Below are 113,479 nucleotides of genomic sequence, written 5' to 3' on the forward strand. Positions count from 1 at the left end.
TCGTCGTCTGGTGGCTGGCCTTGCTGCTGGCGGGTGCCGCCAGCTCGGCCGCCAGTCTCTGGGGCAACAGCTGGTGGCGCCGCCTGCTGATTGCCGCGGGCTTTCCGCTGTCGTTTCTGGTGCTCAGCGCCAGCCAGCTGCCCGCATGGGGATGGTTGCTGCCGCTGGCCTTGCTGTTGCTGATCTACCCGCTCAATGCCTGGCGCGATGCTCCCGTCTTTCCGACGCCATTGCATGCGCTCAAAGGATTGGCAGAGATCGTGAAGCTGCCCGACCAGGCACCGGTGCTGGATGCCGGCTGCGGCATGGGCGACGGCCTGCGCGCGCTGCGCAGCGAGCTGCCGCAGGCCCGTCTCCAGGGCCTGGAGTGGAGCTGGCCGCTGGTGATTGCCAGTACCCTGCGCTGCCCCTGGGCACGCGTGCGGCGTGGCGATATCTGGCTGGCCGACTGGAGCGGCTATCAGCTGGTCTATCTGTTCCAGCGGCCCGAGAGCATGGGCCGCGCCGCCGTCAAGGCCGCCACCGAGATGCAGCCCGGCAGCTGGCTGGTCAGCCTGGACTTCCAGCTGCCCGGCGTGGAAGCGACGGCCTGCCTGCAAGGCAATAGCCGCCACAAGGTCTGGATTTACGCCATGCCTCTGGATGACGCAGAACGCGGCTGAGTCGCTTTATTTGGCTGCGCCGCTGGCCTTGCTCACATAGAGAGCAACAGCAGCGATGTCGGCTTCGCTCATCGTGGCCTTGAAGGAGGGCATGGCACCGATGCCATCCTTCAGGGCACGTGCCACACGGGCCGCATCGGGCTGCAGCTCGTCCAGCACGGGGCCGATGGCACCTTCGGCTCCGGCATCCTTGAGGGTATGACACACCGCGCAGGCAGGAACGGCAGCCGTGGTGAACAGCTCTTTGCCGCGCGCCATCTGGGCGGCCTGATCGGCATGGGCAGCAGTGCCTGCCAGGATGGTCAGCAAGAGGGCAGCGAGGGTGGGTTTTGTCTTCATCATTGTTCTTGGGGAAATGCGATGCATCGTGGTTTGGATAGCCATGGCCGGGCCCCCTTCTTTGGCGCCCGGCATGGGCAGCGAGTGCGGCGCTCAGGCCACGGTGACGGTGACCGCGTGGTCGGCCCAACTGGTGTTGTTGTAGCCGCTCTGGTTTTCACCGCGCGTCTCGGGCTGCACATTGCCCCTGACGTCGGTTGCGCGACTGGCCAGCTGGTAGGTGCCCTTGGGCAGCTGGGCAGGTAGCACGAACTGACGCCAGGCATAGCGGCCCATATCGGGGCCCACCAGACGGGCCTGCTTCCAGCTCTTGCCGCCGTCGATGGAGACCTCCACCCCCTTGATGGCATGCATTCCGCCAAAGGCCACTCCCTGAATCTGTACCAGGCCGGCGGCCCGGTTTCCGTCTTCGGGAATGGGGCTGTTGATCCAGGACTTGACGCTCATCTCCTGCACCGACGGCTGGCTGGGATCGCCCTTGCTGCCCGGAGGCGAGATGCGGTAGCCGTGCGACATGATGTGCGCTTCGCTTTCCTTGGCGGTAAAAGCAAGCTGCTTGATGTACTTGATGTTGTTCACGCCGGTGTAGCCCGGCACGATCAGGCGCAGCGGTCCGCCGTGGGCCAGGGGCACGGGCTCACCGTTCATCTCCCAGGCCAGCAGCGCGTCTTCCATGGCCGACAGGGGCACGGAGCGCTCCACCAGCACGCTCTTGGGGTCCAGGCCTGCAGGCAGTACCTCGCCGCCCGTCCCCGTCATGTAGAGCATGCCGCCGGCCATGCCACCCAGGGCCTTGACCACATCGCGCACGGGCACACCGCTCCAGACCACACAGCCTGCAGCGCCCACGGTCCATTGCGTGCCGCTGGGCTTGGAGGGGAAGAAGCCACGGCCGTTGCCCGAGCATTGCAGCACCATGGTCACGGTCTCCAGTCCCATGGTCTTGAGTTCACGCAGGCTCAGTTGACGAGGCCGGTTCACGCCATCGATCTGCACCGCCCATGCATCGCGGTCGGCCACGATGCTCTCGGGCGGCGTCGGCAGGTTGTTGCGCACATAGAGCTGGCTGGTGGGAGTGACCACGCTGGAGCCAAACGCGCTGCGCCGGGTCTCGATGGTGGTGGAGCTGTGCACGATCACGGCATCGGCATTCTTGAAGCCGGCATAACCGGGCAGAGGCCTGGCGGCAGGCGCAGCTGCCTGTGCCATGGCCTGGCCCTGGAAGCTGGCCAGACCGGCCGCAGCCAGTGCACTGGCGCTACCCGCGAGCAGGCGACGACGCGGCAGGGATGTGGGTTGGTGCATGATGTCTCCTCGTTGTTTGTGGTGAATGAGCAGGGCCAGAGATCCGGTTCAGCCATCGACTTTCTCGGGGGCTCCCAGGGCGCGTGATGCCACGGCCAGAGCCTGTTTCTTCTGCGCAATCAGCACCAGCGGGCGGCCTTCGCGCGAGCGCACCACCTGCCAGTAGCTGTTGGCCCACCAGCCCTGTCCGTCGGCAATCCGCTGGGGCTGCTCGAAGGCCAGCACGGTGACGATGCCGCCTTTCTCGAAAAAGGTGGTCAGGTGATAGGCGCGGCTGCCGTCGATGTCGCAGGGCCGCATGAGCTGGGTGTAGCCGGGCAGCTTGCGGTCGGCGGGCCAGTCCATGTGCCGGGCCATCTCGGCTTCGGCAATGAACTGGCCGCGCAGCGTGCGCTCGTAGTACTCATGCTCGATGGCCGAGCGCACCATCTGCGGCGGACGCAGGCCGAGCACGCTGCCCCATGCGGCGCTGCCGAGGATCGCTGCCGCACACAACGCCTGCAGCCCACGGCGGGCATGCCAGGGCGTGTGGCGCAGCAAATGGGCCGGAGGCTCGCCAGGCTCGAAGGCCAGCGCCAGCTCGGCACGGGCGCGCAGGTCGAAATCGGTGTCTTCGGGGCGGTCTTGGTGTTTCATGGTGCGCGCTTTCTCAGCGGTATCACGCTGGCAGCAGCGCAAGATTCGATGGCGGCCCCGGCGGGATGGCGCGCCGGCTCCTGCAGCACCGTCTTGAGCGCTTCACGGGCCCGCGCCAGGCGCGAGAGCACGGTGCCCGGTGCAATATCCAGCGCCTCGGCCATCTGGGCCGTGGGCATGTCGTCAAAGTAGTACAGCACCAGCACTTCGCGATGGATGGGGGCGATGCGGCTCAGCGCCTTGACCACGTCCAGTTGCGCATCGAGTGCCTCATGGTGATTCACGCCCTGCTCGCAGGACTCGTCCAGCGGCTGAGCCTGCAGCTGCCCGGGATCGAAATGCCTGAAGGCATGGCGGCGCATGATCTGGAACAGCCATGCCCGGGCCATGCTCTGGTCGCGCAATTGGTGGCGAAAACGCCAGGCGCTGGTGAAGCAGTCCTGCACCACATCCTCGGCCGTGGCGCGCGAGCCCGTCAGTGCCCAGGCACTGCGCAGCAAGAAGCGGTAATGCTCGCGCACCCACTGGTTGTAGCGCGACTCGGCAGAGAAGATCATGGTGATAGAGAGCGCTGGCCTGCTGCTTTCATTCCATGCCGCCGCAAATATTTTTCGCAGGCCCCCGGAGACGGGAAGAGAAGACCCGCAGCGCTGTCAAATCAATCGCTGGCAGCCGTAACCTTGGTGTGCATGCCGAAGAACTGCGCCGGCGGCATGCCCACGGTGCGACGCACCATCGCGCTGAAGGCGCTGGGGCTGTAGTCCAGCTCGGCCGCAATGCGCTGAATCGGCCAGTTGCGCGCCGCCAGACTGACGGCATGGGCCAGCACTACCTGCTGACGCCACTGGGTAAAACTGCATTCGAGCTGCTGGCGAAACAGCCGCGCCACGGTGCGCGGGCTGGCCCCGGTATCGCGCGCCCAGTCCTCCAGCGTCTCATTGCGCGTCGGGTCGGCCAGCACGGCCTCGCACAGCAGGCGCAGGCGCTTGTCCTGGGGCAGGTTCACACCAAGCTGCACAGCGCTGGCGCGGCGCAGCTCTTCAAGCAGCAGCTCGCTCAGATGGTGCTCGCGCGCCCTGTCCTGCTCGGACAGCTGCAGGCTGTCATCGGGCAGGGTGGGCAGCTCTCGCACCACGGCACGCAGCAGGTCCGAAGCATTGAGCACCCGACATTGACGCCAGACCGCCTCCTGCCCGGGCCCGACATCGGGGCCGCAATGCCCATGGGACTGGAAGAAGTAAAGCGTGCGCAGATCGGCGCTTTCCACCATGGTCACCGTATGCTCCATGCCGGGCGGCACCCACAGCGCACGCGACGGCGGCACGATATAGGTGCCCTGCGCCACCGTCAGGCGGATGGTGCCCGTGGTGGAGATCGCCAGCTGCCCCCAGGGATGACTGTGGGGCCTGACCTGAGTGTCTGCCTCCAGCCAGCGGCATTTGGCGCGTACCGGGCGCTGTGCCGTGGGTATGTAGAGATGGGGCGTCAGCGTCTCCACATAGGCGGAGGCCTTGCCTGCACGCAAGGGGCCGGAGTCTTGGAGGCTGGGCATATGGATTGGCTGGTTTGCGATAGCAATTGGCAGACTATCGCATACAAGACGAGACCGCTCTGCCTAAGATGCGATATATGAACCGCCCTGCCTCCACAACATCCCAAAACCAGGCGCCAGAGACACTGCGCAGTGATGCGCGCACCATCGGCCTCATCGGCCTGGCCCATGGCTCGTCGCACTTCTTCCACCTGCTGCTGCCGCCGCTGTTCCCCTGGCTGATCCAGGAATTCGGCTACAGCTATGCCGAGCTCAGCGTCATGGTCTCGCTGTTCTTCATCGTCTCCGGCACCGGCCAGGCGCTGGCCGGCTTTGCGGTGGACCGCTTTGGCGCCCGTCCCATCCTGTTTGCCGCCCTCGGCAGCTTTGTCGTGGCCGGCCTGATTGCGAGCACGGCACAGGGCTACAGCATGCTGCTGGCCGCAGCCTTTTTTGCGGGCCTGGGCAATGCGCCTTTCCACCCCGTGGACTTCACCATCCTCAACAAGCGCGTGTCGCAGCAGCGCATAGGCCATGCCTTCTCGGTGCACGGCCTGTCGGGCAATATCGGCTGGGCGCTGGCGCCGCTGTTCATGGCCGGCATCACCACGGCCACTGGCTCCTGGCGTCTGGCCTGCCTGTGCGGCGCCATCTGTGCCGCCGTGGTGCTGGCCATCATGGTCTTCAACCGCGACGCGCTCGACGACCGTACCGAAGCCGCCGGCGCGGCCGCCAAGCCCGCCGCCGGTACCGTTGCCACGCCCCAGGAACACCCCATGGCCTTCATGAAGCTGCCATCGGTGTGGCTGTGCTTTTCCTTCTTCTTCTGGAGCACCTGCGCGCTCAGCGCCATCCAGAGCTTTGCTAGCCCGGCCCTGCAATCCATGTACGGCCTGCCGCTGTCCGTGACGGCGCTGATCGTCACCGGCTATATGCTGTGCGGCGCTGCGGGCATGGTGGTGGGCGGCTTTCTGGTCGGCCGCGTGCAGCGGCTGGAGAAGGTGATCTCCATCTGCATGCTGGGCTCGGGCCTGCTGCTGTTTGTTGTCGGCACGGGCTGGCTGCCCGGCATGGCGGCCGTGATCGTGGCTTCCATCGCCGGTCTGGGCACGGGCCTGGCCGGCCCCTCGCGCGACATGCTGATCAAGCGCGCAGCGCCCCCCGGCGCCACGGGCCGCGTCTACGGCACGGTGTATTCCGGCCTGGATCTGGGCTTTTGCCTAGCCGCGCCGATCTTTGGCTACATGCTGGACCACCAGATGACGAACGCCGTGTTCTACGGCTCGGCGATTGCGCTGGTGCTGTCCGTGGTCTCGGCCGTCATCGTCGGCGACGGCGTGAGCAAGAAGACCAAGGCCCATCTGGCCGCGGCCTGAGCAGCAGGCGCAACCCACCAAGCCCTGCCTGCGCAAGCTGCAGGGCTCTTTTTGTTGCCGCGAGAAATCAAGTTACCCTGGTATTTATCCCTAGTCCCTCAGCGCTGAGGCCGCAAACACGGCTGCTAAGCTGAATTCCCTGAGCGGTGCATCACGCCGCCTTTCCTGCCGTGGCCCTATCCGGGAGCGGCCCGCCCCCCTCAAGGAGAATTTCTATGCGTTGGAACACGCCCTCTGCCCCTTTGCTGCGCGCCCTGCCCCTGGCCCTGGTGCTGGCCTTCGGCTCTGCCCAGGCTGCCCCTCAGGCCGAATGGCTGGAGCATGCGAAAAAGGAGCAGCAGCCCTACCTGGATACGCTGCGCGATCTGGTGCATATCGAGTCCGGCAGCAAGGATGTGGCGGGCGTAAAGAAGATTGCCGAGTACATTGCCGGCAAGCTGCGCGCCCAGGGCGGCAAGGTCGAGATCATCGAGCCCAGCGACATCTACCGCCTCGATGACACGCCCGAGAAGGTCGGCCCCATGGTGCATGCCGAATTCAAGGGCAAGGGCAGCAGCCGCATCATGCTGATCGCGCATATGGACACCGTCTATCTGCCCGGCATGCTCAAGGACCAGCCCTTCCGCGTCGACGGCGACAAGGCCTATGGCCTGGGCATTGCCGACGACAAGCAGGGCGTGGCCCTGATCATGCATATCGTGCCCCTGCTCAAGAAACTGGGCATCGAGGACTACGGCACACTGACCGTGCTGATCAACGGCGACGAGGAAATCAGCTCGCCCGGCGCACGCAGCACCATCACCCGCCTGGGGGCCGAGCAAGACGCTGTGTTCAGCTTTGAAGGCGGCGGCACCGACGGCAGCCTGCGCTTGGCCACCAGCGGCATCGGCGCGGCCTACCTCAAGGTCACGGGCAAGGCATCGCATGCGGGCGCCAAGCCCGAGGACGGCGTGAATGCGCTGTACGAGCTGTCGCACCAGCTGCTGCAGATGAAGGATCTGTCCCAGCCCCAGGACGGCCTCAAGCTCAACTGGACCGTGTCCAAGGCCGGCACCAACCGCAATGTGGTTCCCGCCGAAGCCACGGCCCAGGCCGATGCCCGCGCGCTGCGCGTGGCCGACTTCACGGCGCTGGAAAAAGCCATGCAGGACAAGATCGGCAACAAGCTGCTCCCCGCCAGCAAGGTGGAGCTGAAGTTCGAGGTGCGCCGCCCGCCACTGGAAGCCAATGCCACGGCGCGCAAGCTGGCCGCCCACGCCCAGGGCATTTATGAGCAGGAGCTGAAGCTGCCCATGAAGGTCATGGACAAGGCCACGGGCGGCGGCACGGATGCGGCTTTTGCGGCTCTCAAGGCCAAGGGCGGCGTGATCGAGGGCTTCGGCCTGTCGGGCTATGGCGCGCATTCCAACGATGCCGAATACGTGCAGATCAACACCATCGTACCGCGCCTGTATCTGGCCGCCCGCATGATCCAGGACCTGTCGCGTGGCCAGATCAAGTAAGCGCTTTTGATAGCTGCTTTCGCATGATCTGCTTCGGTTTACGTACAGAAGCGATCTGAAAATCAACAGGAGCTTGCGCTGCAAGCTCCTGTTTTTCTATTCTCAGACTCGGGCCAACACCTGCCACGGGCATCGCCACCGCGCCTGATCCGAACCCGCCTCGCCCGAGTTTCCAGGGTTCTGTCGCCTAGCCAACAGACTGCCGGCACACGAGTGTCTACATTCATCGGATCAACGATGAAGGAGAGTCGCCCGTGAGCCAAGAGCCCTTGAACATCCCCAGCGTCCAGCATCTGGTCAGCCCCGAGGAATGGCAGTTGCGCGTGGACCTGGCCGCCTGCTACCGGCTGGTGGCGCTGTACGGCTGGAGCGATCTGGTCTTCACCCACATCAGCGCGCGGCTGCCGGGCCCCGGGCATCACTTCCTCATCAACCCCTACGGGCTGATGTTTGACGAGATCACGGCCTCTTCGCTGATCAAGGTGGACCTGGGCTGCAACAAGCTCATGGACTCGCCCTTCCCCGTGAACCCGGCCGGCTTCGTCATTCACAGCGCCGTGCACGAGGCCCGCGCCGATGCGCAATGCGTGATCCATACCCACACACGTGCCGGCGTGGCCGTGGCGGCCCAGAAGAACGGCCTGCTGCCCATCAGCCAGCAAAGCACCTTTGTCCTGGGGTCCCTGGCCTATCACGTCTACGAGGGCGTGGCCTTTCGCGAGGACGAGAAGCCGCGTCTGCTCGCCGACATGGGCGAGGCCAACTTCCTCATGCTGCGCAACCACGGTCTGCTGACCTGCGGCCCCACGATTGCCGATGCCTTTCTGTCCATGTACGTCTTCGAGTCCGCCTGCCAGATCCAGATCGCGGCCCAGTCCGGCGGCACCGAACTCACCGAGGTCGACCCGCAGATTCTGCAGGGCATCGCCCATGCCATGAAGGTGCAGACCGGCGGAATGGGCGGCCAGTTTGCCTGGCCAGCCCTGCTGCGCAAGCTCGAACGAATCGACCCCGGCTACCGCAGCTGAACGCTGCGCGCGCACAAAAAAAGAGCATCCGTGGATGCTCTTTTCGCTTGCTTGGGCGCAAGAATCAGACTTCGCCGCGCAGCTTTTCGATGAGACCGTTGAGCTCCTCCAGCGAGCCGAACTGGATGGCGATCTCGCCCATTTCCTGCTGCTTGCCGTGGCGGCGCACGGTCTTCTTGATGCGCACCTCGACATCGGCCGTGAGCAGGTCGGACAGCTCTTCCTCGATGCGTTTCACGTCGCGCGACTTGACATCTTTCTTGGCCTTCTGGCGCGTCAGATTGAACTCGGCACCGATCTTCTTGACCAGCGACTCGGCCTCGCGCACCGACATCTTCTTGGCCGCGATCTGGTTGCCTGCCGTGATCTGGGTGGCGCGGTCCAGCGTCAGCAGTGCCCGCGCATGGCCCATGTCGATATCGCCGGCCATCAGCATGGTCTGCACGGGCTCGGCCAGATTCAGCAGGCGCAGCAGATTGGTGGCAGCACTGCGCGAGCGGCCCACGGCCTGCGCGGTCTGCTCGTGGGTCAGGCCGAACTCCTTGACCAGACGGGCCAGACCCTGCGCCTCTTCCAGCGGATTCAGGTCTTCGCGCTGAATGTTCTCGATCAGTGCCATGGCCGCTGCCGCCTCGTCGGGTACCTCGCGCACCAGCACCGGCACCTCGGACAGACCCGCGATATGCGCGGCTCGGAAGCGCCGTTCGCCGGCAATGATTTCGTACTTGCCGGCGTTGTCGCCCCGGGAGAGCTGGCGCACCAGGATCGGCTGCATGATGCCCTGGGCCTTGATGCTCTCGGCCAGCTCGTACAAGGCGCCTTCGTCCATGCGGGTGCGCGGCTGGTACTGGCCGGCCACCATCACATTGAGTGCCAGGGAGCTCGGCAGATTGGCCTGAGACCCGCTCGCGGCGACCTGCTCTGCTTCGCTGACCTTGGGGCCCAGCAGGGCTTCCAGACCACGTCCCAGGCCCTTGGGTTTCTTAGTCACCATTGCTGAATTCTTTCTTTAAAGGGAGAGCAGCAGCTCATGCCCGGCTTCCCACAGTCCCAGTCCGCTGGCCGTGTTGATATGGCCTGCGGCACCCGCATTCACAAAACGGCTGCCCCAGCCCTGTGCCATGGTCTGTGCGCGTGCTACAGAGCAGTTGGGGTCGTTCTCGCTGCCCACCAGTATCGACGGGAAGGGCAGCTTTTGCAGCAGCACAGGCGACCAGCCGGGCAAAGCGCCGCGCAGGCTTTCCTGCTCCGTATCGCCAGGGGCAACCAGCAGAGCGCCGCGCACCTTGGTTTTCGCAACCTGAGAATGCGCCGCCCACCATGCCACCAGAATACAGCCCAGGCTGTGCGCCACCAGCGTGACGGGGGCAGGAGCGTCGAGCACGGTTTCCTGCAGGCGAATGCTCCAGTCCCCACGCAGCGGATGCTGCCAGTTGTGCTGCTCCAGCCGTTGGTAGCCGAACCGGTCCTGCCACAGACTCTGCCAGTGGCCGGGGTCGGAGTTCTGCCAGCCGGGAAGCAGCCAGACATGCTGAGGGTTCAGTGCTTCAGAGGTCATGGTCGTTGGCGATGGCTGGATGGGGAACGGGGAGCTGTTTCACGTGAAACACTCACATTTTCTTGATGCGGCGCACCATCTCTTCGGCGAACTCGACAAAGGCCTTGCTGCCCTTGGCGGAGGCATCGAACACCACGCCGGGCAGGCCGTAGCTTGGGGCTTCGGCCAGACGCACATTGCGCGGGATCACGGTATCGAACACCTTGTCGCCGAAATGCTCCTTGAGCTGGTCGCTGACCTGCTGCTGCAGCGTGGTGCGCGGATCGAACATCACGCGCAGCAGACCGATGATCTGCAGGTCGGGGTTCATATTGGCATGCACCTGCTTGATGGTGTTGACCAGATCGGTCAGGCCTTCCAGCGCAAAGTACTCGCACTGCATGGGCACGATCACGCCGTGCGCCGAGCACAGACCGTTCAGGGTCAGCATGGACAGCGAAGGCGGGCAGTCGATCAGCACGAAGTCGTAGTCGGCAGCCACGGCCTGCAGAGCGGTCTTGAGACGCTCGTTACGACGCTCCAGCGAGACCAGCTCGATCTCGGCACCCGACAGCTCGCGGTTGGCGCCCAGCACGTCATAGCCGACCTGCTCGGACTTCTGGGCTACTTCCTTGACGCTGGCGTTTTCCAGCAGCACGTCGTAGACCGTCAACTCCAGCGCGCGCTTGTCCACGCCGGAGCCCATGGTGGCATTGCCCTGCGGGTCCAGGTCGATCAGCAGCACGCGCTGGCCGACCTTGGCCAGACCGGCAGCTAGATTGACCGTGGTCGTGGTCTTGCCCACTCCACCCTTTTGATTGGCAACGCAGAAAATTTTGGCCATTGAACTTCTCTTTTAGTTGGCGGCCAGCTTGAGGCCAAAACCGATCAGAAACACACCGGCTGTTTTTTCCAGCCACTTCACCACGGCCGGATTGGCACGCAGACGCTCTGCCAGCAACGTGGTCAGCGTCACCACGATGACGCTGTAGATAAAGGTAATTGCCGCCACCGTGGCAGCCATCACGCCAAAGGTGATGGCGCCCTGATGCCGGGCCGGGTCCACGAACATGGGGAAGAATGCCATGTAGAACACGATGGCCTTGGGGTTCATCAGAGTGATCAGAGCACCCTGGCGGAAATACTGGCGCGGCTGGATTTCAATGGCCGGCGCATCGCCAGGCTTGGCCGTGAGCAGCTTGTAGCCCAGCCAGGCCAGATAGGCCGCACCCACCCACTGCACGGCGTGAAAGGCCGCCGGATAGGCAGCCAGCACCGCTGCCACACCGGCCACAGCCAGCCACATCAGCACCTGGTCGGCAGCCATCACACCCAGGCAGCATGCAAGGCCCGCTCTCCATCCGCCCTTGCCCGTAGAGGTAATCAAGGCCAGATTGCCTGGTCCAGGGATCAGCAAGAAAACGGTAACGGCGGCAGCAAAAGCGCCGTAATCAGAGATGCCAAACATTCAAACCCTGCGCGATGGAAAACAGCAAGTTTATGCGAGGGCCATGACCGGCGCATCTGCATTGCGCAGATGTTGCCTGACACAGTATGTAAAAAGGCACTTTGCTTCCCTTGGAAACAAAGTGCCTCGGCCGAGCTTTACCGCTCAAGAAGCCAGCTTCAACCAGATGACGCAGCGCTCGGCGTCCAGGCCGGGCACGGCCAAAGGTTCCACGTGAAACACCTGCACATCGGCGGGCAAGGCGGCAATCTCGTCGTCGGGGTGCTTGCCCTTCATGGCAAACCAGATACCGTCCTCGGCCAGAGCCTTGCGCGACCAGGTAGTGAAATCCACCAGGGACGCAAAGGCGCGGCAGCTGATGACCGGATAGCGGGTCTTGAGGTTTTCCACCCGATCATGAATGCCGCGCAGATTGGGCAGGCGCAAGGCTGCCGCCACCTGCTGGATGAATGCGGCCTTCTTGCCCACGGTATCCACGCAGTTGACATCGATCTGCGGGCAGCAGATGGCAAACACCACGCCGGGCAGACCTCCGCCCGAGCCCACGTCCAGCAGCGGCAGGCGCTTGCCCTCTTCCACCGGCTGGCGGTTCACATGCCGAAGCAAGGCGGGCACGGCAGCCAGGCTGTCGAGCAGATGATGTGTCAGCATCTCCTGGGGATCACGCACCGACGTGAGGTTGTAGACCTTGTTCCACTTCTGCAGCAGATCCATGAAGGACATCAGCAGATCGATCTGGGCCGGGGCCAGTTCCAGCTGCAATGCCTGGACGCCCTGCTCCAGCTGGTTACGCAAAACCTGGCTCATGCGGAAGCCTCTTCGTTCTGAGTGACAAAGCCCTTGAAGCCGCCTTTTTTCAGATGCACCATGAGCAGCGAGATGGCAGCAGGCGTCACTCCCGAAATACGCGAAGCCTGACCCAGGGTTTCGGGCCTGTGCTTTTGCAGCTTCTGGCGCACCTCGAAGGACATCGCTGCCACCTGCATATAGTCGAAGTCCAGCGGCAGACGCAGACGCTCGAAATGGGCAGCGCGTTCGACTTCATCCTTCTGGCGGTCGATATAGCCAGAATACTTGGCGGCGATCTCCACCTGCTCGATCACCGGGGCACTAAGCTCACCCAGAGCCTCGGGCTGCACATCGGCACTGGCGTACTTGCCCTGGTTCATGCCCATGAGCTTGTCGTAATCGACTCCGGGGCGACGCAGCAGGTCGAACAGGTTGTATTCGCGCTCCATGGCCTTGCCCAGCACGCGCTCGGACTCTTCTGCAGCAACGACACGCGGATTCACCCAGGTGGACTTGAGGCGCTCTGTTTCACGTGAAACAGCGTCGCGCTTGCGGCTGAAGGAATCCCAGCGCACATCGTCGACCAGGCCCATCTGACGACCCGCTTCGGTCAGGCGCATGTCGGCATTGTCTTCACGCAGCTGCAGGCGGAACTCGGCGCGGCTGGTGAACATGCGGTAAGGCTCGGTCACGCCCTTGGTGATCAGATCGTCGACCAGCACGCCCAGATAGGCCTCGTCACGGCGCGGCATCCAGGGGCTTTCGCCACGACACTGCAGTGCTGCATTCAGGCCAGCGAACAGGCCCTGGGCTGCAGCCTCTTCGTAGCCGGTCGTGCCATTGATCTGGCCCGCAAAGAACAGACCCTGGATCTGCTTGGTCTCGAAGCTGCTCTTGAGCGAGCGCGGATCGAAGTAGTCGTACTCGATGGCATAGCCGGGGCGCAGGATATGGGCGTTCTCCAGCCCCTTCATGCTGCGCACCAGTTCGTACTGAATGTCGAACGGCAGGCTGGTGGAGATCCCGTTGGGGTAGAACTCGTGCGTGGTCAGGCCTTCGGGCTCAAGGAAGATCTGGTGGCTTTCCTTGTCCGCGAAGCGGTTGATCTTGTCTTCCACGCTGGGGCAGTAACGCGGACCCACACCCTCGATCTTGCCGGTGAACATGGGGCTGCGATCAAAGCCGCTACGGATGATCTCGTGCGTGCGCGCATTGGTGTGCGTGATCCAGCAAGGCATTTGCCGGGGGTGCATGGCACGGTTGCCCATGAAGCTGAACACGGGCACTTCACCCTCGTTCACGCCGCCAGGCATGCCGTCGCCAGGTTGCTCCTCGCACTGGCTGAAGTCGATGCTGCGGCCGTCGATGCGCGGCGGCGTGCCGGTCTTCAGACGGCCCTGCGGCAGCTGGAGTTCCTTCAGGCGTGCCGACAGGCTCACGGCCGGTGGATCGCCCGCACGGCCAGCTGCATAGTTGTTCAGGCCCACGTGGATCTTGCCGTCAAGGAAGGTGCCCGCAGTCAGCACCACGGTGCGGCTGCGGAACTTGAGGCCCACCTGGGTGACGGCACCGACCACGCGGTCGCCCTCCACCATCAGATCATCCACGGCCTGCTGGAAGAGCCAGAGATTGGGCTGGTTTTCCAGCATCTCGCGAATCGCGGCCTTGTACAGAATGCGGTCGGCCTGGGCACGCGTGGCACGCACGGCCGGGCCCTTGGAGCTGTTCAGGATACGGAACTGGATGCCGCCCTTGTCGGTTGCCAGGGCCATGGCACCGCCCAATGCATCGACCTCCTTGACCAGATGGCCCTTGCCGATGCCGCCGATGCTGGGGTTGCAGCTCATCTGCCCCAGGGTTTCGATATTGTGGGTCAGCAGCAATGTCTTGCTGCCCATGCGTGCAGCGGCCAATGCGGCCTCGGTGCCGGCGTGGCCGCCACCGACCACGATCACGTCAAATTCCTGTGGGTACAACATATTTCTGCTCCGGGCCAAGCCCGGCCCTTGCCCCTGCACGAGGCAACCATGCCTCGGCTCTCATGGCAGGCGGACATGTTTTCGCGCCATGTCCAGCCCTGCGGGGAACCGGCAATTTTCCCACCATTGGCGCAACAATGCCTTGGCAGGGGGGTTTCACGTGAAACATGGCAGCCAGAGCCACGGCCTAGATGTTTGCCCTGATGGACCTGCCTACGCATGAAAAATGCAATCGCTCTGTGCTGCAATGACTGCATGCAAATCCTCATTTTTGCGGGCAGTACCCGCCAAGACTCGTACAACCGCAAGCTGGCCAAGGTGGTTGCCTCCATCGCCCGGCAGCAAGGTGCAGAGCCCAGCCTGCTGGAGTTGTCGGACTTCGATATACCGCTCTACAACGCCGACCTCGAAGCGCAGGGCACGCCTGCCGATGTCATTCGCCTCAAGCAGGCCATGCACAGCCATGCGGCCTGGATTGTCTGCTGCCCCGAGTACAACGGCAGCTACCCTGCCCTGCTCAAGAACGCGATCGACTGGGCCTCCAGCCCGGTCAAGGGCGACGCACAGTGGTCCGATGGCGTTCTGCCCTTTCGCAACAAGGTCGTCGGCATGGCCAGTGCCTCGCCCGGAGGTCTTGGTGGCCTGAGAGCACAGTCACATCTCGCTGCACTGCTATTGAATCTGGAATGCTGGGTCGCGCCGCGCAGCCATGCCGTGAGCCAGGCGGGCGAGGCATTCGATGCCCAGGGTCATCTGGTGCGCGCACAGAATCAGCAAGGCATGGAGGCACTGGTGCAGCAGGTGCTGTGGGCCGCAACACGCCTGGGCTGAGCAATCCCCCACGGATACGGACTACTTGCTGTCGGCGGCGTATGCATATGACATGCAACCGGTTTAGCATGGGCGCTTGTCTTTTCATTGCATAGAGAGCCACTCACCATGAAGCTTTACTACAGCCCCGGCGCCTGCTCCCTGTCTCCGCACATCGTGCTGCACGAAGCAGAGCTGCAGCATGAAACCGTGATGGTCAGCACCAAGAGCCACAAGCTCCAGGATGGAACCGATTACTACGGCATCAATCCGCTGGGCTATGTGCCCTTTCTGGTGCTGGACAACGGCGACACCCTGCACGAAGGTCCGGCCATTGTTCAGTACCTGGCCGACCTGGCTCCCGAGAAAAACCTGGCGCCCGCCAACGGCACCGTGGCCCGCTACCACCTGCAGGAATGGCTGAACTTCATCGGCACCGAGGTGCACAAGGGCTTCGGCCCCTTGTTCAACCCGGCAACGCCTGAAGACTACAAGCCCTTGGCGCGCGCCAATCTGCTCAAGCGTCTGAGCTGGGTCAACGAACAGCTCGCCAACAAGACCTATCTGATGGGCGATCAGTTCACCGTGGCCGATGCCTACTTTTTCACGGTCACCGGATGGGCCCAGTTTGTGGGCCTGGACATCTCCGAACTCCAGCATATTCAGGCCTACCGCGAGCGCATTCTGGCGCGTCCCGCCGTGCAGGCCGCCATGAAGGCAGAAGGCTTGCTGAAGTAAGTTTTTTTGACACCCATGCACACTGAGAACGTGTTTACGATCTCTACGCAGCCGCGTTGGAGCGCAATCGGAATGAGTTCGAAGCGATGGCTTGCGGCTTGCACCGGGGTGCAAGCAAGAGTCAGCGCACAGAAATCGCCCGATTTCGCTCCAACCCTTCGGGACAGTGTCTTTGCGGACGCCCGGTCAGGGGCGGTCTGCGGCGTTGCCTCGCCGGCCGCGCGAATCCTCGCAATAGCACGGCTATTGCTGCGGTATCGCGCCTGGCATCCCATCCCGCAAAGCCTCTGTCGCGGCTCGAGGAGATCGTAAGCACGTTCTAAGGGCTCGGTACCCACCGAGCTTTTTTTCATCTGGAGTTCTGCATGACCTCATTGTTCGACCCGATTGAAGCGGGCAGTCTGCACCTGCCCAACCGCATTGCCATGGCCCCGCTGACGCGCAACCGTGCCCCCGACGCAGTCCCCACGCCGCTGATGCAGACCTACTACGTCCAGCGCGCCTCTGCCGGGCTGCTGATCAGCGAAGGCACGGCCATCAGCCACCAGGGACAGGGCTATGCCGATGTACCCGGTCTCTATGGTCAGGAGCAGCTGCAGGCCTGGAAGAAAGTCACCGATGCCGTGCATGCCAAGGGCGGGCGCATCGTCACCCAACTCTGGCATGTGGGCCGCATCTCCCATACCGTGCTGCAGCCCGACCTGCAGGCGCCGGTCGCGCCCTCTGCGCTGACGGCACGCTCCAAGACCTTTGTGATCGACCGCGAGACGGGACAAGGCCAGTTTGTCGCCACCTCGGCGCCGCGTGCGCTCGAGCAGCAGGAGCTGCCGGACATCGTGCGCAGCTTCGCCACCGCCGCGCGCGAGGCCGTGCAGTCGGCTGGCTTCGATGGCGTGGAACTGCATGCAGCCAACGGCTATCTGCTCGACCAGTTCCTCAAGACCGGCACCAACCAGCGCAGCGACGACTACGGCGGCAGCATCGAAAACCGGGCCCGCCTGGTGCTGGAATGCGTGCGCTCCGTGGCCGATGCCATCGGTGCCGGCAAGGTCGGCATCCGCATCTCTCCGGTCACGCCGGCCAACGACATCGTGGACGCAGACCCGCAGGCGCTGTTCGAGTATCTGGTGCGCCAGCTCGCGCCGCTGGGCCTGTCCTATATCCACGTGATCGAAGGTGCAACAGGCGGTCCGCGCGAGCTCGCAGATCGCCCCTTCGACTATCAGGCACTCAAGCAGGCCTATCGCTCTGCGGGCGGCAAGGGCGCCTGGATGGTCAACAACGGCTATGACCGCGAGCTGGCCATGCGCGCCGTGGAGAGCGGCTATGCCGATGTCGTGGCCTTCGGCAAGGCCTATATCTCCAACCCCGACCTGGTGCGCCGCCTGCACGACGACCTGCCGCTCAATGCCTGGAACAGCGCACGCTTCTACGGGGGCGGCGCCGACGGCTATACCGACTACCCTGCACTCGCCAGCCAGTAAGCGCCATCCATCCGGCTGCAGCCTTCTTCGATCGCGCCGGCAGCCATTGCGTGAAAAACAAAAAGCCCGGTGCATCGCTGCAACCGGGCTTTTTTGACGGCGCAAGCCGCTTAAAACGCGCTTACGTTCTAAAGGCTCAGGCCTGTTCGAGCAACTGCTGCTTCTGGCCGGGCAAGGCCGCCTGGGCGGAAGCCAATGCCGCCGGCGCCATGCCGGGATGAGCCGCAGCTCTGGGGCTGCGCTGGGCGGCATGCATCGCGCCGCCGGCCAGCTTGAACTGGCTGACCAGCTGGGCCAGTCGCGCCGCCTGCTCGCGCAGCGACTCTGCGGCGGCAGCCGACTCCTCCACCAGGGCCGCGTTCTGCTGGGTCATGCGGTCAATGTCGCCCACCGCCTGGTTGACCTGGCTGATGCCCAGCGACTGCTCGCTGGATGCCGCCGTGATCTCGCCGATGATGTCGCCCACACGCTGTGCGCTGTCCACGGTCTCCTGCATGGCCTTGCCGGCGCTTTCCACCTGACGCGCGCCCACATCCACGGTCTGCACGCTGGTGTTGATCAGCGACTTGATCTCGTTGGCGGCCTGGGCCGAACGCTGGGCCAGGCTGCGCACTTCGGCCGCCACCACGGCGAAGCCGCGTCCCTGCTCGCCCGCACGGGCTGCTTCCACGGCTGCATTCAGCGCCAGGATATTCGTCTGGAAGGCGATGGAATCGATCAGGCCGATGATGTCGCCGATCTTGCGGCTGGAGGCCGAGATCTCCTGCATGCTGTTGACGGCCTGGCCGACGATCTCTCCGCCCTGCACGGCCGTCGAAGAGGCCGAGGCCGCCAGCTGGTTGGCCAGCTGCGACGACGATGCGGTCTGCTGCACCGTGGCCGTCAGCTGGGCCAGCGAGGCGACGGTTTCCTGCAGATTGCTGGCCGTCTGTTCGGTACGCGCCGAAAGGTCCTGGTTGCCCGTGGCAATTTCCTGGCTGGCCGTTGCGATGTTGCCGCTGGCATCGCGCACCTGGGCCACCGTGGTGCCCAGCGACTGCTGCATCTGATCCAGCGCGCGCTGCAGATCCGTCAGCTCGTCCTTGCCGCTGACCTCGGCCTTGAGCGACAGATCGCCGCCGGCAATCGTCAGCGCCATCTGGCGGGCCACTTCAAGCGGACGGCAGATGGACAGCATATTGAGCAAGGTCAGCGGAATCACCACCACCAGTGCCAGGATCACGGCCACCACAAACATCCAGCGTGTCTGGTCGGCCACGTCGCGCTCGGCTGCAGCCAGTGCGTCGGCCTGCTCGCGCAGCAGCTTGTCCAGTTGCGCCAGCAGCTTGTCGGCCTCCATGACTTCGGCCAGGGCCTTGCCACTCATGCGGTTGGCCGTGGTCGCCGAGTCATAGCCGCCGGCTTCCAGCTGACGCGCAATGGGCTCGAACAGCTTGCGATAGCTGTCGAGGTGGCCAATGATGCTCTTGGTCAGCTGCGCATCCTGCGCGTTCTGGTCGGTCACGAACTTGCCCAGCGTCGCCTTGGACTTGTCGATGTTCATGACCCATTGCTGATAGGCCTTGCGCACCTCTTCAGGCTTTTCGTACTGGATGACCATGTCCTTCTCGCTGGAGCGGATGCCGCCCAGCTCGGTGCGCAGCTGCGCCATATGGCCCGATTTGACAAAGGCGTTGCTCAGAAACTCCTGGCTCATGTCCTGGATGCGGAACATGCCCAGCATCCCGGCGCCCCCCAGCAAGCCCAGCAACACCATCACCACACCAATGGCGCCCATCATGCGCGTGCGGATGGTGAAGCCCCGCATCATTTCCAACAGACTCATGAATCTCTCTCCACTTTGAACGACTGGCATTGTCGGGCCAGAACTTGCAAATTGTTTCAGATTGTCACCGACACCGAGAAAAACCCGTGACTGCGATGCCCAAGCCATGGCGATCTGCAAGATGACAACGTCTTATCGGCAGACTTTGCGGCTTATCAACCCTGCCCGGACCGAAGTCTTGTCAAAGGCTTGACCTTGTCATGATGTTAGGGTTGACCATTCAAGGCATCGAGTCCGCCAGCCCGGTCGACTCACTTTCTGAAGGAGCCATCCATGCAACAAGTTTTTGAAGTTCAAGGCATGACCTGCGGCCACTGCGAGCGTGCCGTCAGCAACGCCATCCAGGGCGTCGATGCCCAGGCACAGATCAAGATCGACCGCGCCGCCAACCGCGTGGAAGTCGAAACCGGCGCCAGCCGCGAAGCCGTGGCAGCGGCCATTGCCGAAGAAGGCTACAAGGTCGCCTGAACGCTGCCCACCACCGCGCCAGCACCTCATGCAAGGCATCAGAAGGCCGCTGGCGCGTTTTTTCAGGACTAGCCATGCCCAACCACCCACCGACACAAAAAATCGCTCAGAACTGGCCTGTCGTCATCGGCGAGGCCGCACGCCGCGCCGGGGTCTCTGCGCGCATGGTGCGTCACTACGAAGCACTGGGCCTGCTGCCGCCCGTGCACCGCACCGACAGCGGCTATCGCCAGTACACCGAAGCCGATGTGCACGCACTGCGCTTCATCCGCCGCGGGCGCGATCTGGGCTTTTCCATGGACGAGATCGCCACCCTGCTCGGCCTGTGGCAGGACCAGGGCCGCGCCAGCAGCCAGGTCAAGGCCATTGCGCAAAAGCACATCGCCACGCTGACCGAGCGCATTGCCGCCATGCAGTCCATGCAGCGCACGCTGCAGACCCTGGTGCATTGCTGCCACGGCGATGACAGGCCGGACTGCCCCATCCTCGACGACCTGGCCAGCGCCGACACCGACCTGACGCCGGCGCATCATGAACCCACGGCGCCCCGGCGCAGGACTGCTGCCTGAGACGGCTTGCGGGTTTCACGTGAAACCCTCGTGGCCCGCGCAGGGCGGCGTCAACAACGAGACATGTTGCACTGCAGCAAATACTGCAGAATACTCTGTGCGATGAATGCGGTTGCTCTCATTCATCCTTTCAAATCATTCAAGCACAAGCATTGCCCATGCAATGCAGGAGACAAACCATGAGCACCAGAGACATCTTCGTTGTCAGCGCCGCGCGCACGGCCATCGGCACTTTTGGCGGCAGCCTCAAGGACGTTCCCAACGCCCAGCTGGCCACCACCGTGGTCAAGGCCGCCATTGCGCGTGCCGGCATCGCCGCCGACACCGTGGGCCATGTGGTGATGGGCAACGTCATCCCCACCGACACGCGCGACGCCTACCTGTCCCGCGTGGCGGCCGTGGATGCTGGCTGTTCCATCGAAACCCCTGCCTACAACGTCAACCGCCTGTGCGGCTCCGGCCTGCAGGCCATCGTCTCGGCGGCGCAATCCATTGCGCTGGGCGACTGCGAAGTGGCGATCGGCGCCGGCTCCGAATCCATGAGCCGCGGCCCCTACTTCGACACGGCCTCGCGCTGGGGCGCACGCATGGGCGATGCCAAGAGCATCGACTACATGCTGGGCATCCTGCACGATCCCTGGCAAAAAATGCACATGGGCATCACCGCTGAAAACGTGGCCGAACGCTACAAGATCAGCCGCGTGATGCAGGACGAACTGGCGGTCATCAGCCAGCAGCGCGCCGCTGCCGCCATCGAGGCCGGCCGCTTCAAGGAACAGATCGTTCCCGTGGAAATTGCCAGCCGCAAGGGCGTGGTGCTTTTCGACACCGACGAACATGTGCGCGCCGCCACCACGCTGGACACCCTGGCCGGCATGAAGCCCGCGTTCAAGAAGGAAGGCGGCACGGTCACCGCCGGCAACGCCTCCGGCATCAACGACGGCGCGGCTGCCGTGCTGATGATGAGCGAGCAGGCCCTGAAGTCTTCCGGCGCCAAGCCCATTGCCCGCCTGGTCGGCTACGCCCACGCCGGCGTCGATCCCGCATACATGGGCATCGGCCCGGTCCCCGCCACGCAGAAGGTGCTGGCACGCACCGGTCTGAAGATCGAGCAGATGGACGTGATTGAAGCCAACGAAGCCTTTGCCGCCCAGGCCTGCGCCGTGATTCAGGAGCTCGCTCTGGACCCTGCCAAGGTCAACCCCAACGGCTCCGGCATCTCCCTGGGCCACCCCGTGGGTGCCACCGGTGCCATCATCACCACCAAGGCCTTGTACGAGCTGCAGCGCACCGCCGGCCGCTATGCGCTGGTGACCATGTGCATCGGCGGCGGCCAGGGTATCGCCGCGATTTTCGAGCGCGTCTGATACCGCGTTTCAGGGCACCGAAGAGCCCATGAAAAAGGCCTGCCAGATCACTCCGGCAGGCCTTTTTTTGATAGCTTATAGCGCTTGTTGCTACTTGATTTCAGCATCAATAAATACTGAAATCCTTGATTGAAGAGCGCAAGCAGCTACATCATCCATAGCATCAGAACGGCGCCTCTTCAGGGGCCGTATCGGCGGGCGCGGTGGCCGGGCCGGTGAATGTGCCCTGGCCGCGTCCCTGTGCCAGACGCACGGGCAAAGTCTCTGCTGCAGGCGCCGACGACAGCGATGCCGGCAGGCCGTCACCCAGACCCGTGCGCCCTTCCCCGCCCAGCGCCTCGATCAGATCGGGAATCAGGCGCGACAGCTCGCCCGTGGCAATCGTCACATCGGTATCGAAACCGCCGTCATCCTGGGATTGGCCATCCATCACCGCATCGAGCAGCGCGATCTTCTTGATCTGCAGACCTTCGCTGAGCACAAAGCTCACGCGGTCATCCCAGGTCATGGCCAGCTTGGTCGGCAGCTTGCCATGCTCGATATGCTGGCGCACCTCGTCGATGTCGAGCGGATGGCGTGCATAGCGCACCACGGCCTTGGACTCATCGGCAGCCTTGAGCTCGCACTCGCGGTCGATGGAAAAACCAGCGGGCGGCTCCTGCGTCATCAGCCAGTGCGCCATGGCGGCCTGCGGACTGGTCTGCGTATCCAGCAGCGCCAACGCAAAGCCCGGCAGACCTTCGACCAGCAGCGTCACGATCTCGTCGGCACGGCCTTGTGCACTGGTATCGAGCACCAGCGTGCGCGCCTGCGGATCGATCCAGACCCACATGCTGCCCTGCTTGGTGAAGGCCATGGGCAGCAGGTCCAGCTTGGCCTCGTCCTTGAGCTCCTTCTTCTCCTTCTTGCCGGGCTTGCGGCCCTCGGTCTTTTCGATGTGCTCGGCCTTCTCGTTGACCTTGCGGTTGAGCACGCTGGCCGGCAGCATCTTGGACTCGCTCATGAAGCGCATCACCCATTGACCGGCCACGCTTTCCGCCAGCGGGCCATGGGGCTCGCCGCGCGGCGGCACCCAGCCCACGGAACGCTCCTGGGTCGCGCCGCACTCCTCAAACACCGTCTTTTGCAGCGCATCTTCCAGCAGCTGCAGATCGCCCTGCCAGCTCTCGGCAATGCGATAAACAATCATGTTCTTGAACATCAAAAACCTTTGCTAAACCTTCAATCGTCGCCAGCTCCAGCAACTGGATCTCGCGGAAAAAAATCGGCCGCCAACGCAGCCCATGCATGCATTGTTGCGCAGTCGCAGCCACTCAAACTTATCAATACTTTACAGAGCGGCTGCAAAACCTCACGTCTCAGAAACATGGGGGGTCCACACTTCAGTCATCCGCTACCGAATGCCCATTCAGGAGCAAGACCAGGCGGCCACTTCTTCCACTTCCACAGAAAAGGAAACAGACATGACCCGCTTTCGCCAGACACTGACCGGCGCCGCCGTGACAACCGCCCTGCTCGCCTCGCTGAGCCTGCCCAGCTTTGCCCAGACAGCTCCCGCAGAGCAGCCTGCAGCCGCCCAGAAAGCACCCGATTCGCACAAGCACCAGCGTGGTGACAAGCGCGGCGATCGCATGGAGCATATGAAGCAGCGCATGGAAAAACTCAAGGCCGACCTGAAGCTGACGCCTGCGCAGGAAGCCGCCTGGACCACCTACACCCAGGCCATGAAGCCCGGCGAACGCCCTGCCCGCGGCGACCGCGAAGCCTTTGCCAAGCTGACCACACCCGAGCGCATCGACAAGATGCGTGAAATGCGCGGCAAGCACATGGCCGAGATGGACCGCCGCGCCGAAGCCACCAAGGCCTTCTACGCCCAGCTCAATGCCGAGCAGAAAAAGACCTTCGATGCAGCCACCCTGCGCATGCATCATCCGCACGGCCCCCATGGCCATCATGGCGGCAAACCCGGTCAGGAGCGCCCTGCAGCGCCTGCCCCGGCAGCCAAGTAAGCCGGCTTCCGTCACCATCCCATCCAAGCCCCCGGTCGTCATGACCGGGGGCTTTTTTACATTTCGATGTCAATTGGCTGACTACCAACGCAAGCGCTTGCCGACAGCGCATCTATTCACAAGCTTCTAGATTCATATCCACAGAGGGAGCGAAATCAAGGCATTGTCATAGCATCGATATCGCGACCAGATTCCAAGCATTTAGATGGCAATTGACATGAAAAAACTGCAATTAGCAACAAATCTTGTAGTCCCTGCGCTGATCAGCCTGGCAAGTCCCATGCTTCATGCACAGCCTGTGCAATCCTCGACCAGTGCCCTCTATCTGCAATACGGCTCGGCAGAGCATGGCACCGACAGCTGGGCGGGCGGCATCATGCTCCCCTGGAACTGGAGCTACGCCCTGGGCCCGGGACGGATGACGGGTTACTGGGATCTCTCGGTCAGCCGCTGGTCCTCCGACTACCAGGGCGGCAATCGCTCGACCTGGGTTCTGGGAGCACAACCCACATTGCGCTGGCGCCCCGCACAAGGCCTGTCGCCCTGGTTCCTGCAAGCCGGACTGGGCCTGAGCTATGCCACCAACCACCGCTACATCAGCGACCACAAAGAATTTTCGACCCGCTACAACTTTGCCAGCCATATCGGCATCGGCTACCTGTTTGGCGAGCAACTGAAAAACGAAATCAGTCTGCGCTTCGAGCACCACTCCAACGCAGGCATCAAACGCCCCAACCCGGGAGAGAACTTTCTTCAGCTGAGATACGCACGCCACTTCTGAATTTTTGAGCCCGCGATATCGGGACCGACCAGGCCGCCCAACGGGCGGCTTTTTTCATGGTTTGCAGCGACCACTCAGGCTGTTAATAAACATGGTGATAAAACGCGATGAATTTTTCTGTTTTCCACAGCCATGAAAGCTTCTGGAAAGTTGTTCCCAAATCCAGGACATCGGCAGCCCATGTCTGGGCACAGACTTTGTCAAAGTTCAAGTTGTTGATTTTTAAAGAAATTAATTACTTATCAACAATTAAGTGGACTACTTACTATTACTACTAAGTAAAAAGATAAGACTAGAAATAACAACTTTGGTCGAAGTTTACACAGCAATCCGGGATGGTCTGGATAAAAAAAATGTCGATCAGATCAGCGGGCAAGCAGTTCTTGCGACATCACACCCTCGGAATGCAATGTGCCCAATCATGTTCTTCTCAGTTATTCACTATGAAAAACATAGCTAAAAACTCTTATATATCAATGGATACAGGCAATTTATAAAGAATTAATGCGCAAATGAATTTCTGTGGATAAGCCAATATCAACTTTCATGTTTTCCACAAAAATGCGCAGGAAGGCAAAGTTGTTCATGGATCGAGGACAGCAGCAACCGTCATTTGTCTCCATGTTTGTCATCCTTGAAGATGCTTGATTTGCCTTGGTTTTTGGAAGTTATCAACAGAAGATGCCAAGTCTTACTACTACGACTATATTTTTATAAAACTTCTAAAGAACAACTGAAGCAGAAGTCGCAGGCAAGATCCGGGAGCACACCAAATCGCGGCTGATCAGGTGCGTCAATCCCTTTGCTTCAGAGGGAAGTACAGAAAAAAACGGCTTTGGGAAGATTGACGCACCAGATCTCGAAAAATTGGCGTAAGATGCGCCTCCTCAGTGACAGGAGGTGGGATAAATTCCCATCGAAGAGTCTTTGAAGTGCCAGTTATCCACAGAATGTTATGAACAGCTGGGGGAAACTCTTGAGGAATGCGGGCCAGCGATATCAGCCAGCATTGCGCTTTCTTCATTCAAAAAAATTCAATGATCCGTAGGTCATTGTTTTCAAAGAATTTTTCATTTCTGCATAGAAGCAGAACCCTGAGCGGATGCGCAAGCTCTGGGAAGTGCAACCATCCCTTGGTGGAACGGAAACCAGAAACGCCGGCAGTTGCCCACCAGTCACGGTGGTCATTGGTGCACAAGCCCGGCGGTGTTGCTTCGGGCAAGACCTTGCGGGTCGGCAGCCAGGCAAGGCTGGATGCTGCTCACAGTGCCAGGCAACTGTTAGAAAAATTACAAATGCGCGGAGTGCGCCGCGGCAGGTTTGAGAGGCGCGAAGAGGGCGCAACAGCAGGGCAGAAAACCACCTTGCCGCGCGCTTGAGAACAGCGAAAAACGGTCTCTGGACTGGCGCGAAACAGCGCAACGCGGCCTTGAATCACCTGGGCAAGGCCCTGTTTCGCACCGAAACTCAAGACCCTCGGACCGGGCGCCGCTGCAGCGTGAAAGGCGGCAGGCCCTTGATGAGCAACTGGCCGTAGCTGGTGCCCGTCAGGCGGCGGTCATAGCAGTACACATGGGCCTGGTCTTCCTCGGTCCGGATGGCGCGCCCTACCCACTGGGCCAGGCGAATGGCCGTTGCCGGCACCACCAGTTCGTTGAAAGGGTTGCGGCCGCTGCTGCGCAGCCATTCGGCTCTGGCTTCGCCAACGGGGTCGTCGGGCGGCGCAAAAGGCAGCTTGGTGATGAACAGCGACTCGCAGAGGGCTCCCGGCAGGTCCAGTCCTTCGCCAAAGGACTGCATGCCGAAGATGATGGAGGGCTCGCCCATCGCCACGGCCTCGCGGTGGCGGGCCAGCAGGGTCTGGCGGGGCAGGGCGGTCTGCACCAGCACCTGGTTGCGCATGCTGGTGGACAGCGCGTCAACGGCCTGGCGCATCTGCTCGCGGGATGTGAACAGCACCAGTGCGCCGGCCTGGATGCGGCTCAGATCGTTCAACAGGGCCTCGACCATCTCCTCGGTAAAGCGGGCGGCTTCGCGCGGGTCTGAGGCCGTTTCACGGGCCACCAGCGTGCCCTGGCGCGCATAGTCGAAGGGACTTGGCACTTCCAGCGTGGTGACTGAGTCGTCATTGGCCAGCCCCGCTTCGCGCAGAAAGAAGTCGAAATGGCCGCAGCTGGTCAGCGTGGCGGATGTCAGCACCGCACCACGCACCTGCGACCAGAGATGCTGGCGCAGGGTGGAGCCGGGCTGTATCGGGCTGGCATGGGCCTTGACCACGATGAACTCGCCGTCCATCTCCAGCGTGAACCATTTGGCATGGGGCACCATCTTGCCGTCGCCATCGCTCTCGTTGTTCTGCAGCAGCAATTGCGTGGTGTTGAAAATGGCTTCCAGCCTGGGCGCCAGGGCGCCGACCTGCGCATAGACGGTGGACAGGCGCTGGGCTTCCTCGGGTTGTTCCTTGATTTCGGCGCGCAGGGCCTTGGAGACGGCGCGCAGCGCATCCAGAAAGCCGTCGGCATGGTGCGCAATCTGTCCCAGAGGCTCCAGAAGCGCCTCTGGCAGCATTCCGCGGGGGGGCCGTACCCTGGCCGGCCCATAGCTGTCTTTCTGCGATTTGAGCGTCTCTCCGTAGTGCTCCATGACCAGTCGCGCCAACTCCTGCATCTGCTGGCGCAGCTGACCCGCGTGCTTGGGCACGTCGGCCAGTTCCTCGACTTCGGCGACCTGGTTCACGCGCAGCGCACGGCTGGCCAGCTTGTCAATCCAGCCCAGGCGGCTCAGATCCATCTCGCCGGCAAACTGGTCCAGAGCCGTGGAGGGCAGGTGGTGGGCTTCATCAAGCACCAGCAGACAGTTGTCCAGCTCGGGCAGCAGCTTGGAGCCCAGCGAGGAAAGCAGCAAATCATGATTGGCGACAATGACTTGCGCCGCCACCAGGTCTTTGCGGCGCTCGTAATAGACGCAGCTGCCGAAGGCCGGGCAGTGCTTTCCGGTGCATGAAGAGGACTCGGCTGCCACGGGGCTCCAGGCCTCGGCCTCAGGCGGGGTCTCCAGCGAGTCACGGTCACCGTTCCAGGCCTCCGTGGCCAGTGCATCGGCCATGGATTTGTAGAACTGCATGCGGGCCTGCAGCTCGTGCTGTGGGCGACTGAACTTGGTCTGACCCTGCTCGTCGCCAAACAGATCGTCCATTTCGTCCTGTGCTTCCCCCGTGCTTGCCAGACGCTCCAGCTTGAGTTTGCAGACAAAGCGGCCACGCCCCTTGGCCAGGGCGAATTTGAAAGGCTGGTCCAGCTTTTGCGCCAGGGCCGGCAAATCCTTGTTCACCAGCTGTTCCTGCAAGGCCACCGTGGCTGTGGAGATCAGCACCCGCGTGCCGCGCGACAGCGCCATGCGGATGGCCGGAATGCTGTAGGCCAGCGATTTTCCGACCCCGGTGCCGGCCTGCACGACGGCGATGGCACGACGTGGTTCCGGCTCGCCTTCATCGATTTTTCCGAGCTGCGCCTGGCTCAGGGTTTGCGCGATCTGGGCCGCCATTTTTCGCTGTCCTTCACGACTGCGAAATCCCGGCATGGCCCCGACCACGGCATCAAAGGAATTCAGGGCCTCTTCAGCCCACTTTTTTTCATGCATTTCAGCGTTTTTCGAGACGCAAAGACGCTGTGCTCTTGCGACTTATAAGTATTCGTACAGAGATATGTATTAAATAAGATTGAATTTCTTATGCAATACGGCATACAAATCAGTGAAGTCTGTATGTTCTACAGCTGTATCCGTGGGAGTCGGTGGATAGAACTTTTCCACTGCTTGTATATGACTTGTTCATTGTAGTTGTGGATTTCGCCGGGTGCAGTTACCAAGAAACTTATCCACAGAATGAGTTGAAGATCGGCCTGTACATATCCTGGAGACAACCATGTATCAATCCCTGTGGATATGGTTGTTAAATTTTTATGAATAAAAAGATTTTTCTAGATTCTGGCTTTGCTGCAATTTTGCAGAAAAAGCATGGTTTTCAAGTGCTGTGGGTAAGGTTGTTCATGGCTTTCTTCGCTCTTGCGGGTGGCGAAGCATCAAATTTATCCACAAGTCTGTTGAAGGTCATGGCGTGCAGCGGATGGCGGAAGATCACCCACGGCCAATGCTCGTCTCGCTGCTTTGTATGCAAGAGAGCCTGTTTCTGTTGAAATCTGGAAGCGGAGGAGGAAGAAGGCCAAATCTATCCACCGCATGGATAACTTCAAAGCTCATCTTTTGATAGTAGATACCCATTGAACGTCAATGGGTTGATCGTGTTTTCCCTGAAATTCAGGGACGAGCCATGGTTCGGCCTTTGATCATGAAGTAATGACACTTTTGATACTCATGTATGAAAAAATACATGAAAGATGCCTGTTTTTTGAGCAAGTGGCCGAGGGTATGCGTGAGTTGCCTGAAAAATGAGCAATGCAGCCTGTCTGAAGGCTGATTTCCTGGTTTCAGAGCATCAGCGGGGCAGGGCCTGCTCTACGGCCCTGCTCCAGTCCGTGCTTGGCCTTACCAAACCGTAATGCGTGTGTCATCCACGCAGCGGGGTGCTCTTCCTAGCATGGCGTCATCACTGCAGGTGAAGTCGTGGACGCGCCCGTCACTTGCCGGACTTGGGAAAGAGTGAACGATGTACAAGAGCCTTGTGAGACAGCCGGGAGCGGCACATTTACCAAACTGGACATTGGCAAGACTGCCGGTGATGGCTGCAGCCATTGCCGTTGCGGGCCTGCTGCTCGGCTGTGATGCCTCCAGAGCCACCGAGGAGGCGCAGAAGCCGGTTGCGCAACTGCCCAAGGGCTTTATCCAGGTCAAGCCAGCCTCCTTGAAGATGCTGGAGATCGCGCCCGTAGGCAATCCGCAGGGGCTGCAGATGGCCTGGGCTCCAGCGCATGTGGCCTTCGTCGAGGATCGCGTGGCCTCCGTCTCGGTGCCGGTTTCGGCGCGCGTGCTGTCGGTCAATGCGCATGTGGGCGATATGGTCAAGGCCGGCGATCTGCTGGCGACCCTGGTCAGCCCCGATGCGCTGCGCACGCGCTATGACGTGGCTGCGGCCAAGACCGCACATGATGTGGCCGTGGTGGAAGCCCAGCGCCAGCAGACCATGGTGGACAAGGGCGTGGGTGTGGAAGTTGATCTGCGCGCCGCGCAGGCAAAGCTGCGCGAAACCTCGCAGGAGTTGGGCCGCGCACAGGGCACGGCTGCGCTGCTGGGCTCGGGCGGTGGCGATCGACTCGAGCTGCGCGCACCGCGTGCCGGCATCGTGGCCGAGCGCAAGGCCGTGGTGGGGACTGCCGCTGAACCGGGAGCCGCGCTGTTCATGATTGGCGATCCCCAGGCCATGAATGTGGTTGCAGAGGTGTTCGAGTCCGATCTGCCCGGCATTCGCCTGGGCAGTGCCGTGCAGGTCGAGGTGCCGCAGTTGCCCAAACCGATCAAGGGCACGGTGCGCCATCTTGGAGCCACGCTGGACAAGGAGTCGCGCCGCGCTGCCGTGGTGGTGGAGCTGAGCGAACAGAACCCTGTGCTGCGTCCCGGCATGCAGGCCAAGGTGGGCGTGCAGCTGTCGAATCAGCAGGAGATGCTGATTCCGGTCACCGCCGTGCTCATCAAGGATGAAAGCCACAGCGTGGTCTATGTGCAGCATGAGAACAACCAGTTCGAGGCGCGCGTGGTGACTCTGGGGCGCCCATCGCGAGGCATGGTGCCGGTGATCAGCGGCCTCAAGGTCGGTGAGAAGATTGTGGTGCGTGGTGGTCTGCTGCTCGACGGCGCGGCCAGTCAGCTGCTCTAGTCCGGCAGGAGCCTGAACCATGCTGAGTTCATTTATTTCATTTGTGGTGCATCGTCGGCTGCTGGCGGTGTGCGCCACGCTGGCGATTGCCGTCTACGGCGTCTACGCCTATCTGCAGACGGCCATCGAAGCCTATCCCGACGTGACCAATGTGCAGGTCGGGGTGATCACCCAGGCACCGGGCCTGGCTCCCGAAGAGGTGGAGCGCCAGATCACCCAGCCACTGGAGCGTGAGCTCAACGGAACGCCGGGTCTGATATCGCTGCGATCGGAGAGCTATTTCGGTCTCTCCATGATCAATCTGGTCTTCAACGACGACGCGAAAAGCTTTACGGCGCGAGCCGAGGTGTCGCAGCGTCTGCCGCAGGCGGATCTGCCCAATGGCGTGACGCCTGAAATGGCGCCTGACTACACGCCGCTGGGCAAGATCTTCTACTACCGCCTGCAGAGCGACAGACACAATCTGGCGCAGCTGCGCACCGAGCAGGAATGGCATGTGGTGCGCGTGCTCAAGCAGGTGCAGGGCGTGGCCGACGTGGTGAGCATTGGCGGCTTCGTCAAGGAGTTCCACGTTGAAGTCGACCCAGAAAAGCTCTACAGCCTGGGCCTGTCCCTGGACGATGTGAGCGATGCGCTGTCCAAGTCCAACCGCAATGTGGGTGGCGGCCTGATGCGCCGTGGCGAGCAGTCCTTCATCATTCGCGGTATCGGCCTGCTGCGCAATCCGCAGGAGATTCAGGATGTGGTCGTTGCCATGCGTGGCAAGGCTCCCGTGACCATCGGCGACGTGGCGCGTGTCGCGCAGTCGCATACGCCGCGCCAGGGCTCGGTGGGCATGGACGACCAGAACGATGTGGTGCAGGGCATTGTGCTGCTCAAGCGCGGCGCCAACCCCTCCATCGTGCTCGATGACATTCATGCCAAGGTCGATGAGCTCAACAGCGGAGGCCTGCCTGAAGGCATGCACATGGTCACCAACTATGACCGCTCCGATCTGGTGGGCCACACGCTCAAGACCGTGCAGCACAACCTGCTGTTCGGTGCCACGCTGATCGTGGCCGTGCTGTGGCTGTTTCTGCGCAGCCTGCGTGGCTCGCTGATCGTGGCCACGGTGATTCCGCTGTCGCTGCTGGTGGCCTTCATCGGCCTGCACTGGCTGGGCATGCCTGCCAATCTGATCTCCATGGGCGCCATCGACTTCGGCATCATGGTGGACGGTGCCGTGGTGCTGGCCGAGAACATCATCCGCAATGCCCGGCTGCGAAAGCCGCAGACGGCCAACGACATGCGCCACATCATTGTGGATTCGGCCGTTGCCGTGGCCAAGCCCACACTGTTCGCCATGGCCATCGTGATTGCGGCGCTGATTCCCGTGTTCTCGCTGCAGAGCATCGAGGGCCGCATCTTCCGCCCGCTGGCCATGACCTACAGCTTTGCCCTGCTGGGTGCGCTGGTGTTCGCCATGGGGCTGGTGCCGGCGCTGTGCGCCTTGCTGCTCAAGCCCAAGCATGTGATGGTGGAAGAGCCCAAGATCTTCGACCGCGCACACCACGGCTACCAGCACTGGATCGCCAAGGTGCTGGGCGCAGCCAAGCGCCGCACTGCGGTGATCGCCGTGTTCGTGAGCGTGCTGGTGGTGGCCGGGGTTTCGGCCAAATGGCTGGGCACCGAGTTCCTGCCGGAGCTCGATGAGGGCGATGCCTATGTGCTGGTGCAGATGCCCGCTTCCATCTCTCTGGAAAAAGGCCAGGAAGTGCTGCGCGATGTGCGTCTGCGCCTCAAGGTCTTCCCCGAGGTGATCACCGTCACCACGGAGCAGGGACGCCCCGAATCGGGCACCGACAACGAGACGCTGAATCTGGCCAAGGTGCTGGTGCGCCTCAAGCCCCATGGCGAATGGCGCAAGGGCCTGACCAAGCCCGCGCTGATCGAGGAAATGCGGGCGACGCTGGGCGAGATTCCCGGCGTGGCCTTCAACTTCGCGCAGCCTATTCGCGACAGCGTGGAAGAGTCCACCTCGGGCGCGCGCGGCCAGGTCGTGCTCAAGCTGTTCGGCCCTGATATTCCCACGCTGCGCAGCATTCTTCAGCAGACCAAATCGCTGGTGAAGGACATCGATGGCGTGGTCGATCTGGATCTGTACCGCGATGCCCCGGCACCCCAGGTGCATGTGCAGTTCGACCGCCAGGCTCTGGCGCGCCAGGGCATTGCCATGGAGGACGCGCAAAAGACCCTGGAAGTGGCCCTGGCCGGCAATGTGGCCACCACTTTGTGGGAAGGCGAATTCCCCGTGCCGGTGCGCGTGCGCCTGCCCTATGTGGACCGCATGGACGAAGAGCGCATTCGCAACATCGCCATACCGCTGCCCGATGGTGGCTCGGTGCCTCTGGGCTCGGTCGGTACGGTCAGCATGAAGGTCGGCAACTCCTCCATCTTCCGCGAAGGCAATGCGCGCTACATGGCGCTCAAGTTCAACGTGGAAGGTCGCGATATCGGCTCGGTGGTGAAGGACACGCTGGCCACCTTCAAGCAGAACGTGAAACTGCCTGAAGGCTACCAGGCTGTCTGGGGCGGTGAATGGGAGAACCAGCAACGTGCGGCTGCACGCCTGAAGGTGGTGGTGCCGCTGTCGCTGGTCATCGTCTACGCCCTGTTGTTCGGTGCGCTGGGCCAGGCCCGCAGCGCCGGCATCATCTTGCTGTGCGCGCCGTTTGCCATGGTGGGCGGCATTGCGGCCCTGCATCTGGCGCATATCGAGCTCTCCATCAGCGCGGCCATCGGCTTTATTGCCTTGCTGGGCCAGGTGGCCCTGGCGGGGTTGCTGGTGGTCTCTGCGGTCGAAGATTTGCGCCGCCAGGGTATGCCCTTGATGCAGGCGCTGATCGAAGGTGCGGCCGAGCGCATGCGCTCCATCATTCTGGTGGCGTTGCTGGCGCTGCTGGGCCTGCTGCCCATGGCACTGTCCACTGGCGTGGGTAGCGAAACCCAGCGCCCGTTTGCCTCGGTCATCGTCGGCGGCATGGTGGTGCTGCCTCTGGTGGCACTGGTGCTGCTGCCCGTGCTGTATGCCTTGCTGGGCCCCAAGAACATGTTGACGCAGGAAGAACGTGATGAAAGCGCTCAAGATGAATAAATGGCACTCGCTGGCCATGGCTGCGGCACTGTGCTGCGGTGCTTTCAGCGGCCTTGCCCATGCTGCCGATGCGATGGACGCACCTGCGCAGAACAGTGCCGCAGCGGGCCGTATGGCGGCCCCTGTGCAGCCTGTGACCCTGCAGGAATATCTGCGCATCGTCGTGCAGAACCAGCCCAATCTGGCAGCCGATCGCATGCAGCTGGATCTGGCCAGGGCCGACAGCAAGACGGCGGCAACCATCTCCAATCCCGCCATGCATTACTCCAGCAAGCGCGGAGAAAAGGAATGGGGTGTGGAGCAGGCCATTCCGATCTTCGGCCAGCGCGGCATGCGCATCGAGAACGCCAGGCTGGGCGAGAAGGCCGCAGCGGCCAATGCCGACGTGGCGGTCGCCGTCACCATGAGCGATGCCGCCCATGCATTCAACGAGCTGCTGGTGGCGCAGCAGCGCTATCAGGTGTGGCTGGCTGCACGCGACGAGCTGGAGAAGGCGGGCAACATCGTCAAGGGTCAGATCGAAGCCGGTACGCGCAGCCGCTATGACGGCGCGCGTTTGAACCTACAACAGGCCCAGATGAGCATGCAGGTCAGCAAGGCCCAGGCCGCCTTGCGCGATGCCGGATCGCGCGTGGCCGCCATTGCGGCCCTGCCGCAATGGCAGGTACGTGTTGAGGGCAGTCTGCAGGCTACTGACATTCGCAAGGCACCCGGCTACGAGCAGCTGTGGAACCAGGCGCAGATCCAGTTGCCGAACCTGCGTGCCGCGCAGGCCGAGCTGGACAGAGCACGCCAGAAGATCCAGCTCGAGCAGCGCGAGGCATTGCCCACGCCATCCTTTGGTCTGGCTCGCATCCGCAACAGCGTGGACGGCAGTTTCAACCAGGTGGGCGTGAGCGTGGAGATCCCGCTGTTCGACCGCCGCCAGGGCCCCATCGAGCGCGCCAAGGTCGAGGCCGACCAGGCCGAGCTGCGCCGCGATGCGGCCTTGCTGGCCGCCCAGTCCGAACTGCAGCGCTCCTTGCAGCAGCTGTCGCTGCGCCGCACTGCCGTGCGCGACTACGAGAAGGAAGGGCTGGCGCAGATTGCACCGCTGCACCAGATGGCTCAGGATGCCTACAAGCTGGGCAAGGGCACGATTCTTGAGCTGATCGATGCACTGGGCTCGATCACCGAGCACCGGCTGGAGCATCTGGAGCTGGTCAAGGACATGCTGGACGCCGAGTGGGAGGTGCGTCTGGCCAGCGGCGATCTGCCACAGGTGCAGCCTTGAGCGAGGCAGGGGAGATGGCACAAACCCCTGTTCCACCTCCTGATGCTTCCCTGCCGCCCGCTGCGAAGGAGGAGGCGACGGCTTATAGTGTCTGTCCACCAACGGCCAGAGACAGACTCCGCATGTACCGCTACCTCATCATCGAAGACGATGCGCTCAACGCGCGTTACATCGCTGAAGGGTTGCGCCAGCAAGGCGCGCATGTCAGCGTCTGCGGTGACGGTGTGCAAGGCATTGCGCAGGCCGTGGGCGAGAACTGGGATGTCATCATCCTCGACCGCATGCTGCCCAATGGCTTTGACGGGCTGCAGATCCTGCAGGCGTTGCGCTCCATGGGAAAGCAGACGCCGGTTCTGGTGCTCAGTGCCCTGTCTGCCACCGACGAGAGAGTGCGCGGGCTCAAGGCCGGCTGCGATGACTATCTGACCAAGCCTTTTGCCTTCTCCGAGCTATCGGCAAGACTCGAAGCCCTGGTGCGCCGCGCCCAGATCCCTGCTCCCACGCGCGAGATGCAGGTGGCCGATCTGCGCGTCAACCTGATTTCGCGCAGCGCCGAGCGTGCCGGCCAGCCGCTGTCGCTGCAGCCGCGCGAATTCCGTCTGCTCGCGTTTCTCATGCAGCACGCGCACCAGATCGTCACGCGCACCATGCTGCTGGAGTCGGTCTGGGATTACCGCTTCGATCCGCAGACCAATGTGATCGACGTGCACATCAGCCGCCTGCGCAGCAAGGTGGACAAAGGCTTTGCCACGCCTCTGATCCACACCGTGCGCGGTGTGGGCTACAGCCTCTCGGACCAGCCGCAAGACCTGCCCGAGGTGGTCTGATGATGCGCTCCAGACCCTGGAGTTCGCTGGCATTCAGACTGGCTCTCAGCTATGGCGGCCTCATGGTCCTGACCATGGCCATTGTGCTGGCCGTCTTCTATGTCCAGACTGTGGGCGTGGTGCGGGTACGGCTCGACAAGCAGGCCGAAAACCATGTGCGCAGACTGACCGAGCACTCGGCCAAATACGGCCCGGGAGCGCTGGAAAACGAGATTCTTCAGACCATTCGTGACGGTGTGAACACCGACACGGAAATCGTCATTCTCATGAACCCGCAAGGCGAGACCATTGTCAGCAATGCCGAGGTATATCCTCCGCGCAAGCTCAGCATCATGGGCGTGCGCGAGCTGACCGTGAAGCGCAACGGACGGCTGATGGTGGGCCGGGTGGCCGTCGTGGAAATGCCCAATGGCAATCTGTTGGCCGTAGGCAGCGACATGCAGCTGCAGCGCGATATGGAAGAGCTGTTCGGTCAGGCCAGCCTGCTGGCTGCCGTGGCGGCCTGCATCATGGCCGTGATCGGCGCCATGGTCTTCAGGCGCGTGGTGGACGAGCGCGCGGCCGCCATTCGCAGCACTATGTCGCGTGTGGCGGCAGGCGAACTGCGCCAGCGCATACCGGTCGATCAGCGCGAGGATGAATTCACGCTGCTCAACCGCGATATCAACACCATGCTCGACAGGCTCGAGCAGCTGATGGAAGGCATACGCCATGTCTCCAACAGCATTGCGCACAACCTTAGAACGCCGCTGACGCGCATCCTGCTGCGCCTGCGCAACGCGCAGCAGGCCAGCCCCGAAATGCAGTCCGCCACGCTGGCGCTGGTAGCCGAAGAAGTGGCCGAGCTGGGCGTGGTTTTCGAGAAGCTGCTGCAGATTGCCGAAGTGGAAAGCGGAGCCAGTCGCAAGAGCTTTGCATCGGTTGATCTGCAGGCTTTGCTGGTCGACGTGGTGGACTTTTACGAACCGCTGGTGGAAGACGCCGGCGGCATTCTCAGGCTGGATGTGCAGGAAGGTGTGCAGGCCCTGGGCGATGGCGACCTGCTGGCCAGCGCTGTCTCCAATCTTGTCGATAATGCTATCAAATACGGAGCGTCACCCGACGACGTTCACGGGGCTGACGTGCTGCTGCGCGCCGCACCAGCGCAGGAGCACGGCAGCGATGGCGTCTGGGGTGTGGAGATCACCGTGCAGGACCAGGGGCCGGGTGCAGATCCTCAGACCCTGGAGAAAATGACCACCCGTTTCTACCGCGCGGAATCGGATCGCCCGGGATACGGACTGGGTCTGGCCAGTGTGCTGGCCATTGTCCAGCTGCATGGTGGCAAGCTCAGTTTTCACAACGCCCATCCAGGCCTGGTGGCGCGCATCTGGTTGCCTGCCGTGGCCTAAGGGCGAGAGCGGAGTCTCGTCATTAGAAGCTGGCGCGATAGCTTTGTGCATCCAACTGGCAATGGCTGTCGATCGCTCCTGGCAGATCAAACAACTGAGGGCGCTTTCTGAAGTCATAAAGACGGTATAGATGAAAGCGAGAAGATTCTTGCTGCGACACCTGCAGCTCATTGTGTGTGACAAAAAATGGCGTTTCTTTGGCAAAGCTGGTGGTCTTTACTTCGATCAGCTTTTCCTTGCCATGCAGGTCGAAGGATCGCACATCAAAACCCAATCCGTCCCCCAGCGACTCGGCAACATGCTCGACTCTGCTTGCCAGCTTGTGGAGTCCTTGCTTTTCAAGCTGCCATTGCTCATAAGCCAGCACAAATTTTTCGCCGGCCAAACCCAGTGAACGATTGCGTGCTTCCTGAGCCAGATAGTCACGTTTAGCGGCACTGTGCAGGGCATAAGTTGCGGTGGGCTCAGCCGCTTTGGGCGTGCGCTTCGGGGGCTCTTGCTGCACAGTGTCGAATGTCGGAGCGAGGTACTCAACTGCCGGCTGAGTCACGGCAAATTGCACAATGGCTTCCAGCGCCTGGCATTGCTGCAGCTGGGATTCGACTTCCTCCATCAGCAGCGACTGGAAGTTGAACCGGAAGTTGAACCGCGGCTGATAACCCTTGATGTGAGGGTAGCCAAGAAGACGCATGACTGCACTGATATTGCAGTGCTTGAATTCAATGGATGCAGGCGATCGGATACCGTTCAGTTGCTGGAATAGAAGCTGTCGGCAAGCCGCCTTGTTGTAGCGTTGCCCGGCCAGCTCTTGCCGCAGCATGTTCAGATAACTTTGGATGGTTGCCTGAACTTCTGTTGCGCTCCAAGGCTGGCCTTTTTGTGATGTCTCCATGTCCCGATCTTGCCAGGAATTAAACGCACTGCGTTGCTATGAAAGTGCCTTGTTGCCATAGGCACAGAACCCTGGTTTGGGTCCTTTCTTGGGATGCAATCTGCAGGTCTCCGGACGCTTTTCATAGACCGTGCAGCGGCGCGTGTTCTTGTCCAGAAAATTGCAGTCCCCGCCTGCCCGGCGGGCCATGGTGAAGATCTCGTGCTTGGGGTTGAAGTGGTCGATCAGACGCATCTTCAGCAGCCGCCTGGCGATCAGCTTGGGCTCGATGTTTTCGACCTCGAACGGGTCCACCAGCTCCAGGCGCACCAGATCCGGCAGGCGTACCTCCAGCGGCATGGTGCAGCAATTGGCAGCGCAGCTGTCACACATGCCGGCCTTGTACTTGCTCCAGGTTTCCAGGCGGTCGACGTCAACAATGCGGATGGAGGATTTCATTTCGGGTGGGGCACTTCTGGGAGAAGCGCGATGCTGCCATGAGATGTCGATGTCTGCCTTGCGCCATTGCTATGAGCAGACCCGGTTCATGGGATTGAGCGGGCTGCAGGGAAGCCTACACTGCACAGGCATCACCATCCACGGGAGAACGATTTTGGCAAGCCAAACCACGCTTTATTACGCAGCTGGCACCTGCGCGCAGGCCGTATTGATTGCGCTTTATGAGGCAGACGCCCAGTTCACGCTCAAGACGCTGAGCTTTGCCGACAACGAGCAGCGCAGCCCCGAATATCTGAGCATCAATCCCAAGGGTAGGGTGCCCGCGCTGGCCACGGAACGCGGCGTGCTGACCGAGACTCCGGCGCTGCTGCTGTATGTGGCGCAGACCCATCCGCAGGCCCGACTGGCGCCGCTCCATGATCCCTTCGCGCTGGCGCAGATGCAGGAATTCAATGCCTATCTGGCCTCTACCGCGCACATCGCCCACGCCCACCGTCCGCGCGCCTCGCGCTGGGCCGACGACGAGGCTGCCCAGGCCGCCATGCGAGCCAAGGTGCCCCAGAACATGCGCGAATGCTTTGCCGTGATCGAACAGCACTATCTGGGCGACAAGACCTGGGTGATGGGCGAGCAGTTCACCGTGGCTGACGGCTATCTCTACACCGTGGCCGGCTGGCTCAAGGGCGACGGCGTGGACATTGCCGAATTCCCGCGCGTGGCGGCCCACTTCGAGCGCGTGAAGACCAGGGCTTCGGTGCAGAAGCTGAAATAAAAAAGGCCAGCTTACGCTGGCCTTTTCTTCGGGCTTTTTGCACCAGGGCAAAAATCAAACGTCGATATTCCCCGCACGCAACGCGTTGTCTTCGATGAAGTTGCGGCGCGGTTCCACCTCGTCGCCCATGAGCATGGTGAAGACGCGGTCGGCTTCGATGGCGTCGCCGATCTTGACCTGCAGCAGGCTGCGGACGTTGGGGTCCATGGTGGTTTCCCAGAGCTGCTCGGGGTTCATTTCGCCCAGACCCTTGTAGCGCTGGCGGCCCGTGGTGCGCTCGGCTTCGGAGATCAGCCAGGCCATGGCCTGACGGAAGTCGCCGACCTTCTCGGTCTTGGCCTTCTCGCCTTCGCCACGCGTGACCTTGGCGCCTTCGCTCAGCAGGCCGACGAAGTTCTGCGCTTCGTCGGACAGGGCGGCATAGTCATGGCTGCGCACGAACTCCTGGGTAAGGATGGAGCTCTTGATGTTGCCGTGGTGATGGCGGCTGATGCGCAGGATGGGGTGCTCGCTGTTGGGGTCGATCTCGGCCGTCACATCGGCGGGCACGCCGGTGGTGGTCAGCTCGCGCAGCTTGGCTTCCAGAATCGGCGCGCACTCCTGGGCTTCTTCAATGGTGTCGAGCTTGATCTGCACGCCGTCGGCAATGGCGCGCAGGGCTTCGGCATCCATGAAGTTGGACAGGCGCTCGATGACGGTTTCGGCGGCCAGGTGCATGTTGGCCAGCTTGGACAGCTCTTCGCCCTCGACGGTGCGCGGATTGTCGCCGCCGGTGTTCACGCTGGCGTGGTTCAGCGCGATCTTGAGCAGGTATTTGTTGAGGGCCGGGCCGTCCTTGAGGTAGAGCTCTTCCTTGCCGTTCTTGACCTTGTACAGCGGCGGCTGGGCGATGTAGATATGGCCGCGCTCGACCAGATCGGGCATCTGGCGGTAGAAGAAGGTCAGCAGCAGGGTACGGATGTGGGCGCCGTCCACGTCCGCGTCGGTCATGATGATGATGCGGTGGTAGCGCAGCTTGTCGGGGTTGTAGTCGTCGCTGCTGCTCTTGCCCGAGTCTTCGCTGACCTTGCCGATGCCGGTGCCCAGGGCCGTGATCAGGGTGATGATTTCCTGGCTGGACAGCAGCTTTTCGTAGCGGGCCTTTTCCACGTTCAGGATCTTGCCGCGCAGCGGCAGGATGGCCTGGAACTTGCGATCGCGACCCTGCTTGGCGGAGCCGCCGGCGGAGTCACCCTCGACGATGTAGATTTCGCACAGCGCAGGATCTTTTTCCTGGCAATCGGCCAGCTTGCCGGGCAGGCCCATGCCGTCGAGCACGCCCTTGCGGCGCGTCATTTCGCGGGCCTTGCGCGCGGCTTCGCGGGCGCGGGCGGCTTCGACAATCTTGTTGCAGAGAATCTTGGCGTCGTTGGGCTTTTCTTCGAGGAATTCGGCGAGCAGCTTGCCGACAATGTCTTCCACGGGCGCACGGACTTCGGAGCTGACCAGCTTGTCTTTGGTCTGGCTGGAGAACTTGGGCTCGGGCACCTTCACGCTGAGCACGCAGCACAGGCCTTCGCGCATGTCGTCGCCGGTGACTTCGACCTTGGCCTTCTTGGCCAGTTCGTTGTCGGCGATGTATTTGCCGATGACGCGGGTCATGGCGGCGCGCAGGCCGGTCAGGTGGGTGCCGCCGTCACGCTGGGGAATGTTGTTGGTGAAGCACAGCACCTGCTCGGCATAGCTGTCGTTCCACTGCATGGCGACTTCGACGCCGATTTCGGTGCCGGGAATGCCACCATAGGTCTCTGCCGGGCGTGTGCCTTCGGCGTAGAAGGTGGTGGGGTGCAGGACCTTCTTGGTGCCGTTGATGAATTCCACAAAGCCCTTGACGCCGCCGGCGCCCGAGAAGTCGTCTTCCTTGCCGTCGCGCTCGTCCTTGAGGCGAATGCGCACGCCGTTGTTCAGGAAGGACAGCTCGCGCAGGCGCTTGGCCAGGATTTCATAGCGGAACTCGAAGTTCTCCTTGAAGATTTCCTGGTCGGGCAGAAAGTGCACCTTGGTGCCGCGCTTGTCGCTGGGGCCGACCACGCGCATGGGCGAGACTTCGGTGCCGTCCACGACTTCGATCAGGCGGTTCTGCACAAAGCCGCGCGAGAAGTCGATTTCATGGCGCACGCCGTCGCGGCTGACGGTGAGCTTGAGCCAGATGGACAGCGCGTTCACGCAGGACACACCCACGCCGTGCAGACCGCCCGAGACCTTGTAGCTGTTCTGGTTGAACTTGCCGCCGGCGTGCAGCTCGGTCAGGGCGATTTCGGCAGCCGAGCGCTTGGGCTCGTGCTTGTCGTCCATCTTCACGCGCGTGGGAATGCCGCGGCCGTTGTCGATCACGGACAGCGAGCCGTCGGCATGGATGGTGACCAGAATGTCGTCGCAGTAGCCGGCCAGCGCTTCGTCGATGGAGTTGTCCACGACCTCGAAGACCAGGTGGTGCAGACCGGTGCCGTCCGAGGTGTCACCGATGTACATGCCCGGGCGCTTGCGCACGGCTTCCAGGCCTTCCAGGATCTGGATTGCGCCTTCGCCATAGCCGCCTGCATCTGCGGCGCTCTGGGTGTCTGGCTTGTTCTCTTCGGTCATGAAATTACCTTGCTGCTACAAGGTCAGGAGCTGTTGGCGCCTGACCTGCATAACTTTCAAATGAATACTTGCCTGAAATCATTACAGGACGAGCGGTAGCTGCTCCTGTTATTTCAGGCAATGAAATGGCTGGCTGCGTTCGGTCCACTCAGATGCGCATGGGCATCACGACGTACTTGAAGCTTTCGTTCTCGGGGATGGTGACCAGCGCCGAGCTGTTGCCGTCCTGCAGATCGATCTTGACCATGTCCTGGCTCATATTGGTGAGCACGTCGATCAGATAGGTCACGTTGAAGCCGATCTCGATGGTGTCGCCACCGTAGTCGATATCGAGTTCGTCCATGGCCTCTTCCTGCTCGGCGTTGTTGGACGCCACGCGCAGCGTGCCGGGCTCGACCGACAGGCGCACGCCCTTGAACTTGTCGCTGGTCATGATGGCCGTGCGCTGCAGCGATGCCAGCAGCGGAGCGCGGCCCAGGGTCACGCTGTTGGTGTGGTTGCGCGGGATGACGCGGTTGTAGTCGGGGAACTTGCCTTCGACCAGCTTGGTCACGAACTCCATGCCGCCAAAGGTGAACTTGGCCTGGTTGTTGGCAAATTGCATCTCGATGACGGGCTGGTTCTCGCCGCTGGCGTCCGACAGCAGGCGCTGCAGCTCCAGCACGGTCTTGCGCGGCAGAATCACTTCCTGCTTGATGGGCACTTCCACGTCCAGCGTGGCGCTGGCCCATGCCAGGCGGTGGCCGTCGGTGGCCACCAGGCTCAGGGTGTTGCCTTCGGCGACGAACAGAATGCCGTTCAGGTAGTAGCGGATGTCCTGCACGGCCATGGCAAAGGAGACCTGGCCCAGCAGGTCCTTGAGCACCTTCTGCGGCACGCTGAAGGCGGGGCCGAAGGCGGCCGATTCCTGTACCAGCGGGAAGTCCTCGGCGGGCAGGGTCTGCAGCGTGAAGCGGCTCTTGCCGCCTTTCAGAATCATCTTGGACTGCTGCGTCTCCAGGCTCACGGTCTGGTCGCCGGGCATGGTCTTCAGGATGTCGATCAGCTTGCGGGCACCGATGGTGGTGGTGAAGTCGCCGGCGTCGCCGCCCAGCTCGGCCGTGGTGCGGATCTGGATTTCCAGGTCGCTGGTTGTCAGCTGCAGCGCATTGCCCGTCTTCTTGATCAGCACATTGGCCAGAATGGGCAGCGTGTGGCGGCGCTCGACAATGCCGGCCACCGATTGCAGGACCGCGAGAACTTTGTCTTGTGTGGCTTTCAGGACGATCATGTCAACCTCAGTGATTTAAATGCGCATTTGTTTTGACGCGGCGGCATCCGCAGGGCGATGCGGACGCTCCCTCATGCCGCGTGAATTCCCCATTTTGCCCTGTGTGAGTGACATTCATGGGGGAGTTTTCATCAACCTTTGAGCGTTTGTTCCAGCACATGCAGCTGCTGGTTCAACTCGGTGTTGGTCTGGCGCTCGCCCGCGATCTTGCGTACCGCGTGCAGCACGGTGGTGTGGTCGCGGCCGCCGAACAGCTCGCCGATCTCGGGCAGGCTTTTCTGCGTCAGCTCCTTGGCCAGGTACATGGCAATCTGGCGCGGCCGGGCAATGCTGGCTGGGCGCTTCTTGCTGTACATGTCGGCCACCTTGATCTTGTAGTAGTCAGCCACCGTCTTCTGGATGTTTTCCACAGAGATCTGGCGGTTCTGAATGCTGAGCAGGTCGCGCAGTGCCTCGCGCGCCAGCTGGATCGACACTTCCTTCTGGTTGAAGCGCGAATAGGCCAGGATCTTGCGCAGCGCGCCTTCGAGCTCACGCACGTTGGAGCGCACGTTCTTGGCCACGAAGAAGGCGACTTCCTCGGGCATGTCGGCGTTCTCGGCGCGGGCCTTGTTGATCAGAATCGCCACGCGCATTTCCAGCTCGGGCGGCTCGATGGCCACCGTCAGGCCGGAGTCGAAGCGCGAGACCAGGCGCTCGTGAATATTGGCCAGACCCTTGGGATAGGTGTCGGACGTCATCACGATATGGCTCTTTTTGGCCAGCAGGGCCTCGAAGGCGTTGAAGAACTCTTCCTGCGTGCGGTCCTTGTTGGCGAAGAACTGCACATCGTCGATCAGCAGCAGATCGAGCGAGTGGTAGCGCTCCTTGAACTCGTCAAAGGTGCGGCGCTGGTAGGCCTTGACCACATCCGAGACGAACTGCTCGGCATGGATGTAGAGAATCTTGGCGTCGGGCTTGTCCTTGAGCAGCTGGTTACCCACAGCATGCACCAGGTGGGTCTTACCGAGGCCGACACCGCCGTAGATGAACAGCGGGTTGTAGAGATGACCGGGCGAGCCTGCCACATGCATGGCGGCCGAGCGCGCCATGCGGTTGGCCGTACCTTCGACCAGCGTCTCGAAGGTGAGAGCCGGGTTCAGGCGGGTGCGGAAAACCGGAGCACTGGCCTCTTCGCTGGTGACGGTGGGTACGGCGACATTGAGCGTCTGCGCCGCTGTCTGCTGCGTTGCAGATGGCGGGCGAACGTAAGTACGCACAACGCTTTCGCGCTGAGCGAGTGCTAACTCAAGGGTGACGGTCTGACCGTAAAGCGACTCCAGCATGGCCGAGATGCGGCCTGCATACTGGGCACGGATCCAGTCCAGCTTGAAGCGGTTGGCCACATAGACTGTGACCTTGGAAAAATCTTCTGCAACGAGTGCCGTCAGCGGCTTGATCCAGGTGTTGAATTGCTGCTCCGGCAGCTCCTGACCCAGTTGCTCAACGCAGACCTGCCACAGGGCCTGGCCTGCATCATTGGTTGGTTCCTCTGTCATTGTCAAAAGTCTAATTGTGGATAGGAGGAACAGTTGCGGGGTTGGTATTGTAGCTTTTGCGGAAGTTATCCACAAAATATCAGAAGGCTGTCCCCGACTCCAGTGCGTAATAGGCTGCACATCCTAATAGATTAGGCAGCCTGCGGTTTGTAAAGAATCTCCGACCTCGGCGCAGGCTTGACGGTATCCTCATGAGTCCATAGCAAATTCAAGGGTCATTGCATCAAAAGCGCAACGCTGTGATAATCCCCGGTTTCCCTGAATGTGTTCAGGGTGATATGAGCCGGGCGCCTTTTTTGTGCGCGCGCGCCCAGCTGCTTTAGAACATGCGCAACATGTTCCCGGGCGCTGTGGCGGGTGCTTTGTTCCGTTTGTTGCCTTCTGGTCCGATGACATGCTCGGCATGTGAAAAAATATCGGGTTTGGCGGTGACAGTGTGCGGCGCAAAACCGGAATGGTCGGGCGCAAACATGGCGCCTTGCCGACGCAAATACTGAACCTTCTCAAGGAACCAACATGAAACGTACTTACCAACCTTCCAAGATCCGCCGCGCCCGTACCCACGGTTTCCTGGTCCGCATGAAGACCAAGGGTGGCCGTGCCGTGATCAACGCACGTCGCGCCAAGGGCCGCAAGCGTCTGGCCGTCTAAGGCCGGCGTTGGCTAGCGGTCTGCTCCTTCGCTGCGCTGAAGGCCTCTGAACGGAGGCTCTCCTATGCAAAGGCTGAAAACGCGTCCGCAATTCCAGGCCACCATGTCCGCGGGCACCATTGCCCGTACCCCGCACTTCGCCCTGCACCGCATGGAGCTGGTGGCCGAGGTTGCCGACATGGTTGCCAACCCCAGGACAGGGCCCGGATCGAGCGATCCGCAGGCCCTGTTTGGCATTGGTGCCGTGCGCAAGCAGGCCTGGCTGGGTGCCATGGTGCCCAAGCGTTGGGCGCGACGCTCGGTCACGCGCCACACCATCAAGCGCCAGATCTATGCGGTGTCCTCGGAGTACGAAGACGCCCTGCTGTGTGCTTCCTATGTGGTGCGCCTGCGCTCGGGGTTTGACCGTAAGCAATTCGTCAGTGCAACCTCGGACCAGCTCAAGGCAGCGGTCCGCAAGGAACTGCAACAGCTTTTTGCGACCGGGGCGCGCCGCCTGACGCAGGCCCGTCAGGCCGCCGCGGCGGAGGTGGGTTTTAAGGAAAATTCGCCTCAAGCCCTTGATGGAAAAACGCAAGAAGCTACTGATTCAATAGCAAATCAGCCGGAGAACCAGCCATGATGCAGCGACTGCTCATGGCTGTGGTGCGTGGCTACAGGCTGCTGCTCAGTCCCTGGCTGGGGTCGGCCTGTCGCTTCGAGCCGACCTGCTCGGCCTATTCCCTTCAAGCGCTGGAGCAACACGGCGCTGCGGTAGGCTCTTATCTGACGGTGCGCCGGCTGGCGCGCTGTCATCCGTGGTGTGACGGAGGGCATGATCCCGTGCCACAGCAAAAGCCCAGGCTGTTTTCCTTTCTGGACAATGCCTCGGACTCTTCCGCGACCACCCAACCTTCCTCACCTAAGAAGTCTTCATGAACGATATTCGCCGCACCATACTGTGGGTGATATTTGGCTTTTCCATGGTTTTGCTCTGGGACAAGTGGCAAATCCATAACGGCAAAAAGCCCACCTTCTTCCCATCGCCGCAGACGGTCAGTGCACCTGCTGCGGCCGATGCCAAGCCTGCCGATGTCAGCGTTCCCCAGCCCGCCGCAGCCGCTTCTGCCGGCGATGTGCCCGGCGCTGCGAATGCCGCAGGCCAGCCCGCAGCGGCCGTGACGCCCCGTCAGGACGTGACTGTGGGCAGCGATGTCATGCGTCTGACCTTCGACAGCGAAGGCGGCACGCTCAAGCATTCCGAGCTGCTCAAGTACTCCGACACCGCGGATGACAAGAAGCTCATGCAGGTGTTCGAGGAAAACGCCAAGCGCGTCTACCTGGGACAGACCGGTCTGATCGGTGGCAACTTCCCCACGCACAAGACTCCCATGACCGTGATGCCCGGCGAGCGCGAGCTCAAGGACGGTCAGGACAGCGTGCAAGTGCGCTTCGAGTCTGCCGACCAGGGTGGCGTGAAGCTGGTCAAGACCTTCACGCTCAAGCGCGGCTCCTATGCCGTCGATGTGCAGCACGATGTGGTCAACACCGGCTCGACCGCCGTGAACCCCCAGCTGTACATGCAGCTGGTGCGCGACGGCAACAAGCCCGAGCATGAGTCCAGCTTCTACTCCACCTTCACCGGTCCTGCCGTCTACACCGACGCCAAGAAGTACCACAAGGTCGAGTTCAAGGACATCGAAAGCGGCAAGGCCGAGGTCGACAAGGCTTCTCCCAATGGCTTTGTGGCCATGGTGCAGCATTACTTTGCCAGCGCCTGGCTGCTGGCCGACGGCATCCAGCGCGACAACTTCGTGCGCAAGGTGGGCGACAACCTCTATGCCGTGGGCATGATCACGCCCGTGGGCACGGTGGAACCCGGCCAGACCAAGACCGTGAGCTCGCGCCTGTTCTCCGGCCCTCAGATCGAGCCCATGCTGGAAAAGCTCTCGCCCGGTCTGGAACTGGTCAAGGACTATGGCTGGCTGACGATTCTGGCCAAGCCGCTGTACTGGCTGCTGTCCGAGCTGCACAAGTTCATCGGCAACTGGGGCTGGTCCATCGTGGCGCTGGTGGTGCTGCTGAAGATCGCCTTCTACTGGCTCAACGCCAAGGCCTACTCCTCGATGGCCAAGATGAAGGCCATCAATCCCCGCATTCAGGAAATGCGCGAGCGTCTGAAGGACAAGCCCCAGCAGATGCAGCAGGAGATGATGCGCATCTACCGCGAGGAGAAGGTCAACCCCATGGGCGGCTGCCTGCCCATCATCATCCAGATCCCTGTCTTCATGGCTCTGTACTGGGTGCTGCAGTCCAGCGTGGAAATTCGCAATGCGCCCTGGATCGGCTGGATTCACGACCTTTCGGTGCCGGATCCCTTCTTCATCCTGCCGCTGCTGATGACTCTGTCCTCGCTGCTGCAGACTGCCCTGAACCCCGCTCCTCCTGACCCCATGCAGGCCAAGATGATGTGGATCATGCCGCTGATGTTCAGCGTGATGTTCTTCTTCTTCCCCTCGGGTCTGGTGCTGTACTGGCTGACGAACAACATTCTGTCGATCGCTCAGCAGTGGATCATCAACAAGCGCATGGGCGTGCCGCCTCAGTTCAACCTGCCCAAGTTCGGCAAGGCTGCCGAAGGCAAGTAAGCACGGCGCCAGCGCCAACCAAAACGCCACCTGAAAAGGTGGCGTTTTTTTATGCCCGCTTGAACAAGGCGGCGGGCCGGCCTGCTGTCTTACTTGCCGATGCAGAAGCTGGAGAAGATCACCCCCAGCAGGTCGTCGGAGCTGAATTCGCCGGTGATCGAGTTCAGCGACAGCTGGGCCAGGCGCAGCTCCTCGGCCAGCAGATCCAGATGGGCGGATTGCGCCGCCAACTGCGCGTCAGCCATCTCCAGGTGGGCATCCACGGCCTGCAGGGCCTCCACATGGCGGGCACGGGCCAGGTACAGGCCTTCGGGCGCGGATTGCCAGCCCGCCACTTCCAGCAGTCGCTTGCGCAGCGCGTCCAGGCCGTCGCCGGTACGGGCGGACAAGGCGATCTGCTGCGCATTCAGCTGGGCCGTGTGACGGGCCTGCACATCGGCAGCCGCCATATCGGTCTTGTTCCAGACATGGATGACAGGCACCTGAGCGGGCAGCCTGTCCTGCAGGGTGCGGGCGATATCGGCATCGGCCGCCGCATAGTCGGCCTGCTCCACGCGGGTCAGGTCGTGCAGAAAGAGCACGGCATCGGCTGCTGCAATCTCGTCCCAGGCACGCGCAATGCCGATGCGCTCCACCTCGTCCTCGCTGTCACGCAGGCCTGCGGTGTCGATCACATGCAGGGGCACGCCCTCGATCTGAATCGTCTGCTGCACCTTGTCGCGCGTGGTTCCGGCAATCGGGGTGACGATGGCCAGCTCGGCCCCCGCCAGTGCGTTGAGCAGCGAGCTTTTGCCCGCATTGGGCTGACCGGCAATCACCACCTTGATGCCTTCGCGCAACAGCGCGCCCTGATGGGCGCGTGCCAGCACGGCAGTGACCTGGTCGCGCAGGCGCTCGAGTTGGCCAAAGGCATCGGCCTTCTGCAGAAAGTCGATTTCTTCCTCCGGGAAGTCCAGCGTGGCTTCCACCAGCATGCGCAGATGCACCAGGGCGTCGCGCAGCACATGGATTTCCTGCGAGAACGCGCCGGACAGCGAACGGCTGGCACTGCGCGCGGCGGCTTCGGTGCTGGCATCGATGAGGTCGGCAATCGCCTCGGCCTGGGCCAGGTCGATCTTGTCGTTGAGAAACGCGCGCTCGGTGAACTCGCCGGGCTGGGCCAGACGCAGCCCCGTCAGCACCGGCTTGCCGTCCTCGCCGCCGCTCTGGGCCGCTTCCAGGCAGCGCGCCAGCAGCAGCTGCAGCACCACGGGGCCGCCGTGGGCCTGCAGCTCCAGCACGTCCTCGCCCGTGTAGCTGTGGGGGCCGGGAAAGTAGATCGCCAGGCCGTGGTCTATGGGCGAGCCGTTTGCATCCCTGAAGGGCAGGTAAGTCGCTTCGCGCGGTTTCAGCTCCTTGCCGCAAAGCGTTCGCACCAGGGCCGCAAGACCTTTGCCGGAGACTCGCACAATGCCAACGGCTCCGCGCCCGGGGGCGGTGGCGATGGCGGCAATCGGGTCGTTGTGGCGGGGCAGCATGGGCAGAAGCTTTCAGAGAGGCAGGCAAACAAAGGTCAACAAGAATCATATCTCTGTGCTTCATGCATTATTTGCATAATGCTATGATTTCGTTTGCATTGTTATTGAACAGTCATGGCTGTTTGACCTTAAACGCCGAGCTGCAACCCCTCTTTTTTTGATAGCGCTCGGCCTACAATCCAAAATCCGATTTCATCGTCCGCAAGAACACAGGGGCCGGGTTATGTGCCCATAGAGAGTCCTTACTGCGGATGACTTACTTTGCGAGCTGGAGACCGCTGATGTCCGACACCAAGCCCATTACCTCGATTGATAAACGTGCGTTGCTGCGTCAGGCGGCACTGGAGTATCACGAGTTCCCCAAGCCCGGCAAGGTGGCCATCGCGGCAACCAAGCCCATGGCCAATCAGCATGATCTGGCGCTGGCCTACTCGCCCGGCGTGGCTGCGCCCTGCGAGGAAATCGTCAAGGACCCGGCTGCGGCCTTCAAATACACCAGCCGCGGCAACCTGGTGGGCGTGATCTCCAACGGCACGGCGGTGCTGGGCCTGGGCGACATCGGCGCGCTGGCCTCCAAGCCCGTGATGGAGGGCAAGGGCGTGCTGTTCAAGAAGTTCGCCGGCGTCGATGTGTTCGACATCGAAATCGACGAGAAGGACCCGCAAAAGCTGGTCGACGTGATTGCTGCGCTGGAGCCCACCTTCGGCGCCATCAATCTCGAAGACATCAAGGCGCCCGAGTGCTTCTTCGTGGAGCGCGAGCTGCGCAAGCGCATGAACATTCCCGTCTTCCACGACGACCAGCACGGCACGGCCATCACCGTGGCAGCGGCCATGGTCAATGCGCTCAAGGTCGCCGGCAAGAAGATCGAAGAGGTCAAGCTGGTGGCGTCGGGTGCCGGCGCCGCGGCGCTGGCCTGCCTGAACCTGCTGCTGGAAGTGGGTCTGAAGCGCGAGAACGTGTTCGTGACCGATATCGCCGGCGTGGTCTACGAGGGCCGTACCGAGCTGATGGATCCGGACAAGGCGATGTTTGCCCAGAAGACCGAGCTGCGCACTCTGGGCGAGGTGATCGAGGGCGCTGACGCCTTCCTGGGCCTGTCTGCCGGCAATGTGCTCAAGCAGGACATGGTCAGGAAGATGGCGGCCAGGCCCATCATCTTCGCGCTGGCCAACCCCAACCCGGAAATCATTCCCGAAGATGTGAAGGCGGTGCGCGACGACGCCATCATCGCCACAGGCCGCACGGACTACCCCAACCAGGTCAACAACGTCCTGTGCTTCCCCTACATCTTCCGTGGTGCGCTGGACTGCGGTGCGACCACCATCACCACCTCGATGGAGATCGCCTGCGTGCACGCGATTGCCGAGCTGGCCCAGGCCGAGCAGTCCGAAGAAGTGGCCGCCGCCTATGTGGGCGAGGTGCTGAGCTTCGGTCCCGAGTACCTGATTCCCAAGCCCTTCGATCCGCGTCTGATGCTGATCGTTGCGCCCGCCGTGGCACAGGCTGCGGCCGAAGCCGGTGTGGCCAAGCGCCCCATCCAGGACATGGATGCCTACCGCGAGCATCTGAAGACCTTTGTCTACGCCTCCGGCACCATGATGAAGCCCATCGTGCATGCCGCCAAGAAGGCCGCCAAGAAGCGCGTGGCCTATGCCGAGGGCGAGGAAGAGCGCATCCTGCGTGCAGCCCAGATCGTGGTGGACGAACGCATTGCGCGCCCGACACTGATCGGCCGTCCCGCCATCATCGCCCAGCGCATCGAGAAGTTCGGCCTGCGCATGAAGGAGGGTACCGACTACGACGTGGTCAACGTCGAGCATGACGAGCGTTACCGCGACTTCTGGCAGAGCTATCACCGCATGACGGAGCGCAAGGGCATCACAGCGCCCATCGCCAAGATCGAAATGCGCCGTCGCCTGACGCTGATCGGCTCCATGCTGCTGCACAAGGGCGAGGTCGACGGCCTGATCTGCGGCACCTGGAACAACACCAATGTGCACCTGAACTACATCGATCAGGTCATCGGCAAGCGCAGCGGCGTGACCACCTATGCCTGCATGAACGGTCTGTTGCTGCCCGAGCGTCAGGTGTTCCTGGTCGACACCCACGTCAACTACGACCCCACGGCCGAGCAATTGGCCGAGATCACCATCATGGCCGCCGAGGAAATGATGCGCTTCGGCATCAAGCCCAAGGCTGCGCTGCTGAGCCACTCCAACTTCGGCTCCAGCAACCAGCCCAGCGCCGTCAAGATGCGCCAGACCCTGGAGCTGCTGCGCGAGCAGGCGCCCTGGCTGGAAGTGGATGGCGAAATGCACGGCGATGTGGCCCTGGACGGCAAGGCCCGCGCCAAGCTCATGCCCAACAGCACGCTGCTGGGTGATGCCAACCTGCTGGTCTCGCCCAATATCGATGCCGCCAACATCAGCTACAACCTGCTCAAGCAGGCGGCCGGCGGCGGCATTGCCGTGGGCCCGGTGCTGCTGGGTGCGGCCAAGCCCGTGCATGTGCTGACGCCCAGCACCACGGTGCGCCGTATCGTGAACATGACGGCGCTGACCGTGGCCGACGCCAACGTCAGCCGTTAATTACGTAGCAAAAACAAAAGCCCGCCGTGCATGGAGCACGGCGGGCTTTTTTGTGCCTTGCGACGGGGCTTACCAGGTACGGCTGACGCCTGCGTCCACCGTGCCGAAGATTTCCACGCCGCCGGAGCTGGAGGAGGCCGGCATGGTGCCGGAGCAGGCCGTCAGCACCAGCGTGGCGGCTGCTGCGGCCAGGGAGAGCCATTTGCGCATCTGCATTTCCTTGTCCGCATCCATTGCGGCTCGTAGCCCCATGGTAGCGGGCTGGAGATACCCTGCCGTAACAGCTTGTTTTGCCTAAAAGTGGGTTTAGCCTAAACGGAGTAAGCGTTTAAAGCTATCAAAGTTGATCAGGTCTCCAGATACAGCTCGGCCAGCCGCTCGCGCGCGGCGCCATCCATACCCAGCACCTGGCTCAGATAGCGGTCCACGCTGCCATGCTGGGCGCGCACCGCATCGACCGAGGCCATCAGATAGGACGGCTGCACGCGCCACAGCGCATCCAGGGCCTCTTCGGACAGCTGACCATACATCTGGGTCGGGCGTACGAAGTACTGATTGGTCAGCAGATAGTCCTCCATGATCTGCTCCTCGTCCACGCCCAGCGCCGTCAGCAGCAGGGCCGCAGCCCAGCCCGTGCGGTCCTTGCCGGCCGTGCAGTGAAAGACCAGCGGTGCATCGCTGAGCTGCAGCAGTGCGAGGAATTGCGCAAAGCGATTGCCGTACACGTTCACAAAGCTGCGATAGGTGTCGTGCATCAGCTCCTCGGTATCGCGGCTGCTGAGGTGGCGACCCTGCTCCATCATGGACTGGGCGCGCTGCACCACGGTGGGCTCGACCACCAGGGCATGGCGCTCGATCAGAGGCCAGGCATAGGAGAGATGTGCGCTTTCGCCTTCGCCGCGAAAGTCTGCGCTGCGGTGTATGCCCAGCTTTTGCAGCTGGTCCAGGTCTTGCTGTGTCAGATGCGCCAGATGCGCGGAGCGGTACAGCTTGCCCCATTGCAGGCGGCGGCCGTCCAGGCCCTGATATCCGCCCAGATCACGGAAGTTGGAGGCTCCCGAGAGGGAGACTTGGCGCGCGGGGCGCTCCGTCAGCAGGTCATGGTTCAGTTGCATACCAATGCTTATAGCGGATTGCAAAGACCCATCCATGTCATCCGTGTTACCCGGGCGCGGCAACAGGATCGCCGGCCCGAACAGAAAGCGCCGCATGGGCAAGACATGCGGCGCCGAACCTGCCCGAGAGCCGTCTTGCGACAGTGCCTTCGTGCTCAATGGCTGCTTGCACTGCCCCGCAGCATATGCTTGAGCAGCTTGCCGGTAGCGGTGCGCGGCAGTGTGTCACGGAACTCGAAGAGGCGCGGAATCTTGTAGCGCGCCAGCTGCGGGGCCATGAACTCGCGCAGGGTCTCCTGGTCCAGCAACTTGCCGGTCTTCAGGGTCAGCACGGCCACCACGGTCTCGCCCCATTCGGGATGGGGCCGGCCGATGACTGCAACGTCCTGCACGTCGGGGTGGGTACAGAGCACGTCTTCCACTTCCTTGGAATAGACGTTTTCGCCACCCGTAACGATCATGTCCTTGAGCCTGTCCACGATATAGAGATAGCCGTCCGCATCCCTGCGTGCCAGATCGCCGCTGCTATACCAGCCCTGCTCGTCCAGTACCGCGGCCGTGGCCTCGGGGCTGTTCAGGTAGCCCTGCATCATGGCGGCGGAGCGCAGGCAGATCTCGCCCACCTCGTCGGGGCCGCACGGGCTGCCATCCTGGCGGCGCAGCTCCAGCTCCACGCCGGGTATGGCACTGCGGCCGATGGAGCCTGGCTTGGTCAAGGCTTCCTCGGGATAGAGCACGGTGCCCAGCGGGCCGGATTCAGTCATGCCATAGACCTGCATGAAGCGGTCGCTGCGATAGACATGGGCCAGCCTGCGAACCATCTCCGCGCCCAAGGGCCCGCCGCCGTAGGCCCACAGACGCATGGCGCTGAAGTCGTAGCTGGCCACATCCGGCACCACGGCCAGCGGAGCCAGAAAGGCAATCGGCGCGCCAAAGGTGAAGCTGATGCGCTCGCGCTCCAGCGCCTCCAGAAACTCCCCGGGAGCGTATTCGCGCATCAGCACGGCGGTGCCGCCCATGAGCAAGGTGCCCAGGAACCAGTTGTTCAGCGGCGACGAGTGCCAAATGGGCATGGCGATCAGCGTGCGCTCCTTGGGCGACAGCGAGGTGGCTGCCGCTGCACAGAGCGCTGAATGGAAGACATTGGAATGGCTGTGCAGGCAGCCTTTTGGCTGGCCCGTGGTGCCCGAGGTATAGAGGATTTCGGCCAGCGCGTCTGGTGCCGGATGGCAGTGCTCGTCGCGGCAGGGGGTGGCCAGCGCCAGCAGCTCGTCGAAAAAGCCCACGCCTTCGGCGGCAGAAGCCGTGCTCAGCCATTGCAGTTCTGCCGCAGGCTGCAGTTCGGCCTGGACGGTTGCGATCAGCGATGCGCGCGCTCCATCCACAATGCACAGCCGTGCGCCCGAGTGGCGCAGGATGTAGGCGACTTCCGGGGCCTGCAGCTTGTGGTTGATGGGCACGACGGCGGCACCCAGCCGCCAGGCGCCGAATAGTGCGAATACAAAGCCCGGGGTGTTGAAGCACAGCAGGCCTAGCTTGTCGCCCTGGCGCATGCCTTGCGCGCGGAGCACGGCAGCGGCGCGATGGCTGGCCTCGGCCAGTGCGGCATAGCTCCAGTCCTGGCCGTCGGCGCGCAGCGCCAGTTTTTCGGGGCGCGTGCGTGCCTGCTGGTCGAGCAGGGAAATGAAATTCATCATGGCTGGCGTCCTCCTCAGCCAGTCCAGGCATTACGCAGCAAAGCGGCAGGGTCGCTGCTGCCGCAGGCAACACCGGCTACCGGGCCCCAGTCCGGGTCGAAGCGGCTGCCGAGGAAGGCCGCAGCACTGTCGTTGCCCGCATGCTGGAGCATCAGCGTGGCCTGCACCGTGAGGGCCAGGCGCTGGGTGAAGCGGCGTGCTTCGCGCTCCAGATCCTGAGGCGGCAGCATGATGGCCTGGCGCAGCTTGTCCACCTGTGTGCGCAGCACGGCTTCCTCTGCACCCACTTGCTGCAGATGGTCCAGCAGCAGATGGGCGTCGTCGGGGTTGCGGGCAATCGCGCGCAGCACATCCAGGCACATGACGTTGCCCGAACCTTCCCAGATGGAGTTGACGGGGGCTTCGCGGAACAAGCGCCCCATGGGGCCGGTCTCCACATAGCCGTTGCCTCCGAAGACTTCCATGGCTTCGCCGGTATAGCCCACGGCGCGCTTGCAGTTCCAGAACTTGGCGGCCGGCGTGACGATGCGGCGCCAAGCCTGATCCAGCGGGTCTTCGGAGCCAAAGCGTGCGGCCAGATCCATGGCCAGCCAGGTAGCGGCTTCGGATTCCAGTGCCATATCGGCCAGCAGGCCGGTCATCACCGGCTGCTCGGCCAGCGGCAGGCCGAAGGCATGGCGGTTGCGGGTGTAGTGCAGGGCCTGCACCAGGGCCTGGCGCATAAAGCCGGCACTGGACAGCGCGCAGTCCAGACGGGTGTAGGTAGCCATTTCGATGATGGTGGAGATGCCCCGGCCTTCCTGGCCTATGAGCACGCCCCAGGCGTTGTCGAACTCCACTTCGCTGCTGCTGTTGGAGCGGTTGCCCACCTTGTCCTTGAGGCGCTGGATGTGAATGGCGTTCTTGCTGCCGTCGGGCCGCCAGCGTGGCACGAAAAAGCAGGTGGGACCGCGCTCCTCGGTCTTGGCCAGCACCAGATGCCCGTCGCACATGGGGGCCGAGAAGAACCATTTGTGGCCGGTGATCAGGTATTCCTCGCCCCAGGGGCCGCTGCTGCCCGATGGGTTCAAGGCCACGGCACGCGTGGTGTTGCTGCGCACATCGCTGCCGCCCTGGCGCTCCGTCATGCCCATGCCCACGGTGATGGAACGCTTGCCCTCGGCGGGAATGTCGCGCGCGTCGTAATCGGTGGATTCCAGCAGCGGCCCCAGCACCGCATTGAGTTGCGGGTTGATGCGCACCAGCGGAATGCTGGCCTTGGTCATGGTGGTCGGGCAGGTCGATCCGGACTCGACCTGGCTGTGCATGAACAGCGATGCGCCATAGGCTGGCCAGGCCGTCTGCCGCTGGTCGGTGAAAGGCAGGTTGGAGATGCCGTTGCGCCGTGCAATCGTCATCATCTGATGCCATGCGGGGTGAAAGCGCACCTGGTCGATACGGTCGCCTGTAGGGGAGTGCGTGTGCAACTCTGGCTCGAAGTGGTTGGCGTCTTCCGCAGCGCGCAGCGTGGCTTCGGCGCCATATTCCGCACCCTGGCGTTGCAGCTCCGGATCGCGCCACTGTGCGCCTGCGCGCCTTACCGCACGCTGCAGCACCGGGTCGCTGGCATAGACGTTGTAGTCCTTGAGCTCCGGAACCTGGTTGTGAGGATGAATGCCAGTCATGATGTCTCTTCCTTTGGAGGTGGGTGGCCCTGTCGGCGAAAAGGCGCAGGGCGTTGTGATTTCTAGGAGGCGCCAGGCAGGCGGTTCAGGAGGGGCGCTTCATATTGCAGCTGGTGTCCAGGCTGGATGCCTGTGCGGAAACCGTGCTTACGGGCTTCCATCCCAGGCCCGTTCCTTCCTGGTCATGCACCACGGTCTTGCCGTCCACTTTTTCCCAGCTCAGCACATGGATGGGTTGCTGGGCCTGGTGATCGCTTTTGCGCATTTCCACGGGGCCGTTGAGGCCTTCGAAGCGCATGCCCGACATCCTGGCCGCCACGGCGGCAGGTTCCACGGACTTGGCTTCGCGCATGGCCTGGGCCAGCATCAGCATGGCGTTGTGGCCCAGGCCGTTGATGAAGTCCTCGTTGAACTGGCGCTTGAAGCCCGGCAGCAGCGAATCGCCGGCCAGAGGCTGGGAGTTGGGGCTGAAGGCTGAGATCAGCTTGACCCGGCCCTGTCCTGCTGCACCCATGGCGCTGGGCACGCCGAAGTTGTTGCCGTTGAGGGTGTAGAAGTCCGTGTTCAGACCCGCTTCGCGCGCAGCCCGCACGATCAGCGCCAGATCGGCACCGAAGTCCGCAGTGATGACGGCATCGGCTCCGGATTGCTTGATCTTGGCGATATAGGGCGAGTAATCCTTGACCTGCCCGAGAGGGTGAAAGTCATCGCCCACGATCTTCAGGTCGGGGCGCTTGGCCGCCAGCATGCTGCGTGCGGCACGCGAGACTTCCTGGCCGTAGGCATAGTTGGGGTTGAGCAGAAAGACCTGCTTCACCTGCTTTTGCCCGGCCAGGTAGGAGGTCAGCGCGGCCACCTTCATGTCCGAGTTCGCATCGGTGCGGAAATGCCAGTAGCTGCACTTGGCATTGGTCATCTGCGGCGCCTGGGCCGCATAGTTCAGATAGATGATTTCCTTGCCGGGGTTGCGGCTGTTGTGCTTTTCGATGGCCTCCTGCAGTGCCAGGCCCACGGCCGAGGAGCTGGCGCCCTGCACCACATAGCGGATGTTCTGTCCGATGATGGAGTTGAGCTGGCTCAGCGCCTCCTGCGCGGAAAGGCGGTTGTCGAAGGGCACGATCTCGAACCTGGTGGCACCGGCCCAGCCTTGCTCGTTGGCAAGCTTGGCGCTGTACTGAAAGCTCTTGAGCACGTTCAGGCCCAGCCCCGCCATGGGGCCGCTCATGGCATCCAGCGAGGCAATCTTCACGACCGTGGCTGGTTGCGCGTGAGCGAGCGAGGCGCAGGCCAGCGCCATTGCTGCCAAGGGGAAGGAAATACGAGGGTGCATGCTTGTCTCCGTTCTCTCATCAGAATTTTTTTATTCACCAGGCCGCAATGCACAATGGCATCGAAGTACCTGTCAAAAATTCTAGGAACCCGCGCAAAAAAGGTGTTCGGATTTGGCCAGCATGAAATCACGCACCCCTTCCGCCGCGACAGCAGGGCGTCGCCGCCCTCTGCAGTCACGTGCACGGCATACGTTTCAGGCCTTGCAGGACGCCTTTGTTCGGCTTTTGCTTGAGCGCAGCTACGCGGAAATCACCATGCGCGAGATCGCCCTGGTGGCAGGCACCGGGCTGGGCAGCTTCTACGAGTACTTCTCGGGCAAGGAAGACCTGGCCAGGGTTTGCCTGCATCTGCGCTCCAAATCACTGCTGCTGGGCATTCGCGGCGTGACCAGCAGCCATGCAGGCCAGCCGCTGACGCAGATTGCCGAGGCGGTGGTGGAGTCACAGCTGCAGGCGCACCGCGAGCGGGCAGATGAATGGGGTGCCCACTACCTGCTGGAGCGCCACTACTCCACTTCCGAGGCCTACCGGAAGATGTTCGAGCGCTTTGTGGACGCCTGGGCAGCAGCCATAGAGCAGGCCGCCGATCTGCCCCCGGACTACCCGGTGCGCGATGCAGCACGGGTGAGCCAGTGCATTCTGTATGGCCTGTTCAACCACAGCTATCTGGCCACCGATGTCCCGCCGGATCCGGACTTGCTGCGCCAGCGCGCCAACACGGCCATATCTGCGTATCTGAACGCCCTGCGCTGCGCTTCCTGAAATGAAAAGACCGCCAGCGGCAAGCCGTGGCGGTCTCTGTGTGCCGGGGCGGCAGGGCTGGCTATCAGCTCACATGCTTGCCCACAATGCCAGCCAACTCGAACATGCTGATCTGCTCCTTGCCGAACACCGGCTTGAGCTTGGCGTCGGCGTTGATGGCGCGCTTGTCCTTGGCATCCTGCAGGCCGTTGGCCTTGATGTAGTCCCAGAGCTTCTTGATCACGTCGGGGCGCGAGGTGGGTTCGTTGCCGATCACGGCGGCCAGATCGGCGCTGGGCTTGAGTGTGGCGCTCACGGTGCGGGGCTTCTTCACCGCAGCGGTCTTGGTCGCCGTCTTGGCGGCGGTCTTCTTGGCCGCCGTGCCTGTCTTCTTGGCTGCAGCCGTCGTGGTCTTGGCGGCCGCTGCGCCAGCCGTCTTGCGCGCCGGGTATTTGCCTTCGCGCTGCTCGAACTCGAAGTTCACCTTGCCCGCAGCGCCATCCCAGACCAGGAAGGCCTTGAAGTTGCGGCGCGTGCGGTTGGAGACGAACTTCTCCAGCAGATCGGTCTTGCCGGTCTGCAGCAGCTTGGTCATCTGCTCGCGTTCGATGGGCTGCTGCAGAATGATCTGGCCGCTCTTGAAGTCGCAGCTGGGCGTGGTCTGGGCCAGTGTGGGCACGGCCTTGGAGCAGACATAGTTGGCGCCATGCTCGAAGACGGGCGAGCCGCACTTGGGGCAGGGGCCCAGGCTTTGCTGGTGGGCAAAGTCCACGATCTCGCCCGTGTCCTCGGAGTCCTTGTCGTCGCCGAAGTCGAATTCCAGCTTGAAGTTGCTGTTTTCCTCGTCACGCACGATGGCGACTTCGGCCACAAACGGCCAGCCGGCCTTGGAGCGGAAGCCCTCCAGCGGGCCGATACGGCGCTCGCGCAGCAGCTGCTCGGCCTCGGCCGTCTCGAAGGTGCGGCCGGCAGGGGACTTGGTGAACGAGAAGCCGCAGCCTTCGCTGGCACCATTGGCGCCCGTGCAGGCGTAGCGGCGGTAGTTTTCCTTGACCACGCCGCCGCAGTTGGGGCAGGGCGTGGAAAGCGTCGCGTAGTCACCGGGAATGGTGTCGCGGTCGTATTCCTTGGCCTTCTTGACCAGCTTCTCGGTCATGGCCTGGATCTGCTGCATGAAGGCTTCGCGCGAGAGCTGGCCTTTTTCCATCTGCGACAGCTTGAATTCCCATTCGCCGGTCAGGTCGGCGCGGCACAGTTCCTCGACTTCCAGACCGCGCAGCAGCGTCATCAGCTGGAAGGCCTTGGCCGTGGGGATCAGCTCGCGGCCTTCGCGCAGCATGTACTTTTCCGTCAGCAGGCCTTCGATGATGGCCGCGCGCGTGGCTGGCGTGCCCAGGCCTTTTTCCTGCATGGCTTCGCGCAGCTCGTCGTCGTCGATCTGCTTGCCGGCGCTTTCCATGGCACCCAGCAGCGTGGCTTCGGAGTAGCGTGCCGGCGGCTTGGTCTTGAGGCCCTTGACATCGGCGTGGTGGGTGCGCGGCTGCTCGCCGGGCTTCACGGCAACCAGGGGCTGGCCCTTGTCGCCTTCCTTGGCATCCTCCACCTCGTTGGCGGCTTCCTTGCCGTAGATGGCCAGCCAGCCCGGCCTGACCAGCACCTTGCCCTCGGTCTTGAAGCTGTGCTGCTCGACCTTGCTGATGCGCGTGGTGACCTGGTATTCGGCGCTGGGGAAGAACACGGCCATGAAGCGGCGCACGACCAGGTCGTACAGCTTCTGTTCGGCTTCCGACAGGCCCGAAGGGGCCTGGGTGGTCGGGATGATGGCAAAGTGATCCGACACCTTGCTGTTGTCGAACACGCGCTTGGTGGGGCGGATGTAGTTGTCGTTGATGGCCTGCTGGGCAAAGGGCGCCAGATGGCGCATGCCGCTGGTGGCCAGCATGTCGAAGGTCTGGCGCGCCACGGGCAGATAGTCCTCGGGCAGGGCGCGCGAGTCGGTACGCGGGTAGGTCAGGGCCTTGTGGCGTTCGTACAGGCTTTGCGCCAGTGCCAGCGTGGTCTTGGCCGAGAAGCCGAACTTGCCGTTGGCCTCGCGCTGCAGGCTGGTCAGGTCGAACAGCAGGGGCGAGGCCTGCGTGGTGGGCTTGCTTTCCTCGGTGACGGTGGCCGGCTTGCCCTGTACGGCGGCGGCAATCGCTTCGGCCTCGGCCTTGTTCCACAGGCGGTCGGCCTTGGCCTCGGCATCGTCCGATTTCTTCCACTGCGGGTTGAACCACTTGCCCAGGTACTGGCCGGCCTGGGCGTCGAAAGTGCCGTGCACTTCCCAGTAGTCGCGGCTGACGAACTGGCGGATCTTTTCCTCGCGTTCCACCACCAGGGACAGGGTGGGCGTCTGCACACGACCCACGGTGGTCAGGAAGAAGCCGCCGTCGCGCGAGTTGAAGGCCGTCATGGCACGCGTGCCGTTGATGCCCACCAGCCAGTCGGCTTCGGAGCGGCTGCGCGCGGCGCTGGCCAGGCCTTGCATCTGGGCATCGCTGCGCAGATTGTTGAAGCCGTCACGAATCGCCTGCGGCGTCATGGATTGCAGCCACAGTCGCTTGACCGGCTTGCCCAGACCGCCCTTGGCACCGCCCGCGTACTGCTCGATCAGGCGGAAGATCAGCTCACCCTCGCGGCCCGCGTCACAGGCGTTGATGAGTTCGGTCACATCCTTGCGCTTGGCCTGCTTGACCACGGCGTTCAGGCGGGTCTTGGTCTTGTCCACGGGCTTGAGGTCGAAGCGCGGGGGAATCACCGGCAGGTTGGCGAAACTCCATTTGCCGCGCTTGACGTCGAATTCTTCGGGCGCCTGAATTTCCACCAGGTGGCCGACCGCACTGGTCACCACATAGCTGTCGGATTCGAAATAGTCATCGTGTTTTTCAAACTTGCCTGCCACCGGGGTCAGCGCACGGACGATGTCCTGTGCGACAGAAGGCTTTTCTGCAATCACCAGGGTTTTAGTCATTGTGTGTTCTCGTCGTCATTAACCACCTGAACCCGAATCGAAACTCAGGCTCATACAATTCGCTTCTCACGCGCGCGCATGCGCACATGTGTGCATATTCAAAGTATCAGAGAAAACATGCCCCGCACATCACTGGCCTCTTCCACAGGCCGCCGTATCCAGACCCGGCGCTCCGGCGTGCACGGCAAAGGCGTTTTCGCCGCGCAGGATATTGCGCAAGGCGAAACCCTTATTGAGTACGTGGGTGAGGTGATCGACTGGCAGGAGGCGCAGGATCGTCATCCGCATGATCCCAGCCAGCCCAATCACACTTTTTATTTTCAGGTCGATGATGAGCGTGTGATCGACGCCACGCACAAGGGCAACTCCTCGCGCTGGATCAATCACAGCTGCGATCCCAACTGCTACACCGACGAGATCGACGGCCGCATCTACATCATCGCACTGCGCAATATTGCAGCAGGCGAGGAACTGAACTACGACTATGGCCTGATGGTGGAGGAGCGCTATACGGCCAAGCTCAAGGCCGAATATGCCTGCTACTGCGGCGCGGCGAACTGCCGGGGCACTATGCTGGCGCCGAAGCGGGGCTGGAAGCCTCCGATGCCTCACGGCACCCCCTGAGCGGCTTTGCCGCTTTCCCCCTCTCTCGCGTTGCTTCGCAATGCGGGAGAGGGACGACGCCATCGCCGCGAGGCGGCTCTTGCTCGGCGTCTCTGAGTTGGAACATGCTTGTTCAAGGCGTGCTCGCTGCATAGAAATTTTGGATAAAGAAAATGACTCAGCCGATTCACTGGAATGCCGAAGCCTTGTGGGAAGCGATTGCACCGCAGTTGCCGGGCTTCACGGTCGAGGTGCTGCCGACCATCGGCTCGAGCAACACCGAACTCATGCGCCGCGCGCGCGACGGGCTGACGGAGCCGGTGCTGCTGATTGCCGAGCAGCAGACGCAGGGTCGTGGCCGGCTGGGGCGAAACTGGGTCAGCGGCGTCGGGGATTCGCTGATGTTCTCGCTGGGTCTGCCGCTGGCGCCGCGCGACTGGTCGGGGCTGTCGCTGGCGGTGGGCGTGAGCGTGGCCGAGAGCCTGCAGCCCCATCTGCCGGCTGCCGGCAGCGCCACGCCGCGCATCGGCATCAAATGGCCCAACGATCTGTGGCTGGAAGGCGACTGCAAGCTGGCTGGCATTCTGATCGAGACCGCGAGTTTCGTCGGCACGCAGCAGCACGATATGACGGCGCCGCGCTACGTGGTGATCGGCATCGGCATCAATGTCCGTCCCCGCCCCGGTGACGGCATGCGCACGGCCCCGGCCTGCCTGCAGGAGCTCGATGCCGCGCTGGACGCGCCCACGGCCCTGGCCTGCATCTTGCCCAATCTGGTGGCCGAAGTGCAGAGCTTTGCCCGACACGGTTTTGCGCCGCTGATGCAGCGCTTTGCCCAGCGCGATCTGTTGGCCGGGCGCGAAGTGAATCTGAGCGACGGCACGAGCGGCATGGCCCAGGGTGTAGCGGCCGATGGCGGCTTTCTGGTGCGCACCGCTGCGGGGCTACAGGCCGTGACCAGCTCGGAAATCAGTGTGCGTCCGGCCAGCAGCCCGTTGCAGGATTGAAATGAAGCACCTCCTTAGGCGCTTTGCGCCTTCCTCCTCTCTCTACGCGCTGCGCGCCAGGGGAGAAGGACGCAGCCCTCGCTGCGGGGCGGCGGGGCCGCCCAGGCCCTTGCTCGGCTGCCCGCGAGCGGCTGCAGCCCATGGATAACTGATGTGAGAAACCTATGCTGAGAATCGTTTTTCTGCTCCTGGTGCTGGGCAACGCCGGCTACTACCTGTGGAGCCACGGCTATCTGGCCGGCATGGGGCTGGCGCCGGAGCTGCAGTCCGAGCCGCAGCGCCTGCAGGAGCAGATCAAGCCCGATGCGCTGGTATTGCAGCAGCCTGAAGCCGCGCCGGCTCCCGAACCTGCAAAGACCGAGCCGTCCGAGGCACCCGCTGTGGATGACGGCGAGCCCGCATCCAGGCCCGATGCGCAGGCGGACAGCAAGCCCGAGGCCAAGGCCGAGGACGCCAAGCCTGCCAAGGACGCCAAAACAGCGGTCAAGGAGCCCGAGACCTGCTATCAGGCCAGCGGCATCGAGGAGGCGCAGGCCGACAGCATTCGCCGTGCGCTGGCGGGCAAGTCCAAGAGCGACTGGGAGCTGGTGGCCAACCACCAGGGCGGGCGCTGGATGGTCTATATGGGCAAGTTCCCCGATACCGAATTCCTGGACCGCAAGCGCGGCGAACTGCGCCTGATGAATATCGACTTTGACCGGGCGGGTGGCAATCTGGAGCCGGGCCTGTCTCTGGGCCGCTTCTCTACCGAAGAAGCTGCGCAGCGCCAGCTGGCCACGTTTGCGCGCCAGGGCGTGCGTACCGCACGCGTGGTGCAGGAGCGCCCCGATGTGACGACCTATGCGCTGCGCCTGCCCAAGGCCACACCCACCTTCCGCAGCGAAGTGGCCGCGCTGGCCGGCAAGAACCTGGTGCCCAAGGCATTGCAAGCCTGCGCCAAGTAATTTTTATAGCTTCTATCGCAAGAAAGGCCTGCATTTGCAGGCCTTTTGTATTGGAAAACCAGTTACGACAAGCGCAACTAGCTCCTATTTTTAGTCCAGATGAATATTGGCCGCAGCAGCCAGCTTCTTCATCTTGGCCACTTCGCTGGAGATCTGCTTGGTGAAGTCAGCGCTCGATGTGCCCGAGGGATACAGGCCTTGAGCAGCCATGCGCTGCTTGACGGCGGGGTCCTTCAGCGCGGCAACGATGGCCTTTTGCACGCGTTCCACTTGGGCGGCAGGCGTGTTCTTGGGGGCCACCAGGCCGAACCAGGAAGGCTCGTTCAGGTCGGGGTGACCGGCCTGAGCATAGGTCTGCACATCGGGCAGCACGTCCAGGCGCTCGTGCCAGGACACGGCCAGCGCGCGCACCTTGCCGGACTTGATATGGGGCAGCGAAGAGTTCACTTGGTCGAAGTAGACCGGCACCTGGTTGCCCAGCACGTCGTTGATGGCCGGAGCCGAGCCGCGGTAGGGGATGTGGTGCATTTCGGTGCCCGTGCTCTTGAGGAACTGGGCGCCCCACATGTGACCGATGGTGCCGTTGCCGGGAGTGGCAAAGGACACCTTGCCGGGGTTGGCCTTGAGGTAGGCCACGAACTCGGCAAAAGTCTTCACGGGGATCAGCTTGGGGTTGATCACCAGCACGCCGGGAGCCTTGACGATCTCGGTCACGCCCACGAAGTCGTTGGTCGCGTCGTAGGGCAGCTTCTTGAACACGGCGGGGTTCACGCCATGGGTGGACAGCGTGGCGATACCGAAGGTCACGCCGTCGGTGGCGCGGGCCACTTCGGCCATGCCGATGGAGCCGCCGGCTCCGGCCTTGTTTTCAATCACCACGGCCTGGCCGCCCAGCAGCTTGATCAGCACGTCCTGCATGTTGCGGGGCACCATGTCGGTGGGGCCGCCTGCAGGGAAGGGCACGACGATGCGCAGAGGACGCGAGGTGTCCTGCGCCATGCTCATGCCGGAGAAGGAAGAAGCGGCTGCGGCAGCAGCGGCGGTGTAGATGAATTGACGACGTTGCATCAAAAAGCTCCCTGGATCCGTTGATTCCAAATTGCTGTCTTGCGGTGGCACAAAAAGCGACTCCTCAGACAACCCATGATCGAATTGATTCTAGGGTAAGCGAGAGGTTGTCAGATACGCAGTTTCCGTTATGCGAATCGGGGCAAAGGGGCGCAAAGCCAAGTCTGGCGCGGTTTTTCAGGCCGCAAGGGCACCAAGTTGGTGCGCTTGTGGAACGATCTCACTGCTGTCCCGGCATGGCCTTGAAGCGCACGGTAAACAGCGCTCCCGGCGGCACATGGCCAGGCCTGGCGTCCTGCAGCAGCACTTGCGCGCCATGCTGGCGTGCGATTTCCATGACGATGGGCAGACCCAGGCCGGAGCCGTCGGCTTCGGAGCCCAGTGCGCGGTAAAAGGGCTGGAAGATCAGCTCGCGCTCGGCCAGCGGCACGCCGGGGCCGGAGTCCTCGACCTGCAGCAGCAGGATCTGGCCGAAATGATCGGCCTGCACGCGCACGGTGACCATGCCTGGCTGGGCGCTGGTCGAGGGCGTGTAGTTGATTGCGTTGTCCACCAGATTGCGCACCAGCTCGGTCAGCAGCGTGGCATTGCCGTTGAGCCAGACGCCGGGCGTGCTGGCGCCGGCGCCCTCGTAGCCCAGGTCGATGTGCTTGTCCATGGCGCGCGGCAGGCAGTCCTGCACCACCTCGGTGACGAGGCGCACGAGGTTGCAGCCCTGCATGGCGGGTACGGCGCTCTCGGCCCGCGCCAGCGCCAGCAACTGGTTGACGGTATGCGTGGCGCGCATGCTGGAGCGGCCGATCTGCGCCAGCGAGCGCTTCAGATCCTCGGTATTCGTGCCCTCGCGCTGGGCCAGGTCGGCCTGCATGCGCAGCCCTGCCAGAGGGGTCTTGAGCTGGTGGGCGGCGTCGGCCAGGAAGCGCTTTTGCGTGGCGATGGAGTCATGCAGACGCTGCAGCAGATCGTTGACCGAGTCGACCAGCGGCACCACTTCCAGCGGCACATCCTTGTGGTTGATGGGCGAGAGATCCTCGGGCTTACGCGCGCGGATGCGCTCCTCCAGCCGGTGCAGCGGCTTGATGCCGCGCGCCAGCGCCAGCCACACCAGCAGCGCGGCCAGCGGCAGGATGACGAACTGCGGCAGCATCACGCCCTTGATGATTTCCGTGGCAAGCACGCTGCGCTTTTCGCGCGTTTCGGCAACCTGCACCAGGGCGCTGGGCTCGCCGGGCAGCGGCATGCGCACCCAGATATAGGCCACGCGCAGGTCTATGCCCTTGTATTCCTCGTCGCGCAGCAGCACCGTGCCCGCGGGCGGGTCTTCATCGGTGGTGGGCGGGCGCGGCAGATCGCGTTCGCCGGCCAGATATTCGCCCCTGGTGCCGCGGACCTGGAAGAACACCGTGTCCGACTCATCGGCGCGCAGGATCTCGCTGGCGGACTGCGGCAGATTGAACTGCACCTTGCCGCGCTGCACGATGACCAGCTGGGCCAGGGCCTGGGCGTTGTACTCCAGCGCGCGATCGAAGGGCTTGTTGGCCAGGCCCTGGGCTACCAGCCAGGTCAGCGCCAGGCTCACGGGCCAGAGCAGCAGCAGCGGCGTGAGCATCCAGTCGAGGATCTCGCCAAAGAGGGATCGCTGCTCACGCTGAAAAATTTTCATGCTTGTAAAACTGGCGTATTCCAACTCAGGGATGGCCAGCAAGGGCCGCCCCGCAGCAAAGGCCATCGTCCCCCTCGGGGGGAAGCGGCGGGGCCGCCTAGGCGCAGCCGCTCAGGGGGGGGCTATCTTTTCCAGGCAGTAGCCTAGGCCACGCACGGTGGCGATGCGGATCGGCCCTTTCTCGATCTTCTTGCGCAGCCGGTGGATATAGACCTCGATGGCATTGTTGCTCACCTCCTCGCCCCATTCGCACAGGCGCTCCACCAGCTGGTCCTTGCTGACCAGACGGCCTGCGCGCTGCAGCAGCACCTCGAGCAGACCCAGCTCGCGCGCCGACAGCTCGACCATCTTGCCGTCGATGGTGGCGACCCGGCCGGTCTGGTCATAGACCAGCGGGCCGTGCTTGATGGTGGAGCTGGCGCCGCCCATGCCGCGACGCGTGAGGGCGCGTACGCGCGCTTCCAGTTCGGACAGCGCAAACGGCTTGGCCATGTAATCGTCGGCACCGTAGTCCAGGCCTTGCACCCGCTCCTCGATGGAGTCGGCGGCCGTGAGAATCAGCACCGGCAGCGCGTCGCCGCGCCCGCGCAGGCGCTTGAGCACTTCCAGGCCATGCACCTTGGGCAGGCCCAGATCGAGAATCAGCAAATCGAATTCGCTGCTGGTCAGCAAGGCGGTATCGGCCTCGCTGCCGTTGGCCACATGGCTGACGACGGCGCCCGAGCTGCGCAGTGTGCGCAGCAGGCCGTCTGCCAGCACCTGGTCGTCTTCGGCAATCAGTATGCGCATGGGAGTCTCCTGCTTGTTATGTGTGCCTGTTTGCACTTTTGCTGCCATTGTAGGGACGGGTCATCGCCGTCCGGCGCAATTGTCGACAGGCGCTCGCAGGCGTCAGGCCTCAGTAGCCTTCGGCATAGGCTTCCAGGCCCAGCGCTACCACGGTGGCCACATCCTCGCCCACGGCCTCGCGGAACTCGGCCTCGGCCTGGCTCACGGCGTCGTGAAAAGCCCGCAGCCAGACCAGACCCGCATCGGTGAAGCGCACGCGCTTGGCGCGCGCATCGTGGGGGTCGATCGCGCGCGTGACCAGGCCCCAGGCCTCGCATTGCGTCACCAGGTCGGCCATGGCCTGTTTGCTCATGCCGGCCTTGTCGGCCAGATCGGTGAGCCGGTCGCCGGCCAGGGACAGATGGCGCGTGATGTGGATATGGGCTGCCCCCACCTTGTCGCGCGCCGCCAGGTTGGACAGGGCCAGCGGCACCTCCACATCGCGTGCCATGAGCTGCAGCACGCGTGCATCGAAGCGGCGCATGGCATGGCCGAGCAGGCGGCCCAGATGGGTCTGGCGCCAGGCATCTTCGGCGGGAGTGACAGGTGCAATTTCGGACATGGGCAAATAGTAAGGCAAACTGACTAAATATTCGAACACACAGCCGATACAAGCTCATAAACTACTGTTCAAGCATCCAGCCTGAATGTAAAGACAGGGCTGGCCACAGACAATCATTCACCTACTTCGGAGCCTGATATGAACGCCATCGCCAAGACCAACGACGCCAACAGCGAAAAAGCCAAAGCCCTGGCAGCCGCCCTGGCCCAGATCGAAAAGCAGTTCGGCAAGGGCACCATCATGAAGCTCGGCGAAGGTGAAGCCATTGAAGACATCCAGGTCGTCTCCACCGGCTCCCTGGGCCTGGATATCGCACTGGGCGTGGGCGGTCTGCCGCGTGGCCGCGTGATTGAAATCTACGGTCCAGAATCCTCGGGCAAGACCACGCTGACGCTGCAGGTCATTGCCGAGATGCAAAAGCAGGGCGGCACCTGCGCCTTCATCGACGCCGAACATGCGCTGGACACCAGCTATGCCCAGAAGCTGGGTGTGAACCTCAGCGACGTGCTGATCAGCCAGCCCGACACCGGCGAACAGGCCCTGGAGATCTGCGACAGCCTGGTGCGCTCGGGTGCCGTGGACCTGATCGTCATCGACTCGGTGGCCGCACTGACGCCCAAGGCCGAAATCGAAGGCGAGATGGGCGATGCCCTGCCCGGCCTGCAGGCCCGCCTGATGAGCCAGGCCCTGCGCAAGCTGACGGCCACCATCAAGAAGACCAACTGCATGGTCATCTTCATCAACCAGATCCGCATGAAGATCGGCGTGATGTTCGGTTCGCCCGAGACCACCACCGGCGGCAATGCGCTGAAGTTCTATGCCTCCGTGCGTCTGGATATCCGCCGCACCGGCACCATCAAGAAGGGCGATGAGGCCATCGGCAACGAAACCAAGGTCAAGGTCGTGAAGAACAAGGTCTCGCCTCCCTTCAAGACGGCCGAGTTCGACATCCTGTTTGGCGAAGGCATCAGCCGCGAAGGCGAGATTCTGGACATGGGCGTGAACGCCAAGATCCTGGAAAAAAGCGGTGCCTGGTATGCCTACAACGGCGAAAAAATCGGCCAGGGCCGCGACAACTCACGTGAGTTCCTGCGCGAGAACCCCGCGCTGGCCATCGAGATCGAAAACAAGGTGCGCGATAGCCTGGGCATCAAGCTGCTGCCTGTGGACGGGGCTTCCGCCGCCGAAGCCAAGCCTGCCAAGGGCGGCAAGGGCAAGGTGGACAAGGACGGGGTGATCGAGGCCTGAGCCTCCTGAACGACCAGGTCGCTTTCCCTTGTCGAATGCCTGGCATCGGCAGGGACTGAAATTCCCGCTGCAGGGCGGCGGGGCCAAAAGTTAGCCATCTTTGCGCAGGCGGTCTCTGCGCATTTTTTATGGGAGAGATCCGAGCATGAGCTTTGCCAAGCTCTCACTCAAGGGCCGCGCCCTGAAGCTGCTGGCGCAGCGCGAGCATTCGCGGCTGGAGCTGCAGCGCAAGCTCGCTGCACATGTGGAGGAGGGTGATGATCTGAATGCCGTTCTCGACGAGCTGGAGCAGCGTGGCTTCATCAGTGTGGAGCGCGTGGTCGAGTCTGTCATGCGCAGCAAGGCCAGCCGTTATGGTGCAGCGCGTCTGGTGCATGACCTGCGCAGCAAGGGACTGGATGACGAGACCGTGCGCCAGGCGGGCGAGCAATTGCGCGGCAGTGAGCTGCAGCGTGCGCGCGAGCTGTGGTGCAAGCGTTTTGGCAGCGTTCCCGTCGACATCAAGGAAAAGGCCAGGCAACTGCGTTTTCTGGCGTCGCGCGGCTTTTCGGCAGATGTGGCTTCACGCGTGCTGCGCGATGCTCCATACTGCGCAGCACCCGACAGCGAGGACTGAGCTGCAGCCTGCTCCCTCCTGCTGGACGAGGAACCGCTTCTTACACCGGAGGGACCCACGTGCTGACTGCTTCGCAACCCCCTGACGCCCCATCCGCATTGCGCGTGGGCCTGAGTGCCGGCAAATCGCTGCTGGGTGGCCTGATGCTCGGTGCCTTGCTGGCCCTGGTGCTGGGCTGCGGCGCGGCCGTGTTCTATTTTTCGCGCCTGATGGCCGATCCCGGTCAGGGCATTCATGCCTCGGCCCATACCGGCATCTACGGCGCCGTGATCAGCCTGCTGATGTCGCCGCCGCTGCTGGTGGCCGTGGTGCTGATCTTCATCATTCCCGCCTACCTCATGGTCGGTCTGCAGCTGGGCCGCGCCCGCGCGGCAGGCAAGCTGGTGGCGCGCTACGGTCAGGGCCTGGCCGAGCGCCTGGCGGCCATGCTGGCACAGCGCATCGAGGCTCTGCCCAGCGCCCACAAGGCCATGCACAAGGCGGCCGACCTGCTCACCGTGGGCGCGGCGATGGAGCATCTGCAGCCCTGGGTCGGCAACGGACGTGCCGTGCAGTTCGTGGTGCGCAGCGTGCTCAATCGCCTGCCGCTGGCCGATCTGCTCGAGGAATGGGGCCACTCGCGCGCCCAGTGGGGCAGCGAAGGCGGCAAGGACGATCCGGCGCTGCGCGCCTTTCTGGGTGCCCGCATCCAGGAGATGCTGCAGGGCCTGACCGAGCCGCCCTGGACGCTGCTGTGGATCTTGCTGGCCGGGCATGCCGTCGTGCTCGGCTTCGGCATCTGGCTGACTGCCTGAGAGCCCGGGCGGGCGTGGTGCCGGCCTAGTCCCGGCTGCTGCGTGTCGCCCACCAGCAGATCAGCGAGCCCAGCGTGACCAGGGCCACGCCCTGCCAGAAGCTCCAGCCCGGCAGCACCTGCAGCAGGGCGCTGGCCATCAGCGCCGAGAGCACGGGCGTGAAGTAGGACGCCGCGGCCAGCAGGGCCAGCTTGCCATGTTGGATGCCATGCTCCCAGCAGCTGTAGCCCAGCGCCGTGAGTGCGCCGACCAGAACCACCTGGCCGGCGGTGAGCCAGCTCCACTGCATGGGCTGTGGGTCGCCCAGCATCAGCCATTTGAGCCACAGCGCCAAGGCCGTCCAGGTCACGAACAGGCCCACGGCGTTGAAGCCTGCACCATGACGGCGCGCCAGCAGCGAATAGGCCGGCCAGAGCAGGGCGGCGGCAAAACCCATGCCATAGGCCAGCGGGTTGCTATGTACATGGCTCCACATGACCGGCAGGCTGAAGCTTTCGCCGCCCAGCACTCGCGCCAGGCCCCACAGGCAGATCAGCACCCCGGGCCACAGCCACCAGCGCGTCGTCTGCTGGCCGCAGAGCACGGCCAGCACGATGGTGAGGCTGGGCCAGAGGTAGTTGATGAGCCCGATCTCCATGGCCTGGTTGCGGTCGTGAGCCAGGCCCACGGCCACGGACAGGCAGATCTCGTAGACCACGAACAGCAGGCCGCAGCCCCAGAGATAGGCCGGATGCATGCTGCGCCAGCGGGCCAGCTCACGCCAGCCCTTGCGCCCGCGCGCCACGGCAATGCACAGCGCGGCCATGGTATAGAGGCAGGCCGCGCCGCCGACCGCACCCAGCGGCTCGGCCACGGCGCGCATCAGGCCCACGGTGCAGCTCCAGCAGAGCACGGCCAGCAGGCCTATCAGGGTGGCGCGCTGCTGCAGGTTGGAATTGTGGGACATGGGACAGGCCGGGTTATCAAAACAATAGCTACCTGCGCCTGTCAGATATGGAATTTCAGGCGAAACACCTGAAATTCCATGCTGGGAAAGCGTCAGCTGCTATCCAAAACAAGAATGCCGCGCATTGTGCGCCGAGCTTACTGAATTGCCACCACACCGACCGCGGCGCGCTTGCGCACGAACTGGTAGGCCACGCCCAGCAGCACAAACCACAACGGGGTGACGATCAGCGCCTGGCGCGTATCGTCCTTGAGCGTGAGCAGCACCAGAATACCCGCGAAGAAGGCCAGGCAGGCCACGCACATGGGGACGCCGCCGGGCATCCTGAAACGGGAGGCCAGGTGCAGCGCTGCACGCTGGCGGCGGTAGGCGATGTAGGACAGCAGAATCAGCGACCAGACAAACATGAACAGAATGGCCGATACCGTGGTCACCAGGGTGAAGGCTTCCATCAGATCGGGAATCATCCACATCAGGAAAGCGCCTGCCAGCAGGCAGATGCACGAAAACATGAGGCCGCGCGAAGGCACGCTGCGCGAGGACAGGGTGCCGAAGGACTTGGGCGCATCGCCCTTGAGCGACAGACCGTAGAGCATGCGGCTGGTGGAGAACACCCCGCTGTTGGCCGAGGAGGCGGCCGAGGTCAGCACCACGAAGTTGATCACGCCGGCTGCGGCGGGCAGGCCGGCCAGCACGAACAGTTCCACGAAGGGGCTCTTGCCCGGCACCACGTCGCGCCAGGGCGTGACGGTCATGATGGCCACCAGCGCCAGCACATAGAAGACGATGATGCGCACGGGAATCGAGTTGATGGCGCGCGGCAGCGTGCGCTCCGGATCCTTGGCCTCGGCGGCGGTGGTGCCCACCAGTTCGATGCCGACAAAGGCGAACACCGCAATCTGGAAGCCCGCGAAAAAGCCCATCAGGCCGTTGGGGAACATGCCGCCGTCATTCCAGAGATTGGCCAGCGCAGCCTGACGGCCCGCAGGCGATACAAAGCCCGAGAACACCATCCACAGGCCCACGCCGATCAGCGTCACGATGGCCACGATCTTGATCATGGCGAACCAGAACTCGGTCTCGCCGAACAGCTTCACCGTCAGCAAGTTCAGGCCCAGCAGCAGCAGCACGCAGGCAATGGCGGGCAGCCACTGCGGGATGTCGGGGAACCAGAACTGTGCGTAGCCGGTGATGGCAATCACATCCGCGATGCCGGTGACGATCCAGCAGAACCAGTAGGTCCAGCCCGTGAAAAAGCCTGCCCAGGGGCCCAGCAGATCGGCAGAGAAATCGATGAAGGAGCGGTACTGAAGATTGGACAGCAGCAGCTCGCCCATGGCCCGCATCACGAAGAACAGCATGATGCCGATGGCCATGTACACGAAGACGATGGACGGCCCGGCAAGGCTGATGGTCTTGCCAGAGCCCATGAACAGGCCCGTGCCGATGGCGCCGCCGATGGCGATCAGCTGTATGTGGCGGTTGGTGAGATTGCGTTGCAGATGGTCATGGCCATCCTGGCCCGGCGCGTCTGATGGCTTGCGAGTCATCTGAGGGAAACCTTTGCAAAAGCTGCCGTCGCCACGAACGGCAACGCCGCCGCTGCGGCGCCGGACCGCAATGGCTGGCAGGAAACCTGAAATCTTAGAGCGTGTTTACGATCTCTACGCAGCCGCGTTGGAGCGCAATCGGGATGAGTTCGAAGCGATGGCTCGCTGCTTGCACCGGGGTGCAAGCAAGAGTCAGCGCACAGAAATCGCCCGATTGCGCTCCAACCCTTCGGGACAGCGGCTTTGCGGGCGGTCTGCGACGTTGCGAATCCTCGCAATAGCGCGGCTATTGCTGCGGTATCACGCCTTGCATCCCATCCCGCAAAGCCTCTGTCGCGGCGCGAGGAGATCGTAAGCACGCTCTTAGGTCGGCAAGGATAAACCAAGCCGGCCTATGGCATACGGGGTACTGGAATCCGGGCCGGTGTCGGGCAGCATTAAATATGCCCGCCGGAGCGGGCATCAGCCGATGTGGAGCGCATGCAGGCGCCGGTGCCTGTCGGGCAAGCGCCTGCAGCTATCGCAACCGTAGCAAGTGGGTGCGCCGACCGAGCCCGCGCTTACAGGCCCAGCATGAGCTGCAGGTTCTGCACGGCGGCGCCGCTGGCACCCTTGCCCAGATTGTCCAGACGTGCGATCAGCACGGCCTGGCGATATTGCTCGTTGGCAAACACGCGCAGTTCCAGCTTGTTGGTATTGGCCAGGGCGTCGGCGGCCAGCTTGTTGTCGTCCGTGGGCGGCAGCACGCTGACCCAGTTGGCGCTGGTGTTGGTCTTGGCGTAATGGCTGGCCAGAGCGTCGTGCAGGTCGGCGGCTTTGGGCGCACCGGGCAGCAGATCGAGGTGCAGCGGCAGCTGCACCAGCATGCCCTGAGCAAAGTTGCTCACGGCGGGGATGAACACGGGGCGGCGGGTCATGCCGGTGTAGTGCAGGATTTCGGGAATGTGCTTGTGCGACAGACCCAGTGCGTAGGCCTCGTAAGGTGCGGCATTGCCGCCTTCGTAGGCTTCGATCATGGTGCGGCCGCCGCCGGTGTAGCCGGACACGGAGGGCAGGCTCACGGGGTAGTCGGCGGGAATCAGGCCAGCAGCCACCAGCGGTGCCAGCAGGGCAATGGCACCTGTGGCATAGCAGCCGGGGTTGGAGACGCGGGTGGCGTTCTTCACGGCGTCGAGCTGGCCGGCGCGCAGTTCGGGGAAGCCGTAGACCCAGCCTGCGGCCGTGCGATGGGCGGTGGAGGCGTCGATGATCTTGATGGCGCGGCCGGTCTCTGCGGTGATGGAGTCCACCATGGCAGCTGTTTCACGGGCGGCGTCGTCGTGCAGGCAGAGGATGACCAGGTCCACGCCGGCAATCAGAGAGCGTTTGGCGGCCGGGTCCTTGCGCAGTGCGGGGTCGATGCTGACCAGCTCCACACCTGCAAAATCGACCAGACGATCACGGATCTGCAGACCTGTGGTTCCTGCTTCTCCGTCAATAAAGACTTTTGCCATTGCATTTTCTCCTGCACCGGCGCGCGCATTTCTTGGTTTATATGCCGCTGCCTGCGGCACCATTGCCGCTTTCCGAGCGGTGATTGTCCTTGAATCTCGTCAGGAATGTGCATTGCCTGTCTTTGAGAACGTGGTTGAGATCTCCTCGCGCCGCGACAGAGGCTTTGCGGGATGGGATGCCAGGCGCGATACCGCAGCAATAGCCGTGCTATTGCGAGGATTCGCAACGCCGCAGACTGCCCGCAAAGCCCCTGTCCCGGAGGGTTGGAGCGAAATCGGGCGATTTCTGTGCGCTGTCACTTGCTTGCACCCCGGTGCAAGCGGCGAGCCATCGCTTCGAACTCATCCCGATTGCGCCCCAACGCGGCTGCGTAGAGATCGCAATCACGTTCTGAGGCAAGTCTTGCGCGAATGGCCCAGTAGGCGTAGCAGCTATTCGCAGTTGTCAGCACATTGCCAGCCGCTGCCTCAATGTCCTTGACTCGTATATAAGACATAAGAAAGTTGCGGGAAGAAAAGATATCGTGTAGGAATAATTTCCCTAAGAAATTCAAGGCATTGCAGCTGTTTCCGGAACACGACAAAGTTGCGTGAAATTGTGGATTTTGCGCATGTTCAGGTGTCGTTTTGCGCGGTGCAGCATGGTACATTCCTGCTCGCCATGTCATATGAACCCGATGGCCAGGCTCCCCCGAGTCGGTGGCAAGCGGGTATTTCCCCTCAGTTCAGAGAGACAAAGTCATGAAGATTCATGAATACCAAGGCAAGGAAATCTTGCGCCAATTTGGTGTGCCCGTTCCCCGTGGCATTCCTGCGTTTACCGTGCAAGAGGCTGTTGAAGCAGCCCAGAAGCTGGGTGGACCCGTGTGGGTGGTGAAGGCCCAGATCCACGCTGGTGGCCGCGGCAAGGGCGGCGGCGTGAAGGTTGCCAAGTCCATCGAGGACGTGCAAAAGCTGTCCGAGCAGATCCTGGGCATGCAGCTGGTGACTCACCAGACCGGCCCCGAAGGTCAGAAGGTCCGTCGCCTGTACATCGAAGACGGCGCCGACATCAAGAACGAACTGTATGTGTCGCTGGTGACTGACCGCGCCACACAGAAGGTTGCCCTGATCGCTTCCAGCGAAGGCGGCATGGACATCGAGGAAGTGGCCCACTCCACTCCCGAAAAGATCATCACCGAGATGATCGACCCCCTGACCGGCATCACCGAAGCGCAATCGCGCAAGGTGGCAGCTGCCATCGGTCTGGAAGGCAAGTCCGTGGATCAGGCCGTGGATCTGTTCGCCAAGATCTACAAGTGCTACATGGACACCGACGCGTCGCTGGTGGAAATCAACCCCCTGAACTGCGACTCCAAGGGCGACCTGATGGCCCTGGACGCCAAGTTCAACTTCGACCCCAACGCTCTGTTCCGTCACCCCGAAATCGTGGCCTTCCGCGATCTGGACGAAGAAGACGCTGCCGAAATCGAAGCCTCCAAGTTCGATCTGGCCTACATCTCCCTGGACGGCAACATCGGCTGTCTGGTGAACGGCGCCGGTCTGGCCATGGCCACCATGGACACCATCAAGCTGTTCGGCGGCGAACCTGCCAACTTCCTGGACGTGGGCGGCGGCGCTACGGCCGAGAAGGTGACAGAAGCCTTCAAGATCATGCTCAAGAACCCTGAAGTCAAGGGTATTTTGGTCAATATCTTCGGCGGCATCATGAAGTGCGACACCATCGCCAACGGCGTGGTCACCGCCTGCAAGGCCGTGAACCTGAGCGTGCCTCTGGTCGTGCGCATGAAGGGCACCAACGAAGAGCTGGGCAAGCAAATCCTCAAGGATTCCGGTCTGCCCATCATCGCTGCTGACACCATGGCTGAAGCAGCGACCAAGATCGTTGCTGCCGTTAAGTAATACGCCCCGGAGATAGAAACATGTCGATCTTTATCAACAAAGACACCAAGGTCATCACCCAGGGCATTACTGGCAAGACCGGTCAGTTCCACACTGAAAAGTGCCAGGAATACGCGAACGGCAAGAACTGCTTCGTGGCAGGCGTGAACCCCAAGAAGGCTGGCGAAAAGATTTTCGACATCCCAATCTTTGGTTCCGTCAAGGACGCTGCCAAGGAAACCGGCGCTACCGTGTCCGTGATCTACGTGCCTCCCGCAGGCGCTGCTGCTGCCATCTGGGAAGCTGTTGAAGCTGATCTGGACCTGGCCATCTGCATCACCGAAGGCATCCCCGTTCGCGACATGCTGGAAGTGCGCAACAAGATGAAGGCCAAGGAAGCTGCCGGCGGCAAGAAGACTCTGCTGCTGGGCCCCAACTGCCCCGGTCTGATCACGCCTGACGAAATCAAGATCGGCATCATGCCCGGTCACATCCACAAGAAGGGCCGCGTGGGCGTGGTGTCCCGTTCCGGTACGCTGACTTACGAAGCCGTGGCTCAGCTGAGCGAACTGGGCATTGGCCAGTCCTCCGCTGTCGGTATCGGTGGCGACCCCATCAACGGTCTGAAGCACATCGACGTGATGCGCGCTTTCAACGACGATCCCGACACCGATGCCGTGATCATGATCGGTGAAATCGGCGGTCCCGACGAAGCCGAAGCTGCCCAGTGGTGCAAGGCCAACATGAAAAAGCCCATCGTGGGCTTCATCGCTGGCGTGACTGCCCCTCCCGGCAAGCGCATGGGCCACGCAGGTGCCCTGATCTCCGGCGGTGCCGACACTGCCGACGCCAAGCTGGCCATCATGGAAGAGTGCGGCTTCACCATCACCCGCAACCCTTCCGAGATGGGTCGCCTGCTGCAAGGCCTGCTGAAGAAGTAAGCCCGTGCAGAAAGTTCGTGATACCGCGTTGAATTTACGCAGTATTACGAACTGGCAAGATGGGCTTCGCGCCCTACACTGCCTCCACTCTTAAAAGAAAGCGCCGCGCAATGCGGCGCTTTCGTATTCAAAACAGTGGAGTCAACATGGAAATGCTCAATAGCGCCGATTTCTGGATCGGCCTGGTGAAGATCATCTGGATCAACATCATCCTCTCCGGCGACAACGCCGTGGTTATCGCGCTGGCCGCGCGCTCCCTCCCCCCTGAACAGCAGAAGAAAGCCATCATGTTCGGCTCCGGCGCCGCCGTGGTGCTGCGTATCGTGCTGACCGTGGTCGCTGCCAAGCTGCTCGAACTCTCCTTCCTGCAAGTCGTGGGCGGCTGCCTGCTGCTGTGGATCGGCTATCAGTTGCTGACGGGCGACGAAGACGGCGAAGGCGAGTCCAAGGGCCATGGCTCCATGATGACTGCCATCCGTACCATCCTGATCGCCGACCTGGTGATGAGCCTGGACAACGTGATTGCCGTGGCCGCCACCGCCCAGGGCAATATGGTGCTGCTGATCCTGGGTCTGGCCATTTCCATTCCCCTGGTGATCTTCGGCTCCACAGTGATGATCAAGCTCATGGAACGCTTCCCCGTCATCGTCACGCTGGGCGCGGCGCTGATCGGCTGGGTGGGCGGCGAGACCATCGTCAACGACAACCTGCTGCATGGCTACACCATGGCTCACCCCTGGCTGCACTATGTCGCTGCTGCAGCGGGCGCCGTGCTGGTGGTCGGACTGGGCAAGTTCATGCAGGCACGCTCTGCCAAGAAGGAAGTCGCTGCGGCCTGATCGCCCCGACAAGCTCCTCCTAAAAAACGCACCGTGGAAGCACGGTGCGTTTTTTTATGGCCGCAGCGCGGACGACAAACTGTGTGAACATGGCTTCCAACCTTCGTGTAACCCCAGGCTTGTTAGCCTTGTCGCCATGCAGATATCGGAACTTGCCAGCCTGTCGGGTGTGTCCGTGCACGCCATTCGCCACTATGAGAGTCTGGGCCTGATTGCCGCCGCCCGGCGCCCGTCCGGCTACCGCGAGTTCGATGACAGCGTGATCCGCGAGCTGCGATTCATCGCCATGTCGCGGCAATGTGGTTTCTCCCTGACGCAGATCGCCGAAGTGCTGCCGGCCTATCGTCGCAAGACCCTGACGGCGGCCCAGATGATTGCCAGGCTGCAGGAGCGCATTGCCGAACTGGATGCGGAGATTGCCCAGCGGCGCGCACTGCGCAGGCACCTGGTTTCACACATCGCATGGTTTGGCGAGCGCGAGCCGCAGCCAGCCGTCAAACCAGGATTTCCGCGTGTTCGCGCGCGCGGCAATGACGAGGCCGGTTCATTCGGCAGGAGCAGGAAAAAGTGATGACACCGCAGAACGAGAATTTCGCCCGTGACGTACAGGCCCTGGTGCTTTCCATGCCGGTGGCGCAGCTGCTGCAGCTGCGCTTTGAGCGCATAGAGCCAGGTGAGGTCGATCTCTGCCTGCCCTACCAGGAAAGCCTGAGCTTCAGACCCGGCCAGTTGCAGGCCACGCCTGTCTTTGCCATTGCGGACTTTGCTGCCGTATCGGCTGCGGGGACGCTGTTGCCACCGGGCTGGTTCAATGCCACCGTGGACTGCAGCATCAAATACCTGGCGGCGGCCAATGGCACGAGCCTGCTGGCCCGTGGCCGCGTCATCCAGGCCAGCAAGCTGCTGACAGTGGCCCGGGCGGATGTGTTTTCCTGCCGCGAAGGCAAGGAGTGGCTGTGCGCCACCATGCTGGCCACGGCGCGGAATCTGGCTCCCGCACCCTTGGACTGACTTTTGAGCGCAGCGCCCGAGGTTTTTTGCCCTGACGGCCGGTTTGAAGCGGTCCGAGCCAGCGCCGCCGAGGCAAACTACGCTCCATCATGAAAACCCAGTACTACACCGCTTCCAGCCTGGATGGATTTCTCGCCACCGAAGACGACTCCCTGGACTGGCTGTTTCCCCTGGGCAGCCTGACGGAGTCCAGCTATCCGGGCTTTATTGCGCAGGTCGGTGCGCTGGCCATGGGATCGGCCACCTATGAATGGATGGTCCGCAACGCCGATGCGGTGAAGCAGGAGACTGGCGCAGCATGGCCCTATGCGCAGCCTGCCTGGGTGTTTTCCAGCCGCCAGCTGCCGCGGATTGAGGGCGCGGATGTGCGCTTTGTCAGCGGCGATGTGCAGCCCGTGCTGGCAAGCATGAGGGCTGCAGCCGGCGACAGGAACATCTGGATTGTGGGTGGCGGGGATCTGGCCGGTCAGTTTCATGACGCGGGCCTGCTCGATGAGGTCATCGTGCAGATTGGCTCGGCCACTCTGGGCCGGGGCAAGCCTTTGTTGCCGCGCCGCTTGCTGAGTCCCGTGCTGCAGCTGCAGTCGGTGCAGCAGATGGGCACAGGCATGGCAGAGCTGCGCTACACCGTGTGCAAGGCGCCGCAGCCCGGGAATTAAGCGCTGTTTTTGGCAGGCCAGAGCACCGAGGCAATCGCCACCACCATCAGGCAGACAGCGGTCCAGTCCTGCCAGTGCAAGACTTCGCCCAGCCACCAGGCGCCCACAAACACGCCCAGCACCGGAATCATCATCACGCTCAGCGTGGAGGCCACGGGCGGCAGGCTGCGGGCCAGATAGAACCACACGGCCTGGGCGAAGCCCAACACCAGGATGCCATTGAAAGCGATAGCAGCCAGCGCAGTCTGGTCGGGCACATGCCACTGTTTTCGCTCAAAAACAAAGGCCAGCACGGTCAGCACCACGGTGGTGATGGCCACCATCCACAACGACAGTGTCATCAGCGGTACCGGCGCCTCGGTGCGGCGCAGCAACTGCGTGCCCCAGGCCCAGCCGGCGGCAGCAATCAGCATCAGCATCACGCCCAGGGGCTTGCTGCCCAGAGCGCCAACCTCATGCCACAGCAACAGCAGCACGCCGGCGAAGGCTGCTCCCACGCCCGCCCAGGCGCGCGCACCCAGGCTGTCCTTGAAGAAAAGGCTGCCGAACACGGCCGAGAAGATGGGCATGGTGTAGCCCAGAATCGCCGCACGTCCGCTGGACAGCGTGGGGATGGCGATGATGATCAGGCAGTGCCAGAGCACCATGTTGAACAGCGTGAGCTTGGTCAGCTGGCCCCAGTAGCTGCGGGGTATGGCCAGCGGCAAGCCCTTGCTGGCGACGAAGAGGGCCAGAATGGGCAGGCCTACCCACATGCTGACCATGCGGAAGCTCAGGGGCGGGAAATGCTGCACGCCGAGCTTCATCACCGGCCAGTTCAGACCCCAGACGATGGTGAGCAAGACGAGGAGGATGAGCTGTTTGGGCGTGAACGAAGGCATGGGGCTGGATTATCTCCCCCGGAATGATTTTCTCCCCCTGAGCGGCTCCGCCGCTTCCCCCTCACTCGCTTTGCGGGAGGGGGACGACACCGTCGGTGCGCGGCGGCGCTTCCTCGGTGTCACTGAGTTGGTGTGTGCGTCTGTTTTGCGGCTTGGCGCAAGACCTGTAGCGGGGCTTGGAAGGGTCGAGCAATTAAAATCACGCTTTATGACTTTTATCGACATGCTGCGCGACGCGTCCACGCGCAATGACTCCATGCTGTGCGTGGGTCTGGACCCTGAACCCAGCCGCTTTCCTGGCGCCATGCAGGGCGATGCGTCCAAGATCTACGACTTCTGCGCAGCCATCGTCGATGCCACCCATGATCTGGTCAACAGCTTCAAGCCCCAGATTGCCTACTTCGCCGCCCATCGTGCCGAGGACCAGCTCGAAAAGCTGATGGCGCACATGCGCCGGGTGGCACCCCATGTGCCCGTGATTCTGGACGCCAAGCGTGGCGATATCGGCTCCACCGCCGAGCAATACGCCAAGGAAGCCTTCGAGCGCTATGGCGCCGATGCCGTGACGCTCTCGCCCTTCATGGGCTTCGACTCCATCACGCCCTATCTCAAGTACGAAGGCAAGGGCGCTTTCCTGCTGTGCCGCACCTCCAATCCCGGCGGTGACGACCTGCAGGCCCAGACCCTGGCCGATGTGCCCGGCAACCCACATATGTTCGAGCATGTGGCCAAGCTGGCCCAGGGCCCGTGGAACACCAATGGCCAGCTGGGACTGGTGGTGGGTGCAACCCGTCCCAACGAGATCGAGCGCGTGCGTGCCGTGGCTCCCACACTGCCGCTGCTGATTCCCGGCGTGGGTGCACAGGGTGGCGATGCCGTGGCGACCGTCAAGGCCGCCCGCATTGGCGGCGGACCCATCATCATCAATTCCTCGCGCGCCATTCTGTACGCGGGGCAGGGTGATGACTTTGCCAAGGCTGCACGCGCGGCAGCCATCGCCACGCGCGCCACGCTGCAGGCAGCAGCGCAGAGCTGAGTCAGGGCACTCTGGCCATGCAAAGCAAATGGCTGGAAGACTTTCTGCTTCTGGCGCAGGAGCGCAGCTTCACCCGCGCGGCGGAGCTGCGCCATGTCACCCATCCGGCTTTCGGCCGGCGCATCCGTGCGCTGGAGGAGTGGGCTGGAACCCCACTGATCGAGGCGGGCGGCGGGCCGGTTCGTCTCACTGCGGCCGGCGAGGCCTTTCGCGACACCGCCGAGCAGATGGTGCGCACCCTGGCCCAGTCGCATGACGAGCTGCAGGCCGTGGCCGGCCGGCAGGCCCATGTAATCACGCTGGCCACGGGGCGCACGCTGGCGCGCACCATCGTGGCCGACTGGCTAGCGCGCTATGGCAGCGTGCTGCAGACGGCGGAGATGCGCATCGTCACCCGCACACTCGATGAAACCGTGCACATATTGCAGCGCGGCGAGGTTAGCTTTGCCCTGCTCTACCACCATGCCGCCATCGCCGTGCGGCTGGATGGCCGCCAGTTCAGCTATCTGACGGTGATGAGCGACAAGCTGGTGCCCGTGGCTCGGGCCGATGCCGAAGGCAAGCCCCTGTTCGCACTGGCGCAGGCTCTGCTGCCCGGTGCCAGCCCCATGCCTTATCTGGCTTTTTCGCACAGCATGGCGTTGGGGCGGCTGGTCGAAGACCATCTTGCCAGCCATCCTCTGTGGCCGCGCCTGCGTCGCTGCATTGAATGCGATTCGGCGGATGCCAATTACGAGTACGTGCTCAAGGGTCTGGGCGTGGCCTGGATGCCCTGGTCCATGGTGCAGCGCGATTGCCAGGACGGCCGTCTGGCGCTGGCCGGCGACGGCAGTCTGGATGTGCATTTCGATGTGCGGCTTTATCGGCCCAAACGCCGCCTGAGCACCGCTGCGGAGCAGTTCTGGACCGATATCACCGGTCAGTAACTGAGCAGTCACTCCTTTTTTGCCTGCGGCCACACCTTAAGCTGGAAAAACAACAGAGGGTATCGGGTTCCTGGCGGCGTTGCCTCCTCTCGATTTGCCCGAAAACACCTTGATGTGCTGAAATGGCACGGAAATGTGCCAGATCAGCACTGAAGGGTTTTCTCCGTATTCGGACAATTGCCTCATACAGATTCGGAATAGTTTCATGCAGAACACAAACATCCTCCGCCGTACCGCCATCGCTGCAGGCCTGCTGCTGGGCGCTGCCGTGGCAGTCCCTGCCATCGCCGCCGACAACTATCCCAGCAAGGCCATCACCATGGTCGTGGGCTACCCGGCCGGCGGCAGCACCGACCTGGTGGGACGTCTGGTGGCCGATGGCCTGGCCAAGCATCTGGGCCAGCCCGTGGTGGTGGAAAACCTGGGCGGCGCCGGTGGCGCCATCGGTGCCCAAAAGGTGGCCAAGGCCCCTGCCGACGGTTACACCATCATGGTGGGTGCCAACAATGAGCTGGCCATTGCCAGGCTCATCAACAAGGCCGTGAAGTACAACATCGGCGACTTCACTCCCATCGGCCTGGTGGGTTCCCAGCCCATGGTGCTGGTCGCATCGCACAAGGCCGGCGTGAAGAACGCGGCCGAGTTTGTGAGTCTGGTGTCCAAGAACCCCGACAAGTTCAGCTACGGCAGCTCCGGTGTGGGCACGGCGCTGCACCTGGCCGGCGAGCTGGTCAAGGAGCAGGGCAAGCTGCAGATGACCCATGTGCCTTACAAGGGCGTGGCTCCGCTGACCACCGACCTGGTGGGCAACAACATCGAGTTCGGCGTGTTCGTGCTGTCCTCGGGCCTGCCCCATATCAAGGCCGGCAAGGTTGTGGCTCTGGGTACGACCGAAGCCAAGCGCTCGGCCATCACACCCGATATCCCTGCCCTGTCCGAACTGCCCCAGTTCAAGAACGTGGACATCAACAGCTGGTTTGCACTGATGGCCCCCAAGGGCCTGCCCGCTCCCATTGCCGCCAAGCTGAAGAAGGCGTTGGAAGAAACCATGGCTTCGCCCGAGTTCCGCAAGAAGATGGAAGAGACCGGCAACGTGGTGGCCGATCCCAAGGTGGATGCCGGCAAGTACATCAACACCGAGATTGCCAAGTACGCAAAGATTGTTCAGTTCGCGCATATCGAGAACTGATCTTGCTTTGACCAGTGGTGACCTGAGGTCGCCTAGGTTTGAAAACGGCTTGTGCCCCCGGGGCGCAGGCCGTTTTTGTTTTTTCTGCTGATTGCAGGACAGAGGGCGGGTCGAGCCCCGTCCTCTGAGTGCCAATCAAGCAAGCCGTAATAATCGAATCAAATCGGCATCAAGCGCAGACCCACAAAGCGCAACCAGCTCTCAATTCTGAGTCGCCAGCTGACAACGCGCAGGTGACACTGCCCCCACATTCACCTTCTGTGCGGCCAGCGCCGCATCCAGCGTTTCCCCGAGCAGCAGATTGCGAGCCAGCAGGCTGTAGCCGGCGGCACTCTGGATGCCATAGCCGCCCTGGGCGGCGACCCAGAAAAAGCCCGGCACGGGCGTGGGCGAGGCATCCCAGCCGATCACCAGCTCGCCATCGGCGACAAAGCTGCGCAGGCCGGCCCAGGTATGCGAGGGGCGGCGGATTTGCAGCGTGGTGGCTTCCTCTATGTGATAGATGCCGGTGGCAATGTCCAGCTCTTCGGGCACGACATCGTGCGGTGCCACGGGGTCTGCATTGGCGGGTGAGCCCAGCAACTGGCCGGCGTCGGGCTTGATGTACCAGTTTTCGTCGGCGCTGATGATGGCGGGCCAGTGCGTGGCGTCCATACCTTCGGGGGCAGGGAAGGTGAAGGCGCTGCGGCGTTTCGGGGTGATGCCGATAGGAGCCGCTCCCACCATGGCGGCCACGACATCTACCCAGGCCCCGGCGGCGTTGACGATGACCTTGGCACGAAGGCTACGGCCCTGGGGCAGGGCAATGTGCCAGAAGTCGTTGACCCGGGTGATGGCCTGGACCTCGGCGTTGCACCACAGGTCGCCGCCGCGCTGGCGCAGGCCGCGGATATAGCCCTGGTGCAGGGCGTGCACGTCGATGTCGCGCGCACCGGTATCGAGAAAGCCGTCCACCAGCACCTCGGTGTCGAGCACGGGAACCAGGGTCTTGAGCTGTGCGGCGCTCAGGCGCTGGGCATCGGGGGAGTGAACCTGGGCCTCGGCATAGGCGGCATCCACCAGATCCCGCTGATCGGCCGTGCCCACATAGAGCACGCCGCGCGGTGCGAGGATAGGGCTTTCTGCAAAACCGGCCGGTGGCGCATCGTAGAAGGCGCGGCTGGCGCGGGTCAGGGCCTGAACCTGGGCGGGACCGTAATGCTCTTCAAACAGCGCGGCCGAGCGGCCGGTGGTGTGATAGCCGGGCTGGGATTCGCGCTCCAGCATCAGCACCGAGGGCGGGTTCTCGCCACCCGACTGCGCCAGCTGCCAGGCGGCGGAGGCTCCGGCCATGCCCGCGCCCACGATGACGAAATCCCAGACATCTTTCTGCATTGTTTCTTTCCCCGGCGCAACAAGCTATGCAAAACATAGCTTGTTGCGCTTGATCAGTCTTGTTTTGATGACGATTTGGCTTTGGACTTGGCAGGGGCCTTGTCCAGATAGGGCTTGAGGTAGCGTCCCGTCACGCTGGCCGGGTTGGCTGCGATGTCTTCGGGCGCGCCCTGGGCCACGACCTGGCCGCCGCCCGAGCCGCCCTCGGGGCCCATGTCGATCAGCCAGTCGGCGGTCTTGATGACGTCGAGGTTGTGCTCGATCACGACGATGGTGTTGCCCGCATCGCGCAGCTGGTGCAGCACTTTCAGGAGCAGGGCAATGTCGGCGAAGTGCAGGCCGGTGGTGGGCTCGTCGAGGATGTAGAGCGTGCGCCCGGTATCGCGCTTGGACAGCTCCTGCGCGAGCTTGACGCGCTGGGCCTCGCCGCCCGACAGCGTGGTCGCGCTCTGGCCCAGGCGGATATAGGACAGGCCCACGTCCAGCAGGGTCTGCAGCTTGCGCGCAATGCTGGGCACATCCTTGAAGAAGGCATGTGCGTCTTCGACCGTCATCTCCAGAATCTGCGAGATGTTCCTGCCCTTCCACTGCACTTCCAACGTCTCGCGGTTGTAGCGCTGGCCGTGGCAGAGGTCGCAGGGCACGTAGACATCGGGCAGAAAATGCATTTCCACCTTGACCACGCCGTCGCCCTGGCAGGCTTCGCAGCGGCCGCCCGAGACATTGAACGAGAAACGTCCGGGGCCGTAGCCGCGCTCCTTGGCGGTATTGGTTTCGGCCATCAGCTCGCGGATCGGCGTGAACAGGCCGGTATAGGTTGCCGGGTTGCTGCGCGGCGTGCGGCCGATGGGCGACTGATCGACGTTGATGACCTTGTCGAAATAGTCGATGCCTGCGATGTCGTCATGCGCTGCCGGCTCGGTACCTGCACGGTGTATCTGGCGCGCTGCTTCGGCATACAGCGTATCGTTGACCAGGGTGGATTTACCCGAGCCGGAGACGCCGGTCACGCAGGTGAACAGGCCGACGGGGAAGTCCACCGTCACGTTCCTGAGGTTGTTGCCGCGCGCGCCTTGCACGGTCAGTGCCTGCAGGTCGGTGCGCACCTTGCTCGCGGACTCCCGCTTTTTCGCGGCCGTGACGGGAAAGCGCGATGCGCTTTGACTGGCTTCGGCTTCACTGTCCTTGCGCAGCACGGGCAGCCAGGCGGTGCGCTGCCTGGGCACGGGAATGCTTTGTACGCCGCTCAGATAGCGTCCTGTGGGCGAGTCGGGGCTGGCCTTGATGTCCTCATAGCTGCCCTGAGCCATGATGCGACCGCCATGCACGCCGGCGCCCGGACCCATGTCGATGATCTGGTCGGCAGCACGCATCATGTCCTCGTCATGCTCGACCACGATCACGCTGTTGCCGATATCGCGCAGGTGCTCGAGTGTCGCAATCAGCTTGTCGTTGTCGCGCTGGTGCAGGCCGATGGAGGGCTCGTCCAGCACATACATCACGCCCGTCAGACCCGAGCCGATCTGAGATGCCAGGCGAATGCGCTGGGCTTCGCCACCCGAGAGCGTGTCGGCGCTGCGGTCCAGGCTCAGGTACGAGAGGCCCACATCGTTGAGGAAGAGCAGGCGCGAGGCGATCTCGCGCACGATCTTGTCCGCAATCTCGGCCTTGGCTCCGGCCATGCTCAACTGCTTGAACCAGCCCAGCGCATCGGCCAGCGTGGCATGGCTTACTTCATAGATGGAGCGGGCCTGCTCGCCATCGCCCACGCGCACAAAGCGCGCTTCGCGACGCAGGCGCGTGCCTTCACATTCGGGGCATTTGCGGATGCTGCGCAGCTTGGCCAGATCGTCGCGCACGACCTGGGATTCGGTCTCGCGAAAGCGGCGCTGAATATTGGGGATGATGCCTTCGAACGGATGCGACTTGATGAAGGCTTCGCCCTTGCGTTCGCCGCTCTCGAAAACATAGTTGAATTCCATGGACTCGTCGCCCGAGCCAAAGAGAATCACGTTGCGCACCTTCTCGGGCAGCTCCTCGAATGCCGTCTCGGTGCTCACGCCATAGTGTTTGGCAACGCTCTCCAGCATGGAGAAGTAGTAGTTGTTGCGCTTGTCCCAGCCCTTGATGGCACCGCTGGCCAGACTCAGCGACGGGAAGGGCACGACGCGGTCGGGGTCGAATGCTTCGCTGTTGCCCAGGCCGTCGCAGGCCTGGCAGGCACCCATGGGCGAGTTGAAGGAGAACAGGCGCGGCTCGAGCTCGGGCAGGGAGTAGTCGCAGAGGGGGCAGGCGAACTTGGCGCTGAACAGATGTTCCTTGCCGCCGTCCATTTCCAGCGCGATGACACGGCCGCCGGCATCGGCACCGCCGGCGCGCAAGGCGGCCTCGAAGCTTTCGGCCAGGCGCTGCTTGATGTCTTCACGAACCTTGAGTCGGTCTATCACCACATCGATGTTGTGGCGCTCGTTCTTCTCCAGCTTGGGCAGGGACTGGGCGTCGTAGATCTGCCCGTCGACGCGAAAGCGCACATAGCCCTGGGCCTGGAGCTGCACGAAAAGCTCGACGAACTCGCCCTTTTTCTCGCGCGCCAAGGGGCCGAGGATCATCAGCCTGGTGTCTTCGGGCAGCTGCAGCACGCTGTCCACCATCTGGCTGATGGTCTGGGCCTGCAGCGGCAGATTGTGGTCGGGGCAGAACGGGGTGCCGGCACGGGCGTAGAGCAGGCGCAGATAGTCGTTGATCTCGGTCACCGTGCCCACGGTGGAGCGCGGGTTGTGGCTGGTGGCCTTCTGCTCGATGGAAATGGCCGGCGACAGGCCCTCGATCAGATCGACATCGGGTTTGTCCAGGCGGCCCAGAAACTGGCGTGCATAGGCCGAGAGGCTCTCCACATAGCGACGCTGGCCTTCGGCGTACAAGGTGTCGAAGGCCAGACTGGACTTGCCCGATCCCGACAGGCCGGTGATCACCACCAGCTGGTTGCGGGGGATGTCCAGGTCGATGTTCTTGAGGTTGTGCGTGCGTGCGCCGCGAATGGCGATGCGTGTCTGCGCCAGAGAGCGGCCCAGATAGAGGCTGTCATCTTGGACTTCAGAGGGCGAATCAGGCTTCAGGGACACGGGCGCTCCAGACGGGGAAAACTCTCCATGATAGTCAGACGGGCTTGCGCGTGACTAGATGATTCATGTTCACGGACAATCTACGGTTTTATTTCCTCTCTTTTGCCCGGCAGTGATTTAGTTAACCTGGGCATAAGACTTTGACTCTTGGCAAAATCTGAGCGTGAAAAAAATCAATACCTCCCCCAGCGCGGGCACGCAGGGCACGGACAAATCCTCCACCACCATGACCTCCCAGGAACGCCGCTCCAGCGGCGCTCTGGCGCTGATCTTTGCGCTGCGCATGCTGGGCCTGTTTCTGGTGCTGCCCGTCTTCATGCTGGAGGCGCGCAAGTACCCGGGCGGTGACGACCCGGCCATGATCGGCCTCGCCATGGGTCTGTATGGTCTGACCCAGGCCCTGTTCCAGCTGCCCATCGGGCTGGCCTCCGACCGTATCGGCCGCAAGCCTGTCATTGTCGCCGGCCTGCTGGTGTTTGCTGCGGGCAGCCTGATTGCAGCCATGGCCGACTCGCTGACCGGCCTGATGGCGGGACGTGCCATTCAGGGTGCGGGCGCCGTGTCTGCCGCGGTCACGGCCTTGCTGGCCGACCTGACACGCGATGGCGTGCGTACCAAGGCCATGGCCCTGGTGGGCGGCAGCATCGGCCTGATGTTTGCGCTGGCGCTGGTGCTGGCACCGCTGCTGAACGCCTGGATAGGGCTGTCCGGCATCTTCGGCCTGACCTGCGCGCTGGCGCTGGCTGGTATTGCCGTGGTTTTGTGGGTGGTGCCGCCCGAGCCCAGGCAGCATGCCGATGCGCCCAAGGGGCGGTTCAGCGAGCTGCTGGGCCAGTCCGATCTGCTGCGCCTGAATTTCGGCGTGTTCATTCTGCATACCGTGCAGATGTCCATGTGGGTTGCCGTGCCGGCCATGCTGGTGCAAGCCGGTCTGGCCAAGGAGCAGCATTGGCACATCTATCTGCCGGCCGTGCTGCTGTCTTTTGTGGCCATGGGCCTGCTGTTCTCCATGGAGCGCAAGGGCAGGCTGCGCACCGCCCTGCTGGGGGCCATCGGTCTGGTGCTGGTCGTGCAGATCGGTCTGGGCATGCTGGCCGCCAGCGGCACCATTCCTACGGTCTGGTGCATGGCGCTGCTGATGTTTCTGTTCTTCTGCGGCTTCAACGCGCTTGAGGCTACCCAGCCAAGCCTGGTCTCGCGCATGGCACCGGCGCCGCTGCGCGGTGCGGCCTTGGGTGCCTACAACACCTTGCAGTCGCTGGGACTGTTTGCTGGCGGTGCTGTCGGCGGTGCTGTCGCCAAATTTGCGGGTGTGCCGGGCCTGTTCATCATGACGGCGGCACTGGTTGCCCTGTGGCTGGTCGTGACCTGGCCGCTGCGCCCGGTAGGCCGTCACTGAGGCGCCGTGCGCCTTCCCACCGGTAGCTGATGCTGGCGGTGCAAAGACTCAGTCTCTTGCTCAGCTGCCTGCGCGGAGTTGCCTGAGCGACCGGCATGGCCGATATGGGATATCGGGAAATCCCGTGCTCTTCAGGGCGGGCTTGGGGCAGAATACGAGCTTCATTGGTTCGGGACCTTTCTTGACTGCCCGGGCCACTTTTTGAAAAGGTATTTCTATGGCATCCGTCAACAAAGTCATCATCGTCGGCAATCTGGGCCGTGACCCTGAAATGCGCACCTTCCCCAGCGGCGATCAGGTGGCCAATGTGACCATCGCCACCACGGACCGCTGGCGCGACAAGAACACCGGTGAAAACCGCGAAGCCACCGAATGGCACCGCGTGGTCTTCAATGGCAAGCTGGCCGAAATCGTGGGGCAGTATCTGCGCAAGGGCAGCCAGGTCTATGTCGAAGGCAGCCTGCGCACTCGTAAGTGGACCGATCAGGCCTCCGGCCAGGAGCGTTACGCCACCGAAATCCGTGCCGACACCATGCAGATGCTGGGAAGCCGCCAGGGCGGTGGTCAGCAGCAAGGCGGTTACGGCGGCGACGATGGTTACGGTGAAAGCAGCTATCAGGCACCCAGCCGTCCAGCTCCCGCGCCCATGCAGCAGCGCCCCGCACCGGCACCCATGCAGCAGCGTTCTGCTCCTGCTCCCATGGCCCCTCCTCCCCAGCGCGCTGCGTCGGGGTTTGACGATATGGACGACGATATCCCGTTCTAATTCAGAGACAGGCGGCAGTTGCCGCTTTCCAGGAATCTGCAAAAGCCCGCGCTCCCATCAGCGTGGGCTTTTCTCATGGGGTGAACGGAGAGATTGCAGGAGCAATTCCATAGATGTTGCAGGCGGATGGCAGCAGGGTTGAAAATTTCAATGGGATCGCTGGCTTCATCGAATTAGTGAAATAAGATGCTGCATCCAGGCGCGTTTCATCCAGTTACGATTAGGGGCGAGCGCTGAATCACACACTCAAGTGTGAGGGATCTCTGCCAGTGCAGCCAAGCGGGACTTGGCGTTTCCTCAGGAGCTTCGAGCATGCCGACTTTGGTCATCTCAATCGACGGCGCAGTCATCAAGGAAGTGCAGCTCACCAAGGAGCGCACGACCGTGGGTCGTCGTCCTTATAACGACATCGTGATCGAGAATCTGGCGGTCAGCGGCGAGCATGCCGTGCTCACCATCACGGGCGGCAAGGTCAGCATTGAGGACTTGCGCAGCACCAACGGCACCTATGTCAATGGCCGTGCCATCCAGAAGCAGTATCTGCTCAACGGCGACCTGCTGGACATTGGGCGCTACAAGATCCGCTTTCTCGACACTGTGATCCCAGACACCAATATTTCGTCTGCCTCGGGCGGCAAAAAGGCGGCGCTGGCGCACATTTCCGAAGAAGCAGACAGCGGCCATGCCAAACTGGCCAGCCCTTCCGGGTTTGGCGAAATCTCCAGCTTCAGTTCCACCATTCAGGGCTCGCTTGCCGCACTGCCGGAGCGTCACGCCGTGATTCGCATGCTCACCGGCAGCCTGGCAGGCAAGGAAATAGCGCTTTTCAAAGTCGTCACCACCCTGGGTAAGCCTGGAGTAGCCATCGCTTCCATCACCCAGAAGCCTCATGGCTTTGTGCTTACCCAGCTGGAAGGTGCCAGTGAAGACCTCAAGCTCAATGGTCAGGTAGTCGGGCCTCTTTCCGTGCCCCTGCTCAATGGTGATACGGTGGACCTGGCGGGAAGCTCCATGCGCTTTGTCGTGGAGTGACTGGCTTGACGGGCGCTAAGTATCTGACAAATTTGTCACCGCTTGCGATCGGATCGCCAAAATTGTTACTCAAACTCGCGTGAATGTTGCCAAACGTGTTGTCTTGTGTGGTGCTTTCACCCGGTAAATTGCTGGCACGCAGTTTGCTTCATAGTCTGGGTCTCATCCAACTAGGGAGTTTGAAATGAAGCGTTCCATCCAAAAGGGTTTCACCCTGATCGAACTGATGATCGTTGTGGCGATCATCGGAATTCTGGCTGCCGTGGCTTTGCCTGCTTATCAGGATTACACGGCTCGTGCCAAAGTATCGGAAGTGGTGCTGGCCGCTTCGACATGTCGTACCGCTATTAGCGAAGCATCTCAAACAGGAATGGCGACAGCTCCTTCCGCCGCTGATGGCTTTGGGTGTGGTGAAGGCGGTTCTTCTGCCTCCCCGGTTTCGCAGTACGTGCAGCAAGTTAGCACCAGCAAAGACGGCGTGATTACAGTGACTGCCCGTAATATTTCGCAACTGGGCACGAACAAAAATACTATTGACTTGGTTCCTTACAGCGACGCTGGCATGACTACTGCTTCTGCAGCTGCCGATTTTGCATCTTCTGCGCTGAAGCCTGTTCGAGCTTGGAAGTGCAAGACTGGCGCTACCAATGGCATGGACGCCAAGTTCTTGCCCGCAAGCTGCCGTTAATACTAATATCAGATTTTGCTAAAAAAGCCGCCTAGTGCGGCTTTTTTTATGAAATGATTTTCTCTTATCTATTGATAACATTCTCTCTGTTGGTTGCCAATGTAAGCAACCCATGGACCACATTTTGGATGGAGTTTACGGCTGGGTTGGGAGTGCTATTAGGAATAGTTATTTTATGCATTAATAAAAAATTATTAATGCATAAAAGAATTTCGATTATTTTAGTTGCATTTTTTGTTCTCCTGGTCATTGATTGTTTTTTGAGAAATAATATATATTACGGTGATAATCTAATAGTTTTCTTGTATATTTATTTTTTCTTTATTTCCATTTGTTTGGGTTGGAATTTTTATTTCAGTTTGGAGAAATATGCATTTTTTAGCATATTTGTTGCGATTTTTTGTATAGGAATATTATTGGCGCAATGGATAGGAATAGATCTGGATAAGATGTACTTTAGAGAATTGACGCCAGGTGCTAGAGTTTATGCAAATATGGGGCAACCCAATCACTTGGCCACAGTTCTAGTCTGGAGTGGAGTGCTTTCCATATTCCTAAATAACGAAAAAAAATTATCAAACAACTTGACGATTGTTTTTTTGGTGCTTGTTGCTTTTTCTCAGTCGCTGGCTCAATCTAGAACTTCCTTTTTGTCATTGTTGATGACATTTTTTGTGGCTTTTTTTATTTTTAAAAGATCTGGGAGGTCAGTGCCTATAAGAAAAATCGGGTTTTGGATGGTGTGTTTGTTGTTCTTTTCTACAATATTGCCATTATTGCAAGAAGTATTAGGCATGAGGGCTGAAAGAAGTCTTTATGAGATGGGTGTCGGGACCTCTAGAACTGCACACTGGCTTTCAATGTTGGATGCTGTTGCCAAAAAGCCCCTATTTGGATACGGGTGGCTTCATGCTGCAGAGGCACATATAAGTGGAACTGGCTATGCAATAAAGGAGAGTATTTTTCAATACTCTCATAACTTGATATTGGATGTTGCTCTTTGGGCTGGTATCCCATTTGGAATAATAATATTTTTCGGAATTTCTTTGGGCGTTGTGAGTTGCTTGAAGAATTCAATATCTACGAGTCAAAAATACTCTTTCTTGCTGGTTGTGGTGTTCTTGGTGCACTGCATGCTGGAATTCCCTTATGCGTACCTGCATCTTCTAATACCTGCTGGTATTTTTGTAGGCCATTGCTGTAAGAGAAATGGTTCGAGCGAGCAATACTTGAACTGGTTTCAGTCGGCAATTATTATAATGATTGGTGTATGTTTATCATTACTTGTCGTATATGATTACTGGGGGATTGAAAGAAAAACAACGGCTCTAAGGTTTGAGTATGCAAAAATATATGGAGGAGAACGTGTGGAGGAAGATTCTGACGTTATTGTTTTGGATCAGGCCAAAGCATTGGTTGAGCATACATATCGTGAACCTGCGATAGATATTTCAGCCGAAATAATCAAAAAAAATGATAAGGCTACCTATCGCTATGGAACTCAAAGACTTTTGTTTCATAGCGCAATGGTTCATGGTTTCAATAATGACCCAAAATCTAGTAAAAAATTTCTAAGGGAAATTTGTAAAATTCACTCGAAAAGTAGCTGTGAATTTTCAAAGAACCAATGGAATATTTTGAAGCAAGAATATCCAGAAAATATTGGAAATATCGACTTTCCAGAAATTTAAGCACTTTGTGGATAGCTCGACTTCCCGCCCCGCTTCTCCAGCACCCTGACCCCCCCCATCACCATCCCCTTATCCACTGCCTTGCACATATCGTAGATAGTCAGCAAACCGACCTGTACGGCGGTCAGGGCTTCCATTTCCACACCGGTCTGGCCTTTTAGCTCGACGGTGGCGGTGCAGAGAATGGAGCTGGATTCGGGCTCCAGCTCAAACTCCACGGCAACGCGGGTAAGTGCCAGGGGGTGGCACAGTGGGATCAGGTCGCTGGTCTTTTTGGCTGCCATGATGGCGGCGATGCGAGCCACGCCCAGCACGTCGCCTTTTTTCGCGCTGCCGGTTTGCACAATGGCAAGGGTTTCCGGCTTCATGGTGATGCGGCCTTCGGCCACTGCGATTCGGTGGGTGCTGGGTTTGGCACCGACGTCCACCATATGGGCCTGGCCTTGAGCATCGAAGTGGGTAAGAGAGGACATGGCGGTTCTTTCCGGCGGCAGATGGCTTGGGTTCTGCCGCCCAATCACGGTTGAGCGGGGATGGACTGGCGGCTTTACCTGGGCATCCCAGGCGGGCATGTCGCCGTCTCCATCAATCAAGGCATCATAGTGGGGTGTTGAACGGTCGGCATATGGAAGATCCATATGCTGGCAATGCTGTGATTGCCATGCCATTTTTGATGCCAAAACTGCGTACAGTTCATATTTTAAAAGCGCTGACAGCTTCTGTTTTGATAGCTATTCAGGCAGTCTCACCCTTGGCACCCGGTGTCCAGGCAGCGGGTTTGCCGACCCTGGGCGACGGTGCTTCGTCGCTGACTACGGGTGAGGAGCGGCGTCTGGGTGACTCCATCGCCCGCGAGCTATACCGCGACCCGGACTATCTGGATGACCCGGTGCTGCAGGAGTATGTGGAAGGCATCTGGCTGCATCTGCAGGATGCGGCGCGCAAGAATGGCGAGCTGTCGCCCGAGCTGGAGGAGCGCTTTGCGTGGACGCTGCTCCTGGGCAAGGATCGCCAAGTCAATGCGTTTGCTTTGCCCGGCGGCTATATGGGCGTTTATCTGGGACTGATCGGCGTGGTCAGCAGCGGCGATGAGCTGGCCTCGGTCATTGCCCATGAAACCAGCCACATTACCCAACGCCACATTGCCCGCATGATGGCGCAGCAGGGCAAGCAGACGCCGCTGATGCTGGCTTCCATGCTGCTGGGTGCCCTGGCGGCCACGCGTAGCCCCGATGCGGCCATGGCCATCATGATGGGCGGTCCGGCGGCCGTGATGCAGAACCAGCTGAATTTCTCGCGCGCCATGGAGAGCGAGGCGGACCGCATGGGCTACAGCCTGATGTCCCCTGCCGGTTTTGCTTCCCAGGGTTTTGTGAGCATGTTCGGCAAGCTGCAGCAGGCCAGCCGGCTCAATGACAACGGCAGCTGGCCCTATCTGCGCAGCCACCCGTTGACCACCCAGCGTATCGCGGACATGGATTCGCGCATTCCGCCCGGCAAGCGCGCGGCCGATCCCGTGCCCACGCTGGAGCATGTGATGATGTCTGCCCGCGCGCGTGTGATTTCCAACGCTGGTGTCGAGGTGCGCCGCCAGTGGGCCACACTGCCGCGCTCCGGCAGTTTTTCCAGCCTGAGCCAGTTCGAGCAGGTCGCCCAGCTCTATGCGGCCACGCTCAGCGCCATGTATCTGCGCGACTGGCCGCTGGCGCGCGAGATGGTACAGCGGCTGCTCACGGCGACGGCAGGCAATGCACCTGCGAATATTCAAGCCAAATGGCTGAATGCCGAGCTCGAGTTCAAGGCCGATAACCCACAGGCGGCCCTGGCTGCCTTGCCCTTGCAGTCCGTGATGGCTCCCCAGGCAGCTCCCAAGGTGACGGCCAGCGGCAATCTGGCCGGGCCCAGCCTGGCCACGATTGATGTGGTGGAGCGGGTTGCGCCGCGCAGGCCGGAGCTGCTGCTCAAGACGGAGATCCTGCTCAGGCTCAATCAGGCAGGCTCCATGGCCAGTCCCTTGCAGACCTGGGTGACGGACCATCCCCGCGATGGTTCGGCCTGGCAGACGCTGGCGCGCGTATGGCGCAGCCAGGGCCAGGAAATGCGAGCCCTGCGGGCCGAGGCCGAGGCCCAGGTGGCCCACTATGACTATGCAGCAGCGGTGGATCGCTTCAAGGCAGCCCAGGATCTGGCCCGCAAGGCTGGGGCCAGGGCTGATTATTTCGAGGCCTCCATCATCGACACGCGTTTGCGTGCCGTCGAAGAGCTACTCCGGGAACAGCTGCGCGACAAGGCGGTCAATAAGTAGGCCCAGCACCGAATAAATCAGCGCGCCCAGCATGGCGGCCCAGAAGCCGGCGACGTGGAAGCCGCCCAGCAGGCCCGAGGCCATCCAGAACATCAGGCCGTTGACCACCAGCAGGAACAGGCCCACGGTGACGATGGTCACGGGCAGGGTCAGCACCACGAGTATGGGCCGGATGATGGTGTTGAGCAGGCCGATGACCAGGGCCGCAATCATGGCCGAGCCAAAGCTTTGCACCTGAACGCCGCTGTAGACATAGGCGACCCCGAGCAGAGCCGCCGCGCAAAGAAGCCATTTGACGAGGATTTTCATGCCGCCCAGCATAGCAGCAGGTGCTGCCTGCGCGCTGGCGCACTGCCGGCCCATGAAAAAAGCCTTGTGCAGTGGTCACCGCACAAGGCTTTCAAGGTTTGGAAGCTGCTCTTAAATCGAGAGCGAGTCGTCGATCACAAAGCCCATCATGGCGGCAATCGCGGCCATGGTGCCAGGCAGATTCCAGCGGCCGCCGTTGGCATTGGTCTTGGCATTGGCCTTCACGGGAGCGGCTTGTACAGCCTCCTGCTTGGGACGGCGGGCGTCGATGATCTGCGCTGCGCCATGTTCCTGCTGCAGCTCGGTAACCAGCTCGGTCAGCGGGCCCTTGGCCAGCACGGGTGTGACCTTGCCGCCGCTCGTCGCCATGACGGGCATCAAGGCCGTAAACAGCTTGTCTGCCCATTTGCCGCGCCAGTTCTCGCGAGCGCGATGGCTGACCCATTTGCTCACACGGTGGGTCATGCGCGGAGCACAGGCCACCAGCAACCAGTGGGAGGAAGCCGCCTGGCTTGATCCCGCCAGTGCCTCGAGCATAGGCTGGGCGTATGTGGCGTCATCCACGTAAACAATGATGGGGTTCAAAGTGCGTCCTAACTGGAACGAAGGTTGAAGAATGCGGCACCTCTGTAGGAATGTGCCGACTTGTTTCTATTGTGAGTCGTGAAGGCTGCGGTCAGTTCCCGCATTCCTTCACGAATTGCTGGGTTTTCCAGGCTTAGTGGGCTGCAACCGCGGGACGGCGGCTGGCAATGAATTTGCCCAGGGCCAGAACCAGCAGCGCGCCGCCGATATGGGCTGCCCAGTACAGGGTCTTGGAGATCTCGGCCAGACCTTGTGCATCGGTGGTGCCCAGCTTGGGCATCCACAGCCACTTCTCGGTGTTCACGAACACGGGGTCGGTCACGAACATGCCGCCCGCGATCCAGCCCAGCAGCATGCCGCCGGCCACGATGATCATGGGGAAGCGCTCCATCAGCTTGATGACCAGCTGCGAGCCCCAGACGATGATGGGCACGGAAATCAGCAGACCCAGCACGATCAGCAGCATCTGGTGGTCGCCCGAGCTCTGGGCGGCGCCGGCGATGGCGATCACGTTGTCCACGGACATCACCAGGTCGGCGACGATGATGGTCTTGATGGCGGCAAACAGCTTGTCGCTGCCTTCGATGTTGTCGTGACCTTCGTCATCGGGAGCAATCAGCTTGATACCGATCCAGATCAGCAGGACGGCACCCACGACCTTCAGGAAGGGCAGCTGCAGCAGCACCATGGCAAAGGCGATCAGGATGATGCGCAGGATGATGGCACCGGCCGTGCCGTAGATGATGCCCTTGCGGCGTTGCTCGGGAGGCAGCTTGCGGCAGGCCAGCGCGATCACGACCGCGTTGTCGCCGCCCAGCAGGATGTCGATGATGATGATTTGGCCCAGCGCAATCCAGAAGGGCGTGTGGGTCAGAAAGTCCAGATCCATGTGATTTTTCCTCGTTGTGGAATGCCGCTGGTGCAGTCTGCATAGGTTTGGCACTTGACGCCAGCGGGTGAAGACCAAGGTGACGTAAGTCGAAGCGCAAACCCGCGCGAGGAATCGTGCAGGGGAAGACACTTTGATTGACCGTCATCGGCCTATCAAAGGTCTTGCTCGATTGCAGTCAGTCTGCAAACCGCATGGCCGGAAGCTTGCGCTTCGTATTGACGACCATCCGCTCATGACGCACAAGATGCGTCCGATAAGCTACTCCCCTTCGAAGCTGCGCATTTCAACACAGCAGGCATGGGATTTCAAGCTTCAAAACCCATCTAGTTCACAGGTTTTATATTGAGCAGCAGTCCTGCGACGCTTTTGCACAAAGCGTGGGTAGCTACCAAAAATGCAGCAACCTTGCTGGCGCAGGCCTCATGGCTGCGGCTTATGATGCCTGCTCCATGACTGCCATTCACATCACCGACATCGAAGCGGCCATCAATTATTGGCGAGGCCGTGCCCCATCGCCCGACGGCGTGCTGCTGGCACCCGAGGTCAAGGCCCTGGCCGAGGTGTATGCGCTGATGATTTATGAATGCGAGCCCGACGTGGCCGTGGAGGGCTTTCCCTCACACGCCATGGCGGCCTGGCTGGCCTGGTTCGACACCATGCCCGATACGCCCTGCATTGCCATCTGCTCCACCAGCCAGGGCGATGAGAAATGCAAGGGCTGCGGCCGCAGCTTTGACGAAGTGCAGTACTGGACGGCCATGGAGCCCGCCGAGAAGCGGGCCGTATGGCGCCGCATCACGGTCGAGGGCGATTCCTGGCGCTTCAACCGCTATGCGGAACGCGCGGCGGAGCGGCGCGGCCAGAGTTTCTGAAGCTTATTTCCAGCGCGTGGGCTCGACAAACACCGTGCCCAGATTGCTGGACAGGGTGAGCTGGCCTTCCTGAATCGTGGCCTGCAGCTGCATGCTGCGCTCGGCCAGCGCACCCAGTTGCTGGGCCACTTCCGAGTCGATGTAATGCACTTCCAGCTTGCTCTGGCGGGCCAGCTTGCCTTCCAGACCCTTCCACCAGACATGGGCGGCGTGGTTGAAGGGGTAGACCAGCATATGGTCCGACTTGTTGCAGGCCTTGGTGATGGGCTTTTCGTCGGGCTGGCCGACTTCGATCCACAGACGCTTCTGGCCGGTGTAATCGGTGATGTGCACGTCCGGATCGTCAGGGTCGGACAAACCAATGCCAAAGCCCAGCGTGCCGTCACCGTTGCACAGGTCTTGCAGCTTCCAGGCGTTCAGCGCCAGGGCCACCAGGCGCACCATCATGCGGTCATCTGTTTCGCTGGGATGGCGCGCCAGCGTCAGATTGTGGTCGGCGTAGTAGTTGTGATCGATGTCGGCAATCGACAGATTGGCTTTGAAGATGGTGGACTTGATGGCCATGGCGGTGCTGCCCGCAGGCAGTCCTTTTGAAAACTATCAAAAACAAGAGCTGCCAGCGCCAATCAACATTGGCTTTGGCAGCTCTTTGATGCTGAAAAGCTTGAATATCAATCGCTAGCAGCTATCCTTTTTGCGGATCAAACTTGCGAATCAGACGCGCTTGGCCAGCTCGGCAGCCTTGCCGATGTAGGAGGCAGGCGTCATGGCCAGCAGACGGTCCTTGTCGGCCTGGGGGATTTCCAGACCGTTGATCAGGCGGTGCAGGTCTTCGGCCAGCACGGTCTTGCCGCGCGTGACTTCCTTGAGCTTTTCGTAGGCGCCCTGCACGCCATAGCGGCGCATCACGGTCTGGATGGGCTCGGCCAGCACTTCCCAGGCGTTGTTCAGGTCTTCCTGCAGGCGCTCTTCGTTGAGCTCCAGCTTGTTCAGGCCGGTCATCAGCGAAGCGTAGGCCAGCGTGGTGTAGCCAAAGGCAACGCCGATGTTGCGCAGCACGGTGGAGTCGGTCAGGTCACGCTGCCAGCGGCTGACGGGCAGCTTCTCGGCCAGATGCTTGAGCATTGCGTTGGCCATGCCCAGGTTGCCTTCGCAGTTCTCGAAGTCGATGGGGTTGACCTTGTGGGGCATCGTGGACGAGCCGATCTCGCCGGCCTTCAGGCGCTGCTTGAAGAAGCCCAGGGACACATAGCCCCAGATGTCGCGCGACAGGTCGATCAGGATGGTGTTGGTGCGAGCCATGGCATCGAACAGCTCGGCCATGTAGTCATGGGGCTCGATCTGGATGGAGTAGGGCTGGAAGCTGATGCCCAGACCCTTGGGCTCGGCGGATTCCACCACGTTCTGGCTGAAGGCTTCCCAGTCGAACTCGGGCCAGGCCGACAGGTGGGCGTTGTAGTTGCCCACGGCACCATTCATCTTGCCCAGGATCTTCACGCCGGCGATGTTGGCAGCGGCCTTTTGCAGGCGCACGACCACGTTGGCCAGTTCCTTGCCCACGGTGGTGGGAGAGGCGGTCTGGCCGTGGGTGCGGCTGAGCATGGGCACTTCGGCGTAGAGGTGGGCCATCTCGCGCAGCTTGGCGATGATGCCGTCGATGGCGGGCATCAGCACGGTGTCGCGGCCGACGCGGATCTGCAGGGCGTGGCTGGTGTTGTTGATGTCTTCGCTGGTGCAGGCAAAGTGCACGAACTCGGCGGCCTTCTGCAGCTCGGCGCGACCGTCGAACTTGGACTTGATCCAGTACTCCACGGCCTTCACGTCGTGGTTGGTGGTCTTTTCGATGGCCTTGATGGCGTCTGCATCGGCTTCGGAGAAGTTGGCGACCAGCGCGTGCAGATAGTCACGCGATTCGGCCGACAGCGCGGGGAACTCGGCAAAGCCGGCATCGGACAGGGCGATGAACCAGGTCACCTCGACCTGAACACGGCGGTGCATATAGCCGTATTCGCTCATGATGGGGCGCAGTGCGGACAGCTTGGCGGCGTAGCGGCCGTCCAAGGGAGAGATGGCGGTGAGGGAGGACAGGTTCATGGTGGCGCAATTGTAGGTGCGCTGCATCAGTCGCACGCAGCGCTGGGTTGCTCGGCGACCGTGGCTGGCGCGCATGCAGACCCGGTGCGGCGGCCGCCGGGCCGCCATGGCAGCGCATAGAATCATTGCACCGGCCCGTCGCCGGTGACTCGTGTCATGGAACCGCTGCTATGAAACTAATAGGCTCCACCACCAGCCCCTATGTGCGCAAAGTCCGCGTCGTGCTGGCCGAAAAGAAGCTGGACTATCAATTTGTCGAAGAAAACCCCTGGGAGGAAGCGCTTTCACCCGGTACGGGCAATCCTCTGGGCAAGGTGCCGCGTCTGGTGATGGACGGCACGGAGGCCATGTTCGACTCGCGCGTCATCGTCGAATATCTGGACACACTTTCGCCGGTCGGCAAGCTGATTCCGGGCACGGGCCGCGAGCGCGCCGAGGTCAAGACCTGGGAGGCCCTGGCCGACGGCATGCTGGATGCTGCCGTTCTGGTGCGGCTGGAGGCCACCTGGCCAGGCCGCAGCGCAGAGCAGCGTAGCCAGGCCTGGATGGATCGCCAGATGGGCAAGGTCCGGGCCGCGCTCAAGGTCATGTCGCAGGGATTGGGCGAGAAGCCGTTTTGCTGCGGCGGCACGCATCTGACGCTGGCCGATATCAGCGTCGGCTGCGCCCTGGCCTGGCTGGATTTCCGCTTTCCCGAGCTGGACTGGCGCGCCGAGCACCCGAATCTGGCCGCCTTGCTGACAAAGCTGGCGGCGCGCCCCAGTTTTGTGAATACCGTGCCCCACTGAGTGGCGGCATGTCAGCCAAGAAAAAGGCCACTCGAAAGTGGCCTTTTTTGGGGCATAAAAAAGTTGCGAAGCATCCCGAAACGAATTAAGAGAGGGAGGGAGGAGAAGCGCTCCGGGGATTTTTCAATGGGCGTACCCACAGGCTTCGCAACTGGAAATTGGTGAATGCAGACCTGTCAGTTCATTGCACTTGACTATCAGATAAGACACTGTTGCAGAAGTTCCAGCCCTAGTGGGTTTCATTTTTGTAACAGTTTGGCAATGCCTGTAGGCAAATCTTGATGGATGCTGCCAGCGCCCTGAAAAGCGGGCGCTCACCAATCTTCAATCCCGTGACATGATTGCCTATCCTAGGTTGCGGTACCGGGCACGAACACAGCAGTCCAGAGCTTGAGTACCGCTTCGCGCTGGACTTGGGCCTGTTCCGGCTCCAGTTGTCCGGAGCGCTCGTCCAGTCTTGCCACGTGTTGCAGGCGACGCAGCTCGCGGTAGGCCTTGGCGGCTTCATAGCCCACGCCTTTGGGCAGCAGGCCCGCGTCTTCGGCGCGCTGCAGCAAGGCAATATTGCCCACGTTGGCGATCAGCTCGCGGTGTGCACCGGATTCGGCCAGCACCAGGTACTGGACGGCAAATTCCACATCCACCATGCCGCCGGGGCTGTGCTTGACGTCGAACAGGCCGCCGCGCACCGGATGGGCACCGCGTACCCGCTCACGCATGGTTTCAATCTCGTTGCGCAGCGCAGCGGCATCGCGCGGCGCGGTGATGACGGCTTCGCGCACCGCATCAAAGCGCTGATGCAGGTGCAGATCGGTCGCGGGCGCGCCTGCAGGCGAGGGAAAGTCGCGGCTGCCTAGCACAAAGCGGGCACGCGTCATGGCCTGGTGCTCCCAGGTCCAGGCGGTATTGCTGCCGCGCTGCTGCTGGTAGTTGGCATAGGACTCGAAGCTGGTCACCAGCAGGCCCGAGTTGCCGTTGGGTCGCAGCGCGGTGTCGATCTCGAACAGATCGCCTTCGCCGGTCTTGACGGTCAGCCAGTTGATGAGCTTGCGCACATAGGCTGCGTAGATCTCGGGAGCGCGGTCATCGTCGTCATCGAAGACGAAGACGATGTCCAGATCGCTGCCGTAGCCCAGTTCCTTGCCGCCCAGCTTGCCGTAGCCCACGATGCCGAAGCGCGGCGTATCGCGATGGCGGCTCTTGAGCCGGCTCCAGCACCATTGGGCCGTGATGCGCAGCACGCTGTCGGCCAGCGCGCTCAGGTCGTCGGCCACCTGCTCCACGCTGATGCGGCCTTCGATGTCGCGCGCCAGGGTGCGGAAGACCTCGGCATGGTGGGCGCGGCGCAGCAGATTGAGCAGGGTTTCGTCGTCGTCTTCGCCCGTGGATTGCAGGGCGGCCAGACGCATGGCCAGCTCATGCTCGAAGTCTGCTGCGACAAAGCGCTCCTTGAGAATGGCATCGCTGGCCAGCTCGTCGATCACGCCGGGGTGCTGCTGCAGATAGCGCGCAGGCCAGCGCGCCGCTCCGAGCAGATGCAGCAGTCTTTCATGAACCGCCGGCCGCTCCAGCAGCAGCGCGAGGTAGCTTTCGCGGCGCAGCAGGGGCTCCAGCCATTGCAGAAAACGCTTGGCTGCTTCTTCGCCGGACTGGCCGCTTGCCACCCATTGCGCGGTGCGTTCCACCAGCCTGAACAAGCGCGCACGGGCCTCGTCACGCAGGCCGTTGATGCGGGTGTTGCTGCGCCAGTCGGCGACCTGACCGGCCAGTGACGGCGGCAGGGCCTCGATCAGCTCCTCGATGTCGCGGGGCGTGGGCGGACCACCTGCCGCCGCCTTGGCGGCATTGCAATGGCCGTTGCTGCACTGCTGGGAGTCACCGCCCAGCAAGGTGTCGAACTCCTGCGCCACCAGTTCGCGGTGCTCGTCCAACTGGTGCAGAAAGCCGCAGGCATCGGCATAGCCCAGGGTGCGGGCAATCCACAGCAGATCATCGTCGCGCGTGGGCAGCACATGGGTCTGCTGGTCGTCCAGATACTGGATGCGGTGCTCCACCTGGCGCAGGAAGATGTAGGCGCGGCTCAGGGCGTCGGCAATCTCGGCGCTCATCAGGTTGGCCTGCACCAGGCGCTGCAGGGCTTCCAGCGTAGGGCGGCGCCGCAGCTCGGGGAACTGGCCGCCGCGCACCACCTGCAGCAGCTGCACGATGAATTCGATCTCGCGGATGCCGCCGCGCGAGAGCTTGACGTCGTTGGCGCGTTCGGGGTGGCCCGCGCTGCGCTTGGACGCATGGTCGCGGATCTGGCGGTGCAGGCTGCGCAGCGAGTCGAACACCGCATAGTCCAGATAGCGGCGGAATACAAAAGGCAGCACCACGCTGCGCAGGGCCTGGACGTTGGGGGTCTGGATATCGGCCAGCGGCGCCACGATGCGGCTCTTGAGCCAGGCAAAGCGCTCCCACTCGCGGCCATGAATCTGCAGATATTCCTCCAGCGAGGACAGCGAGACGGCGGGGGCGCCTGAATTGCCGTTGGGCCGCAGGGCCAGGTCGACGCGAAAGACAAAGCCGTGTTCGGTGGTGTCGCCAATCAGGCTGAAGATGCCTTTGACGGCACGGCCGAAGTACTCGTGGTTGGAAATCACGCCGCGGCCGTCGGCCTTGCCCTGGGTGTCGCCGTCATGTTCGTAGACGTAGATCAGGTCGATGTCGCTGGAGACATTGAGCTCGCGGGCGCCGAGCTTGCCCATGCCTATGACCCAGAACTGGACTTCCTGGCCGGCAGGGCCTTGAGGCGCACCATGCCGGGTGTCGAGTTCGGCGCGCACCTGGGTGCAGGCACGGTCCAGGGCCAGCTCGGCCAGCTCGGTGACGGCCTTGGTCACCACGGCGAGAGGTGCCTGCTGTTCGCAGTCCAGCACGATGATGCGCTCCATCACCAGCTGGCGCAGCACGCGCAGCGCCGCAGAGAGGTCCAGGCCGCGCGACTGCAGCGTGCCCAGGGCCTGTTCCATCAGGGCCCGGTCGGGGGCTCCCGGCGGCAAGGCGTCAAACCAGTTCTCGTAACGGCGGTGAAGGCGCTGCACAAAGCGCGAGTACTGGGCCGGGGAAGGAACATTGAGGGCGTTTTCTGCCATTGCTTGCTCTGGGGACTGCATGCGGACCGTAAAAAATGGTGTCAGGCAGGCAGGTAATCAGCTCGGCAACGTGTGGTTACCGAAACGCGCACGGGGGCGCCGGTCATAATTCCTGCCATTGCTAGGCCACCGATGATCGAACCGAAACCACTCCCAACTCGCCAAATTCATAGGCTGGCCAGCTTGGCACGGTGGTCTCTGGGACTGGTCCTGAGCCTGTGGCTGTTGCTGGCCACCGTGTGGGGGGTGCTCCATTTCTGGATTGTGCCGCGAATCGAACAGTGGCGCCCCGAGCTGGAATCCCTGGCCTCACGCAGCCTGGGTGTACCGGTTTCCATAGGCCGGCTGCATGCGTACCGATCGGGTCTGGTGCCGACTTTCGAGCTGGGCGACGTAGTCCTGCATGACCCTGCGAACAAGAGTGAGGCCTTGCTGCTGCCCAAGGTGGTGGTGGCGGTCTCTGCCCATTCGCTGATGACCCTGGGCGTGGAGCAGATATACCTTGAAGGGCCGGATCTGACGGTTCGCCGCGATGCCGACGGCCAGATCTTTGTGGCCGGCATTGCCGTGTCATCCGACCCGGGGCAGGGGGGCGACTCCGACTGGATCTTCTCCCAGCCCGAAATCGCCATCCGAGGCGGCAAGCTGCAGTGGGTGGACGAGCTGCGCAATGCCGCGCCCTTGCAACTGCAGGATGTGGATCTGGTGCTGCGCAACAAGCGCTGGCATCACTCCCTGCGGCTGGATGCCACGCCGCCAGAGGGATGGGGCGAGCGCTTCACGGTCATGGGCAACTTCAAGGAGCCTTTGCTGTCGGTGCATGAAGGGCGTCTGGAGCGCTGGAGCGGACAGGCCTATCTGGACTTCACACATATCGACCTGTCGCATCTGGGCCAGTATCTGGGCCCGCAGGACTGGAAGCTGCAGCAGGGCAAGGGCTCGGTCAGGGCCTGGCTGGATGTGGAGCACGGCCAGCCCGTGGGCGCGGTGGCCGATGTCGCGGTACAGGCGCTGCAGCTGCAATGGCGGGACCGACCCGAGCCCCTGGCTCTGCAGGCCTTGAGAGGGCGTTTGCGGGCCAAGAATCAGAATGGTTACCAGTTTTCCGTCCAGGGGCTGCAGTTCACGGCCGACGACGGGCTGAACTGGCCAAGAGGCGACTTCAGCCTGCGCTATGTGCCGACCGGCGCTTCCGAACAAGGTAGCCAGGGCGAACATGGTGATGTTCAGGCCGATGGCATCGACCTGGCCATTGCGGCGCAGATGCTGCAGCGCCTGCCCCTGCCGCCAACCGTTCAGAGCCAGCTCAGGGCGCTGGCGCCGGCAGGACAGCTGAGCGATCTCAAGCTGTCCTGGCGCGGACCTCTGGAGCAACTGGCGCAGTACAAGGCATCGGGGCGGTTCGAGCAGCTGGGCTTGCGTTCCCAGGCCTCTGAGGAGGGCCCCCACAGCATAGGCATTCCCGGTGTGCGGGGCTTGAGCGGCAAGTTCAGCCTGGACCAGGACAGCGGCGAGGCCACGCTGACAAAGACGCCGGGAGCCAATCAGGCCATGCTGAGCTTCCCCGGGGTGTTCGAAGACCCTGACATCCCGTTCGATCAGCTCGACAGCCTGGTGCGCTGGCAGTTGCTGGACAAGGGCCAGACCATCAAGGTGCAGGTGCCCCGGCTGCGCTTTGCCAATGAAGACACGGCCGGCCAGGCCCAGGCCAGCTGGCAGTCCGGTGCGGGGACCAAGGAGCAGCCGCGCTTTCCGGGGCTGCTGGATCTGCAGGGGCAACTCAGCCGCGCCAAGGGTGAGCGCATTTATCGCTATCTGCCCCAGGACCTGGGCAGCGATGCGCTGCGCTATGTGCGCGAGGCCATAACCACGGGCCAGGCCAGTGCGGTGAACTTCCGCGTCAAGGGCGAACTCGAGCATGTGCCGTTTGAAAAGCCGGGCAAGGGCGAGTTCCACATCAGCGCTCAGGTGCAGGACGTGAACTACCAGTTCGTGCCCGGCTATCTGCTCAGTCCAGGCGAAAAGCCCTGGCCGCCGCTGACCAGGCTTTCGGGCGAGCTGGTGTTCGACCGCAACTCCATGCAGGTGCGCAAGGCCAAGGGCTTTCTGGGTCATACCGCCATCGTGGTCGATGAAGCGCAGGCCGGCGTGGCCGACTGGAACCAGACCGAGGTGGAGGTCAACGCCAAGGCCCATGGTGTCCTGGGCGATATGCTGAACCTGGTGCAAGGCTCCGCCCTGTCTGCGCTGACCGCTCATGTGCTGGATAGCAGCCGGGCCACGGGCAATGCCAAGCTCAGCCTCAAGCTGCATCTGCCCACCCTGCACATGGAGCGCAGCAAGGTACAGGGCGAAGTGGCGCTGTCGGGCAATACGCTGCAGCTGATGCCCGAGGTGCCCGCGCTGAGTCAGTTGCGCGGCAATGTGCAGTTCTCGGAAACCGGCTTTCAGCTCTCGGGCGTGCAGGCCAGAGCGCTGGGCGGTGACGTGCGCATCGAGGGCGGCATGAAGCCCGGTGCCGATGCCGCCACGGCCCCGGTTCAGCTGCGTGTAGATGGCGTGGCCACGGCCCAGGGCCTGCGTGACGCCAAGGAGATGAGCGAGCTGGCGGCTCTGGGCAGGCATCTGCAGGGCCAGGCACGCTATGGCCTGCAGATCAAGGTGCTGCACAGCGTGCCGGAAATCAGTCTGCAGTCCGAGCTGCAGGGCATGGCGGTCATGCTGCCGGCGCCCTTGGGAAAGGCGGCCGACAGCTCCCTGGCCTTGCGCGTCAACCGCACTGTGCCCGCGGTGGCCAAGCCGCTGACCGACCAGCTCAGCGTGCAATGGGGCAATCAGGCCGCAGCCCTGCTGGAGCGCGATATCAGCGGGGCACAGGCCCGCATCACGCGCGGCAGCCTGGAGCTGGTGGAGTCGGGCAAGGCGGAAGCCGCGTTGCCGCCTGCGGGTCTGCAGGCCAGGGTGCAGCTGCCGGTGCTGGATCTGGATGCCTGGGGACGGCTGTGGCCCGAGGGCGAAGCGAGCGCTGCCGATGGCCCCGTTGCCGAGGAAGAGAGCTGGCGTCAGTTTGTGCCTCAGCAGCTGGCGCTCAAGGCGCGCGAGGTCAAGCTCCATGGCCGCTCGCTGCACGATGTATCCCTGCAGCTCAGCCATGCCAACAAGGTCTGGACCAACCAGATCCAGGCGCGCGAGCTGGCCGGGCGCATTGAGTATCGCGAGGCCAATGCGCAGGAGCCTGGCGGCCTGGTCATCGCCAAGCTCTCGCGTCTGAGCATTCCCGACGGCCCGGACGAGGGCGTGGAGGCGGCGGCTGCCCAGAGCAGCGATTTGCGCGAGCTGCCGGCCCTGCAGGTCAGCGTGGACGACTTCCAGCTGGGCAAGCGTTCGCTGGGCAAGCTGGATGTGGTGGCGCGCAATCACGGGCTGTCTCTCGGCGTGGGCAAGCGCGAATGGCAGCTGTCGCGCTTCAATATCAGCACACCCGAGGCGACCTTGACGGCACAGGGCTCCTGGGCGCTGCGCTCTGGCGACCAGAAGCACCCGGGCCAGACACAGCTGCAGTTCCAGCTCCATCTGCGCGATGTGGGCAAGCTGCTCAATCGCTTCGACATGCCCGGCGTGGTCGCCAATGGACAGGGCGAGCTGCAGGGGGAGATCGGCTGGACCGGATCGCCCGTGACGCCGGGGTTCAAGACCATGTCCGGCGCCGTGCACCTGGAGGTGCAAAAAGGCCAGTTTCTCAAGGCCGAGCCGGGCCTGGCCAAGCTGCTGGGCGTGCTCAGCCTGCAGTCCCTGCCCAGGCGCTTGACGCTGGATTTCCGCGACGTGTTCCGCAACGGCTTCTCGTTCGACTTCATGCGAGGCGATGTCACCATAGAGCGCGGCATTGCCAAGACGAATAACATGCAGATGAAGGGCGTGAACGCAGCCGTGCTGATGGAGGGCTCTGCCGATATCGACAAGGAAACCCAGGACCTGCATGTGGTGGTGGTGCCGGAGATCAACGCTCTGTCCGCTTCCCTGGTCGCCACGGCCATCAACCCCGTGGTGGGGCTGAGCAGCTTTCTGGCCCAGATGATTCTGCGTGGCCCGCTGATTGCGGCCACGACCAAGGAGTTCCATATCCACGGCAGCTGGGAAGATCCGCAAGTGACCGAGCTGCCCAGACGCAGCGTGCCCAAGACCGGTTCCGACGATGCCGGCAAGCAGCCCGCTGGCGCCACAGGCTCACAGGAGAAGCCATGAAGATTGCCGCTCTACAAATGGTCTCGGGTCAGGATGTCGCCGCCAATCTGGCGCAGGCGCGCAGCCTGATGCAGCAGGCCGCCGCCCTGGGGGCGGAGCTGGTGGTGCTGCCCGAGTATTTCTGCGCCATGGGCGCCAGGGACACCGACAAGCTGGCCTACCGGGAGGCCTTTGGCCAGGGGCCGATCCAGGACTTCATGGCCGCCGCCGCCAGGCAGCTCCAGCTGTGGGTGGTGGCCGGCACGCTGCCGCTGCAGGCGGCTGACGACAGCCATGTGCTCAACACCAGCCTGGTCTATTCACCCGACGGCGAGTGCGTGGCCCGCTACGACAAGATCCATCTCTTTCAGTTCGACAACGGGCGCGAGAGCTATACCGAGGCCGCCGTGGTGCAGGCGGGCAGCCAGCCCGTGGTCTGCGACATACAGGCCAGAGACGGCGCCCGCTGGCGCCTGGGCCTGAGCGTCTGCTACGACCTTCGCTTTCCCGAGCTGTACCGCGCGCTCAGTGCCCAGGGCGCCGACCTGCTGCTGGTGCCCAGTGCCTTCACCTACACCACGGGTCAGGCGCACTGGGAGGTGCTGCTGCGGGCGCGGGCGATAGAGAACCTGGCCTATGTGCTGGCGCCCGGCCAGGGCGGCGTGCATGAAAACGGTCGCCGCACCTGGGGCCACAGCCTGCTGATCGACCCCTGGGGCGAGGTGCAGGGCCTGCAGGCCAGCGGCACCGGCGTGGTGGCAGGAGAGCTCAACCGTGACCGCTTGCTGCAGGTGCGCCAGCAATTGCCGGCCTTGACCCATCGTGTGCTGTGACTGAACCGCTGAATACTGCTCTTGACGAACTGCCCGAGGACCATCCTGCCCATTGGCCCTGGCGGCGCTGGCGCATGGCCTGGAAGCGCTGGTCTCTGTGGACCTTGCTGGTGGCACTGGTGGTCAGCATGCTGGTCACCATGGTCTGGCTGGCCGGACGCTATGAAGCATCGCAGGTGCAGGAAAAGCTGGAGCGCGATACCGCCAATGCCGTCGGCGATATCCGTGCGGCGCTGGGCCGCAATCTGCAGGATCTGCTGGCGCTGAGCGCCTACAGCGGCAAGCACTCGGCCTGGCGCGAGCACGCGACCGAGCTGCTGCAGCAGCGCCGTGACCTGATGCGCATCGAGTGGCGGGGCGAAAACATGCGCCTCATCGAGCATGCCGAGACGCCTTATCGCACCCTGCTGGTCGAAGACGAAAGCCATTTGCCCGAGCTGCATTCGGGCGAGGCCCTGACCTGTACCCAGGCCAGGCGCGTCAACGGGCCGTCGTATTCGCCCAGCCGCTTCCAGCTGCTGGGCGAAGGCCTGGGCACCGAGACCATGCAGGTCTGCATGCCGCTGACGGAGAACGGCCATGTGGTGGGCTATGTGCTGGGCACCTACAGCCTGCAGGGCATTCTGATGGCCCAGGTGGGAAAGTCCCTGCCGCGCACCCAGGAGGTGTCGTTCACCGAGCCGGACGGCACGCGCCTGGCCATGGTGGGAGCAGCCTGGCGCGGCTCGCGCATGTTCACGGCCCAGCAGCTGCTGGACCTGCCCGGCAACACCCTGGTGCTGCGCATGGACAGCTGGCATCACGCGCCCAGCGTCTTTCCCAATGTGATGACGGCGCTGGTGACCGGCATGTCGATCGCGCTGGTGACCGTGGTGGTGGTGCTGGTGCGTGACAACCGCCGCCGCCTGCGCGCGGAACGCGATCTGGGTGATGCGCTGGCCTTTCGCAAGGCCATGGAAGATTCCCTGGTCACGGGCATGCGTGCCCGCGATCTCCAGGGGCGCATCACCTATGTGAACCCGGCCTTCTGCAACATGGTGGGCTTCAGTGCGCAGGAGCTGCTAGGCCTCAATGTGGCGCCTTACTGGCCGCCCGAGCTGGCCCAGGAATATGTGAGCCGGCGCGATCAGCGCCTTGCCGGCCTGCTGCCCACGCCGCGCCAGGGCCACGAGAGCGTGTTCATGCGCAAGGACGGCTCGCGCTTTCCGGTGCTGATCTTCGAGGCACCGCTGATCACCGCCCAGGGCCAGCACACGGGCTGGATGAGCGCCTTCATCGACATCAGCGAGCAGCGCCGCATGGAGGAGATGTCGCGTGCCTCGCTGGAGCGTCTGCAGGCCACGGCCCGCCTGGCGACGGTGGGCGAAATGGCCTCCATGCTCAGCCATGAGCTGACGCAGCCGCTGGCCGCCATTTCCAGCTATGCCACGGGCTCGCTCAATCTGCTGGCACATGAACCTGATGCCGAGGATCCGCATCTGCAGGATTTGCGCATGGCTCTGGAGCGCATCAGCTTTCAGGCCGACCGCGCGGGCAAGGTCATCAAGAGCGTGCGCGACTTCGTGCGCCGGCGCGACAAGTCCCGGCAGGTGGTGCAGCCCGCGGAGCTGATCGATGCGGTCATGCCCCTGGTCTATCTGCAGGCACACAAGCTCAATGCCACGGTGCAACTGGAGCTGGAGGCCGATCTGCCAGGGGTGCTCTGCGATGTCACCATGGTCGAGCAGGTGCTGCTCAATCTGGCGCGCAACGGCATGCAGGCCATGGACCAGCCCGCGCTCAAGGACAGGGTGCTGACCCTGACGGTCCGGCGCAGTTCTGAGGGTCATGGCGCGCGTTGGGTAGAATTTTCCATCATGGACTGCGGCGCCGGCATTTCTGCGGAAGTCGCCGAGCAGCTGTTCACCCCCTTCTTCACCACGCGCACCGAAGGCATGGGCCTGGGCCTGAGTCTGTGCCGCACGGTGGTGGAGCAACATGGTGGTCATCTTGATTACCGCCCGCACCTCCCGCAGGGCACGGAGTTTGTCTTCACGCTGCCGGCCCACTGGGAACCCAGAGAGAACTAGGCTTCATGGAACCTGTAACCGACGCTACCGTCTACGTGGTGGACGACGATGCCGATGTCCGAGAGGCATTGGCATGGCTGCTGCGTTCGCGCAGATTGCTGAGCGAGTGCTATCGCAACGCCGAAGAATTCGAGCAGGCGGTGCTGCAGACCAGCCCCGTGACGCGCCGCCCCTGCTGCCTGCTGCTCGATATGCGCATGACGGGCATGAGCGGCCTGTCGCTGTTCAATCGCATGCTGGAGCGCGGCCAGATCGAGGCCATGCCCGTGATCTTTCTGACCGGCCATGCCGATGTTCCCACGGCCGTGGATACGGTCAAGCGCGGTGCTTTCGATTTCTGCGAGAAGCCGTTTTCCGACAATGCGCTGGTGGACCGTGTGGAGCAGGCGCTGGCGCTGTCTGCCGAGCATCTGGCCGCCTTGCAGGCGCGCGAAGAGGTGCGCAGCCGCCTCGACGAACTGACCGATCGTGAAAAGGACGTGATGAAGCTGGTCGTCGAGGGCGTGCCGAACAAGCTCATCGCCGATCAGCTCGACATCAGCGTGCGCACCGTGGAAGTGCACCGGGCACGGGTCTTCGACAAGATGCAGGTCAAGTCGGCCGTGGAGCTGGCCAATCTGCTGCGCAACGCCTGAGCCGCGGCCTGCGCACACTGCGCAATCGCCAGTAAAAAGCCCCGCTTTGCGGGGCTTTTTGCTGGCTGGTGCCTGTCTTACTGGGGAGCGCGCTCACCCACGAAGATTTCCACGCGGCGATTGCGCGCACGGCCTTCGTTGGTGGCATTGGAAGCCACGGGCTGGTGCGAGCCCATGCCTTGCACCTGGATGCGGGCGCCGTTGACGCCACGCGAGGTCAGATAGTTGCGGGTGCTCTCGGCACGCTGCAGCGACAGCGGATTGTTGATGGCATCGGAGCCGGTGCTGTCGGTGTGACCGATGATGCGCACTTCTGCATTGGGATTGTTGCGCAGACCTTCGGCAAAGCGGTCGAGGATGGGGGCGAAGTTGCTCTTGATGTCGGCGCGGTTGGTATCAAAGGAGATGTCGCTGGGGATGTCCAGCTTGAGCTGGTTGTCCGCGGTCTGTGTCACGCCCACGCCCGTGCCCTGGGTCGCGGCTTCCATTTCGCGCTTTTGCTTTTCGAGGTTCTGCGACCAGATATAGGAGCCCAGTGCACCGACACCGGCACCGATCAGTGCTCCCTTGCCGGCATGGCCACCGGCGATGGCTCCGATGGCAGCGCCGCCCAGTGCGCCCACGCCTGCGCCGGTGGCGGTGCGGCGCGTGGTGTCCGACATGCCGCCGGTATTGGCACAGCCGGTGATCAACAGAGCAGAGGCCAGAGCGGCCGTCACAGCCAATTGCTTGCGCATAGAAAACTCCTTAGTTTGATGAACGACCCGGAGGGTCCTGCAAACCAGCTTCGCGTAAAAGCTGCAAGGCCTTGAGCGTACTGCCAAGAGAAACCGAAAAAAGTAGGACGCGTGC

The 113,479-nt window shown here is 62.4% G+C and carries 96 protein-coding genes (1 of these 96 cut by a window edge); 51 read left to right on the forward strand and 45 right to left on the reverse strand.

Features of this window, described 5'->3' with window-relative positions; all coding sequences use genetic code 11:
* Positions 1–662, forward strand: partial view of a class I SAM-dependent methyltransferase gene (locus DJFAAGMI_RS17760; protein WP_211458136.1) — the 3' portion only. Its footprint begins 91 nt before the window's first position; only the last 662 of its 753 coding nucleotides appear in the window; the start codon falls outside the window, past its left edge; its stop codon occupies positions 660–662.
* Positions 663–668: 6 nt separating this feature from the next.
* Here the strand turns inward: DJFAAGMI_RS17760 and sorU are convergent, their stop codons facing one another.
* The 5 genes from sorU to DJFAAGMI_RS17785 all read right to left on the reverse strand — a co-directional run bounded on the left by sorU (position 669) and on the right by DJFAAGMI_RS17785 (position 4,494).
* Positions 669–1,004 carry a SorU family sulfite dehydrogenase c-type cytochrome subunit gene (sorU, locus tag DJFAAGMI_RS17765; protein WP_019042914.1) on the reverse strand — a complete coding sequence of 112 codons (336 nt, stop codon included), beginning with the start codon at positions 1,002–1,004 and terminating at the stop codon, positions 669–671.
* 90 nt (positions 1,005–1,094) lie between these two features.
* Positions 1,095–2,306, reverse strand: coding sequence for a SorT family sulfite dehydrogenase catalytic subunit (sorT, locus tag DJFAAGMI_RS17770; RefSeq protein WP_211458137.1), 1,212 nt, complete (start codon positions 2,304–2,306; stop codon positions 1,095–1,097).
* A 48-nt stretch (positions 2,307–2,354) separates the two neighbouring features.
* Positions 2,355–2,942, reverse strand: coding sequence for a hypothetical protein (locus DJFAAGMI_RS17775; protein ID WP_211458138.1), 588 nt, complete (start codon positions 2,940–2,942; stop codon positions 2,355–2,357).
* A complete protein-coding gene (locus DJFAAGMI_RS17780; RefSeq protein WP_003059952.1) occupies positions 2,939–3,499 on the reverse strand; it encodes an RNA polymerase sigma factor in 561 nt (186 codons plus the stop codon). Before DJFAAGMI_RS17780 ends, DJFAAGMI_RS17775 begins: the two co-directional genes overlap by 4 nt.
* 101 nt (positions 3,500–3,600) lie before the next feature.
* Positions 3,601–4,494, reverse strand: a complete 894-nt coding sequence (locus tag DJFAAGMI_RS17785) for an AraC family transcriptional regulator (RefSeq protein ID WP_211458139.1) — start codon at positions 4,492–4,494, stop codon at positions 3,601–3,603.
* A gap of 77 nt (positions 4,495–4,571) precedes the next feature.
* Here DJFAAGMI_RS17785 and DJFAAGMI_RS17790 point away from each other — a divergent pair, with 77 nt between their 5' ends.
* The 3 genes from DJFAAGMI_RS17790 to DJFAAGMI_RS17800 all read left to right on the forward strand — a co-directional run bounded on the left by DJFAAGMI_RS17790 (position 4,572) and on the right by DJFAAGMI_RS17800 (position 8,379).
* Positions 4,572–5,849: an MFS transporter gene (locus tag DJFAAGMI_RS17790; protein ID WP_211458140.1), complete on the forward strand. Its 1,278-nt coding sequence runs from the start codon at positions 4,572–4,574 to the stop codon at positions 5,847–5,849.
* 215 nt (positions 5,850–6,064) lie between these two features.
* Positions 6,065–7,351 (forward strand): M20/M25/M40 family metallo-hydrolase, encoded by a 1,287-nt coding sequence (locus DJFAAGMI_RS17795; protein ID WP_211458141.1) that lies wholly within the window; start codon positions 6,065–6,067, stop codon positions 7,349–7,351.
* A 254-nt stretch (positions 7,352–7,605) separates the two neighbouring features.
* The gene (locus tag DJFAAGMI_RS17800) at positions 7,606–8,379 is read left to right on the forward strand and encodes a class II aldolase/adducin family protein (RefSeq protein WP_211458142.1); all 774 of its coding nucleotides are present in this window, start codon (positions 7,606–7,608) and stop codon (positions 8,377–8,379) included.
* Positions 8,380–8,443: 64 nt separating this feature from the next.
* Here DJFAAGMI_RS17800 and DJFAAGMI_RS17805 read toward each other — a convergent pair whose 3' ends face one another.
* The 6 genes from DJFAAGMI_RS17805 to mnmG all read right to left on the reverse strand — a co-directional run bounded on the left by DJFAAGMI_RS17805 (position 8,444) and on the right by mnmG (position 14,152).
* On the reverse strand, positions 8,444–9,373 hold the full coding sequence (locus DJFAAGMI_RS17805; RefSeq protein ID WP_211458143.1) for a ParB/RepB/Spo0J family partition protein: 930 nt from the start codon (positions 9,371–9,373) through the stop codon (positions 8,444–8,446).
* A gap of 15 nt (positions 9,374–9,388) precedes the next feature.
* Entirely contained in the window at positions 9,389–9,937 is a 549-nt protein-coding gene (locus DJFAAGMI_RS17810; RefSeq protein ID WP_043003265.1) for an RBBP9/YdeN family alpha/beta hydrolase, read from the reverse strand.
* A gap of 52 nt (positions 9,938–9,989) precedes the next feature.
* On the reverse strand, positions 9,990–10,760 hold the full coding sequence (locus DJFAAGMI_RS17815; RefSeq protein WP_003059963.1) for a ParA family protein: 771 nt from the start codon (positions 10,758–10,760) through the stop codon (positions 9,990–9,992).
* Positions 10,761–10,772: 12 nt separating this feature from the next.
* The gene (locus DJFAAGMI_RS17820; protein ID WP_211458144.1) at positions 10,773–11,384 is read right to left on the reverse strand and encodes a LysE family translocator; all 612 of its coding nucleotides are present in this window, start codon (positions 11,382–11,384) and stop codon (positions 10,773–10,775) included.
* A 144-nt stretch (positions 11,385–11,528) separates the two neighbouring features.
* Positions 11,529–12,191, reverse strand: coding sequence for a 16S rRNA (guanine(527)-N(7))-methyltransferase RsmG (gene rsmG, locus DJFAAGMI_RS17825; protein WP_211458145.1), 663 nt, complete (start codon positions 12,189–12,191; stop codon positions 11,529–11,531).
* Positions 12,188–14,152 carry a tRNA uridine-5-carboxymethylaminomethyl(34) synthesis enzyme MnmG gene (gene mnmG, locus DJFAAGMI_RS17830; protein WP_211458146.1) on the reverse strand — a complete coding sequence of 655 codons (1,965 nt, stop codon included), beginning with the start codon at positions 14,150–14,152 and terminating at the stop codon, positions 12,188–12,190. The genes rsmG and mnmG overlap by 4 nt, the downstream gene beginning before the upstream one ends.
* Before the next feature lie 219 nt (positions 14,153–14,371).
* Between mnmG and DJFAAGMI_RS17835 the strand changes: the two genes are divergently transcribed.
* The 3 genes from DJFAAGMI_RS17835 (at position 14,372) to DJFAAGMI_RS17845 (ending at position 17,184) form a co-directional block, all read left to right on the forward strand.
* Positions 14,372–14,983: an NADPH-dependent FMN reductase gene (locus tag DJFAAGMI_RS17835; RefSeq protein ID WP_211458147.1), complete on the forward strand. Its 612-nt coding sequence runs from the start codon at positions 14,372–14,374 to the stop codon at positions 14,981–14,983.
* Between the two features lie 108 nt (positions 14,984–15,091).
* Positions 15,092–15,700 (forward strand): glutathione transferase GstA, encoded by a 609-nt coding sequence (gene gstA / locus DJFAAGMI_RS17840; RefSeq protein ID WP_211458148.1) that lies wholly within the window; start codon positions 15,092–15,094, stop codon positions 15,698–15,700.
* Positions 15,701–16,065: 365 nt separating this feature from the next.
* Positions 16,066–17,184, forward strand: a complete 1,119-nt coding sequence (locus DJFAAGMI_RS17845) for an alkene reductase (RefSeq protein WP_211458149.1) — start codon at positions 16,066–16,068, stop codon at positions 17,182–17,184.
* A 136-nt stretch (positions 17,185–17,320) separates the two neighbouring features.
* Here DJFAAGMI_RS17845 and DJFAAGMI_RS17850 read toward each other — a convergent pair whose 3' ends face one another.
* Positions 17,321–19,009: a methyl-accepting chemotaxis protein gene (locus DJFAAGMI_RS17850; RefSeq protein ID WP_211458150.1), complete on the reverse strand. Its 1,689-nt coding sequence runs from the start codon at positions 19,007–19,009 to the stop codon at positions 17,321–17,323.
* Positions 19,010–19,282: 273 nt separating this feature from the next.
* Here DJFAAGMI_RS17850 and DJFAAGMI_RS17855 point away from each other — a divergent pair, with 273 nt between their 5' ends.
* The 3 genes from DJFAAGMI_RS17855 (at position 19,283) to DJFAAGMI_RS17865 (ending at position 21,413) form a co-directional block, all read left to right on the forward strand.
* The gene (locus tag DJFAAGMI_RS17855) at positions 19,283–19,477 is read left to right on the forward strand and encodes a heavy-metal-associated domain-containing protein (protein WP_003059978.1); all 195 of its coding nucleotides are present in this window, start codon (positions 19,283–19,285) and stop codon (positions 19,475–19,477) included.
* A 74-nt stretch (positions 19,478–19,551) separates the two neighbouring features.
* On the forward strand, positions 19,552–20,046 hold the full coding sequence (gene cueR / locus DJFAAGMI_RS17860; RefSeq protein ID WP_211458151.1) for a Cu(I)-responsive transcriptional regulator: 495 nt from the start codon (positions 19,552–19,554) through the stop codon (positions 20,044–20,046).
* 179 nt (positions 20,047–20,225) lie between these two features.
* Entirely contained in the window at positions 20,226–21,413 is a 1,188-nt protein-coding gene (locus DJFAAGMI_RS17865; protein ID WP_211458152.1) for an acetyl-CoA C-acyltransferase family protein, read from the forward strand.
* A 163-nt stretch (positions 21,414–21,576) separates the two neighbouring features.
* Here the strand turns inward: DJFAAGMI_RS17865 and DJFAAGMI_RS17870 are convergent, their stop codons facing one another.
* Complete coding sequence (locus DJFAAGMI_RS17870; protein ID WP_211458153.1) at positions 21,577–22,614, reverse strand: recombination-associated protein RdgC; 1,038 nt, start codon at positions 22,612–22,614, stop codon at positions 21,577–21,579.
* 262 nt (positions 22,615–22,876) lie between these two features.
* Between DJFAAGMI_RS17870 and DJFAAGMI_RS17875 the strand changes: the two genes are divergently transcribed.
* Together DJFAAGMI_RS17875 and DJFAAGMI_RS17880 are read left to right on the forward strand one after the other, a co-directional pair.
* Complete coding sequence (locus DJFAAGMI_RS17875; RefSeq protein WP_211458154.1) at positions 22,877–23,422, forward strand: Spy/CpxP family protein refolding chaperone; 546 nt, start codon at positions 22,877–22,879, stop codon at positions 23,420–23,422.
* A 217-nt stretch (positions 23,423–23,639) separates the two neighbouring features.
* Positions 23,640–24,203 carry an acyloxyacyl hydrolase gene (locus DJFAAGMI_RS17880; protein WP_211458155.1) on the forward strand — a complete coding sequence of 188 codons (564 nt, stop codon included), beginning with the start codon at positions 23,640–23,642 and terminating at the stop codon, positions 24,201–24,203.
* 1,467 nt (positions 24,204–25,670) lie between these two features.
* Here the strand turns inward: DJFAAGMI_RS17880 and dinG are convergent.
* Positions 25,671–27,842 carry an ATP-dependent DNA helicase DinG gene (gene dinG, locus DJFAAGMI_RS17885; RefSeq protein WP_211458156.1) on the reverse strand — a complete coding sequence of 724 codons (2,172 nt, stop codon included), beginning with the start codon at positions 27,840–27,842 and terminating at the stop codon, positions 25,671–25,673.
* Positions 27,843–28,866: 1,024 nt separating this feature from the next.
* Here dinG and DJFAAGMI_RS17890 point away from each other — a divergent pair.
* The 5 genes from DJFAAGMI_RS17890 (at position 28,867) to DJFAAGMI_RS17910 (ending at position 36,654) form a co-directional block, all read left to right on the forward strand.
* Positions 28,867–30,030 carry an efflux RND transporter periplasmic adaptor subunit gene (locus tag DJFAAGMI_RS17890; RefSeq protein ID WP_419095617.1) on the forward strand — a complete coding sequence of 388 codons (1,164 nt, stop codon included), beginning with the start codon at positions 28,867–28,869 and terminating at the stop codon, positions 30,028–30,030.
* 19 nt (positions 30,031–30,049) lie between these two features.
* The gene (locus tag DJFAAGMI_RS17895) at positions 30,050–33,163 is read left to right on the forward strand and encodes an efflux RND transporter permease subunit (protein WP_211458158.1); all 3,114 of its coding nucleotides are present in this window, start codon (positions 30,050–30,052) and stop codon (positions 33,161–33,163) included.
* Positions 33,141–34,436 (forward strand): TolC family protein, encoded by a 1,296-nt coding sequence (locus DJFAAGMI_RS17900; RefSeq protein WP_211458159.1) that lies wholly within the window; start codon positions 33,141–33,143, stop codon positions 34,434–34,436. Before DJFAAGMI_RS17895 ends, DJFAAGMI_RS17900 begins: the two co-directional genes overlap by 23 nt.
* A gap of 122 nt (positions 34,437–34,558) precedes the next feature.
* Complete coding sequence (locus DJFAAGMI_RS17905; protein WP_167007567.1) at positions 34,559–35,263, forward strand: response regulator transcription factor; 705 nt, start codon at positions 34,559–34,561, stop codon at positions 35,261–35,263.
* Positions 35,263–36,654, forward strand: a complete 1,392-nt coding sequence (locus DJFAAGMI_RS17910) for a sensor histidine kinase (protein ID WP_211458160.1) — start codon at positions 35,263–35,265, stop codon at positions 36,652–36,654. Before DJFAAGMI_RS17905 ends, DJFAAGMI_RS17910 begins: the two co-directional genes overlap by 1 nt.
* 22 nt (positions 36,655–36,676) lie before the next feature.
* Here DJFAAGMI_RS17910 and DJFAAGMI_RS17915 read toward each other — a convergent pair whose 3' ends face one another.
* Entirely contained in the window at positions 36,677–37,546 is an 870-nt protein-coding gene (locus DJFAAGMI_RS17915) for a protein NO VEIN domain-containing protein (RefSeq protein ID WP_249334501.1), read from the reverse strand.
* A gap of 36 nt (positions 37,547–37,582) precedes the next feature.
* Complete coding sequence (locus DJFAAGMI_RS17920; protein ID WP_003060002.1) at positions 37,583–37,984, reverse strand: YkgJ family cysteine cluster protein; 402 nt, start codon at positions 37,982–37,984, stop codon at positions 37,583–37,585.
* 154 nt (positions 37,985–38,138) lie between these two features.
* Here DJFAAGMI_RS17920 and DJFAAGMI_RS17925 point away from each other — a divergent pair, with 154 nt between their 5' ends.
* The gene (locus DJFAAGMI_RS17925) at positions 38,139–38,756 is read left to right on the forward strand and encodes a glutathione S-transferase family protein (RefSeq protein WP_211458161.1); all 618 of its coding nucleotides are present in this window, start codon (positions 38,139–38,141) and stop codon (positions 38,754–38,756) included.
* A 54-nt stretch (positions 38,757–38,810) separates the two neighbouring features.
* Here the strand turns inward: DJFAAGMI_RS17925 and gyrB are convergent, their stop codons facing one another.
* The 3 genes from gyrB to dnaA all read right to left on the reverse strand — a co-directional run bounded on the left by gyrB (position 38,811) and on the right by dnaA (position 44,186).
* Positions 38,811–41,378, reverse strand: a complete 2,568-nt coding sequence (gyrB, locus tag DJFAAGMI_RS17930; protein WP_211458162.1) for a DNA topoisomerase (ATP-hydrolyzing) subunit B — start codon at positions 41,376–41,378, stop codon at positions 38,811–38,813.
* 148 nt (positions 41,379–41,526) lie between these two features.
* A complete protein-coding gene (gene dnaN / locus DJFAAGMI_RS17935) occupies positions 41,527–42,648 on the reverse strand; it encodes a DNA polymerase III subunit beta (RefSeq protein WP_003064798.1) in 1,122 nt (373 codons plus the stop codon).
* A gap of 131 nt (positions 42,649–42,779) precedes the next feature.
* A complete protein-coding gene (gene dnaA, locus DJFAAGMI_RS17940; RefSeq protein ID WP_211458163.1) occupies positions 42,780–44,186 on the reverse strand; it encodes a chromosomal replication initiator protein DnaA in 1,407 nt (468 codons plus the stop codon).
* A gap of 516 nt (positions 44,187–44,702) precedes the next feature.
* On the opposite strand from dnaA, the gene rpmH reads away from it, so the two are divergent.
* The 4 genes from rpmH (at position 44,703) to yidC (ending at position 47,464) form a co-directional block, all read left to right on the forward strand.
* The gene (gene rpmH / locus DJFAAGMI_RS17945; protein ID WP_003060014.1) at positions 44,703–44,837 is read left to right on the forward strand and encodes a 50S ribosomal protein L34; all 135 of its coding nucleotides are present in this window, start codon (positions 44,703–44,705) and stop codon (positions 44,835–44,837) included.
* A 64-nt stretch (positions 44,838–44,901) separates the two neighbouring features.
* Positions 44,902–45,459 carry a ribonuclease P protein component gene (locus DJFAAGMI_RS17950; protein WP_211458164.1) on the forward strand — a complete coding sequence of 186 codons (558 nt, stop codon included), beginning with the start codon at positions 44,902–44,904 and terminating at the stop codon, positions 45,457–45,459.
* Positions 45,456–45,755: a membrane protein insertion efficiency factor YidD gene (gene yidD / locus DJFAAGMI_RS17955; protein ID WP_003060017.1), complete on the forward strand. Its 300-nt coding sequence runs from the start codon at positions 45,456–45,458 to the stop codon at positions 45,753–45,755. Before DJFAAGMI_RS17950 ends, yidD begins: the two co-directional genes overlap by 4 nt.
* The gene (gene yidC / locus DJFAAGMI_RS17960) at positions 45,752–47,464 is read left to right on the forward strand and encodes a membrane protein insertase YidC (protein ID WP_019042631.1); all 1,713 of its coding nucleotides are present in this window, start codon (positions 45,752–45,754) and stop codon (positions 47,462–47,464) included. The genes yidD and yidC overlap by 4 nt, the downstream gene beginning before the upstream one ends.
* Before the next feature lie 89 nt (positions 47,465–47,553).
* Here the strand turns inward: yidC and mnmE are convergent, their stop codons facing one another.
* Positions 47,554–48,981 (reverse strand): tRNA uridine-5-carboxymethylaminomethyl(34) synthesis GTPase MnmE, encoded by a 1,428-nt coding sequence (mnmE, locus tag DJFAAGMI_RS17965; RefSeq protein WP_211458165.1) that lies wholly within the window; start codon positions 48,979–48,981, stop codon positions 47,554–47,556.
* Between the two features lie 281 nt (positions 48,982–49,262).
* Between mnmE and DJFAAGMI_RS17970 the strand changes: the two genes are divergently transcribed.
* Entirely contained in the window at positions 49,263–51,572 is a 2,310-nt protein-coding gene (locus DJFAAGMI_RS17970; protein ID WP_043003292.1) for an NADP-dependent malic enzyme, read from the forward strand.
* Between the two features lie 69 nt (positions 51,573–51,641).
* Here the strand turns inward: DJFAAGMI_RS17970 and DJFAAGMI_RS17975 are convergent, their stop codons facing one another.
* The 5 genes from DJFAAGMI_RS17975 to DJFAAGMI_RS17995 all read right to left on the reverse strand — a co-directional run bounded on the left by DJFAAGMI_RS17975 (position 51,642) and on the right by DJFAAGMI_RS17995 (position 57,378).
* Positions 51,642–51,806 (reverse strand): hypothetical protein, encoded by a 165-nt coding sequence (locus DJFAAGMI_RS17975; RefSeq protein ID WP_211458166.1) that lies wholly within the window; start codon positions 51,804–51,806, stop codon positions 51,642–51,644.
* Positions 51,807–51,919: 113 nt separating this feature from the next.
* Positions 51,920–52,687, reverse strand: coding sequence for a tyrosine-protein phosphatase (locus tag DJFAAGMI_RS17980; protein WP_211458167.1), 768 nt, complete (start codon positions 52,685–52,687; stop codon positions 51,920–51,922).
* 155 nt (positions 52,688–52,842) lie between these two features.
* A complete protein-coding gene (locus DJFAAGMI_RS17985) occupies positions 52,843–54,384 on the reverse strand; it encodes a class I adenylate-forming enzyme family protein (protein ID WP_211458168.1) in 1,542 nt (513 codons plus the stop codon).
* 14 nt (positions 54,385–54,398) lie between these two features.
* Positions 54,399–56,048 carry an acyl-CoA dehydrogenase family protein gene (locus tag DJFAAGMI_RS17990; protein WP_211458169.1) on the reverse strand — a complete coding sequence of 550 codons (1,650 nt, stop codon included), beginning with the start codon at positions 56,046–56,048 and terminating at the stop codon, positions 54,399–54,401.
* 85 nt (positions 56,049–56,133) lie between these two features.
* A complete protein-coding gene (locus DJFAAGMI_RS17995) occupies positions 56,134–57,378 on the reverse strand; it encodes a branched-chain amino acid ABC transporter substrate-binding protein (RefSeq protein WP_211458170.1) in 1,245 nt (414 codons plus the stop codon).
* A 169-nt stretch (positions 57,379–57,547) separates the two neighbouring features.
* Here DJFAAGMI_RS17995 and DJFAAGMI_RS18000 point away from each other — a divergent pair, with 169 nt between their 5' ends.
* The gene (locus DJFAAGMI_RS18000) at positions 57,548–58,141 is read left to right on the forward strand and encodes a TetR/AcrR family transcriptional regulator (RefSeq protein ID WP_211458405.1); all 594 of its coding nucleotides are present in this window, start codon (positions 57,548–57,550) and stop codon (positions 58,139–58,141) included.
* A 64-nt stretch (positions 58,142–58,205) separates the two neighbouring features.
* On the opposite strand, the gene DJFAAGMI_RS18005 is transcribed toward DJFAAGMI_RS18000, so the two are convergent.
* On the reverse strand, positions 58,206–61,130 hold the full coding sequence (locus tag DJFAAGMI_RS18005; RefSeq protein ID WP_211458171.1) for a DNA topoisomerase III: 2,925 nt from the start codon (positions 61,128–61,130) through the stop codon (positions 58,206–58,208).
* 117 nt (positions 61,131–61,247) lie between these two features.
* Between DJFAAGMI_RS18005 and DJFAAGMI_RS18010 the strand changes: the two genes are divergently transcribed.
* The 3 genes from DJFAAGMI_RS18010 to DJFAAGMI_RS18020 all read left to right on the forward strand — a co-directional run bounded on the left by DJFAAGMI_RS18010 (position 61,248) and on the right by DJFAAGMI_RS18020 (position 63,684).
* On the forward strand, positions 61,248–61,754 hold the full coding sequence (locus DJFAAGMI_RS18010; protein WP_003060037.1) for an SET domain-containing protein: 507 nt from the start codon (positions 61,248–61,250) through the stop codon (positions 61,752–61,754).
* Between the two features lie 152 nt (positions 61,755–61,906).
* Positions 61,907–62,740: a biotin--[acetyl-CoA-carboxylase] ligase gene (locus tag DJFAAGMI_RS18015; protein ID WP_211458172.1), complete on the forward strand. Its 834-nt coding sequence runs from the start codon at positions 61,907–61,909 to the stop codon at positions 62,738–62,740.
* A gap of 164 nt (positions 62,741–62,904) precedes the next feature.
* Complete coding sequence (locus DJFAAGMI_RS18020) at positions 62,905–63,684, forward strand: SPOR domain-containing protein (protein ID WP_211458173.1); 780 nt, start codon at positions 62,905–62,907, stop codon at positions 63,682–63,684.
* 90 nt (positions 63,685–63,774) lie between these two features.
* Here the strand turns inward: DJFAAGMI_RS18020 and DJFAAGMI_RS18025 are convergent, their stop codons facing one another.
* The 4 genes from DJFAAGMI_RS18025 to DJFAAGMI_RS18040 form a co-directional block, all read right to left on the reverse strand.
* Positions 63,775–64,752 (reverse strand): tripartite tricarboxylate transporter substrate-binding protein, encoded by a 978-nt coding sequence (locus tag DJFAAGMI_RS18025; RefSeq protein WP_003060043.1) that lies wholly within the window; start codon positions 64,750–64,752, stop codon positions 63,775–63,777.
* A gap of 220 nt (positions 64,753–64,972) precedes the next feature.
* Positions 64,973–66,415, reverse strand: coding sequence for a sensor histidine kinase (locus DJFAAGMI_RS18030; protein WP_211458174.1), 1,443 nt, complete (start codon positions 66,413–66,415; stop codon positions 64,973–64,975).
* Between the two features lie 111 nt (positions 66,416–66,526).
* A complete protein-coding gene (locus tag DJFAAGMI_RS18035) occupies positions 66,527–67,204 on the reverse strand; it encodes a response regulator (protein ID WP_003064757.1) in 678 nt (225 codons plus the stop codon).
* Positions 67,205–67,313: 109 nt separating this feature from the next.
* Positions 67,314–67,805 (reverse strand): MarR family winged helix-turn-helix transcriptional regulator, encoded by a 492-nt coding sequence (locus DJFAAGMI_RS18040; protein WP_043003302.1) that lies wholly within the window; start codon positions 67,803–67,805, stop codon positions 67,314–67,316.
* A 138-nt stretch (positions 67,806–67,943) separates the two neighbouring features.
* Between DJFAAGMI_RS18040 and recA the strand changes: the two genes are divergently transcribed.
* The 3 genes from recA (at position 67,944) to DJFAAGMI_RS18055 (ending at position 70,463) form a co-directional block, all read left to right on the forward strand.
* A complete protein-coding gene (gene recA, locus DJFAAGMI_RS18045) occupies positions 67,944–69,053 on the forward strand; it encodes a recombinase RecA (RefSeq protein WP_211458175.1) in 1,110 nt (369 codons plus the stop codon).
* Between the two features lie 145 nt (positions 69,054–69,198).
* Entirely contained in the window at positions 69,199–69,669 is a 471-nt protein-coding gene (recX, locus tag DJFAAGMI_RS18050; RefSeq protein ID WP_043003304.1) for a recombination regulator RecX, read from the forward strand.
* Between the two features lie 59 nt (positions 69,670–69,728).
* On the forward strand, positions 69,729–70,463 hold the full coding sequence (locus DJFAAGMI_RS18055; RefSeq protein WP_211458176.1) for a hypothetical protein: 735 nt from the start codon (positions 69,729–69,731) through the stop codon (positions 70,461–70,463).
* Positions 70,464–70,488: 25 nt separating this feature from the next.
* On the opposite strand, the gene yddG is transcribed toward DJFAAGMI_RS18055, so the two are convergent.
* The 4 genes from yddG to DJFAAGMI_RS18075 all read right to left on the reverse strand — a co-directional run bounded on the left by yddG (position 70,489) and on the right by DJFAAGMI_RS18075 (position 75,102).
* Positions 70,489–71,409, reverse strand: coding sequence for an aromatic amino acid DMT transporter YddG (gene yddG / locus DJFAAGMI_RS18060; protein WP_211458177.1), 921 nt, complete (start codon positions 71,407–71,409; stop codon positions 70,489–70,491).
* A 137-nt stretch (positions 71,410–71,546) separates the two neighbouring features.
* The gene (cycA, locus tag DJFAAGMI_RS18065; protein WP_211458178.1) at positions 71,547–72,959 is read right to left on the reverse strand and encodes a D-serine/D-alanine/glycine transporter; all 1,413 of its coding nucleotides are present in this window, start codon (positions 72,957–72,959) and stop codon (positions 71,547–71,549) included.
* A 560-nt stretch (positions 72,960–73,519) separates the two neighbouring features.
* Entirely contained in the window at positions 73,520–74,452 is a 933-nt protein-coding gene (gene argC / locus DJFAAGMI_RS18070; RefSeq protein ID WP_211458179.1) for an N-acetyl-gamma-glutamyl-phosphate reductase, read from the reverse strand.
* Between the two features lie 296 nt (positions 74,453–74,748).
* A complete protein-coding gene (locus DJFAAGMI_RS18075) occupies positions 74,749–75,102 on the reverse strand; it encodes a hypothetical protein (protein WP_211458180.1) in 354 nt (117 codons plus the stop codon).
* A 91-nt stretch (positions 75,103–75,193) separates the two neighbouring features.
* Between DJFAAGMI_RS18075 and sucC the strand changes: the two genes are divergently transcribed.
* From sucC to DJFAAGMI_RS18105, 6 genes are all read left to right on the forward strand, one after another.
* Positions 75,194–76,354 carry an ADP-forming succinate--CoA ligase subunit beta gene (sucC, locus tag DJFAAGMI_RS18080; protein ID WP_003060063.1) on the forward strand — a complete coding sequence of 387 codons (1,161 nt, stop codon included), beginning with the start codon at positions 75,194–75,196 and terminating at the stop codon, positions 76,352–76,354.
* A 20-nt stretch (positions 76,355–76,374) separates the two neighbouring features.
* Positions 76,375–77,274, forward strand: a complete 900-nt coding sequence (sucD, locus tag DJFAAGMI_RS18085; RefSeq protein ID WP_003060065.1) for a succinate--CoA ligase subunit alpha — start codon at positions 76,375–76,377, stop codon at positions 77,272–77,274.
* 146 nt (positions 77,275–77,420) lie between these two features.
* Positions 77,421–78,113: a TerC family protein gene (locus tag DJFAAGMI_RS18090; RefSeq protein ID WP_211458181.1), complete on the forward strand. Its 693-nt coding sequence runs from the start codon at positions 77,421–77,423 to the stop codon at positions 78,111–78,113.
* 136 nt (positions 78,114–78,249) lie between these two features.
* On the forward strand, positions 78,250–78,684 hold the full coding sequence (locus DJFAAGMI_RS18095; RefSeq protein ID WP_211458182.1) for a MerR family transcriptional regulator: 435 nt from the start codon (positions 78,250–78,252) through the stop codon (positions 78,682–78,684).
* Positions 78,684–79,124, forward strand: coding sequence for a PaaI family thioesterase (locus tag DJFAAGMI_RS18100; protein WP_211458183.1), 441 nt, complete (start codon positions 78,684–78,686; stop codon positions 79,122–79,124). Before DJFAAGMI_RS18095 ends, DJFAAGMI_RS18100 begins: the two co-directional genes overlap by 1 nt.
* An 89-nt stretch (positions 79,125–79,213) precedes the next feature.
* The gene (locus DJFAAGMI_RS18105) at positions 79,214–79,783 is read left to right on the forward strand and encodes a dihydrofolate reductase family protein (RefSeq protein ID WP_211458184.1); all 570 of its coding nucleotides are present in this window, start codon (positions 79,214–79,216) and stop codon (positions 79,781–79,783) included.
* Here the strand turns inward: DJFAAGMI_RS18105 and DJFAAGMI_RS18110 are convergent.
* Complete coding sequence (locus DJFAAGMI_RS18110; RefSeq protein WP_211458185.1) at positions 79,780–80,664, reverse strand: DMT family transporter; 885 nt, start codon at positions 80,662–80,664, stop codon at positions 79,780–79,782. The genes DJFAAGMI_RS18105 and DJFAAGMI_RS18110 overlap by 4 nt on opposite strands.
* A gap of 208 nt (positions 80,665–80,872) precedes the next feature.
* Here DJFAAGMI_RS18110 and pyrF point away from each other — a divergent pair, with 208 nt between their 5' ends.
* The 3 genes from pyrF (at position 80,873) to DJFAAGMI_RS18125 (ending at position 83,815) form a co-directional block, all read left to right on the forward strand.
* Entirely contained in the window at positions 80,873–81,700 is an 828-nt protein-coding gene (gene pyrF / locus DJFAAGMI_RS18115; RefSeq protein WP_043003313.1) for an orotidine-5'-phosphate decarboxylase, read from the forward strand.
* Between the two features lie 17 nt (positions 81,701–81,717).
* Positions 81,718–82,626: a LysR family transcriptional regulator gene (locus DJFAAGMI_RS18120; RefSeq protein ID WP_003060079.1), complete on the forward strand. Its 909-nt coding sequence runs from the start codon at positions 81,718–81,720 to the stop codon at positions 82,624–82,626.
* A gap of 205 nt (positions 82,627–82,831) precedes the next feature.
* A complete protein-coding gene (locus tag DJFAAGMI_RS18125; protein WP_003072187.1) occupies positions 82,832–83,815 on the forward strand; it encodes a Bug family tripartite tricarboxylate transporter substrate binding protein in 984 nt (327 codons plus the stop codon).
* A gap of 201 nt (positions 83,816–84,016) precedes the next feature.
* On the opposite strand, the gene DJFAAGMI_RS18130 is transcribed toward DJFAAGMI_RS18125, so the two are convergent.
* Together DJFAAGMI_RS18130 and uvrA are read right to left on the reverse strand one after the other, a co-directional pair.
* Positions 84,017–85,189 carry an NAD(P)/FAD-dependent oxidoreductase gene (locus DJFAAGMI_RS18130; protein ID WP_211458186.1) on the reverse strand — a complete coding sequence of 391 codons (1,173 nt, stop codon included), beginning with the start codon at positions 85,187–85,189 and terminating at the stop codon, positions 84,017–84,019.
* Between the two features lie 53 nt (positions 85,190–85,242).
* Positions 85,243–88,311, reverse strand: a complete 3,069-nt coding sequence (uvrA, locus tag DJFAAGMI_RS18135) for an excinuclease ABC subunit UvrA (RefSeq protein WP_211458187.1) — start codon at positions 88,309–88,311, stop codon at positions 85,243–85,245.
* A 226-nt stretch (positions 88,312–88,537) separates the two neighbouring features.
* Here uvrA and DJFAAGMI_RS18140 point away from each other — a divergent pair, with 226 nt between their 5' ends.
* The 5 genes from DJFAAGMI_RS18140 (at position 88,538) to DJFAAGMI_RS18160 (ending at position 93,887) form a co-directional block, all read left to right on the forward strand.
* Positions 88,538–89,710: an MFS transporter gene (locus tag DJFAAGMI_RS18140; protein ID WP_211458407.1), complete on the forward strand. Its 1,173-nt coding sequence runs from the start codon at positions 88,538–88,540 to the stop codon at positions 89,708–89,710.
* 217 nt (positions 89,711–89,927) lie between these two features.
* Entirely contained in the window at positions 89,928–90,476 is a 549-nt protein-coding gene (gene ssb, locus DJFAAGMI_RS18145; protein ID WP_003060089.1) for a single-stranded DNA-binding protein, read from the forward strand.
* 312 nt (positions 90,477–90,788) lie between these two features.
* Complete coding sequence (locus DJFAAGMI_RS18150) at positions 90,789–91,508, forward strand: FHA domain-containing protein (protein WP_211458188.1); 720 nt, start codon at positions 90,789–90,791, stop codon at positions 91,506–91,508.
* Between the two features lie 184 nt (positions 91,509–91,692).
* Positions 91,693–92,196, forward strand: a complete 504-nt coding sequence (locus DJFAAGMI_RS18155) for a pilin (RefSeq protein ID WP_211458189.1) — start codon at positions 91,693–91,695, stop codon at positions 92,194–92,196.
* Between the two features lie 89 nt (positions 92,197–92,285).
* Entirely contained in the window at positions 92,286–93,887 is a 1,602-nt protein-coding gene (locus DJFAAGMI_RS18160) for a PglL family O-oligosaccharyltransferase (RefSeq protein ID WP_211458190.1), read from the forward strand.
* Here DJFAAGMI_RS18160 and moaC read toward each other — a convergent pair.
* Complete coding sequence (moaC, locus tag DJFAAGMI_RS18165) at positions 93,884–94,360, reverse strand: cyclic pyranopterin monophosphate synthase MoaC (RefSeq protein WP_211458409.1); 477 nt, start codon at positions 94,358–94,360, stop codon at positions 93,884–93,886. The two genes, DJFAAGMI_RS18160 and moaC, sit on opposite strands and share 4 nt — an antisense overlap.
* A gap of 200 nt (positions 94,361–94,560) precedes the next feature.
* Between moaC and DJFAAGMI_RS18170 the strand changes: the two genes are divergently transcribed.
* Positions 94,561–96,192 (forward strand): M48 family metalloprotease, encoded by a 1,632-nt coding sequence (locus tag DJFAAGMI_RS18170; RefSeq protein ID WP_211458191.1) that lies wholly within the window; start codon positions 94,561–94,563, stop codon positions 96,190–96,192.
* Here the strand turns inward: DJFAAGMI_RS18170 and DJFAAGMI_RS18175 are convergent.
* The 3 genes from DJFAAGMI_RS18175 to DJFAAGMI_RS18185 form a co-directional block, all read right to left on the reverse strand.
* Positions 96,151–96,501 (reverse strand): phage holin family protein, encoded by a 351-nt coding sequence (locus tag DJFAAGMI_RS18175; RefSeq protein WP_029158475.1) that lies wholly within the window; start codon positions 96,499–96,501, stop codon positions 96,151–96,153. The genes DJFAAGMI_RS18170 and DJFAAGMI_RS18175 overlap by 42 nt on opposite strands.
* A gap of 111 nt (positions 96,502–96,612) precedes the next feature.
* Positions 96,613–97,086 carry a hypothetical protein gene (locus DJFAAGMI_RS18180; protein WP_043003320.1) on the reverse strand — a complete coding sequence of 158 codons (474 nt, stop codon included), beginning with the start codon at positions 97,084–97,086 and terminating at the stop codon, positions 96,613–96,615.
* Between the two features lie 133 nt (positions 97,087–97,219).
* Complete coding sequence (locus DJFAAGMI_RS18185) at positions 97,220–97,975, reverse strand: TerC family protein (RefSeq protein WP_003060114.1); 756 nt, start codon at positions 97,973–97,975, stop codon at positions 97,220–97,222.
* Between the two features lie 425 nt (positions 97,976–98,400).
* Here DJFAAGMI_RS18185 and DJFAAGMI_RS18190 point away from each other — a divergent pair, with 425 nt between their 5' ends.
* Complete coding sequence (locus DJFAAGMI_RS18190) at positions 98,401–98,850, forward strand: DUF3717 domain-containing protein (protein ID WP_003060116.1); 450 nt, start codon at positions 98,401–98,403, stop codon at positions 98,848–98,850.
* A 3-nt stretch (positions 98,851–98,853) separates the two neighbouring features.
* Here the strand turns inward: DJFAAGMI_RS18190 and DJFAAGMI_RS18195 are convergent, their stop codons facing one another.
* Together DJFAAGMI_RS18195 and purB are read right to left on the reverse strand one after the other, a co-directional pair.
* A complete protein-coding gene (locus tag DJFAAGMI_RS18195) occupies positions 98,854–99,414 on the reverse strand; it encodes a YaeQ family protein (protein ID WP_003072218.1) in 561 nt (186 codons plus the stop codon).
* A 150-nt stretch (positions 99,415–99,564) separates the two neighbouring features.
* Complete coding sequence (gene purB, locus DJFAAGMI_RS18200; RefSeq protein WP_211458192.1) at positions 99,565–100,944, reverse strand: adenylosuccinate lyase; 1,380 nt, start codon at positions 100,942–100,944, stop codon at positions 99,565–99,567.
* A 170-nt stretch (positions 100,945–101,114) separates the two neighbouring features.
* Here purB and DJFAAGMI_RS18205 point away from each other — a divergent pair, with 170 nt between their 5' ends.
* Positions 101,115–101,732, forward strand: coding sequence for a glutathione S-transferase C-terminal domain-containing protein (locus DJFAAGMI_RS18205; RefSeq protein ID WP_043003322.1), 618 nt, complete (start codon positions 101,115–101,117; stop codon positions 101,730–101,732).
* A 350-nt stretch (positions 101,733–102,082) separates the two neighbouring features.
* On the opposite strand, the gene glnE is transcribed toward DJFAAGMI_RS18205, so the two are convergent.
* Entirely contained in the window at positions 102,083–104,866 is a 2,784-nt protein-coding gene (glnE, locus tag DJFAAGMI_RS18210) for a bifunctional [glutamate--ammonia ligase]-adenylyl-L-tyrosine phosphorylase/[glutamate--ammonia-ligase] adenylyltransferase (RefSeq protein ID WP_211458193.1), read from the reverse strand.
* Between the two features lie 183 nt (positions 104,867–105,049).
* Between glnE and DJFAAGMI_RS18215 the strand changes: the two genes are divergently transcribed.
* Genes DJFAAGMI_RS18215 through DJFAAGMI_RS18230 form a run of 4 tightly spaced genes read left to right on the forward strand, consistent with a single transcriptional unit; the run spans position 105,050 to position 112,627 of the window.
* Entirely contained in the window at positions 105,050–109,111 is a 4,062-nt protein-coding gene (locus tag DJFAAGMI_RS18215; RefSeq protein ID WP_211458194.1) for a YhdP family protein, read from the forward strand.
* A complete protein-coding gene (locus tag DJFAAGMI_RS18220) occupies positions 109,108–109,923 on the forward strand; it encodes a carbon-nitrogen hydrolase family protein (RefSeq protein WP_211458195.1) in 816 nt (271 codons plus the stop codon). Before DJFAAGMI_RS18215 ends, DJFAAGMI_RS18220 begins: the two co-directional genes overlap by 4 nt.
* Positions 109,920–111,992: a two-component system sensor histidine kinase NtrB gene (locus DJFAAGMI_RS18225; RefSeq protein WP_211458196.1), complete on the forward strand. Its 2,073-nt coding sequence runs from the start codon at positions 109,920–109,922 to the stop codon at positions 111,990–111,992. The genes DJFAAGMI_RS18220 and DJFAAGMI_RS18225 overlap by 4 nt, the downstream gene beginning before the upstream one ends.
* 5 nt (positions 111,993–111,997) lie before the next feature.
* Positions 111,998–112,627, forward strand: coding sequence for a response regulator transcription factor (locus tag DJFAAGMI_RS18230; RefSeq protein WP_003066795.1), 630 nt, complete (start codon positions 111,998–112,000; stop codon positions 112,625–112,627).
* 77 nt (positions 112,628–112,704) lie between these two features.
* Here the strand turns inward: DJFAAGMI_RS18230 and DJFAAGMI_RS18235 are convergent, their stop codons facing one another.
* On the reverse strand, positions 112,705–113,364 hold the full coding sequence (locus tag DJFAAGMI_RS18235) for a YiaD family glycine zipper/OmpA-like lipoprotein (RefSeq protein ID WP_211458197.1): 660 nt from the start codon (positions 113,362–113,364) through the stop codon (positions 112,705–112,707).
* Positions 113,365–113,479: the final 115 nt, after the last annotated feature.

The organism is Comamonas brasiliensis (assembly GCF_018292285.1).
In the GTDB taxonomy this organism is placed as follows: Bacteria; Pseudomonadota; Gammaproteobacteria; order Burkholderiales; family Burkholderiaceae_C; genus Comamonas; species Comamonas brasiliensis.

Bases quoted from the DNA above. Each gene is read 5' to 3' on its own strand.
- DJFAAGMI_RS17785 (WP_211458139.1), bottom strand. From the start codon at position 4,494: ATGCCCAGCCTCCAAGACTCCGGCCCCTTGCGTGCAGGCAAGGCCTCC.
- recA (WP_211458175.1), top strand. From the start codon at position 67,944: ATGAACGCCATCGCCAAGACCAACGACGCCAACAGCGAAAAAGCCAAA.
- DJFAAGMI_RS17820 (WP_211458144.1), bottom strand. From the start codon at position 11,384: ATGTTTGGCATCTCTGATTACGGCGCTTTTGCTGCCGCCGTTACCGTT.
- DJFAAGMI_RS18120 (WP_003060079.1), top strand. From the start codon at position 81,718: ATGCAAAGCAAATGGCTGGAAGACTTTCTGCTTCTGGCGCAGGAGCGC.
- cycA (WP_211458178.1), bottom strand. From the start codon at position 72,959: ATGACTCGCAAGCCATCAGACGCGCCGGGCCAGGATGGCCATGACCAT.
- DJFAAGMI_RS17900 (WP_211458159.1), top strand. From the start codon at position 33,141: ATGAAAGCGCTCAAGATGAATAAATGGCACTCGCTGGCCATGGCTGCG.
- DJFAAGMI_RS17845 (WP_211458149.1), top strand. From the start codon at position 16,066: ATGACCTCATTGTTCGACCCGATTGAAGCGGGCAGTCTGCACCTGCCC.
- ssb (WP_003060089.1), top strand. From the start codon at position 89,928: ATGGCATCCGTCAACAAAGTCATCATCGTCGGCAATCTGGGCCGTGAC.
- mnmG (WP_211458146.1), bottom strand. From the start codon at position 14,152: ATGTTGTACCCACAGGAATTTGACGTGATCGTGGTCGGTGGCGGCCAC.
- DJFAAGMI_RS17780 (WP_003059952.1), bottom strand. From the start codon at position 3,499: ATGATCTTCTCTGCCGAGTCGCGCTACAACCAGTGGGTGCGCGAGCAT.
- DJFAAGMI_RS18230 (WP_003066795.1), top strand. From the start codon at position 111,998: ATGGAACCTGTAACCGACGCTACCGTCTACGTGGTGGACGACGATGCC.
- DJFAAGMI_RS18170 (WP_211458191.1), top strand. From the start codon at position 94,561: ATGCCAAAACTGCGTACAGTTCATATTTTAAAAGCGCTGACAGCTTCT.
- cueR (WP_211458151.1), top strand. From the start codon at position 19,552: ATGCCCAACCACCCACCGACACAAAAAATCGCTCAGAACTGGCCTGTC.
- recX (WP_043003304.1), top strand. From the start codon at position 69,199: ATGAGCTTTGCCAAGCTCTCACTCAAGGGCCGCGCCCTGAAGCTGCTG.
- DJFAAGMI_RS18110 (WP_211458185.1), bottom strand. From the start codon at position 80,664: ATGCCTTCGTTCACGCCCAAACAGCTCATCCTCCTCGTCTTGCTCACC.
- sucC (WP_003060063.1), top strand. From the start codon at position 75,194: ATGAAGATTCATGAATACCAAGGCAAGGAAATCTTGCGCCAATTTGGT.
- DJFAAGMI_RS17805 (WP_211458143.1), bottom strand. From the start codon at position 9,373: ATGGTGACTAAGAAACCCAAGGGCCTGGGACGTGGTCTGGAAGCCCTG.
- moaC (WP_211458409.1), bottom strand. From the start codon at position 94,360: ATGTCCTCTCTTACCCACTTCGATGCTCAAGGCCAGGCCCATATGGTG.
- dnaA (WP_211458163.1), bottom strand. From the start codon at position 44,186: ATGACAGAGGAACCAACCAATGATGCAGGCCAGGCCCTGTGGCAGGTC.
- purB (WP_211458192.1), bottom strand. From the start codon at position 100,944: ATGAACCTGTCCTCCCTCACCGCCATCTCTCCCTTGGACGGCCGCTAC.
- rpmH (WP_003060014.1), top strand. From the start codon at position 44,703: ATGAAACGTACTTACCAACCTTCCAAGATCCGCCGCGCCCGTACCCAC.
- DJFAAGMI_RS17875 (WP_211458154.1), top strand. From the start codon at position 22,877: ATGACCCGCTTTCGCCAGACACTGACCGGCGCCGCCGTGACAACCGCC.
- rsmG (WP_211458145.1), bottom strand. From the start codon at position 12,191: ATGAGCCAGGTTTTGCGTAACCAGCTGGAGCAGGGCGTCCAGGCATTG.
- DJFAAGMI_RS18020 (WP_211458173.1), top strand. From the start codon at position 62,905: ATGCTGAGAATCGTTTTTCTGCTCCTGGTGCTGGGCAACGCCGGCTAC.
- DJFAAGMI_RS18100 (WP_211458183.1), top strand. From the start codon at position 78,684: ATGACACCGCAGAACGAGAATTTCGCCCGTGACGTACAGGCCCTGGTG.
- DJFAAGMI_RS17910 (WP_211458160.1), top strand. From the start codon at position 35,263: ATGATGCGCTCCAGACCCTGGAGTTCGCTGGCATTCAGACTGGCTCTC.
- DJFAAGMI_RS18235 (WP_211458197.1), bottom strand. From the start codon at position 113,364: ATGCGCAAGCAATTGGCTGTGACGGCCGCTCTGGCCTCTGCTCTGTTG.
- DJFAAGMI_RS17880 (WP_211458155.1), top strand. From the start codon at position 23,640: ATGAAAAAACTGCAATTAGCAACAAATCTTGTAGTCCCTGCGCTGATC.
- DJFAAGMI_RS18205 (WP_043003322.1), top strand. From the start codon at position 101,115: ATGAAACTAATAGGCTCCACCACCAGCCCCTATGTGCGCAAAGTCCGC.
- DJFAAGMI_RS17950 (WP_211458164.1), top strand. From the start codon at position 44,902: ATGCAAAGGCTGAAAACGCGTCCGCAATTCCAGGCCACCATGTCCGCG.
- DJFAAGMI_RS18010 (WP_003060037.1), top strand. From the start codon at position 61,248: ATGCCCCGCACATCACTGGCCTCTTCCACAGGCCGCCGTATCCAGACC.
- DJFAAGMI_RS18025 (WP_003060043.1), bottom strand. From the start codon at position 64,752: ATGCAACGTCGTCAATTCATCTACACCGCCGCTGCTGCCGCAGCCGCT.
- DJFAAGMI_RS17975 (WP_211458166.1), bottom strand. From the start codon at position 51,806: ATGGATGCGGACAAGGAAATGCAGATGCGCAAATGGCTCTCCCTGGCC.
- sorT (WP_211458137.1), bottom strand. From the start codon at position 2,306: ATGCACCAACCCACATCCCTGCCGCGTCGTCGCCTGCTCGCGGGTAGC.
- DJFAAGMI_RS17890 (WP_419095617.1), top strand. From the start codon at position 28,867: ATGTACAAGAGCCTTGTGAGACAGCCGGGAGCGGCACATTTACCAAAC.
- glnE (WP_211458193.1), bottom strand. From the start codon at position 104,866: ATGGCAGAAAACGCCCTCAATGTTCCTTCCCCGGCCCAGTACTCGCGC.
- dinG (WP_211458156.1), bottom strand. From the start codon at position 27,842: ATGCATGAAAAAAAGTGGGCTGAAGAGGCCCTGAATTCCTTTGATGCC.
- DJFAAGMI_RS18075 (WP_211458180.1), bottom strand. From the start codon at position 75,102: ATGTACCATGCTGCACCGCGCAAAACGACACCTGAACATGCGCAAAAT.
- DJFAAGMI_RS17855 (WP_003059978.1), top strand. From the start codon at position 19,283: ATGCAACAAGTTTTTGAAGTTCAAGGCATGACCTGCGGCCACTGCGAG.
- DJFAAGMI_RS17810 (WP_043003265.1), bottom strand. From the start codon at position 9,937: ATGACCTCTGAAGCACTGAACCCTCAGCATGTCTGGCTGCTTCCCGGC.
- DJFAAGMI_RS18090 (WP_211458181.1), top strand. From the start codon at position 77,421: ATGGAAATGCTCAATAGCGCCGATTTCTGGATCGGCCTGGTGAAGATC.
- DJFAAGMI_RS17970 (WP_043003292.1), top strand. From the start codon at position 49,263: ATGTCCGACACCAAGCCCATTACCTCGATTGATAAACGTGCGTTGCTG.
- dnaN (WP_003064798.1), bottom strand. From the start codon at position 42,648: ATGATCGTCCTGAAAGCCACACAAGACAAAGTTCTCGCGGTCCTGCAA.
- DJFAAGMI_RS17995 (WP_211458170.1), bottom strand. From the start codon at position 57,378: ATGCACCCTCGTATTTCCTTCCCCTTGGCAGCAATGGCGCTGGCCTGC.
- DJFAAGMI_RS17795 (WP_211458141.1), top strand. From the start codon at position 6,065: ATGCGTTGGAACACGCCCTCTGCCCCTTTGCTGCGCGCCCTGCCCCTG.
- gyrB (WP_211458162.1), bottom strand. From the start codon at position 41,378: ATGACCGAAGAGAACAAGCCAGACACCCAGAGCGCCGCAGATGCAGGC.
- DJFAAGMI_RS18030 (WP_211458174.1), bottom strand. From the start codon at position 66,415: ATGAAAATTTTTCAGCGTGAGCAGCGATCCCTCTTTGGCGAGATCCTC.
- DJFAAGMI_RS17865 (WP_211458152.1), top strand. From the start codon at position 20,226: ATGAGCACCAGAGACATCTTCGTTGTCAGCGCCGCGCGCACGGCCATC.
- DJFAAGMI_RS18190 (WP_003060116.1), top strand. From the start codon at position 98,401: ATGGCTGCGGCTTATGATGCCTGCTCCATGACTGCCATTCACATCACC.
- DJFAAGMI_RS18125 (WP_003072187.1), top strand. From the start codon at position 82,832: ATGCAGAACACAAACATCCTCCGCCGTACCGCCATCGCTGCAGGCCTG.
- sorU (WP_019042914.1), bottom strand. From the start codon at position 1,004: ATGATGAAGACAAAACCCACCCTCGCTGCCCTCTTGCTGACCATCCTG.
- DJFAAGMI_RS18185 (WP_003060114.1), bottom strand. From the start codon at position 97,975: ATGGATCTGGACTTTCTGACCCACACGCCCTTCTGGATTGCGCTGGGC.
- DJFAAGMI_RS17850 (WP_211458150.1), bottom strand. From the start codon at position 19,009: ATGAGTCTGTTGGAAATGATGCGGGGCTTCACCATCCGCACGCGCATG.
- DJFAAGMI_RS18195 (WP_003072218.1), bottom strand. From the start codon at position 99,414: ATGGCCATCAAGTCCACCATCTTCAAAGCCAATCTGTCGATTGCCGAC.
- DJFAAGMI_RS18150 (WP_211458188.1), top strand. From the start codon at position 90,789: ATGCCGACTTTGGTCATCTCAATCGACGGCGCAGTCATCAAGGAAGTG.
- DJFAAGMI_RS17980 (WP_211458167.1), bottom strand. From the start codon at position 52,687: ATGCAACTGAACCATGACCTGCTGACGGAGCGCCCCGCGCGCCAAGTC.
- DJFAAGMI_RS18015 (WP_211458172.1), top strand. From the start codon at position 61,907: ATGACTCAGCCGATTCACTGGAATGCCGAAGCCTTGTGGGAAGCGATT.
- DJFAAGMI_RS17905 (WP_167007567.1), top strand. From the start codon at position 34,559: ATGTACCGCTACCTCATCATCGAAGACGATGCGCTCAACGCGCGTTAC.
- DJFAAGMI_RS18155 (WP_211458189.1), top strand. From the start codon at position 91,693: ATGAAGCGTTCCATCCAAAAGGGTTTCACCCTGATCGAACTGATGATC.
- DJFAAGMI_RS17920 (WP_003060002.1), bottom strand. From the start codon at position 37,984: ATGAAATCCTCCATCCGCATTGTTGACGTCGACCGCCTGGAAACCTGG.
- mnmE (WP_211458165.1), bottom strand. From the start codon at position 48,981: ATGCTGCCCCGCCACAACGACCCGATTGCCGCCATCGCCACCGCCCCC.
- pyrF (WP_043003313.1), top strand. From the start codon at position 80,873: ATGACTTTTATCGACATGCTGCGCGACGCGTCCACGCGCAATGACTCC.
- yidC (WP_019042631.1), top strand. From the start codon at position 45,752: ATGAACGATATTCGCCGCACCATACTGTGGGTGATATTTGGCTTTTCC.
- yidD (WP_003060017.1), top strand. From the start codon at position 45,456: ATGATGCAGCGACTGCTCATGGCTGTGGTGCGTGGCTACAGGCTGCTG.
- sucD (WP_003060065.1), top strand. From the start codon at position 76,375: ATGTCGATCTTTATCAACAAAGACACCAAGGTCATCACCCAGGGCATT.
- DJFAAGMI_RS17790 (WP_211458140.1), top strand. From the start codon at position 4,572: ATGAACCGCCCTGCCTCCACAACATCCCAAAACCAGGCGCCAGAGACA.
- DJFAAGMI_RS18220 (WP_211458195.1), top strand. From the start codon at position 109,108: ATGAAGATTGCCGCTCTACAAATGGTCTCGGGTCAGGATGTCGCCGCC.
- DJFAAGMI_RS17915 (WP_249334501.1), bottom strand. From the start codon at position 37,546: ATGGAGACATCACAAAAAGGCCAGCCTTGGAGCGCAACAGAAGTTCAG.
- DJFAAGMI_RS17985 (WP_211458168.1), bottom strand. From the start codon at position 54,384: ATGATGAATTTCATTTCCCTGCTCGACCAGCAGGCACGCACGCGCCCC.
- DJFAAGMI_RS18140 (WP_211458407.1), top strand. From the start codon at position 88,538: ATGACCTCCCAGGAACGCCGCTCCAGCGGCGCTCTGGCGCTGATCTTT.
- yddG (WP_211458177.1), bottom strand. From the start codon at position 71,409: ATGTCCCACAATTCCAACCTGCAGCAGCGCGCCACCCTGATAGGCCTG.
- DJFAAGMI_RS17990 (WP_211458169.1), bottom strand. From the start codon at position 56,048: ATGACTGGCATTCATCCTCACAACCAGGTTCCGGAGCTCAAGGACTAC.
- DJFAAGMI_RS18105 (WP_211458184.1), top strand. From the start codon at position 79,214: ATGAAAACCCAGTACTACACCGCTTCCAGCCTGGATGGATTTCTCGCC.
- DJFAAGMI_RS18095 (WP_211458182.1), top strand. From the start codon at position 78,250: ATGCAGATATCGGAACTTGCCAGCCTGTCGGGTGTGTCCGTGCACGCC.
- DJFAAGMI_RS17775 (WP_211458138.1), bottom strand. From the start codon at position 2,942: ATGAAACACCAAGACCGCCCCGAAGACACCGATTTCGACCTGCGCGCC.
- DJFAAGMI_RS18175 (WP_029158475.1), bottom strand. From the start codon at position 96,501: ATGAAAATCCTCGTCAAATGGCTTCTTTGCGCGGCGGCTCTGCTCGGG.
- DJFAAGMI_RS18035 (WP_003064757.1), bottom strand. From the start codon at position 67,204: ATGCGCATACTGATTGCCGAAGACGACCAGGTGCTGGCAGACGGCCTG.
- DJFAAGMI_RS18005 (WP_211458171.1), bottom strand. From the start codon at position 61,130: ATGACTAAAACCCTGGTGATTGCAGAAAAGCCTTCTGTCGCACAGGAC.
- DJFAAGMI_RS18040 (WP_043003302.1), bottom strand. From the start codon at position 67,805: ATGTCCGAAATTGCACCTGTCACTCCCGCCGAAGATGCCTGGCGCCAG.
- gstA (WP_211458148.1), top strand. From the start codon at position 15,092: ATGAAGCTTTACTACAGCCCCGGCGCCTGCTCCCTGTCTCCGCACATC.
- DJFAAGMI_RS17815 (WP_003059963.1), bottom strand. From the start codon at position 10,760: ATGGCCAAAATTTTCTGCGTTGCCAATCAAAAGGGTGGAGTGGGCAAG.
- DJFAAGMI_RS17835 (WP_211458147.1), top strand. From the start codon at position 14,372: ATGAAAAATGCAATCGCTCTGTGCTGCAATGACTGCATGCAAATCCTC.
- argC (WP_211458179.1), bottom strand. From the start codon at position 74,452: ATGGCAAAAGTCTTTATTGACGGAGAAGCAGGAACCACAGGTCTGCAG.
- DJFAAGMI_RS17895 (WP_211458158.1), top strand. From the start codon at position 30,050: ATGCTGAGTTCATTTATTTCATTTGTGGTGCATCGTCGGCTGCTGGCG.
- DJFAAGMI_RS17870 (WP_211458153.1), bottom strand. From the start codon at position 22,614: ATGTTCAAGAACATGATTGTTTATCGCATTGCCGAGAGCTGGCAGGGC.
- DJFAAGMI_RS18130 (WP_211458186.1), bottom strand. From the start codon at position 85,189: ATGCAGAAAGATGTCTGGGATTTCGTCATCGTGGGCGCGGGCATGGCC.